Consider the following 114733-nt stretch of genomic DNA (forward strand, 5'->3'; position numbering starts at 1 on the left):
TTTTGTTTGGTCTCATCCCAATCGGCAGGGGGGAGGCTTTGCATCAAGTCTGACATAACTTTAGCAGGTACAGGATTAGTTACGTGATACTTGTCGGCAACCATAAGCTTCTTAAATTGGTTTATACACTGTTTGGTATCGTTCACATTGATCACCTATTTCCCTACTGGGTAAATGACGCCATTCGGCGAGGGCCACAAAACATCTGTACCTGAATTATACGGAAGATCTTTAGTTATGATCGCCTGTGTTTTTGTTAGTGCTGAATGATAGGGTGAATTTTGGATGAGAACGAGGTTATCAAAATCGTTGGTTCCACCATCATCAAGAGGGATCTTGTGATGAACCTGCCACCCAGCGGGAGTCTTACCACCTGCAAGCCTTTCCAGACTACCAGCATCAAACGTTGACAATGCATCAGGATGTTCGGACAGTGACTTTAGAAAATTAGGTCGGACTGAACTATTAAATTGATTACGAAGCAATGCATATTCACCACGGTCGCGTCTGAGATAATTTATCTGCTGAACATTCATGTCATCCAAAAGAACATGGGCTTGCTTGTATTTCCCAAGATAACTTGTAAGTTCTTCTGCCGCCATTGGGTTTCTTACGACCAGAAGTGATGCTGCCGATATTAGCAATCCTGAGGTCGTTTGATTGAGTACCTGATCATATCCTTTTGCAGCATCGCCGCCTAACTGCTCGGCAGTACGCCGGAAGCCTTCAATATTACCATTATATAGCCCACCAGCTGCCAGCAGTCTGCCCGCGGCTTTGCTGTTGATCGTCCGGTAGTGTACTGGGCGTTTTAACTGATTATCTGTTATGTAGCTGAGACGGAAATACATTGATGCCGGTAAATCATTACGTAGTTGTCCTGATTGTGTGATAACCGGGAAGATCTCGCTTCCTGAATGATTATTTCTCAAAAGAACAATTTTACCGTTTCTTAGGTCATTAAGAACATCGCGGTATGCCATCCAGGTGAATTGACGGTGGAATACACGATATTTGTTAACAAATGCACCGTATCCGACAGGAAGGTTCCACTCCTGTATGATACTGTTTGAGTTGGCGGTGTATTCCATATCTCGAACAGCAGCAGCGGGGTGCCGTATATTCGGTATGTCATCAAGATAGATGTCATCCACTGATTTTGTTTGGTATGAGTGGGGTGTCACGATCCCTGGCACCTTATGCGTATGTAAGTGAAAGGGTATTTCACGAGTGTGAGAGATCTGTTTCTATAGGTTTAATCTGAAAATTAACGGGTGAAGTAGTTACAGGGTGCAGAACTGATGTAAGAATTCACTCTATACATGCACGAAATCAACCCGATCTTTCACGCAAAAAATAGCAACTAACTGAATTCTAATGAAAAAAACTTAACGTATTTGAGTTGTTTTTTTGAAAGGAAATGAACTTATCTAACTGATTTATATGAACTTTATAGAGGAAAAGCAAGAACAGGAATCGTATTCGGTCTTTTTTTTATCGCCTTATATATCAGTAACTTAGGGGGGGTGCACGAAAATGCACGAAATCGCATATCCGGTCTTTCGCCTCAAACCAGAGTAAACACTTTCTCACGCACATCAAGATATTTTTCTGTCATTTTTTCTGAACGATGCCCGAACAGCTTTTGCGCAAAATCTTTGCCGCGTTGTTCTTCGTGAAGTCGGCCAGATAATCTCCTGATTTCATGAAAACTCGGCGGGTTATCATTAAAAAGGATACGTATCGAGACTACTTTGAGCTGCACTGGCACGAATGCCTGATGTTAACCGGAGTACGTGGTTATCGCTGCATCTATATTTCTCCCCGCAGCATAACCACCTACAAGAGAACCAATTGCTTGACATGCACATGCTCAGGTGCGGGGTTTTTGTCGCGCTTGCTTACCTAATCACCTGAATGAATTATGACAAGAACACAACGATAATGTATTTTATTCCACCAAAAGCAAAGTAAAGTAAAAATAGAATTGTAAGTATTATGTTTACATAATAGTAAATGTTTAACCACCTTTTTTGTTCCAGTGGAAGTGTCGTAAAATAATCTCCGGAATACACTTTCCCTCCAAAACAACCTCGAGGCTTTTTACCGATTGTAAGGCAACGGAAAAAATATACCATAGGATATGCACCCCAAAAACCCATCATCGAATGAAAGTTATACGGGCCAGGGAGAGGGATCCCTGTTTTTCTGTATTCATCTAAAAAGATTTCATACTTTTTTTTATGTATGCCAAAGTAAATAAAGCTGAAAACTAAACAAGAAAAACCAGCCCAAGCAAAAAATAGGGCTGTATAAGACACATACTTAGAAAAAACTTCAATGGCCATTATAAAACTTTATCCGTCAATGCATCTGAAGCTTTGCCAGAACCGAAAAAACTAATTTCTGTACATGCATGCTATTTGATTGTAAATTGTTTTTCCGTTCATTTTTACTCGATCATCAGAGTGGATTATGACAGGAACACATCGATAATGTATTTTATTCCACCCAAAAAAAAGAAAAGTAAGACTGCAATTGTGTTTATTATGTTTGCATAATAGTAAATATTTAACCACCTCTTCTGTTCTGGCGGCAGTGTTGTGAAATAATCTCCGGAATACACTCTCCCTCCAAAACAACCCCGTGGTTTTTTGCCAATTGTCAGACAACGGAAAAAATACACCATAGGAAATGCCCCCCAAAAACCCATCATTGAATGAAAGTTATATGCGCCGGGGAGAGGGATCCCTGTGTTTTTGTATTCACTCAAAAGAATCTCGTATTTTTTTTTATGTATGCCAAAGTAAATAAAGCTAAAAATCAAGCAAAAAGCAATAATGCCAGCAAAAAATAGCCCTGAATAAGATACATATTTAGAAAAAATTTCTATCGTCATTGTAAAAATCTATCCATCAATCCATCTGAAGCCTTGCCAGCGACATACCCACCGACGAGAGAGCCAATTGCTGAACATACTAAAGCACCAGAACCACCTTCTGGTGCCGTAATTATACCAAGCGCGAGGCATATGCTATTACCGGCGATACCGCCATAATAGCCGCCAACAGATGAAACACCAGTACCTACAGTAAATTTTGCATAGTCTCTGAATGCCACTCTTTCACACTCATCCTCTCTGCCCACTGAGCAAGCCTGGATAACATCATTTGTTGTATTGGCAAAGGCGAAAGCTGTTCCAATATAGCCCCCAGCTTTTAATAGTTTTGCCGCTTTGGCTGCTCCGTCAACATAATCAGCATAACCAGGGATACCAACCAAACCGACTGTGGACCATTCATGTACAATAGACTTGCTTGATAATCTCAATGCTTTTCGCATATCTTCATAATCAGCAAGTTTTAATGTTCTTCTTGCCAGGTTTTTTAACAACGGCTTATTTACCAGTTCTTTTAACTGATTAAAAAGTGTAGATCTTTCAGCGAAAAACTCCTGGCTTATCAAAGAGCCCTTTGTGATAAATTGATTCCGATATGTGGATTCAATTTTTATCAGGACGCGCTCTATTTCTTTGAAGTATTTTTCCCCGGCATCTCCGACAGAGCTAAATAATTTATCACCTGCGTTGGTTATGGTTGCAATCAGGCCATAATTTCGCTGTAAAAAACTGGCTTCATCTGTACTTACACCAACCAGGGAAGTGTTAACTTTATGTTTGGTCTGTCTGAACTGATTAAGCATTGATGTCGTTACTGACGCACTGGGATCCGTTATGGCCTGTATCTCGCCGGGTTTAAGCCACTGTGTGTCGGCGTTAACCTGCATGAACTGTTTAGCGGCATCGCTCTTGTAATCCTGGAATAACATTCTGGCCTGAAAATCCAGCGTTCCTGGTTGTTCAACAACGCAATAACCGGGTGTATACGTCCTTGCCATCAATATTCTCTCTGTATCGATATTTTACTGATGAAGTGGAAACAACATATCTTTCCTGTCTGGTATACGAGTCAACGCTGCTGATGATTTTTTTAATAAAAATAATGGGTTAATCACCAGGCTAAGCAGGCAGGTGTTCACATTCTAATACTAAGGTCTGATTTAACAAGTCATTCAATACCCTGTTGCCTATTCTAAGAGTATTCTTATTAACTCGCTCTGTTTTAACTATTTCTGACTTCAGCTCCATGGATGTGCACAGCTTTCAGCACAGGAACAGAGCCGTTACCCCCTGGTGAGGCAGAACCAGGTAACGATGGAGTCAGTTCAGGGTAAGATGATTGTCTTTTTGGCAAAAAATGAGTGCGACTCACAGTGACAGGAATCAGCCTGAAACTTAGTGAATTTGCAGAATGCAACATAATTAGGCTTTTTGAACCTAATATTGAAATGTCGTTTAAATGGTATGAATCCGCCAGTGAGTTTATTCATACTGAGATGTTACGTATTCACATCATAGCTGGCCTGTTAATTTTTCCTTACCTGCTTGTAATGCTTCCTGCAACCACTCGAGACTTATTGGGGTGTTATGTATCCAGCCTTTGAATATAAGAAGAAACACCGCTGGCAAACCGGCAAATGCGCTCAGGCAGAGATGTGAGTATCACTGAGAAGTAAACACGAAAATTTCCCTTATCGCTGCAATACTCACTCACCATCATTGAACATCTGCTGGAAAAATGAGCCTTCAGAGTGCAGAGAATGCCCCTTCATTGATCACCAGGAAAACATCCGCCAGGCCTGGAAATAAGCTGCCATGCACCAATGTGTATTTTTTTTCAGCAAAATTTGAACCGAACCAACCATTTTTTAACCAATGATGAGTCATATGTTACTGAAACGCAGTTTTTAGCAGCGTGCTGGTTGGTTCATATGAATCATTCCATTTTTAATTTGGCACATGCGTTGCAATTGTGATTGGGTCTACCCGAAATGGAATCAGATATGGAACAGGCTGAGATCATCGCAAAGTTAAAAACACTCTATGAGCAATTACCTCGGCAGGAGCGGCAGGCCGCGAATTTTGTTTTAGATAACCCACAAGAAGTGGCTGTTATGTCGATGCGTGAACAGTCTCGCCAGGCCGGAGTTCCGCCTTCAACAATGACCCGGCTTGCAAAACGTGTCGGGTTTACCGGATATGACGATTTGCGTGCGGTATTTATTGCGACTATTCGGGGAAAAGACAATGAATATGAATCCCGGGTTCCTGGCCTGGTGGCAATGAATAAGCAAGGGGAAGCGTCGCTGCTGCGTAATCTGGCGGGCACAACTATGTTGCATATTGAGTCTTTGTGCCAGCAAGAAAACCTTGAATCGATTACCCGTGCCGGAAAGTTGTTGGCAGATGCCCGCAACATTTATTGTCTTGGAATGCGTTCTTCATTCCCGGTGGTATTTCACTTTCACCATGTGAGCAGTTGGTTTGCCAGTAATGTGCGTTTGATTGAAGGCGCGGGTGAGAGTGGCATGATGACGCTGTTGCATGATATAGGGCCTAAAGATGTCTTGCTGGTCGTGAGCCTTGCTCCATATTCGCGGCGGGCAGTGGTATTAACCCGGCATCTGGCGCAACAAAAGATACGGATAGTTGCAATTACAGATAATGCCAGTTCACCTGTGGCTCGTCTGGCAAGTGAAACTATTCTTGTGAAGAAAAAAACCACCTCATTTTTCGACACCATCACCCCGGCGCTATTAGTGTGTGAATTGTTAGTGGCTTTATTTGCAGCAAATGCACGTGTGGATATCCAGTCCTGCGTGAAAAATACAGAAGAACAGTTATGGGCAACCGGTGAGTGGTGGGGGCTTAATTAGTTATCTTTAAATTAACCAGAGGAAAATATGGATTATAAACCAGAAATGACCACTGCTCCAAAACATGGTCATAAGAGCCTTTTTTATTCTGAAGTTGTGAGCGATTTAAATGCGCTCAACAGTGTGGATATTGCGGTATTAGGTATTCCTTATGGCTCGCCTTATTCTATTGATGAAGTGACCAATGATCAAACTAATGCACCTACTGCTGTCAGGCAGGCGACTGACAGAGCAGTTCGGAGTATTGAACGCTATGATTTTGATATTGGTGGCCCGCTTATGGCGGGAAAAGAAATAGCGATGGTTGATTGTGGTGATATAGCGGGTGATGCCCGGTCCCTCGGCCAACATTACGATGCAGCAGAAGCAGTAGTTCGTAAAATTCTGCAATTGGGTGGGATGCCACTCATTATTGGTGGCGACCATGGTGTGCCAATTCCAGTATTACGTGCGCTGGATGAGTTAGGTGAAACAGTCACGCTTATCCATATCGATTCACACCTGGACTGGCGTGAGGAAGTTAATGGGGTTACTGACGGTTATTCAAGCCCCATTCGCAGAGCATCTGAAATGAAACATATCGGCGCTATCTGGCAGATTGGGTTGCGTGCAAATGGTTCAGCCCGGCAGGAAGAAGTGGATGCTGCCCTGGAATGGGGTGCTCATTTGGTTCCTGCGCATCAGTTGCACGATGAGGGCATGGATAGTGTTCTGGCACAAATTCCGGATGGAGGCCATTACTATATAACCTGTGATGCAGATGGTATCGACCCAACAATTATGCCAGCAGTGAACGGGCCAGCATTGGGCGGTGTGACTTACCCACAGATGCGTAAATTAATTCAGGGCTTAGTAAAAAAAGGAAAAGTGGTGGGTATGGATATCGTAGAAATTACACCTAAAAAAGACATTAACCAAATTACTGCTCTGACTGCCTGCCGCTTCTTTGTTAATTTGATAGGCACTGCGGTACGTGCAGGCTATTTCGATAAAAAATAAATTTTGCCAATACCAGGGCATTAACCATGCAGCATCTAAAAAATAAATGGGGGCCATATGAAAGTAAGAGTTGTGTCAATAATCATGTTGGGGCTGGTGGCGCTGTGTTCAAGTTTTACCGCCAGTGCGGCTGATGTATTAAATAATATTATGCAGCGCAAAGTCGTTCGCATTGCAGTGCCTCAGGATTATCCGCCTTATGGTTTTGTCGGTAGTGATATGCAACTACAAGGTGTAGATATTGAAACCGCGAAATTAATTGCAAATAAGATGGGCGTCAAACTGGAATTAATTCCGGTCACAGGCCCCAACCGAGTGCCATATTTGCAGACAGGGAAGGCGGATATGACTATATCTTCACTGGGTAAAACACCTGAGCGTGCAAAGGTTATTGATTACAGTATTGCGTACGCCCCATTTTTTGATGCGGTATTTGGTAAGTCAAATGTTCAGGCGAGCAACGGGGGTGAACTGGCCGGGAAAACAGTGTCTGTTACACGTGGCTCAATGCAGGATGAAGAACTGACCGCGCTGGCGCCAAAAGCAGTGGTTCACCGGTTTGAGGATAACAACAGCACTATTGCTTCTTATTTGTCCGGGCAAACTCAGTTAGTGGCGATTGGAACAACAGTTGCCGCAGCCCTTAAACAAAAGCACCCAGGGTTGGATCTGCAGCAAAAAATTATTCTGTCTAACTCACCATGTTATGTCGGCCTGCCTAAAGGTAGCCCGGATTTGGTTGCCAAAGTGAACGCCATCTTACGGGAAGCTAAGGCCGACGGCACCATCGATAAAATCTCAGAAAAATGGCTGGGTGCGCCAGCGGGCAATCTTCCGGAATCTTAATTAAATGTGTGCCACTCCGCCCATTTCGGGTGGAGTGTTGGCTGGTTTACAGGGTAATTTCCATGACAGTGTTAGCGACAAAATTACTTGCACGTTATGCAGCAGAAATACCAGGGAACATTCCTGATAACGTGTTTCAAATTGCCCGCAGGGCACTGACAGATACTCTTGGTGTAGCCATTGCTGGTTCCAGGACTCCGGTTGCCAGGCGAATTCTTGGTGTAACAATGGGTAGCGGTGGCGCAAGTTTGTTAGGAACTAACCGCAAGGTCTCTGCAACTGATGCGGCACGGTGTAATGGGTGCGCCGCTCACGCGCTGGATTTCGATGACAATTGCTATGCGGGTTTTGTTCATGGTTCCGCCGTGATAATCCCGGCGGCCCTGGCTGTTGCCCAGCAGGAAAAGCGTACTGGTGAAGATTTAATAATAGCCATTGTCGCAGGGAGTGAATGTCAGTATCGGCTGGGTGAAGCTTTAGGGCGCCCTTTATATGACAAAGGCTGGTGGACTACCGGGGTATTAGGAGCCGTGGGGGCTTGTGTCGCTGCAGCGTATTTATTACACCTTGATGAATCACAGGTTGCTCACGCTATTGCTTTAGCGCTGGTTGCTGCCGGGGGTAGTAAAAGTGCCTGGGGTAGTGATGCAAAGGCAGTAATGGCGGGCCTGGCCGCAGAACGGGGTGTTCTGGCGGCATTAATGGCTCAGGCTGGTATTACCGGGCCGCTGGATGTGCTTGAACATGCAACGGGTATCGCAGTGCTTATGAATAATGGGAACTTCGATGCGAGCCGTATTACCGCGCCTGGGTGGCGATTACTGGAACCTGGCCTTGATGTAAAACGCATCCCGGTGTGCCTCTCTTCTCATGCTGCTGTTGACGCCATTCAGCACCTGGTTACCCGGCACCCAGTCCTGATGGAAGACATCAAACGTATTCACTGCGATGTTCCGGCTATTGTGGCTGCTAATCTTACTTACCCGGCTCCCCAAACGCCCCAGCAGGCGCAATTCAGCCTTAATTTTGCGATTGCAGCGAGCCTGGTTTATGGCGAACTCACACTAGCCCAACTGGATTACAGTGCCATAAATAACCAAATGGTACGCCAGCTAATGCCTCGGGTGTTAATGACAACCACAGACCGCTGGCTGGAACCGGAATTCCAAAAAAACGCACCGGAAGGTGCCCGTGTCACTATTTATTTGCATAACGGGGAAGCTATTACTTACCAGGTTAATCGGGCTTACGGTAATGCTGTTTATCCGCTTAGCGAAAATGAAATTGATGAAAAGTTTATTGGCTGTACTCAGTCAGTTTATCCACGGGAACAGTGCACTTCGTTATTGGCGCGACTCAGGCAAATCATGGCACTTACCTCATTGACTCAATTGGGCATTTTACTGGAGAACCAACATAATGAATTTTGATTTTTCGCCAGTGTTAAGCCAGTGGCCCGGGTTGTTGAGCGGTGTGGCTCTTACTTTAGTGATGACACTGGTCGCGACTGTTTTTGGGATTGTGCTTGGCATTGCCTGTGGGTGGGGGCGGGTTAACGCACCCACGCCAGTAAGATGGGGGATTGCCTGCTACGTTGAGCTGGTACGCAATACGCCTTATATCATCCAGCTGTTTTTTATTTTTTTTGGGTTACCTGCCATGGGAATAAAGATGTCGGCACTGACTGCCAGCATCCTCTCTTTAGTCCTCAATCTTGGAGCTTACGCCAGTGAAATAACCCGTGCGGGTATGCAAAACACACCGCGCAGCCAGGTTGAAACTGCGGAAAGCCTGGCACTCACACGCTGGCAAATATTTGCCTGGATTATATTACCTCCGGCTCTTGGCCGGGTGTGGCCTGCTTTGGTAAGCCAGGTGATTATCATTATGCTGGGCTCTGCGGTATGCAGCCAGATATCGGCGCAGGAACTGTCATACAGCGCAAATCTGATTGCCAGCCGCACATTCCGCAATTTCGAAGCCTATATTGTCGCCGCAGTTATTTATCTGTGCCTGGCAATTCTGGTGCGTCAAATCCTTAACTGGGTTGGGCCACGGTTTATTTTTCGTCGGCCATGAGGTGTGCTAATGAGTGATTTCTCGTTATGGGATATTTATCGTAACTTGCTTCTGGCATTGCGCTGGACAATTGGGTTGTCTGCAATTGCGTTTATTGGTGGCGGCATCGTGGGTGGCTTGTTATTACTGGTACGGTTGTCTGGTATCCGTGCTGCTGAAATCGCCGTACGCATCTATGTCCAGATTTTCCAGGGAACGCCACTGTTACTGCAACTATTTTTGGTCTATTTCGGCCTGGCGATGATAGGGCTTGATACTTCAGCCATGTTCACCGCCTGCTTGTGCCTGACTTTATATGCCAGTGCCTACTTAACAGATATTTGGCGCGGGAGTGTTGAATCTATTCCACGCCAGCAGTGGGAAGCAGCACAAAGCCTGGCATTAAGTTTTGGCGAGCAATTGCGCTATATCATTTTGCCTCAGGCATTACGGGTGGCGATTGCACCCACTGTAGGTTTTCTGGTTCAGGCCATTAAAAATACAGCTCTGGCTTCCGTTATTGGCTTTGTTGAGTTGACTCGTTCCGGGCAGATTATATCCAATGCAACTTTTTCACCATTTTTAGTCTATGGCAGCGTAGCAATACTCTATTTCTTATTATGTTTCCCACTTTCTATGTGGAGCAGGCACCTTGAGCATCGGCTGGAAAAAAGGGCACGTTAATGACACAAACTACACAATTTTCACTGGTTGATATTCATTCTCTGAGAAAAAGCTTCGGTGAAAACGAAGTGCTTAAAGGCATTGATTTACAGATTAAACGCCAGGAAGTGGTCTCTATTATTGGTAAAAGTGGTTCAGGGAAAAGTACCTTGCTGCGCTGTATTAATGGGCTGGAAGATTTCCAAAGCGGTTCATTACGGGTTGATGGACAGGAAGTGTTAAGACATGACCCAGCCGCAATTCGTGAATTACGGCAGAACGTTGGGATGATTTTCCAGAGTTTTAATTTATTTCCACATATGACTGTCGGGCGAAATATTATGCTGGCTCCACAGTTGGTTAAAAAAATAGCCAGCGGCGAAGCAGAACGTATCGCCCGGCGTCTCCTTGAACGTGTCGGCCTGAGCGATAAATTCGACAGCTGGCCGGAAAGCCTTTCCGGTGGGCAACAGCAGCGCGTTGCAATTGCCCGCTCGCTGGCAATGAACCCAGAAATTTTATTATGTGATGAAATTACCTCGGCGCTTGATCCCGAACTTGTTGGCGAAGTTTTACAAGTTATTGAGTCATTAGCAAAAGATGGTATGACCATCATTATGGTGACGCATGAAATGAACTTTGCCCGTAAAGTCAGTGACCGGGTGGTGTTTATGCATCAGGGCAAAGTGCATGAAACTGGCAGCCCTGAAGTTTTATTTACTCAACCGCAAACAGCGGAGCTTCGCCAATTTTTGGCCTGAAAATTCTACCAGGAGTTAACCACAATGGTTCATACACGTATTCGCCCGTTTAATACCAAAGAAACATACCCGGAGCAAAATCTGAATAATGATCTGTGCCAGGCGGTTGTCGCAGGAAATATGGTTTTTTTACGTGGGCAGATAGGCCAGGATCTGGATACCCGTGAATCTGTGGGTATCGGTGATATAGCGGCACAAACCGAACAGGCGATGGCAAATATTAAAATGCTGCTGGATGAATGCGGGAGCAATTTAGAGGAGATTTGCAAAATAACCGTTTATTTAACTGATGTCCGTTACAGAGAAACCGTATACAACATTATGGGGCGCTGGCTTAAAGGCGTCTTCCCGGTATCAACCGGATTAATGATAGCGCACCTTGCTCGCCCTGAATGGCAGGTGGAAATTGATGTAATCGCAGTGAAGGCGTAAATACCAGCAGGTATATTGCAGCCAGGTTTCTGGTTGCTCGCTAAACTGGTATCCGCAGAAAATAACAGCCATTACCCCCGGATTTGGCGGTTTCGAGCCCGGGGGCTTCTTTGCGGTGTGTCCGTTTCGCCTGCCTGTCAGTCTGCCTGCTCAGGGCAAGTTGGGCTGGTGGTTTGCATGGAAAGGTGCTGTTTTAACTCACCCAGGGGCACTGGCCGGCCAATAAAATACCCTTGCAGTGCGTCACAGTCTAAAGACTCGAAATAAGTAAGCTGTTCTTCTGTCTCCACGCCTTCAGCCGTGATATGCAATGAAAAAGCTTTACCGAGACCCACAATATTTTCGACCACCCGTCGGGCACTTTCTGATGTATCTGTTGGGATGACAAAAGATTTATCCAGCTTGATCCCATCGAACGGGAAAGCATGGAGATAGCTTAGCGAAGCATAACCTGCGCCAAAATCGTCAATCAAAAAGCGGACTCCAATGCTTTTCAGAGACAGTATAATTTCAGTGACTCTGTCCGGGTCACTCAGCGCAGTATTTTCTGATATCTCAATTTCAAGCCGTGAGGGTGAAAGACCCGATGTGGCCAGCACATGGTGAATCCGCGAAACAAACCCGGAGACACGGAATTCGATAGCTGAAATGTTTACTGCGATGGAAAGCGTGCCGAAGTGTTCAACGGCATCCTGGCAGGCGGTAGCCAGCACCCAGTCGCTTAATTGAAATATAAGGCCGGTATCTTCTGCCAGGGGAATAAACTGGTCCGGCATCAACAGGCCAAGACGGGGGTGCGGCCAGCGAATAAGCGCTTCAATGGTTGCTACTTTTCCACTGTGCACGTCATAGCGAGGCTGGTAAACCAGCTGCAACTGGTTGGCGTGAATGGCATCACGAAGTTCATTCTCCAGTTCGCGGCGTTGAACAATTTGCTCTTCCATTGAAGGATGGTAAAGCCGCCAGCAGTTACGCCCGTCATGCTTTGCCTGGTAGAGCGCTATATCTGAATAGCGCAGTAAGTCATTGGCATCGGTAGCATGAAGAGGGGCAATAGCTATACCAATACTGGCACCAATAAATACATCGGTGTCTTCAAGGTGGAATGCCTGGGTGAGACGGGATAGCAAAGCATCACTCAGGCGTTCTGGTTCGTTCGACCCTTGTGTTGTGGGCAGAATAACGATGAATTCGTCGCCGCCATAGCGGGTTACCAGACCATTTTCAGGGATACAGTCGCGCATGCGTGCGGAAACGTCATGCAAAATTTTGTCTCCCACTGAATGCCCATACAGATCGTTAACTGGCTTGAATTTATCCAGATCAACTGTCAACACAGCAATTTGTTGATCATGAGCAAGCTGTTTCAGGGGTTTTTGGTCCAAAAACTGGCGCATTTGTACCCGGTTGGGTAGCCCGGTTAGCTCATCATGTTCCGACAGGTAACGTACTCTTGCCTGAGTCTGCACTTCCTGTGTAACATCCGTTGCTGTTCCCCTAAAGCCCGGTCGGCCGTCAGATTTTTTGACCTTCTTAATAACCAGGTTGCAATAATGTGGCTGGTTGTCAGGGGAAAAATACAGGCACTGATCGAGAGCCAGATGGCTGCCAACAGAGGCAGAACTGGCCCACTGTGTCAGGCGGTAATTTGGCTGTAAATCCAGAAGGAAGGTGGTGAGTGGCCGGCCAAGCCAGGCTTGTTGCGGGCTGCCTGTTATCACAGGGAAGCGGCCTGAAATCCAGCTAAAACATAATTTATCATCAGTTTCCCAGATCCAGTCACTGGTTGTTTCCGCTACATCGCGAAAGCGCTGTTCACTTGCAGCCAGAGCCAGCCGCCCTTGTTCCAGCAAAAATGTACTTTCATCATTCAGGCGCGCTCTTAACATGGCATGGCGCATTAAAGCCAGGGCCAGGAACAATGTGGCAAAAAAGAGGAAGACCATGGAAGGCAACACCCAGGTTAACAGCGCGCCACCGGGGTTGCTGCTTGTCCATTCTATGCTGATGCCCCCAGTGCTGGTGCTCAGTGGGAAACCGGCCTCTCGTTTATCAGAATCAACTTGCCTGGCGTGAGTATGGATATGTGTATTAAGTACACCATATTCCTGCCCCATAGCTCTCAATTTTTCCGGAGTCAGGCGGTCAACAAAAATCATAATAGATGGCGGGCCTGGAATGGGTTTTATGGTGTTGTCACTTCCTGTCTGTATCCAGGCTGCGGCCAGCAGAACCAGGGTGTTGTTCACCACGGCAAACTGCGAGACAGACTTACCACCAGATTGTTGAAGGCGCTGGTGCAGCATGGGTAACACGGGCACAGTTAACCAGCTTTGAAAAGGTGTGTGTACCAGCTTCCCGCTAATGACGCTGTAACGGGTGACATCATCCGGGTCAAGCACAAAAACACCTTCGAACTCAAACGAGGTATAAAGTGAACGCCCGAGGTTTTGTTGATCCCATGCCCAGTTGGTATTCAGGTGTACATGCAGGTTGGTATAGGCTTCACCCCAGTTGGCGTTATCATCAAGGTGGGTTCGAATTGCTTCCTGGCGGGCATGAAGCGCCTTTAACAGTAACAGCTGGTTTTGCTGGTCGGCCTGGGTGTTAAGCGTATTGGCAATAGAAAACAGCGTAACGATAACCGCCACGAAAATGGCGCTGATCATTACTATCATGGCAATGAGAGTTCGCCTGACTATTCCCCGGCTATCGGCCAGAGGAAGAGTACTTGCGGCGTTAAGCACATTTTTATTCATACTGTTTTCATTTCAGTGTGCTCAGAGAGCTTGATTGCGCCAGTCGCGAGTCGTCATTGATATATCGGCAGGGTTGCAGCAAGATTTACCGTAGGGAATCGCCACAGGAAAAATTATTCCCTGTTTGCCAGCCAGGACACAGTTTAGTGAGGTGATAAGGCATATACCCCGGAGCAGAGGCGGTTATCTGTTAACCTGGTGGCAGCTCAGGGAGTGATATCGATTCACCCGATGGCCTGAATATGGTAGAAATAACAGATTCTTCACACATTCGGCGCATTGAATCAACATTCCTCAGGAGGCGCTATGTTCGAAAAACTTCATACTCGCAATGGTAAAAAATTCTTGTTGTGTGTCGCACTGGTCTTCATTGTTGCACTTTCTGTGATTGGCAAGGCAACGTTTGGTGGAGTGGTGGATGAATACAACATGCCAATGTCTGAATGGTCGGTTTCTATGTACTTTATGCAAAGTGCATGGGTGCTTATCTACACGCTGATGTTCACTATTATTGGGTCTTTGCCGTTTGGTTTCTATTTCCTGGGCGAGACAGACAAGCATCACTGATATGTAAGGCATTAAATAACTATCCCGGCAGGCCGCCGGGATAGGGGAAAGTACCTGTACAGGTTGCTCGTATCAGGCTGTTGTATTGATATTACGGCCGACTGCCGGGTTAGCCGGGAGTGAAGGCACCGCGTTAATCAACTGTGTAGCAACTGACTCCTGGTTATCCAGCGTTTTTCTCAGCATTAACGTGCTTACCTCATTATTGGTTTGCATGGTGCTGAGGCCGGTAGAAAGTGCAGCAATCTGTGATACATCCATCTTAATATCCTGATTGAGTTGAGAAATATCGGAACGATACAGGACATGAAAAGGGTAAACCCTAATCGGCGAAAATGTAACGTGGGCAAAAAAATACCCACGTTTTGCTGTTATCGGCAGGGTAGCGTAAAACCTGAGGATTAAATGCCAAAAACCAGCCACACATCGCAAATTGCGAACTCAGGCCCGTATGTTAACGGGCTGTGGGCAGATTACAGGTCGTCTGCGTGCGCATCCTGCAGGGCTTTGGCATCGGGGGATGAGAACAGCAATACCGTGCTGGTGCTGCCCTGGCTATCGCTGGCGAAGTAGAGTGCGATATTGCCGTCGCCAAAGGTAAACATGACCGACTGGCCTGGCGTGGTGCGCACTGCGGTAATTTGATCTTCTCCAGGCGCGCTCACCAGCCCATACTTCTTAGCCAGTGAATTAATTGTTTCTGCCGTGTTGTCTACAGGTACCCGGATACCCAGGCGAATAAACTGGTTGCCGGCAAAGAAAAACTCAGCATTCGTTACGCCACTTTCGAAAGGGAAGTCTGCGCACTGGTACATTTCCCCGATTTCAACTTTTACCGGGCCAGTCATTGTGCAGTGTGCATGCTGTTTAATCACGTCCGGGCTACTACCAAAATCCATGTCGCGAAAACCGCTGGCTGCCTGGGCGCCGTGGCAGGTCAAAATTAGCAGGGCACTCGCCAACAGTGGAAAAGACTTCTTCATTTCCTGTTCCTGAAACTGATGTTGTACACATTAACCTCGCTGCAGGATACGCGCCATGTTGTGTTTCAGCCAGCAGATTTTAGCCAGTACAGTTTGGTTAACCTTAATGTTGTAAACAAACATACAGGCAGGGTATGTAAATTAAAATGATAACAATTAGTTAGCAGATAATTAGTGAAAAATTCATCAGCAAAGTATTAATGGGGCTTTATGGTTATTTTATTATTACTGAATGTGTGGTGGATGCTGAAATTAATTTTTTAATTGCAATCATTGGGTTGGCTGTAAAAGTGCTATTTAGATCAATAAAGATGCTTGTTTTTACAAGCAGTGGTGACTTTACTTTAATACGCTATAAAAGTCTTTTTGATATTGCCGATAGATAAGTCATGGTTAATCACTTCCTGTTTTGAGTGATGTTTTTTCATAGTAAAACCTCTGCGTTATATAAGGAACAGCCGTATGCTTCTGGAACTGTTAGGCCTTAAAAAGCTAAAGATTACTGCGAAATTATATCTGGGTTTTTCTGTTGCTATAGTTATTGTGGTTTTAGTCTCAGCATTTGGTATTAATGCCTTGTTTGATATCAAAAACCACACGACGAAAAATGATTTTGCAAACAACTTATCTGCAGAGCTTGATAAGCTAAGAAGCGCCCGGTTGACCTATCTTGCGACTAATGACCTCTCCGTGCTGGAGAAAAACCGGCAGGAACTGGCCCAGACTACCGGCCTGATTGAAAATAATAGCAAGTTGTCCTGGCAGTCAGATGACCTTCCTTTGCTCGAAACCATCAAACAGAAGTTTGTGGTCTACCAGAACAGCTATGAGCAAGTCTATCAAAAAGAAAAAGAACGCCTGTCTATGATTGAAGGAATCAGCCAGGAAATCAGCCAGGAAAAATTAGATAACTATTATCATGCTATTCAAAATACGCCTCTGACAGAATCACAGGTAAATAAGTTATTTAGTTTCATGTTACTGCTAAGTGATGTGCGTGATATTGCTCACGATGTGCAAATGCATGGTGAACAGGCCTATGTCGACCAGGCATCAGAAAAAATGGCACAGGCACAAAAAATGTATAGTGATTTCCCCCGTGATACAGGTTTGCCTTTCAATGTCATAGACCCTGTCTGGCAATATTTCGGACAGTTCATGCAGAATATGCAGAGTTACTACCATACTTACCAGGAAAGTGCACAGGCGACAAATGTGCTGAGTGCTTCTGCACAATCTCTGACGCAGGCCGTACAGGTATTAAATGATCTTGAAGCTGAAAAAAACCGAACTATTATTTTTCACACCATTAGTGTGATGATTGTCATTTCAATTATTGCCATTTTGTTTGGTTTACTTGCTGCGTGGTATATCACCCGCCTGATAACCAAACCGATTAAAGAAAACCTGCAACTCGCCGAGCATATTGCTGATGGCGACCTTACACAGCATATTAAACCGGCAAGTAACGATGAACTGGGGCAACTGACGTCCGCAATGGCCAAAATGAATGCCCGGCTGCATAAAATGATCAGCGATATTCAGGGCAGCGTTGAGCATGTGGTGGGGGCTACCGGGAAAATTGCTGCCAGCAATGATGACCTGGCTTCACGCACTGAACAGCAATCAGCCGCGGTAGTTGAAACCGCGGCCAGCATGGAAGAGTTAACTTCTGCAGTGAAACGCAATGCAGAAAACGCTCACCAGGCAAGCCAACTGGCCACAGGTGCTACACAGGATGCCGGTAAAGGCGGTGACATTGTACGCGGTGTAATTAAAACCATGGACAGTATTACCGAAAGTTCGAAAAAAATTACTGAAATTATTAATGTCATTAATAGTATCTCGTTCCAGACCAATATTCTGGCACTAAATGCGGCAGTGGAAGCAGCACGTGCTGGTGAACAAGGGCGTGGGTTTGCTGTGGTGGCAGGGGAAGTGCGTATGCTGGCTTCGCGCAGTGCTCAGGCAGCAAAAGAAATTGAAACTCTGATTACCGAGTCTGTATCACGTGTACAAACAGGGTCTTCGCAAGTATATGAAGCCGGGAAAACTATGGAGAACATTTTCACTTCTGTGTCGCATGTGAATGACATCATGAAGGAAATTGCATCGGCATCAGATGAACAAAGCCGGGGTATCGACCAGATAAGCCACGCTATATCTGAGCTGGATACAACGACACAGCAGAATGCGTCGATGGTGGTGGATTCATCGCACAACGCTGGTGCTCTGGAAGAAGAAGCTGCTCGTCTGGCCGGTCTGGTGGACATGTTCCGGATTTCTGCCGCTCCTGCACAACAACACCCGCGTCCGGCACCTGCACGCCCGGCGTTAGCCAATAAACCCGCGTTGACTGGCGACAGTGGCGGTCAGTGGGAAAGCTTCTGACCTGACAGCCCCCGGTGCCAGCTATACTGAGTGCATTGAGGGGATTTATGTATCAACGCATTGATGGGCGTAACTGGCGGCACATCTATTTGGTTGGTGACTTGCACGGTTGCCTGGCACAATTTGCCGGGCAACTACGCAAGGTTCGCTTTGACCCCTGGCAAGATTTAGTTATTTCTGTGGGGGATTTAATTGACCGGGGTCCGGACAGCCCCGGCTGCCTGGCTCTGATTGGCAAACCCTGGTTTCGTGCCGTTCAGGGTAACCACGAGGTGATGGCGCTGAATTCACTCCAAAATACCCGCCACGATACAGAAAGCGGGTTTTTATGGGAAATGAATGGCGGCCGGTGGTTTCGCCAATTAAATGAAGTGCAAAAAAAACAAACAGAAGACCTCTTTCAGCGCTGTAAACATCTCCCTTTTATTATCGAATTACTTACCCAGGATAAACGCATCATCATTGCTCATGCTGATTACCCCTTGCCTCGCTGGGTGTGGCAAGCTGATGTTGACCCAGCGCTTGTGGTCTGGAGCCGTGAGCGTTTACAGCGGAATATTCAGGGGAAAGGCGAACCAATTGAAGGTGCTGATGCCTTTTATTTTGGGCACACACCACTAAAAATACCACTGCATTTTTTTAACCAGCACTACATCGATACCGGAGCAGTATTTGGTAATACCCTGACGTTAGTGGCTGTGCAGTAACCATAAGTCGCTGCGTTGTTTTGCCGGGTGCATACTTTGCATGCGGTGTTTTGCTTCATAGGGGTAACATCCTCCATGGCGAATACCCTGGTCTTTCATCGCATACAGGCACTGTTCTTCAGTGGTGAAATTTTCTATTGGCAGTGTTTTGCAACCACCATTGAGATAACAGACAAAAAGCACAAGCGTGTACATGCGTCCCTCGCGTCCATCGTGGCACTGTGTGTTAAGTGTAGGGGAGGGAAGTAAACCTGGGAAATACCAGACAAAAAATAAGCCCGCCATGGGGGCGGGAAAGTGCAGCGATAACAATGTCTCTGGTGCTCCAAAGGCACTGATTATGCAAAAAGGTTGTGGCAACAGATTATCGGTTTATTCCGTAACCCTGAAAAAGGAAGAGAGACATTTCCTGTTTAAGGGGACCGGTTGCAGTCAGTTCCTTATACTATTACTTGTTACTTGTCCTGTTTCTTGCACTATTTACGGTGCTATTCCACCCGCATAACCCATGCATCAGTGGTTTTGTCGTAGTCCTGACGGTAAAGCTCCGATGTGGCGCCATCCATTTGGGCCGGAATTGAGGTTTGTTCATCCCATGCATCAAGTTGCATACATAAATCCGGGTCGGATTTACAGGGGATTGTCAGGGTTGTCCCTTCTTTCCCACTATGCAATTCTGCATCATCAATTTCATAAGCTCCTATACGAACACTGGTTTTGGTCATCGCGCGCTCCATGATTTATTTGCAGGTGGTATGACCAGACAAGGTCATACCTATGAAGCGTAGTGAAGATGACACAAATTGCCAAATCAAAAAATGCGTAAATTTTGGCCAGGTCACATCATTGTGCAGCGCTGAACAGAATGCCATCCCGAACTAACTCGCGTGGAAAACTGTTTTTCAATTTACTGGACACTTTTTTCGCCAGCCCCAAAACCTGCCCCTGGAACACCACCAAAACCTCACCGAACTGTGGTGGGTTGCTAAGGAAAATATCTCTGCCGCGATACCATTCCTGTGCCTGTTCACCATTAATATCGAAGGCATTAGGCGCACTGGCGTTGCCCAGTGCAATGACCGCTTCATGTTGCCAGCGCACGCCTTTATTGTGGCGTTCTGCCAGTTTGATTCCGCAGCGAGAGAAACGCACTTTATTGAGCAACGGTTCAATGTCTTGTGCAAACAGCCACAACTCGTTGTCACGCATCCACAGGTTATGTGATTGCGGCCAGGTTAACCCCACCTCTGCAGCGGCCTGTTGTAGTGACTGGCTGTCTTTACGACTGGCAGGTTTGAACGGAAATGTTCCTAATTTAAATGACGGTTTTTCAGGTGCAGGCAGGCTGGCTTGCTTGCGCAGGCAGGCGATAAAAAAACCTTCACTGTCATAATATTGTGGAAATACATGCAGAAAACCTTCTGCAGTTAGGGCTTTATCTGCCCCAGGGAACAGGTTACCCAGCGGTAAAACAGCCAGTTGTTCAGGAAATGCTTCAAGCAACGCGTGGCAAACTTCCTGATTTTCATGCCGGTTCAGCGTACAAGTGGAATACACCAGCGTTCCGCCGGGGCGTAATGCGTGGAGTGCGCTCTCCAGCAGTTCCCTCTGGGTTGCGGCAATGCTGTGCATACTATCCGTTGACCAGTTTTTCAGGGCATCGGCATCCTTACGGATAACACCTTCGCCAGAACAAGGGGCATCAAGCAAGACAGCATCAAACGTTTCCGGTAATGCTGCGCCAAAGACTTTGCCATCGAAATGGGTCAGAGCGGTGTTAATTACGCCACAACGGCTCAGGTTGGCATGCAGGACTTTTACCCGGCTGCTGGAAAACTCATTCGCCAGGATAAAGCCCTGGTTGCCCATGCATGCAGCCAGTTGTGTTGTTTTGGAGCCTGGTGCCGCAGCCATATCCATCATGCTGGCGGGAAGGGTTTCACACTGCGAGAGTAACGCGGTCACCGGCAGCATTGAACTGGCTTCCTGGATATAAAACAACCCGCCCAGGTGTTCTGCAGTGCTGCCCAATGGGAGTTCATCTTCATTGTCCCGCTCAATCCAGAAACCTTCGCTGCACCAGGGGACAGGTGTGAGTTGCCACTGGTAGGGGGCCGTCAGGGTAAGAAAGTCAGCAACTGAAATTTTCAGCGTATTCACACGAATACTGCGGCGCAGTGGTTTCGCACAATATTCAAGAAAGGTGTCCAGAGTAGTGCTGCCTGGCAGCGTGTCACTCATCAGTTGCAGAAATTCAGGCGGAAGAAAAAGGCTGTGCGAGGCGGCCACGTTGTGTCCCTGTATTACAAAGTTAATGCGGCAGTTTAACACAAAACCGCGTGCCGACCGACAGACCGGCACGCGCTGGTGGTTTTGACGCATTAACGGGGTATCGCGGTACCCCAGTCACGCCAGTCTTTAGGTTCGTTATCCAGTAACAGGAAGTGCTGGCCTGTTTGCGCTTTGGGCGAAAGCGGGGTGCTGGGTGGGGTGGCAAACGCAATGCCACCGCGAATAAACTGGTTGAATGTTCCGGTTTTTACTACACCGCCGACCAGGCCGAAGTCCAGCTTGTAGCCGGATGCCAGCCAGAAAACAGTATTGCTGCGAACCAGGTCCTGGTAACGTTTCCCAATGCGCAGTGAGACCATCACCCGGTCAGACAGTGTTCCCAGTCCAAGGCCGGTCACTGTGCCTACTTCAATCCCCCGGAACAGAACAGGGGTTCCGACCGATAGCGACCCGGCGTCGGGCACTTCAACAGTAATGCTCAGCCCGTCCAGATACCGGGAGTCAGAAATTGTCGCCAGTTGGATATCAAAGTCACGCTGGCGCCCACCTTTGCCGGGTTCAACATTGATATAGGGTTGAATCAGCGTATCGAGGTTCGCAACACCTGCTGCGGAAATTTGCGGCGTAACAACGGAGAAGCGGGTTCCTTTACGGGCAAAGGTATTGGCGTATTCGGGGTAAAGCACGGCCTGAGCCTGCACTTCATTGCGTTCAGTAATTAGCGATAATGATTCCACCTGGCCGATATCAATTCCCAGGTAACGAATCGGCATGCCCGAGGCCAGCTTGTCTGCACTGTATGCATGAAGGGTAATGCGGCCGCCGATAGCGCGAGCGGCAGTTTCAGAAGGCCATAATTTACGTTTTTCTGCTACAGGTAATGAATCTGCTGAACTTGGCAGGCTGTCGAAACTAATCGCCCCGCGAATGGCCCGGTTAAGCGGAGATGCCTGAACTGTCAGCCCGTGCCCGTTTAACTGAATTTTGGCACCACCTTCAGCCCAGAACACGCTGTCCGGGGTGAGCAACTTGCGGTACTGCGGTTCAATATAGACACCAACATCAAAAGAACCGGCATGCGGTGTGATACTGATAACTTGCCCTACTGCAAATTTCCGATACAGAACCACAGAGCCCTGCTGAATATCAGGCAGGTTATCAGCCGTTAATGTGAGGGTGGCTGTGAGAACATCGTTTTGCTGGTTGTCTTTCGCCTGCTGTGTGTTGGCGAACAGTGGGTAATCTGTTTTGGCATCACCGTGGTTGCCGGACAGCAGGTTAATACCACCATTGATCCATTGCGCTGGCGGTGCTGCAAGGAATTCAACACCGTCAAGGCCCACTTTCATATCCAGCCTGCTGTTGGCAACAAATTTACTGTCAGCACGCACCAGTGAGCGGTAGGTTGGGTCAATCGCAATGGTAAATTTTACCCCTGCTGGTGTGAGTGTACGGGTAACCACCTGGCCAATTTGAATCCCCCGGTTTAATACCGGCTGGCCGGGGCTTACGCCATAGCTGTCTGGAGCTGTTAGTGTAACTGACAGGGCATTCGCCTGGTCAAGCAGGGCTTCACCTTCAGGCACCACATCAAAATGATGCTGTGGTTTGCCTTCCCCCGGGTGCAATTCCAGGGTGCTCCCTGTAAGGAGCGCACTCAGGTTTGGGTTATCCAGCGACACTTTAGGCTGGGCAAGTGTAATGCGTGTCCCATCGCGCATTAAATTGACTACGCTTGGGTCAACAGTCAGTTCGCCAGTTACCGTGCCGTCGTTATCAAGGGCTATTTTGGTTAAGGTGCCAACCTGTAACCCCTGGTACATAAGGGGCGTGCTGTTGCTTTTTAACCCGCTGCCGCCTGGCAGCGAAAGTGAGACATGCACGCCACGCTGGCTTTGTGCGATATCCGGGTACAGGGTGAATTGCGCATTTTGTGGCGCCTGTTTGTCATCCTGCGGCGAGTCGAAGGCAATCGCGCCATTAACCAGTGCAGCAAGGCTTTCCAGTTGAATGGATGCGCCGCTGAAGCTGAAGTCGGTTTTCAGCCCGGAAACATTCCAAAAACGGCTGTCTTGTTTGACCAGGCTGGCAAAGCGCCGGTCGATCAACACATCAATGGAAACGCCTTGCTTGCTCAGCGTGTAATCATAGACGTGGCCCACAGGAACTTTGCGGTAATACACTCTTGAGCCGCTACTGAGTGCACCTAAATCCGGTGCCTGGAGATGAATCATCAGTGCGCCATTGTTTTCCCGGTAGCGGGGTTGTGAATCCTGGGCGGTAAAATGGTCTTCTTCATTGCCGGGGCCTGGCATCATGCCGATGTAATTTCCGCCTACCAGGGCATCAAGGCCGGAAACGCCCGCCAGTGAAGCTTTTGGGGTTACCAGCCAAAATTGAGTGCCAGCCCGAAGGGCATCCTGCATGGAGCGTTTTATACTGGCCGTCACCACTATTTTACTTAAGTCTTTACTGGGCTGAATATCCTGCACTGTACCGACTTCGACACCCTGATAGCGCACAGGGGTTCTCCCCGGGACTATGCCGTCGGCAGAAATAAAATCGATGGTGATTGTGGAGCCATGTTCCTGCCAGGAGTTCCAGACCAGCCAGCCACTAATCAACAGGGCAATAAATGGCAGGAGCCAGAAGGGAGAAATGCGGCGTTTGACTTTCACTGTTGCTTCAGGTGGCGTCATGTTTTCCTGACTCATAAGCATCCCAGAAAAGCCGGCTGTCGAGCCATTCAACAGCCAGCATAGTTAATACTACAGCCACACCAAAATAGAGCGCGGCTGGTCCCATCGTAAAGGCCAAAAGTTGTTCACGGTTAACCAGTGACATCATGAGCGAAATGACAAACAAATCCAGCATGGACCAACGCCCGACCCAGGTAATAACACGCAACATTTTCATTCGGGCCAGAATACCCTGTTCGCAACGGCAATGAATGCTCACCAGCAAGGTAAACAGCACGATAACTTTGGTAAAGGGCACAAGAATACTGGCAATAAATACAATCGCTGCAACAAAAATATTGCCATGCCCAAGGGAGATAATGCCGGACAGAATAGTATCTTCCTGGCGTGTACCATTCACATAAATAATGGATATAGGCAACAAGTTAGCCGGGATTAAGAACATCAGTGAGGCAACCAGTGCCGCCCAGGATTTTTGCAAACTGTGCCTGCGCCGCAGGCGCAATGGAACATGGCAACGTGAACAACGCCCTCGTTCGTCAGGCTCGCCAGTATGGTGGCAGGCAAGGCAAACACGGGCATGAGGATTGGCAGTTTTCTGAAATGGCTGGGGGTAAAAGCGCTGCCATAATTGCCCTGTATTGAGGTAAATAATGGTCAGAATACTGAGTACCACCAGTGCGATAAAGGCTACCAGGCCTTCGCCCCACTGAATGAATGCATAGTCACGTACTTTTATGGTGGCAACGACGATACCTATCAGGTAAATATCAACCATTATCCACTCTTTCAGGCGGTGGAGCATGAGTAACACTGGCCGGGCGTTCATTCCAATACGCGGGGCAATTCGCAGGTAAAGAATGGAGGCGACCAGTGTCGCAGGGGCACCAACAGAACAGAATGTAACCAGCGAGGCGGTTATCACGTCCCCTTGCTTTACCATTTGCCAGATCCCCTGCATCAGGCTGGCGTCAATGCGCGCACCTAATAACCAGACACTGAGTAACGGGGATGTCCAGGCAAAGGGCATCAAAATCAGCATGGTGATAGCAATGATAGTAAGCCGTTTCATCGACCAGTCGCGGCCACTGTCAACATGCGCATTGCAACGAGGGCAATAAGCTGTGTGCCGACGCGTAAGCGAAGGTAACAAAAAAAGCATGTCACATTCGTGACAACGCTGATAATGTGCCTCACTTGTCTTCGGCAAGGCTACACTTCTTGCTGGCAAAGAAAGCAGCCGGGCTATCCGTAGTTTAAGGTGCATCGGGAACTCTGCCTGTAAAATGGATGGAGTAGTTTACCCTGAAAAAGGATTCATCTTGAGCCCCGGGGCATTTATTGCTTATTTTAGTAGTCCGGGCAGTAACGTTATACAACCAAGTGAACTATTAATGAATAAAGAGCTATTTTATCAAGAGTTGAACCGGGATTTTTCAGCACTGATGGCAGGGGAAACCAGTTTCCTCGCTGTGCTGGCGAATACCAGCGCGCTTTTGTTTGAACGTCTTTCGTCAGTCAACTGGGCAGGGTTCTATTTGCTGGAAGGGGATACACTGGTTTTAGGGCCATTTCAGGGCAAAATAGCTTGCGTGCGTATACCGACAGGTAAAGGTGTATGTGGCACGGCGATTGCTACAGGTAAAGTGCAGCGCGTTGAAGATGTTCATGCTTTCGACGGCCACATTGCTTGTGATGCGTCCAGCAATGCAGAAATTGTCTTTCCGATAACAGTCGCCGGGCGTCAGTTAGGTGTGCTTGATATCGACAGTACCGAGTATGGCCGCTTTGATGAAGAAGACGAACGCGGGCTGGGAACCCTGGTCACAGAGTTGGAAAAGCTTCTCTCTGGCACAGATTTCGAAAAATTCTTTCTAACAGATGCATGATAATCAACGGATAACGTAGCAATTACAAATGGCGTCATTATAATGACGCCTGTTCGTGCCTGTGATGGTTGGCAAAGTCCGTTGTAATCAGGAAATTTCATGGAAAATCAACCTAAGTTGAATAGCAGTAAAGAAGTTATCGCATTTCTTGCTGAGCGTTTCCCGCTCTGTTTCACTGCCGAAGGTGAAGCTCGTCCCCTGAAAGTCGGTATTTTTCAGGATCTTGTCTCACGAGTGGAAGGGGAACAGAACCTCAGCAAAACGCAGTTACGCTCTGCGTTACGCCTGTATACCTCCAGTTGGCGCTACCTGTACGGCATTAAGCCTGGCGCAGTGCGTGTTGACCTGGACGGCAACCCTTGTGGTGAGCTGGAAGAGCAGCATGTAGAGCATGCCCGCAAACAACTGGAAGAAGCAAAAGCGCGTGTCCAGGCGCAGCGTAATGAGCAACAGGCGAAAAAACGCGCTGCTGCCGCTGCCGCAGGGGAAAACGGTGAAGCAACTGCTGCCCGCCGTGAACGTAAGCCTCGTCCTGCTTCTGCTCCTCGTCGCAAAGAAAATGCACCCCGTAAAGCGCCGGTGAACAAAAAACCACGGCCAGCAGAGGAAGCTAACCATAAACCTGTGACTGACATTTCAGTACTGAAACTGGGCCAGGCAATTAAGGTTAAAGCGGGTAATTCGGCAATGGATGCGACTGTACAGGAAATTACCAAAGACGGTGTCCGTGTGGCGCTGACTTCAGGTATGTCAATGTTAGTGCGCGCAGAACATTTGCTGTTCTGAGACGGAGGTCAACCCAGGCATGAACAAAATTTTCAGGCTTTCGGCTTTTGCCGGGCTTTTTCTGTTGGTGGGCAATGCGCTTGCGGTAGAAGACATCACACGTGTTGATCAACTTCCAGTCCTCAAAGAGGAACCGCAGCATCCCACCGTCAGTGAACGAGTAACCTCGCGTTTTACCCGTTCTCACTACCGTCAGTTCGATCTGAACGCTGAGTTTTCTGGCAAAATTTTCGACCGCTACCTCAATCTTCTCGATTACAGCCACAATGTTTTGTTAGCCAGCGACATTGCGCAATTTGAGAGCCGCAAGGGCACCATTGGTGATGAACTGCGTAGCGGCAAACTGGATCTGTTTTATGATTTGTTCAACCTGGCACAGAAACGCCGTTTTGAGCGCTATGAATATGCGCTGAAAGTGTTGCAGCGCCCGATGAACTTCTCCAGCAATGAAACCATTGACCTCGACAGGCGTAAAGCGCCCTGGCCGACTTCCGAGGCTGAGTTAGATAAGCTTTGGGACGCGAAGGTCAAATATGATGAGCTGAGTCTTAAACTCACCGGAAAAAATGACAAAGAGGTTCGCGAAACACTGGCACGGCGTTATAAATTCGCTATTCGCCGCCTGGCGCAAACCCGTAGTGAAGACGTTTTCTCATTAGCGATGACTGCCTTCGCGCATGAAATCGACCCGCATACTAACTACCTTTCTCCGCGCAATACTGAGCAGTTCAATACTGAGATGAGCCTCTCTCTCGAAGGGATTGGCGCTGTACTGCAAATGGATGATGACTACACCGTGATTAATTCGCTGGTGGCGGGTGGGCCTGCGGCGAAAAGTAAAGCCATCAGTGTTGGCGACCGTATTGTTGGGGTTGGTCAACCAGGTAAAGCCATGGTGGATGTGATTGGCTGGCGTCTGGATGACGTAGTGGCCCTGATTAAAGGCCCGAAAGGCAGCAAGGTTCGCCTTGAAATTTTGCCAGCCGGTAAGGGCAGCAAAACCCGAACAGTTACACTGACACGCGAACGTATTCGCCTTGAAGACCGCGCAGTGAAGATGTCTGTAAAAACTGTTGGCAACGAAAAAGTCGGCGTGCTTGATATTCCGGGCTTTTACGTCGGGCTGACGGATGACGTTAAAGTCCAGTTGCAAAAACTGGAGAAACAGAACGTCAACAGTATTGTCATTGATTTACGCAGCAATGGTGGCGGGGCGCTGACTGAAGCTGTGTCGCTGTCTGGCTTGTTTATTCCTTCTGGCCCGGTTGTTCAGGTGCGGGATAATAATGGCAAAGTGCGTGAAGACAGCGATACCGATGGTATTACTTACTATAAAGGCCCGCTGGTAGTGCTGGTTGACCGCTTTAGTGCCTCTGCATCAGAGATTTTTGCCGCTGCCATGCAGGATTATGGCCGGGCACTGATCGTGGGTGAACCAACCTTTGGTAAAGGAACTGTTCAGCAGTATCGTTCGCTCAACCGCATCTATGACCAGATGCTGCGCCCGGAATGGCCTGCACTCGGTTCTGTTCAGTACACTATCCAGAAGTTCTATCGCATTAATGGTGGCAGTACGCAATTAAAAGGCGTTACACCTGATATCATGATGCCGACCGGAACTGAAAATACTGAGACAGGCGAAAAGTATGAAGATAATGCTTTACCCTGGGACAGCATCAAAGCCGCGCACTATACGAAAACCGGGAGCATGACGCCTTTCGAACCGGAGTTACTGAAGTTACATCAGGCTCGTATCGAGAAAGATCCTGAGTTTCAGTATATTATGAAAGACATTGCCCGGTTTAATGCCAACAAGGATCGCAGAAACATTGTGTCACTGAACCTTGCTCAGCGTGAGAAAGAGAATCAGGAAGATGATGCGCTGCGCCTGGCACGGATCAACGATCGCCTGAAACGCGAAGGCAAACCACTGCTCAAAAAACTTGATGATCTGCCGAAAGATTATCAGGAGCCGGATCCTTACCTGGATGAAACTGTTCATATTGCAATCGACCTCGCCAATATGGAAGCTGGTAAGCAACCTGCTGCACAGCAGTAATAACGCTTTAATCCTCCAAAAGGCACACATTCGTGTGCCTCAGATTGATGAAAAAGAAGGAAAAAGCGTGGTTTTTCCTTCTTTTTAGTTAGCAGGCGAAAATCAATGACTTGATTTTCCTCTTTTTTTATTAGGTGACATCCTCTTGTTCTGTGCGAACATGAGGTTTGTCATCAGACTCAGGCACACATTCGTGTGCCTTTTGTTTTTGTGACACACTCTTCTATTGTTATCTGTCCATGATATACACGGGTTGAGAAGCGCCTGTTGCAAATATGTTGGTCAAAAATGATTTCCACAGAGCCCGCTTTTCCAACGCAAAACTGGTGAGTTTTGTTGTGTATCTCGTCAGTAAATTAAGACAAAATGTAAAGTTATGTTTTTTTAAGCACTTGCCAGCATCTGGCTCTTGAAAATGTACACGATACCCCTACGATGTGATTCATCGCGTAGAGCGTTTTGTTAAAACGAGGTAAACAAATATATGATGCGAATTGCGCTTTTCCTGTTAACCAACCTGGCCGTTATGGTGGTTTTCGGGCTGGTGCTGAGCCTGACCGGAATTCAGTCAAGCAGTGTCCAGGGGTTATTGATTATGGCCCTGCTGTTTGGCTTCGGTGGCTCTTTTGTATCGCTGCTGATGTCCAAATGGATGGCGTTACGTTCTGTCGGTGGGGAAGTGATTGAGCAACCCCGTAACGAGACGGAGCACTGGTTACTTGAAACTGTCCGTCGGCAGTCACAGCAAGTGGGGATTGCTATGCCGCAGGTTGCGGTGTATCACGCTCCGGATATTAATGCTTTTGCAACGGGTGCCCGTCGCGATGCGTCACTGGTCGCGGTCAGTACCGGGTTGCTGCAAAATATGAGCCGTGATGAAGCCGAAGCGGTTATTGCTCATGAGATAAGCCACGTCGCGAATGGCGATATGGTCACCATGACGCTGATTCAGGGGGTGGTGAACACCTTTGTTATCTTTATCTCGCGTATTCTGGCGCAAATTGCAGCCGGGTTCCTGTCAGGAAACCGTGATGATGGTGAAGAGACAAATGGCAACCCGATGATCTATTTCGCGGTTTCAATGGTACTCGAACTGGTGTTTGGTATCCTGGCGAGCATTATCACTATGTGGTTCTCCCGCTACCGTGAGTTCCATGCTGATGCCGGTTCAGCGCGTTTGGTTGGCCGTGAAAAAATGATAGCGGCACTCCAGCGACTGAAAACCAGCTACGAACCGCAGGAAGCGAGCAGCATGATGGCGTTTTGCATTAACGGGAAGTCAAAAACATTAAGCGAGTTGTTTTTGTCTCACCCGCCACTGGATAAACGTATTGAAGCGCTGCGTACCGGCCAGTACCTGAAATAATCCCGCTGTACAGGTTCAACATAAAAGGCGTGCATCGGGCACGCCTTTTTTATATATGAAGTTAGTGAACGGGCACGGCTTTGTTGCCGTGAACTACAGCAACTGTCAGTTCTCGGGCAATGCCTGTGTGACCCGCAAGCTGCTGACAATACAGGCGGCAGTAGCAAAACAACCAGCCATTATCAGTGCGTATTGGGTTCCCTGCGTCGCTGAAAGATTCAGTGTTAACGCAACCAGCGCGGCACCACTACTTTGCCCAAGCAGCCTTGCCGTGCCAAGCATGCCACTGGCACCACCGCTGCGGTTTTTCGGGGCTGAAACAATAATGGTATGGTTATTAGGCGACTGAAATAAGCCGAAACCTGCGCCACACAAGGCCATTCGCCAGATAATATCCACATCGGTTGGTGTGCCAGGCAAGAAGGCCAACGCAAACAACCCTGTCAGCATCAGAAGCATACCCAGCCCACCCAGCAGACCAGCATGGAAACGACCAATCAGCCGCCCGGCAAGCGGCGCCATCACCATGGTTGCCAGCGGCCATGGCGTTAATAATAAACCGGTTTCTACTTCGCTACGCCCAATGGTGGACTGCAAGTAAAAAGGCAATGCGACCAGTGCCAGCATTTGCGCACAGAAGGAACACACAGAAGTACACAGCGATAACGTGAACAGCGGGATGCGCAGCAGATCAACTGGCAGCAGAGGTACAGTGAGGGTTAGCTGGCGACGAACGAAAAAGAAACCAATAATCAGCGCGGAGACCAATTCTGCGAGTGTAATAATCCCTGCCTGTTGCTGAGCGAAGCCACTTAACGCAGTAATCAGCAAACCAAATGTCAGGGCGTTCATAATGGCGCTGGGTAAGTCGAAGCTTTGTTTTTTGGCTCCTTGTGGGTTGGGTGGCAAAAAGCGCATAGCCAGCAACAGGGCAATAATCCCGGATGGAACGTTGACATAAAACAGCCAGTGCCAGCTGGCGACGGAGAGTATTGCAGCAGCAACAGTTGGCCCTGCTGCTGCAGACACTGCGACAATGAATGAATTAATCCCCATACCGCGGCCTAACTGGTACTGCGGGTAAATCAGCCGAATCAGTGCCGTGTTTACACTCATCAGTGCTGCGCCGCCAATCCCTTGCAGAACCCGCGCTGCTGTGAGCATTTCAAGGTTTGGGGAAAGGGCACATAAAAACGATGTGGCGGTAAAACAGACCAGACCGGTTTTGTAGACTCGCCGGTAACCAAACATGTCACCCAAAAATGAGAATGTCAGTAAGCTAACGACAATGGCGATTTGATAGGCGTTGACTATCCAGATAGAGGCGGCCTCAGAGGCATTCAGGTCGCGGGCAATGGTGGGCAGGGCAACGTTCGCAATTGCGCCATCCAGAACTGCCATCATGATACCAATGGCTATTGTGGCAATTGCACCATAACGCTGAGGCAGCGGCAGACCATCAGAAAGTGTTTTTTCCATAGAAAAATGTGAGCTGTACCGACATTGTAATGATAGTGCACATTATAACATTTATATATCTGCTATATGTCGCAGATTTGTAACGAATAAGCGATGACTCGTTGCGGGCAAGTTGCCATCCACATATACTAAAAACCGGTTCTGAATTTTATAAAACATGCGCGATAGAGGTGATTAATGTCAGTGGCAGATCTGGATAAACAGCCTGATTCTGTATCTTCAGTGCTGAAGGTGTTTGGGATTCTTCAGGCACTGGGTGAGGAGCGAGAGATTGGTATCACTGAACTGTCGCAACGCGTGATGATGTCCAAAAGCACAGTGTATCGATTTTTACAAACCATGAAATCCCTTGGTTATGTAGCTCAGGAAGGCGAGTCAGAAAAATACTCTCTCACCCTGAAGTTGTTCGAACTGGGGGCTAAAGCGTTACAAAACGTCGATCTTATTCGCAGCGCAGACCTGCAAATGCGGGAAATTTCCCGTTTAACGAAAGAGACTATTCACCTGGGTGCGCTGGATGAAGACAGTATCGTTTACATCCATAAAATCGATTCAATGTACAACCTGCGCATGTATTCGCGTATTGGCCGGCGTAACCCGTTACACAGTACTGCTATTGGGAAGGTGTTGTTAGCCTGGCGTGATCGCGATGAAGTATTGTCGATTCTCGAACATGTTGAGTACACCCGTAGTACTGATCGGACAATTTCCAGTACTGAAGAGTTACTTGAAGTGCTGGAAGTTGTGCGCAAACAGGGCTTTGGGGAAGATAACGAAGAGCAGGAAGAAGGGTTGCGTTGTATCGCCGTGCCGGTCTTTGACCGCTTTGGTGTGGTGATCGCCGGGTTGAGTATTTCTTTCCCAACGTTACGTTTCTCTGAAGATAAACTGCATGAATACGTTAGCATGTTGCACAATGCTGCACGTATTATTTCCCAGCAAATGGGTTACAACGACTACCCATTCTGAGTTGTACTGAGAGGTAATAAACGCACCGGCCAGCCGGTGCGTTGTTGACTATTGCCCGGTATCAATCACTTCGTCAGTTTTACGCAGCAGCGGGCAACTGGTGACACCAAGAAAATTATTGTCCAGGTGCAGGTACTGAGCAGATGTAACATGCCGGGCCGTCAGGTAGTTACACTTAATACCAAGCCCGGCGGCATTCTCATGTGAACCGATTAAAATGCCATAGCCACTCACCAGTAAACCAACCCACAACACTGCAAGAGCAATAACTAAACGAATAATCAGGCGCATAGAACCTCTTTATCATTGATATTATTCCAGTATCATCAATTCTGAAGGGGAAGATGGCAATATGATGAATCCGAAAAGCGTATCCTGTATGCAGAGACACTTGGTTTAACATTAGCATGCTATCTTATTGCCAATGATCGATAACTGGAGAATATGGTGAGAAAATACCGATGGGTACTCCTGGTGGCACTACTGTTGGCCTCGTTGCTGGTGTGGTTACAGGTTTTTAACGTGATGTGCGACCAGGATGTCCAGTTTTTCAGCGGTATTTGTACAATTAATAAGTACATTCCCTGGTAAGCTTTATGTCGCTGGCTTTTCACTGTAGTGCCGGTGGTATAATGGTTTTTTTTTGAGGTGGTAAGATGGACAATGTAATGAACCCGGGCACTGTAACACTTATGCCCCTGGTGATTTCGGCAATAATGGTTATCCTCGGTCTCGTTCTTTGGTTTTTTGTTAACCGCGCAAGCGTTAAAGCTAACCAGCAAATCGCGTTACTCAATACACTGGTAGATCAACAGAAACGCCAAATCGTGTTACTGCGCCGCTTGTGTGATGCCAATGAACAGGCAGAAGTCAGCCATGAAGATTCTGGCTCTGAGCCAGCTCCACAGGTAGCAACACAAGAAGAAGGTGATGATTTTATCCGTCTGGTTGCTGAACGTTAAGTCCTGAGCACTGTGAGCGGTGGCATTTGACAGTATGGCCTGGAAAAACCCCTGGTTTAACGCCCAGAAAGCGCATCACCGTATTGACGGTTTTGTGAATCTTGACCCTGCTGCCGGCCATCGCCCCGGAGACCTCGATAAATGGCGTGCAGAACGCAAACAGGCGAAGTTGCCTCATCCTCCGGCCGCGGGTTACGACGCGTTTATTAGTACCTGGTGGCAGCGCGCCGATTTTTCCACAGAGGAAGACGGGATTTGGTGGCTGGGACATGCTTCTGTTCTGGCCCGTCTGAACGGTATTAATATCCTTATTGATCCGGTTTTTTCTCAGCGTGCATCACCGGTCTCTTTTGCCGGGCCGTCACGCAAAACGCCTCCCTGTACGTCCGTCGCTGAGTTACCGCCAGTCGGCGCTGTTGTCATTTCTCATAACCATTATGACCACCTCGACAGCACGGCTATCAGTCAGTTAAAGCGTTACCATCCCCAGGCCTGCTATTTCGTTCCACTCGGGTTGGGTAACTGGTTTATGCGGCGTGGCATTCAACAGGTTATAGAACTCGACTGGATGCAGTCATATGTCTGGCAAGGATTGGTATTAACCGCGGTTCCGGCTCAACACTGGAGTATGAGAACACCGTGGAACCGTAACCGTTCCTTATGGTGTGGATGGGTTCTTGAAAGTGACGATTGCCGGTTTTGGTTCAGTGGCGACACGGGTTACTTTCCGCAACTGTCTGATTTTGTATTGCGCGTTGGCCAACCGGATATGGTTGCCTTGCCTGTTGGGGCCTATGCACCAGAATGGTTCATGCATCCGCATCATATGTCGCCTGAAGAAAGCGTTTCAGTGTGGCAGCAAATTGGCCGGCCGTATGCTATCCCCATCCATTGGGGGGTATTTGAGCTTGCCGATGAATCCATTGATGAACCACCCGATAAACTACTGCAGGCGTTGAAAAATAAAGGAGAAGATTCGAAATATTTTCAATGCTGCAGAATAGGTCAGTACCATGAGTTAATTAAAAATAACATTTAATTATTATCATATTCCTTTGGTTATATATATGCCCGGGTGATTGGAACTGACTCTTTTTATTCATGGGTAAATAAATCTTTGCATTATTTTGATGCAGGTTCATTAAACTGTCATTATTTTGGTGCATGTTCCAGAATGGAATCTGAATCACATTATTGCACTGAAGCGGGCCTTGTTAAGGCAATTGAAACTGCATAGCTATGCGTTGTATTCATCCAGCAGAATTTTCTATATCTCTTTTGCTGAGAGCCGCTGGACGCAGGGAAGTGATTGGTCTATGTTAGAAAAGTTACATCAATATAGCAGCACAGTCACAGAATTAACCGTGACCATAAGTTTTGTTTAATGAATATTTGCGCATAACTGTGCATTCATGAAAACTAACTTACTGAATTTGTGCGTTAGATCGATGCACGTTTAAAAATGGCTTGCCATTATAAACGTTGTATGTGATAACACTTTGAGTCAAACGAGGTACAGTTCTGTTTATGTGTGGCATTTTCAGTAAAGAAGTTTTGAGTAAACACGTTGTCGTTGAATACCGCTTCTCTGCCGAACCTTTTATTAGTGCCTCAAGCAGTAATGTCTCTGTTTTATCTCAGGTATGCCTGTGGGCGTAGAAACAAACTAAGGAAATTTAGAAATGGCAAAGATCAAAGGTCAAGTTAAGTGGTTCAACGAAGCAAAAGGTTTTGGTTTCATTACTCCTGCTGATGGCAGCAAAGATGTGTTCGTTCACTTCTCTGCAATCCAGGGTAACGGCTTCAAAACTCTGGCTGAAGGCCAGAACGTAGAGTTCGAAATTCAGGATGGTCAGAAAGGCCCGGCAGCGGTTAACGTTGTAGCGCTGTAAGTTGCACGGCGCAAGCCACGCACATACATCACAATTCAAAAGCCTCGCTTATAGCGGGGCTTTTATCTTTCTGGGATTTGGCAATATCTTACAAAATATTTCACATCCCGCTTCTGTTTGTGTCTTGTTGCAATATCGTGAAGGTATTAGCAGAGTTTTCCCCCTTTCTGATAGTGGTTAGGTTCTAATTTCAGCGTCATTTTTATTGTTTCAGAAGGGATGTTTGTGAAGAAAAATCCTGTATTGCCAACGGGTAACTTCATTTCATGGCGTTTCGGGCTGTTGTGTCTTGCTATACTCCTGAGCCTTGTTCTATTACTCGGCAGGGTTGGCTGGTTGCAAATAATTTCGCCTGGGCCGTTAGTGCAACAAGAGGATATGCGTTCATTGCGCGAGGAGCCTATTATCATGCCGCGCGGCATGATAGAGGACCGCAATGGCGACCCTCTGGCAGTCAGTGTCCCTGTGGAAGCAATTTGGGCCGATCCTAAAACCGTAATTGAGAAAGGCGGTGTTAAGGTTAATGACCGCTGGCAGGCGTTAGCCAGTGCCTTGAAAATATCCCTTAATTCTCTCTCCGAACGTATCAACCAGAACCCTCAAGGGCGCTTCATCTACCTTGCCCGTCAGGTTGACCCTGAACAGGCGCACTGGATAGATAAACTTAATCTGCCAGGCATTGCTTTGCGCGAAGAGTCTCGTCGTTTTTATCCCTCCGGGCATATAGCCTCGAATCTGCTGGGTTTTACCAATATTGATGGGCAGGGCATTGAGGGTGTGGAAAAAAGCTTCAATAGCCAGTTGCTTGGCAAGGAAGGCAAGCGCCTGGTACGTAAAGACCGTTATGGGCATGTAGTGGAAAATATTACCGAGGTTCCTGGTACGCCAGCCCATAACATTATTCTCAGTATCGATAAACGGTTACAGACAGTAACCGAAGATGCATTAAGTAATGCTGTTCGCTGGAACAAAGCAGACTCGGGTGCGTCTGTGCTGATTAATGTGCGCACAGGGGAAATTCTGGCAATGGCGAGTTACCCCACTTACAACCCAAATAATCGCGATGGCGCAAAACTGGATGATTTCCGTAACCGGGCAATAAGTGACACATTTGAACCAGGCTCGACAGTCAAACCCATGGTGATAATGACGGCGTTAAAAGCGGGTATTGTTAAACCCGATGATGTGATTGATACACACCCCTATGTTGTGGATGGGCACCGTATTCGCGATGTTGGCTGGTACCCGGAGTTATCGCTGACCGGTATTCTGCAAAAATCGAGTGATACCGGGGTGTCACACTTGTCACTGGCAATGCCAATACAGGATTTGATAACCACGTATAAGGCATTTGGTTTTGGGCAAAGCACCGGTCTTGGATTGACTGGGGAAAGCTCAGGCTACATGCCAAACCGGCGTTTCTGGAGCCAACTGGATCGCGCGACGTTTTCATTCGGTTACGGCATGATGGTAACGCCTCTGCAACTTGCTCACGTCTACGCCACGATAGGCAGCTTTGGCATTTCCCGCCCACTCTCGATAACCCGTGTCGACCCGCCAGTTGTCGGAACGCGGGTAATGCCAGAAAAGATCGTTCATGAAGTTGAACACATGATGGAAAGTGTGGCGTTGCCTGGTGGTGGCGGCATTAAGGCAGCAGTAAAAGACTATCGGGTTGCTGTTAAAACCGGGACCGCGAAAAAAATCGGCCCGGATGGTAAATACATCGATAATTATATTGCCTATACCGCCGGAGTTGCGCCTGCCAGTGATCCGCGTTTTGCACTGGTTGTGGTCATTAATAATCCTTCAAATGGCCAGTACTATGGTGGTGCGGTATCAGCTCCAGTCTTCAGCCAGATTATGGGGGATGTGTTGCGCCTTGAGAATGTTGAACCTGATGGTATACCTGCCGGTGATCCTAATCTGATAGTGCTCGGGCACAGCGATGACAGCCATCCCGCCTTGTAAAACCATTTGCTGCGCGCAGACTTGCAGGTAAACTGCGCGCAGTGAGTTTGACAGGAGTGGTTATGTTGTATTTGTGTCCGCTGTGCCACGCAAAACTGCACGGCGAGAATAAAAGCATGGTCTGCAGTGCCGGGCATCGTTTTGACCTGGCGCGCGAAGGGTATATCAATTTATTACCGGTTCACCACAAGCGGTCAAAAGACCCTGGTGATAATGCCGAAATGATACTGGCCCGGCGTGAATTTCTGGACAGCGGGCATTACCAGCCATTGCGTTCGTTTATTACCAGCCAACTGGCACACTGGTTGCCGGAAAACGCGCCCGCTTTGCTGGATATTGGCTGTGGAGAAGGGTATTACACCAGTGAGTTTGCACAGTGGGTCAACGAACGGCAGGGCAGCTGCTACGGGCTTGATGTATCAAAAGTAGCCATTCGCATGGCTGCCAAACGTTATGCTTCTGTTCATTTCTGTGTTGCTTCCAGCCAGCGCCTGCCATTTGAAGAGAACAGCCTGGACGGGGTGGTGCGCATCTACGCGCCCTGTAACAGTATGGAGTTGCAACGGGTGGTCAAACCCGGTGGTATCGTGATTACCGCCACACCGGGCCCGGAACACTTGTATGAACTGAAGGCGCTGATTTACCCACAGGTGCGTTTACATCCGGAACACAGCGAGCAGTTGCCGGGGTTCCGGCTGGCAGAATCACTGCCATTACAGACAAATTTGCAGCTAACTGGCCCACAAGCCTGGTCGCTGTTGCAGATGACCCCATTTGCCTGGCATGCCAGTGAAGAAACCAAAGCTGAGATAGCTGCCAGAGCATCGTTTTCCTGTAAAGCAGATTTCCTGATCCAGGTATGGCAGCGGGAGCTGGTGGTTTAACCCGCAAAATGGGCCCACAAAATTTCACATCCAATACCAATCAGTACCAGGCCGCCCAGTATTTCAGCCCGTTTACCCAGTAGCGGGCCTATAAAGCGGCCAACCATCATACCCAGTGTGGACATTACCAGAGTGGCGCAGCCAATCATCAGCGCCATATGGATTATGTTGACATTAAGAAAAGCCAGGCCAACACCTACAGCCATTGCATCCAGGCTGGTTGCCACAGCGGTAGTGGCCAAAAGCCAAAAACTATGGCGTGCAATTGGCTGGGCGTCATCATCGGTTTCGCCACGGATCCCTTCAATAAGCATGCGCACACCAAGAAACAACAACAGCAGGAAGGCAATCCAGTGATTCCAGGTGAGGACAAATTGACTGGCGACTAACCCTAACCCCCAACCAATAAGGGGAGTCAGTGTTTCTATAGAACCAAAGATAATACCGGTACGCAGCGCTTCGCTGAATTTGGGTTTATGGAGAGTTGCCCCTTTGCCAATTGCTGCCGCAAATGCGTCCATTGACATACCAAGGGCGAGAAGAATCATTGCTGAAAGATTCATAAAGCATCCTGACCGGGGAATTGACAAAGAACAGCACAGCGCCCCCAGTAAACAGCGCCGATAACTGTCTTTGGTCTCGCCTGACTGTGCTAATCACAGCCCGTACGCGCCACGTTATTTAAACGAGTATGTTGACACGTACATTTCCAATAAAGGAAATCAGCTACTCCCCAATGATGCGCGCACCTTAACATAATTTTAGGGAATAAAACAATATTGATATATATTTGAAAATGATAACTATTTTCAGTTGAGGGTAAATAAAAAGAGCTTATTAATAGAGTTGCCTGAATCGGCAGCAGAATATGAATAAAAAATAAGCCTTGTTATGCATTGCGGTATAATACATAGACAAGGCTATATATCTAACTTATTGATTATTGACCATAAATTTATATATCTTTTCAAGATCGTCTATATTTCTGACGCAGATCAATAATCGGCGTTCACCTAGCTGAAAAACCAGTACTCCGTCTTCAGATAAATTCATCGCGGTTATTTTTGAGTAGGGAGTCCAAAACCCGCTAAAAAAGAAACCTGCTTTTTTGAACCGCACCCGGGGAGTCCTTATCCAGAATATATAGAAACCAACCAGTGCCAGTGCACTTAATAACCATGTAGTAAAGGCCGGGCCCTGAGCATGGATGTTGTTGCCAATAAGAATGGCGACCAGAATGACAAAAATCATTCCGTCAGCCCGGCTACGGCGTAGCAAAGGTATCGAGAGCAGAGTGGGGGATTTGAGGTGGTTAATGATAATTTCGTCGTAAAGAGCAAAGGCGAAAAAGGCAAGCGTTAAAACCAGAATAATGATATCCGTAAACGACATAGGTTATCCCTGTCTGCATGCAGGCCGGGGCGAACCCCGGCCTTGTGTCTTACAGTTACAGGCCCAACAGACCAATAGCGTAACCAACAATACCAATTACAAAGAACCCAATAATGATCCACAGTGGGTTAACTTTACGGCGTAACAGCCACATACAGGCAAATGTGAGCAGTAGTGGCACCAGGCCTGGCATTAACTGGTCAAGAATGTTCTGTACTGTCGTGACCTTTTCAGCACCCGTCTGGTCGGTAATTTTCGACACCACCAGTGGAATGTTTACATGGGTCCACTTATTGACCAGCGCCCCCATGACAAACAGGCCCAAAATGGACGCCCCTTCCGTCATTTTTTGCAGGAAGCCGCCACCCATATCTTTAACGATATCGATACCTTTACGGTAACCATAAGCCACACCGTAATAGCGAGTGAGCAGGCGTACCAGGTTAAACAATACAAAGAACAGAACAGGCCCCAGCAGGCTGCCACTCATGGCAATACCGGCACCGAGTGCAGCAAAGACCGGGCGAACGGTACCCCAGAAAATTGGGTCACCTACACCGGCCAGTGGCCCCATCAGACCGACTTTAATACCGTTGATAGCCGCATCGTCAATTTCCGCACCATTGGCACGTTGTTCTTCCATGGCGAGGGTAACGCCCAGAACCGGGGCGGCGACATAAGGGTGAGTATTAAAGAACTCCAGGTGACGTTTAATTGCCTGGCGACGAGCTTCATTGTTTTCCGGGTAAAGGCGGCGAATTACCGGCACCATCGAAAAACAGAAACCGAGCGCCTGCATACGTTCAAAGTTCCATGAACCCTGGAAGAGATTGGAGCGAATGAATACGCCACGAATATCCCCTGGGGTGAGTTTCTTCTCAGTAGTAGTTTTAGTCATGTCAACCATATCGCTCACCTATTAATCCAGTTCGTTATCGAGGTCATTTGCGCCAGATGCCTGCGCAGGTGCAGCTGCAGAGCGGTTATATTTCGGGCTGAGCTGGATGTAGAGAATTGCCATCACAGCACCAATAACGCCCAGCGCAACCAGGTTGAAATCGGTGAATGCAGCGGTAACAAACCCTAAATAGAAGAACGGCATCAGGTAGCCTGCACGCATCATGTTGATGACCATTGCGTAACCAACCACAACAATCATACCACCAGCAATATTGAGGCCACTGGTGACCACTTCAGGCAATGCATTGAGCATATTCTGAACTTCACTGGTACCAACAGATATAGCCACGATAACTGCCGGAATAGCGATACGCATTGCCTGGAGCAGTAACGCTGAAACGTGTATCCATGAAAGCGCGCTAAGGTTACCTTTTTCAGCGGCGCTGTCTGCAGCATGCTGGAAGCCCACAGTAATGGTACGCACGATGATAGTCAGTACCTGGCCTGCAGCAGCCAGTGGTATTGCCAGCGCAATACCTGCACCAATGCTTTGGTGACCAGCAATAACCAGGATGGTTGAAATAATAGATGCCAGTGCTGCATCAGGTGCAACTGCCGCACCAATGTTCATCCAGCCAAGGGCGATCATTTCCAGGGTACCACCAATGATAATCCCGGTTTTCATATCACCCAGCACGGCCCCAATGAGCGTACAGGCGATAAGGGGGCGGTGAAACTGGAATTCATCCAGTATGGATTCCATACCAGCAATACAAGCGACAACAAACACCAGCACAATTTGAAGAGTAGTAATCTCCATTGTACTTCTCCTATAACGTAAACAGACTGAATACCGAAACCGTCGTCACAAGGGGGACGGCCCTAAACGTGATTATTCCTTCCCGACTTTGTTGATGAGTTCCATCATCTTGAGTTTCGGGTCATTGGAGACTTTACGTACTTCCAGTTCGATGCCCCGTGCATTCAGTTTGCGGAATGCCTCAATATCCTTCTCATCAACGGAGACGGCGTTGTTTACCTGTGTTTTCCCTTGTCGATAGGCCATACCCCCAATATTGACAGTTGTGATTTTCACCCCTTGTTCAACAATGCGTTCGACATCTGTTGGGTTAGTGAACAACAACATGACACGTTCACCGGCATATTTCGGGTTGTTGTAGACACGAATCATTTTGGCAACGTCCACAACATGGGCAGTTACCCCTGGCGGGGCCACCTGGGTGAGCAACGTTTTACGGACGGTATCAGCCGCCACTTCATCACTGACTACGATAATGCGGTTGACATTAGTCTCTTTGGTCCAGCGAGTTGCAACCTGCCCGTGAATCAGGCGGTCATCAATACGCGCCAGGCCAATAACCATATAGTCGGCATCAGTCATGGGTTTCACTGGCGCAGCAGCGGGTTTTGGCTTGGCGGGTTTCGCTACAGGCTGTGCTTTAAGCGCCTTAACGCCTTCACGCCCTGTTTCCACCGCGATATTGACCAGTTCATCAAATGAAGGGTTATCGTCGCGCGCCATCAGAGTTTCGACCAGCATCGGGATGTTAACCCCGGCGACGACCTCGTGGTTTTCTTTGTCGACAACAATGCGGCTGGCCGCATTAAATGGGCTCCCACCCCAGGTATCCACAAGAAAAAGGACGCCTTTCCCAGTTTCCAGTTTAGCTAATTGAGCCTGGTATTTTTCGATAATGGTTTCCGCATTTTCACCGGGAACAAAATCGATCCAGCCTACGTTTTCTTGCTCGCCTAGCAGCATTTCGGCAGTTTTGAGCAATTGCTCAGCTGCCCAACCGTGTGTGCCTATGACAATAGCAATGGTCACTTGCTACCTCCTGTTCGCCCTTGTAAACACTATGGGGATGCAAAATTTCAACGTTATGAATTGATTAAATAATGGAATCATCAGCGAGATTTATTTTAGATAGTAAAAAAATAAATTATGTGACTCAGGTCGTTAATTTACTGATAACTTAATTTTCGATTGCAGCGTTAATTATCCTGCAGAAAAATGAGGGTTTTATTGCAAGCTTAGGTAAATATTAACCAAAAGTTATAATTTATTGTTAGGATAACCATCCTTTTTACATTTGGAGTGCAGGGTAAGCCCTACTATATGGATCGTCACCGACGTTTCTTTACCTTTCAAATTGCCCAGTCGGGTGTTTTTTATTCAAACTCACAGCAGCCTTGTGGTGAGCCGTTCCCAAAACGTTTCAGCGTTAAACCGCCTTTATCTGCCTCGGGTTACAGGAGTCATTGATGGAAATGTTAATGGATCCGTCTGTTATTGTTGGCTTGCTGACACTGGTGGTACTGGAAATTGTACTGGGCATCGACAATCTGGTGTTTATTGCCATCCTGGCTAATAAATTACCTCCGGCGCAGCGGGATAAGGCCCGTGTTATTGGGCTGTCGCTCGCGCTCGTGATGCGCCTGTTATTGTTGTCGCTTATTTCGTGGGTTGTGACACTCACCACGCCTTTGTTCAGTGTGGCGTCCTGGTCGTTTTCTGGCCGGGATTTGATAATGCTGGTGGGCGGGTTGTTCTTGCTGTTCAAAGCCACTACTGAGTTACACGAAAGGCTGGAGAACCGCCCTCATGATGACAGCCACGGGAAAGGATATGCCAGTTTTACCGCTGTAGTGCTGCAAATTGTTGTCCTGGATGCGGTGTTCTCCCTTGATGCAGTAATTACTGCCGTGGGTATGGTTAACCACCTGCCAGTGATGATGGCCGCAGTTGTCATTGCAATGGTCATCATGTTACTGGCATCACGCCGTCTGACGCTTTTTGTGAACGCGCATCCAACGGTAGTGGTGTTATGCCTGAGCTTTTTGCTGATGATCGGCCTGAGCCTGGTGGCGGAAGGGTTTGGCTTCCATATCCCTAAAGGTTATCTGTATGCAGCAATTGGTTTCTCTATATTAATAGAGAGTTTCAACCAGATAGCACACCGTAATGCGGTACGCCAGCACGCACATTTACCATTACGCGCCAGAACTGCCCGTGCAATTCTGGGCCTGATGGGTAAACGCCGGCAATCTGGCAATGTGGCGGAACATGAAACACCCGAGCGCCAGGAAGAGCTGTTTGCCGAAGAAGAACGCTACATGATTAACGGTGTACTGAGCCTGTCCTCGCGCTCACTGCGCACTATCATGACCCCCCGTAATGACATTAGTTGGGTGGACGCGTTGCGGGAAGCAAATGAAGTGCGTGACCTGGTGATGTCATCACCTCACAGTCTGTTTCCGGTTTGCCGCGGTGAGCTGGATGAACTGATTGGTGTGGTAACCGCGAAATCGTTGCTGGCAGCCCTCAACAAAGGCGAAGATATTGCGGCTGTTGCGGCTTCTTCTCCGGGAATCGTGGTACCAGAAACACTCGATCCCATCAGTTTGCTGGGCATATTGCGCCGTGCCCGGGGTAGTTTCGTTATCGTCAGTAATGAGTTCGGCGTTATTCAGGGGCTGGTGACTCCGTTGGATGTGTTAGAAGCTATTGCTGGCGAGTTCCCGGACGCGGATGAAACCCTGGATATTCAGCCAGACCAAAACGGTTGGCTGGTGAAAGGCAGCACGGATTTACATGCGCTGGAAAACTACCTTGGCCTGGAAGAGCGCCTGACTGAGGAGAGTAGTGTGGCGACGGTAGCGGGCCTGGTTATTGCCAACGAAGGCAAAATCCCGCTGGCCGGTGAAAAGCTGTACATCGCAAGCCTGGTGATTACTATTCTGGAAGTGAATGAGTACCGGGTGGAACTGGTGCACATTGCGCGTGACCCTATGCTCACAGGCACCCAGTCCGGTTAAGGCATTACTCCCCGGCGGGTGACGGGCCGGCCTGCTCATAGCGGGCCAGCCACTCACTGAATTCCTCTACTGGCATTGGCTCACCATAAAGAAAACCCTGCAGCGTTGACACACCATGTTCACGCAAGTACCTTGCCTGTTCATGATTTTCGATCCCTTCTGCAATCATATCGATATGCAGGCGATGCCCCAGTGCAACAATCAAATCGATGATAGGCGTATTAACGGCGTCCGAACCAATAGCCGTGACAAAGCTTTTATCAATCTTGAGAATATCCGGTTTGAGCATTTCCAGGCGCTGTAATGAGCTGTGGCCAGTTCCAAAATCGTCAATGGCGAGTTTGACGCCTAACGTTTTCATTGCAGCAATATACTGGATATCGTCATCTTCCAGCCTGTCACGTTCTGTCAGCTCCATCACCAGTTGTTGCACAGGTTTCTGTGTACTCCAGTATTGCTTAATGTCGTCAAGGATTTCGCCGTGTTGAAAATGGTGTGCTGCAACATTAATACCAATATGGAAATCAGCTTCTTCAGGAAAGCAGGCACTACGAATAGCGGTTTCATACAGCACATAGCGTGTCAGGCTGGCAACCTGGCCAACATCTTCCGCAATAGGGATAAAGGTTTCTGGTGAAACCGGGCCCTGACGTGGATTATCCCAGCGTAAGAGTATCTCAACACCGGTACATTTTAGTGTCGCAGAGTTGAATAATGGCTGGCAGTAAATCACAAATTCTTTACCGGCAATTCCGGTTTGCAACTCACGGATGAAACTCAGCCGCTTAGTGGTCGTTATCAAAATAGCCCAGACTGCAAACAGCGAGCACAATAACGCCAGGGGAAGTTGTGAGGGAAGGTCCTGTATGGCAAGACGGGTTATTGAAGGGCCAATCAGTGATATGGAAATACCGGGAACCGATGACTGTACTGTGGATATCGACTCGCCAGGCTGTGGCACCAATTTCTGGGTAAGCCCCTGACCGTGGATAAACCAGGTATCCCCAACGTCGATGGCAAGCTTAGCACCAGAATCTGATTGTGTGGCCCAGAGTAAATCAGCAAGGTAGCCAATATTGACCACCTGCAGGCTGCCACTCATTCCATCTGCTGATGTGGGTAACCAAATTGCCAGTACCGGGTCATGCTGCGGTAACAGTTTGTCTTGCTGAAGCCAGATATGCACAGATGCAGACGGGAACCAGGGCTGGCGGCTGTTAAGTGGAACGTGGTGCTCCCCAAACAAACTTGAGCAGCCTACTTCGCCATTCTGTACCAGCGCAACTGCCCGCAACGAGGGGCGGGCGACGACGTATTCACGTAACTTCAGCGAGGCATCCTGGCAACTGCCAGTGAACAGTGAGGCGGGTAGTTGCAACGCCATTAGTGGCGCAAGTGTGGTATCCAGTGCGTGGCGTGTTTGCTGCTGTAAAGTGAGGCGCTCAGCCCGGTGAGTCGTCTTATTCAGGAAAAAACAAACAGCAAGTGTCGCCACCACCACCACTAAACCGAGGACCAGGCAGATAATAATCCGTTTACGTTGATGCTGATGAACCATCCGTTGGGCGTTGTGCATGCCGGTTTGCCTTAAGTAACCTGATGGTAATGCAGAATAATTTTAGTGTAGTGGAAATATTTACAGGGTTGAAAAATTATCCTGGCTTTGCCTGTACTGCCACAAGACGAAAATTGCCAGCCTGTATGAAGCGTTAGCAGGCTGGCAGGACGGGAAAGATAAGTCGTATCAGTCGCACTGAACTTTGATTGCCAGCCCGCCACGGGAAGTTTCCCGGTATTTGGCATTCATATCTTTGCCGGTTTCGTACATTGTTTCGATAACTTTATCCAGTGAAACCCGCGGTTCGGAAGTGCGACGCAGAGCCATACGTGCGGCATTAATAGCTTTAACTGCCGCGATAGCGTTGCGCTCAATACAGGGAACCTGCACCTGGCCGGCAACCGGGTCACAGGTCAGCCCGAGGTTATGTTCCATACCTATTTCTGCGGCAACACAGACTTGCTCAGGGCTGCCACCCAACAATTCAGCCAGGCCGGCGGCTGCCATCGAACAGGCAACACCCACTTCGCCCTGGCAACCAACTTCTGCACCAGAAATAGACGCATTCATTTTGAATAATGTGCCAATCGCCCCGGCAGCCAGGAAATAACGGATGGCAATATCAGGGCTTACCGATTCAATGAAATGATCGTAGTAACTCAGTACGGCAGGAACAATGCCACAGGCGCCATTTGTTGGCGCGGTTACCACTCGCCCACCTGCGGCATTTTCTTCGTTCACGGCCAGCGCGAACATATTGACCCAGTCGATAACATTCATTGGGTCGTTAGACAACTTACCACTGGACATCAGTAAGCGGCGTAGTGCAGATGCCCGGCGGGGAACCCGCAACGGGCCTGGCAGCACACCTTCGGTATTCATGCCCCGGTCAATACAGGCGCGCATGGTGTGCCAGATAACATCGAAGTAGTCATCAATATCTTTGCGAGAATGCAATGACAGTTCATTTTTAAGCACCAAACCAGACAGCGATAACCCGGTCTCTTTACAGTGTGCCAGCAGCATTTTGGCTGAATCAAACGGATATGGGACGGTAACAGGCGAGACATCGGCCTGGCCAAAATGTTCTTCATCAACAATAAAACCACCGCCAATTGAGTACCAGGTTTTACTGTAAATAAGAGAAGTTTGGTCCCAGGCATGAATTTGCATACCGTTTTCATGAAGTGGCAGGTTCTCGCTATGAAAACGCATGCCATCATCTTTCGGGAAATCCACTTCAGCCTGGCCGCCCGCGATTAATAACCGCCCACGGTTTTCTACATCGCGAATAAATGCAGGTATGGAATCAATGTCAACGTTGTCTGGCTGGTTACCTGCCAGGCCCATAATAATGGCAATATCTGTGTGGTGCCCTTTGCCTGTCAGTGACAGGGAACCATAGACATCAACCGCAATGCGGCTCACCCGGTCAATCATCCCAAGGGTGACCAGGTCATCGGCAAATTGTTTCCCCGCCTTCATGGGGCCGACAGTATGAGAGCTGGACGGGCCGATACCCACTTTAAACATGTCGAAGACACTAATCACGAATTCACTCCTGAATAACCGCTGATGTATGGCAGAAAACTGGGCTAAGTGTAAGAGTTTATCGCTACCGGGAGGAAACTATTCACATGAATTTAACTAATGAATATGCTTAATTTGGCTAATAGGAAAACCTGCCCGTGTCAGGATCTCTGCCTTGCTACTAGTTCATGTATCCATGCCAATTTGTAACGCCACCTGGCGGATAATCCCGGCGGTCATTCCCCAGACAAAATAGTGCTGGTACCAGGAAAGCCAAACCCGGTGAGCATTGTTTTGGCGGTAAACATCCAGTGGGTGATAGCGGGCCAGGCGCAAGGCTTCTGCCAAAGGCATTTCGAACACATCAGCAACTTCGTCCTGGTTGGCGTGGTAATGAATACCGGGAGGAATAACGCCGACAACAGGTGTGACACTGAAACCGGTGACACTGTCCACTGCAGGCAGCACGCCAATAATGTCAACCACATCAGGAGGAATACTGACTTCTTCGCAGGCCTCGCGTAACGCCGTTGCTACCAAAGACGGGTCTGTGCTGTCGGCGGCTCCACCGGGAAAGGCAACCTGTCCTGCATGCTTACGCAACCGGGGTGAGCGGCGTGTCAGCAACAACCCTGGTTGTTGACGGCGCACTACCGGCACCAGTACAGCTGCCTGGCGCGCATTGCGTGACATTTCGCCAGTGCCCGGCTGTAACAACTGAAAGCGCGATAAAAACATCTCCATGGATAACTCATTGAGGTGCATCAGTTACTCCGTTAATACGCCAAGAATACGGCTGACTTTATCAAATGTTTCCTGATATTCCGCGTCTGCTTCACTGTCCGCCACAATACCCCCGCCGGCACTACAATACAGGTAACCCTGCTCGGCAGTCAGTGTGCGAATGGTGATGCTGGTGTCCATCGAACCACAAAAACTCAGGTAACCGATACTACCGCACCATGCGTTTCTCCGCTGAGGCTCAAGGCTTTCAATAATTTCCATTGCCCGGATTTTCGGCGCACCAGTGATTGAGCCACCAGGGAAACAGGCGCGCAGCAAATCACATGCGCGTTTATCATCAGGTAAACGAGCCGTAATGGTACTGACCAGATGGTGTACTGCCGGAAAAGGCTCAACGACAAAAAGTTCGGGAACACGCACAGACCCCGGAACAGCCACACGGCCGATATCATTACGCATCAAATCGACAATCATCAGGTTTTCTGCCTGATCTTTAGTGGATGCCGCCAGCCGCTCTGCCTGGCGTTTATCTGCCGCCGGGTCTGGCAGGCGCGGGAGTGTTCCTTTAATGGGGCGCGTCTGAATGTGATTGTCATGCAGGTAAATAAACCGCTCAGGTGAAACACTGAGTATGGTACTGCCGGGCAGGCGTAAAAAAGCACTGAATGGAGCGCGGTTCGCTTCAGTCAGCTCCAGGTATGCCTGCCATTCGTCGCCCTGGTAACGGGCAGAAAAACGCTGTGCAAGGTTCACCTGATAGCAGTCACCACTATGCAACCAGTGCTGAATTTGGCTGAACTTTTGGCGATACTCCGCTTGTGTCATGTTTGACTGCCAGGCAGAGGTTAACTGAAAAGGCTCCGGGCTGCCTGGCTCCTGAGATTCAAGCCAGGCCAGGCGCGTGTCGGCATTCTGCCAACTGATAAGTGTGAGCGCCTGGTGCTGGTGGTCGGCAATCAGTGCCCAGTCATAAATACCTACCGCAATATCTGGAGTGTGCAAATCAGCCAGTGCATGAGAAGGCAACCGCTCATACTGGCGGCCAAGGTCATAACCAAATAAGCCCAGCGCGCCGCCCTGGAAAGGAAGTGATTCATCCACATCGGGAGTAAACGGAAAACGCTCAAGAAGCGTATTCAGGTGCGCCAGCGGGTCGCCATGAAGTGAAGAAGTGTTCTGCCCATCATAACACTCAGACAAGCCATTACGGCTTACCAGTGTGGCGCAAGGGTCTGCAACCAAAATATCGAACCGGCTGTATGGGTGTTCAGCATTCCCGGAATGGAGCAACATTGCCCAGGTTTTATTGCTCAACTTTGCAAAATAGTGGGTAATGGCATCTGCGTGCCAGGGAAGGGGCAGTTGGTGCAACTTAGCAGGCATGGTAGTTGTCTTCAGTACAATATTAATAAAGTAACAGCGTTCATGTTATCTGGCTTTGTACCGGGTAGCATGAAATAATCAGCCGTTAATTTATCAGGAGTTGATTATGTTTGCAGGTTTACCCGCGTTAAGCCATGAAGAGCAACAAAAGGCTGTTGAACGTATTCAGTCCTTAATGGCTCAGGGTATGAGTAGTGGTGAGGCCATTGCTCTGGTCGCGAAAGAAATACGTGAAACTTTTACCGGTGAAGCAATTCCGGTTCGCTTTGAAGACGATGACGAACAGCAAAGCTGACAGAGCCCGGTAACAGGCCCTGTCCGGGGCCTGTTTTAAATTGCTGCAATAACTTTAATTTCTACTTTCCAGTCTGGCTTCATCAGCAGTGCCTGAACGGTTGTACGTACCGGCGCTTTGCCGTGCACCACCCAGGCGTCCCACGCGCGGTTAAGTGCTGCAAAATCGTTTTTATCTGCAAGGAATACAGTAACATCGATCAGGCGAGTTTTATCCCCCCCGCGCTCCTGCAACATAGCTTCAATTTGTTCAAGGCAGTTCTCAACTTGCTGCTGCGCATCAGTCCCGTCAATTTCCGGGACTACAGTAAAATACATCGTTCCATTATTGATGATAGCGTCAGACCAACGGTCCTCAGCATTCAGGCGTACAATCGTCATCTTTTTTCCTCGATAACTCTTAAACAATCTCACAGAGTGCCACAATGTTTTGTCAGAATCACCATGACTGGCACAACTTTGCCGCCCCTGACATAATCGGCATCACTTTACGCCTGCCAGCCAGGCATTAGGGAGGACAAACGTGGCAGACGATTTTGCGTCAGACGGGCAACTTGCACAGGCCATCAACGGTTTTAAACCGCGCGAAGCACAAAGGCAGATGGCACAGGCTGTAAGTGCAGCGATTACCGGCAGCCATTCACTGGTCGTCGAAGCAGGTACGGGAACGGGTAAAACCTATGCTTACCTGGCACCTGCGTTGCGGGCAGATAAAAAGGTGATAATTTCCACCGGTTCAAAAGCCTTGCAGGATCAACTGTTCAGCAGGGATCTGCCCACCATTGCCCGGGCGCTGGGTTACACTGGCAGGCGGGCGTTACTGAAAGGGCGCAGTAACTATTTATGCCTTGAACGCCTCGAACAGCAAGTGCTGGCAGGTGGCGATTTACCGGTACAAACCCTGAGCGACCTGATGATTCTGCGCCAGTGGGTGAGCGAAACTGAAGACGGAGACACCAGTACTTGCCATGGTGTGGCGGAAGATGCGCCTGTCTGGCCTTTGGTGACCAGCACCAATGATAACTGCCTGGGGGCTGACTGCCCGCGCTACAAAGAGTGCTATGTGGTAAAAGCCCGTAAAAAGGCGATGGATGCAGATATTGTGGTCGTCAACCACCACCTTTTCATGGCCGATATGGTGGTCAAAGACAGTGGGTTTGCCGAGCTCATTCCCGATGCCGATGTCACCATTTTTGATGAAGCCCACCAGATACCTGACATCGCCAGCCAGTACTTTGGGCAGTCCCTTTCTAGCCGACAGTTGCTTGATGTCGCCAAAGATATTGCCATTGCTTACCGCACGGAAGTCAAAGACACCCAGCAATTAATGAAGTGTGCAGACAGGCTCACTCAGAGCACCCTGGATTTCCGCCTGCAGTTAGGTGAGCCGGGTTTTCGTGGCAACCTGAGGGATTTACTGGCCGATACAGTCGTGCAACGCGCGCTGTTGCTGTTAGATGATTCTCTGGAACTGTGTTACGACGTGGCAAAATTATCCCTGGGCCGCTCAGCGTTGCTGGATGCGGCTTTTGAGCGTGTCACCCTGTATCGGGCACGCCTGAAACGCCTCAAGGAAACCAGCCAGACAGGCTACAGTTACTGGTATGAGTGTACCAGCCGTAACTTTACTCTGGCCCTGACACCGCTCAGTGTGGCAGATAAATTTACTGAAGTGATCAAAGAGAAAAAAGGGTGCTGGGTGTTTACCTCCGCGACGCTGTCAGTGAATGATGATTTACACCATTTTACTGACCGCCTGGGGCTGGATGATGCGCAAACATTACTCTTGCCGAGCCCTTTTGATTACGCCCACCAGGCACTGCTCTGTGTGCCGCGCGGGTTACCAGAGCCTGGCAAACCAGGTGCCGGGCGCAGGCTTGCATCCATGCTTCGCCCACTGATCGAAGCGAACAACGGGCGTTGTTTTGTGTTGTGTACTTCTCACGCAATGATGCGTGATCTGGCCGAACAATTTCGGGCTACCATGATGTTGCCAGTATTACTGCAGGGCGAAACCAGCAAAGCTCAGTTGCTGGAGCAATTTATTTCAGCAGGTAATGCCTTGTTGGTAGCGACCAGCAGTTTCTGGGAAGGTGTCGATGTTCGCGGGGATGCACTGTCCCTGGTTATTATCGATAAACTGCCATTCACCTCTCCCGATGATCCGTTACTGAAAGCGCGTATGGAAGATTGCCGGTTACGGGGTGGTGAGCCATTTGATGAAGTACAACTACCTGAAGCCGTGATTACGCTTAAGCAGGGGGTGGGGCGACTGATCCGTGATACCAGCGACCGTGGTGTGTTAGTGATTTGCGACCCACGACTGGTGATGCGCCCCTATGGCGAGATATTTCTTGGTAGCCTGCCTGATGCGCCACGCACCAGGGATATAGAACGTGCGGCGGAATTTTTGCGCCAAAGGCCGGCGGAGTAATTTGCCCCGGGGTGTGCTAGAATGCGCGCCATTTTGTAATTGTCTTTGTCCTGAGGTTAGTACCACCCATGCGAATTTTGGCTATTGATACCGCCACCGAAGCATGTTCTGTCGCCGTGTGGAACGACGGTAAAACATACGCCCACTTTGAGCTGTGCCCGCGTGAGCATACACAGCGTATTCTCCCTTTGGTACAGGAATTACTGAACCAGAGCGGCGTTTCTTTGTCTGACGTTGATGCTCTCGCTTTTGGCCGTGGGCCGGGCAGTTTTACAGGCGTGCGGATTGGTATTGGTATCGCACAAGGGCTGGCGCTTGGTGCGCAATTGCCTCTGGCTGGCGTATCGACACTGGCGACAATGGCACAGGGGGCGTTTCGTCTGTCGGGGGCAACCCGGGTATTGTGTGCCATTGATGCCCGCATGGGGGAAGTTTACTGGGCTGAATACCAGCGCGATGCAACAGGCCAGTGGCACGGGGAAGAAACAGAACGTGTCTGCAAGCCTGAGGTTGTGACTGCGCGTTTACAGCAACTCGATGGTGAATGGGTAACGGTAGGTACCGGGTGGGAAGCCTGGCCTGATATGGCGAAAGATACGGGTCTGTCCGTGGTACCCGGAGGTGTTTCTTTACCCATGGCGGAAGATATGCTGCCGTTTGCAATACAGGCCGTTTTGCAACAAAAAACGATAGCAGTTGAACAGGCTGAACCTGTATACCTTAGAAATGAAGTGGCCTGGAAGAAATTGCCGGGTCGGGAATAAGAGCGCCTGTTTGCGGAGTAAGGAGTTTTTTATGGCTGGTGGTTCAGTGCGTCGTGGTATTTATGGCCTGGGGTTAGTGGCCTGCCTGCTGTTAACCGGGTGTGTGAGTGTGCCGGATGCCATTAAAGGCACCAGTCCAACTCCGCAAATGGATTTAGTTCGCGTGATGAATGCGCCTTCATTGTATGTAGGTGAAGAGGCGCGTTTTGGTGGCAAAGTTATTGGGTTGCAGAATCTGGACGGGAAAACTCGCCTTGAGATTGCGGTAATGCCGCTGGATGAGGGCGCAAGGCCAGAGTTGGGGCAGGCCTCCGTAGGGCGCATTTACGCCGATGTCGCAGGTTTCCTCGACCCGGTTGACTACCGGGGGCACCTTATCACGGTTGTCGGGCCGATTACCGGAACCGAAAAAGGTAAAATTGGCCAGAGCCAGTATACCTGGATGGTCATGAAAGCGACTGGGTTCAAACGCTGGCGAGTGGTTCAGCAAGTGGTCAGCCCACCTGATGTCGTTGATCCATGGATGTGGGGGGCAGGCTACCATTTACGCATGCGTCCGGCGCCCTGGGGGTATTACAACTATGGTCCGGCACGTGTCGAATCAGTAGTGACTGAATAATCAGTTAAACAGAGGTCCGGGTTTGAGTATTTAGAAACAGTGACTTTGTCACTGTTTCTTTGTTTTCATGGACGGAAAAATAAATTAGTGACGCGCTTCGCAACCTGCAAACAGCGTAACGGAGTTAACTGGTACGCTGAGTTAATATAATGTTAATTCTTTGTTTGTTTTTTTGGGGTTGCGATGACGATAAATACAACATACAGAGGTGATGCGTTGAAGAAGGTTTGGCTAAACCGATACCCGGAAGATGTACCGGCTGAGATCAATCCTGATCGTTACCAATCCCTGGTTGAATTATTTGAACACGCCTGTGTGCGTTATGCCGACCAGCCTGCATTCATCAACATGGGCGAAACCATGACATTTCGCAAACTGGAAGAGCGTAGCCGGGCTTTTGCGGCTTATCTCCAGGAAGGTCTTGGCCTGAACCCCGGAGACCGTGTTGCGTTGATGATGCCCAATTTGTTGCAATACCCGGTCGCGTTATTCGGTATTTTGCGGGCTGGCATGGTTGTGGTGAATGTTAACCCTCTCTACACACCGCGCGAACTGGAACACCAACTGAAAGACAGCGGTGCCAGTACAATCGTTATTGTTTCCAATTTTGCACATACCCTGGAAAAGGTTGTGGCAAATACCCCGGTGAAACATGTGATCCTGACGCGTATGGGGGACCAGCTTTCAACGGCAAAAGGAACGCTAATTAACTTTGTCGTGAAGTATGTAAAGCGGCTGGTACCGAAGTATCATCTGCCGGATGCTGTCTCTTTTCGTCGTGCCATGCATCAGGGCTACCGCATGCAATATGTGAAGCCTGAAATCGAAAGCTCGGCACTGGCATTTCTGCAGTATACCGGTGGTACTACCGGTGTGGCGAAAGGGGCAATGCTCACTCACCGCAATATGCTGGCCAATATTGAACAAGTAAAAGCCACCTATGGGCCGCTACTGTTTAATGGCAAAGAACTGGTAGTCACAGCGTTACCGCTTTATCACATTTTTGCCTTAACAATGAACTGCCTGCTGTTTATTGAACTGGGTGGGCAGAATTTACTTATCACTAATCCACGCGACATTCCTGGCCTGGTAAAAGAGCTGGCAAAATACCCGTTCACTGCCATGACCGGGGTGAATACATTGTTTAATGCATTGCTGAACAATCCGGAGTTTCAGAAGCTCGACTTTTCTTCACTGCACCTGGCGGCAGGAGGCGGGATGCCGGTGCAACACGCAGTTGCAGAACGCTGGGAAAAACTGACCGGGCATTATCTGCTTGAAGGTTACGGGTTGACGGAGTGTTCACCTTTGGTGAGTGTAAACCCACATGATATTGATTATCACAGTGGCAGCATTGGTCTGCCGGTACCCTCAACGGATGTACGCCTGGTGAACGATGAAGGTGAGTGCGTTGTGCCTGGCGAACCGGGTGAACTGTGTGTGAAAGGTCCGCAGGTGATGGAAGGTTACTGGAACCGCCCTGATGCCACAGAAGAAATTATGCAGGATGGCTGGTTACGGACCGGCGATGTGGCTGTGATGGATGACGAAGGCTTTATGCGGATCGTCGATCGCAAAAAAGACATGATCCTTGTGTCGGGTTTCAACGTGTACCCGAACGAAATCGAAGATGTTGTGATGCAACATAGCGGTGTTCAGGAAGTGGCCGCCGTAGGTGTACCTTCACAGGCCAGTGGCGAAATGGTGAAACTCTTTGTAGTGAAAAAAGAGGATTCATTAACGGAAGAAGCACTGATAACGTTTTGCCGCCGTCACCTTACAGGTTATAAAGTGCCTAAGCAGGTCGAGTTTCGCACTGAATTGCCCAAATCAAACGTCGGCAAAATTTTACGGCGAGAATTACGTGACGAAGTGCTGAAGGCAGGTGACAATAAGCCCTGAGAATTTAATCCATCTCCCATAACGCCGGGTGATCCTGGCGTTTTTTTTGGGTAATGCGCTAAAGATAGAGAAATTGTTTTGAACTATCAGATAATTACAAGTGATTCATCCCTTGAAGAAGTGTGCCAGGCAGCCAGAGGCCACTCAACCCTCGCGCTTGATACTGAATTTGTCCGCACCAGGACTTACTACCCACAACTGGGTTTAGTACAAATGTTTGACGGGGAACGTTTATCGTTAATTGACCCGCTCACTATTACTAACTGGCAACCTTTTATTGAGTTGCTTACACGCCCTGATATCGTTAAATACCTCCATGCCGGCAGTGAAGACCTTGAAGTGTTTCTTCACAGTTTCGGTACCATGCCAGTCAATATGATTGATACGCAAGTGCTGGCCTCATTCACCGGAATGCCGCTTTCCACTGGCTTTGCCAAACTGGTGGAGAAATATGACGGGGTGGTGCTGGATAAAAGTGAATCCCGGACAGACTGGCTGGCTCGCCCACTCACCACCCGGCAGTGCGACTATGCGGCGGCCGATGTCTGGTATTTACTCCCACTGGCGGGCAAACTTTTCCAGGAAGCACAGCAAAGCGGCTGGCTGTCGGCTGCTCTGGACGAATGCCAGCTGATGATGCAGCGCCGCAGTGATATCACTGACCCTGATGAAGCCTGGCGTGATATTGGTAACGCATGGCAGTTGCGTCCACGTCAGTTGGGCTGCCTGAAGCTCCTGGCCGCCTGGCGTTTACGTGAAGCCCGTAAGCGTGACCTCGCGGTTAACTTTGTTGTGAAAGAAGAAAATCTGTTGTCCGTTGCCCGCTATTTACCCGGTACGCTGGGTGAACTGGATGGTATGGGTCTCAATGGCAGTGAGATTCGCTATCATGGCAAAACATTGCTAAGCCTGGTTGAACAGGCTCAGGCAATACCTGAAGGTGATTTGCCTGCACCAATTAGCAGCCTGATAGATATGCCTGGCTACCGTAAAGCCTTTAAGGCGATTAAAGCCGTTGTGCAGCAGGTGGGGGAAGAGTGTGGGTTGAGCCCAGAGTTGCTGGCATCACGCCGCCAGATAAACCAGTTGCTGAACTGGCACTGGCAACTGAAACCAGGGTTAACGCCAGAACTGACCAATGGCTGGCGGGCAAATTTACTGGGTGAATCACTCAAGTCTTTACTGACAGAGTATTAAGCCGCAGCAAACACAGCCGGAACAGGTGCTTTCTGACCTGTTCCGGCTGGAACCCCGCGCCGCCTGGCACAGTGGCTGTGTTACTTGTTTTCTTCCGTCTCGGGAAGCGTTACGTTCAATTCAAGCACTGAAATATCATCACCTTTCTGATCCAACTGAACGGTGACCATCTCAGGATCAATTTTCACGTATCTGCAAATCACTTCCAGAATATCGCGTTTTAACTGGGGCAGATATTGAGGTTCCATTTCGCTACGGCGACGTTCTGCCACAATTATCTGCAAGCGCTCTTTTGCAATATTGGCGGTATTCTTTTTTCGCGAAAGAAAAAAGTCGAGCAATGCCATAATTTATCCTCCGAACAGGCGTTTGAGGAAACCTTTCTTCTCTTCTTCAATGAAGCGGAAAGGACGTTCTTCACCCAGCAGGCGGTCTACTGTATCGGCATAGGCTTTACCTGCATCTGACTCTGTATCAAGAATCACTGGCTCACCCTGGTTTGATGCACGTAAAACAGACTGGTCTTCAGGAATTAAACCGACCAGCGGAATGCGCAGAATTTCCAGCACATCTTCCATACTCAACATATCACCCTTGTTAACCCGGCCTGGGTTGTAGCGGGTAAGTAACAGGTGCTCTTTGATTGGGTCTTCACCAGCTTCTGCACGGCGAGATTTCGATGAAAGGATACCGAGGATACGGTCAGAGTCACGCACAGAAGAGACTTCAGGGTTGGTGGTGATAACGGCTTCATCAGCAAAGTAGAGCGCCATCAGTGCCCCGGTTTCAATGCCTGCCGGTGAGTCACAGACAATGAAATCAAACTCCATTTTTTTCAGCTCATCAAGAACTTTGCCAACACCTTCCCGGGTCAGCGCGTCTTTATCGCGCGTTTGCGAGGCAGGAAGAATGTGCAGGTTCTCAGTGCGTTTATCTTTGATCAGTGCCTGGTTGAGGGTGGCATCACCCTGAATAACGTTTACGAAATCATAAACCACACGGCGTTCACAACCCATTATCAGGTCCAGATTACGCAGACCGATATCAAAATCGATAACAACGGTCTTTTTTCCCTTTTGGGCCAGACCTGTAGCGATGGCCGCGCTGGACGTAGTCTTGCCAACGCCCCCTTTACCCGATGTAACAACAATAATGCGTGCCATAGAGGAGTTCCTTGTTAAAGGGCTTATTTAGTATAAAGGTTGAACCGTTAAAGCGCCGCCGACCAGTTTCAGCCGCGCCGCTTTACCATAATAATCAGTTGGAACCTGGTCACTCAGCCAGTAAACACCGCCAATTGAAACCAGTTCTGCAACCAGATGAGTACAGAAAATTTGTGCGTCTTTATCGCCCGCAGCTCCAGCCAGAGCCCTGCCACGCATAGTGCCATAAACATGAATGTTACCATCGGCAATCAATTCAGCACCGGCGCTTACGTGGTTTGTGACGACCAGATCACTGTGCTGTGCGTAGATACGCTGCCCTGAACGCACCGGGGTATCAATCAGGCGTGTTCTGTGTACTGTGGCTTCTGGTACAACAAGGGGCGTGTCTTGCTTTGCTTCACGAGCCGGGCGGGTTGGTTTAACGCCCTCGGTTAGCAAAGGAAGGCCAGCCATTTCAACTTGCGCTTTTAATTGTGGGTTTTTACTACCGCTGACACCAACAACATGCAAACCTGAAGCACTGACTGCTTCATTAACCTGTTGCCAGATTATTGCGCCATCAACATCGGCGACATTAACAACGACGGGGGCATTTTTTAAAAAAGCCGGAGCCTGGGCCACTTTGTCTTCAAGAGCTTTGCGGATAAGCGCGGGGTTTGCATCATGCAAATGAACCACGGAGAGTGTAAAACTACTGCCTTTTAGTTCAATGGGAGAATTTGACATCCTGGCCTTACTCAATTCAGTTTAAATTCCCGAAAATACGGGATGATATCCCAAGCATAGCAGGCATGTTATAGTCCTGAATATGTTGAAGCAAGTCACCAGCGAATGATTCAGAGTAAAAAACATGTTTTGTGTGATCTATAGAAGTAGCAAGCGCGACCAGACCTATCTTTATGTTGAAAAAAAAGACGATTTTTCACGGGTGCCGGAAGCGTTAATGGCTGGCTTTGGTAAGCCAATTATGACCATGCTTTTACCGCTTAATGGTGATAAAAAGCTGGCTAATGCCAATATTGATACCGTAAGAGAAGCCCTGGAAACGCAGGGGTATTATTTACAGATCCCACCGCCTGTGGAAGATTTACTGAAACAGCACCGTGAAGAACAAGGTAAAAATTAATTTCCCGCCCTGCAGGCAGCGTATTTCACCGCTGCCTGTTTTCTTTCATCGCCTTACTATTTTGTCGTTGACACACTCCCCGCAGGCCGCAATAGTTGTTTTATCAACAAGGTAATAACATTTTACAGGGGATTAGCATGTATCAGCATCATGACTGGCAGGGCTGTTTGCTCGATTATCCAGTAAATAAAGTGGTTTGTGTGGGGAGTAACTACGCAAAGCATATTAAAGAGATGGGCAGCGCAACACCGCAAGAGCCAGTGCTGTTTATCAAACCAGAAACTGCATTGTGCGATTTGAAACAACCTCTGGCATTACCGCAGGGGCTGGGTGAAATTCATCATGAAGTTGAACTGGCCGTACTCATTGGTACCACTTTGCGCCATGCGACAACTGAACAAGTGGTTCAGGGGATCGCGGGTTATGGCGTTGCGCTCGATTTGACTTTACGCCAGGTTCAGGCGGAACTGAAAAAAACCGGGCGCCCCTGGGAAAAAGCAAAAGGGTTTGATAACGCATGCCCGATTTCTGGTTTTATCCCTGCAAAAGACTTTGGCAATGATCCGCAAAATACGGTTCTGGGTTTAAAAATTAATGGCGAGTGGCGCCAGCAAGGCAATACGGAAGATATGATTACGCCGATTATTCCGTTGATTGCATATATGAGTAAATATTTCACCCTGCGTCCTGGTGACGTAATACTCACGGGTACTCCGGAAGGCGTTGGTCCGCTAAACAGTGGCGATAACCTGGAAGTGGTCTTTGACGGTAAATCTGTGTCTACCCGGGTGTTATAGCCCATTGGTCACCGGTATAAAAACTTGCATCCTGTGGGCAGAGTGTTTATAAGGTGCAGCTAATTTTAATGGTGGGCGAAATAATGGCGGCAGAAGAATTTTGGGCAGTGAAAACCCTGGAGCAAATGAGTGATGCTGAATGGGAATCGTTGTGCGATGGGTGCGGGCAGTGCTGCCTTCACAAGTTGCAGGACGAAGAGACTGACGAGATTTATTTTACCAATGTCGCCTGCCAGCAGCTGAACATTAAATCCTGTCAGTGCCGTAATTATTCACGCCGTTTTGAATACGAGCCAGATTGTATCAAACTTACGCGTGAAAATTTGACCCAGTTTGAATGGTTACCGCCCACCTGTGCATATCGCCTGGTGGGTGAGGGCAAACCACTGCCTGCCTGGCATCCGTTGCGCACCGGGTCTAAAGCAGCAATGCATGGTGAACGCATTTCAGTTCGCCATATTGCCGTTCGTGAGTCAGATGTACGTGACTGGGAAGAGCATATCCTGAATAAGCCAGGATGGGCAAAATAACCCCGGTCCCTACAGTTAATGCTTGTCTTATGGTGGCAGGCACCTTGCTTTGCCACCTTGCTTTTGTGAACTCTTGTTCTTTCCTTTTTATTTGCCAGCCCGTCTGCGTGACATAAATCTCAGAGTGTTAAACTTGATCTGCATCAACAAAACGCGCATATTACGCCTGCAAGTCAAGTGACGTTTTGTGTGAAATCATGACAATTTATCAAAAAATGTTGGTTTTTTATGGCGTAATGGCATTTATTTGTACGCTGATTACGTTTTTACTGGCAAAGGAAAGGCTGGCTATTCGGGGGTTGAGCGCGCTGCTGGTTGGGGCAACCTGGCCTATGAGTTTTCCTGTCGCGTTATTGTTTTGTTTGTTTTGAAACATCCAGGAGCGAAGAGCGTGCAAAAGTGGTTTCGGGGAATTTGGCTATTTGCTTTTTTAGTGGCTACTGTCGCATTTATGGCGGCGTATTATGCTTTTCCACCTGTCGCTGATGCGGCTGGTGTATTACATGACCCGTATCCGCTGATCCCTGTAGCTGCTGTCTGCATTATTATCGGGATGTGTTTTATGGTAATTGATGTGATAACCACACTACGCAATCTCGAGGCGAGAAATCGCAGCCACAGGTAGTTCTCGTGCATGGGACAAATAAAAAGGGAGGCCAGAGTGCCTCCCTTAAATTGATATTCAGTTACTCAGCGGCCAAACAGGTCGCGACGTTTCGGTTTAAATGGTTGTGCGATAATAACCAGAACTGCCACAACCAGGTAAGCTGCGAAAATCCCTACCAGCCATTGCGGCATATCCAGTGTCAGGAATTCCCACTGGCGTACAGAACAGTCACCTGTCGCGACAAACACCTGCGGTACCCACTTATCAAGAGGCAACCAAGTTGGAAAGTCGGCCCTGAAAGGACAAACGGCAAAAGGTGATGGGTGAAGTTGCAACATGGTATGTTCCCAGGACAACTGTAACCCACGCACGGCACTGTATACCCAGATAATCATCGCTACAAAGCGCAAAGGGGTTTTTGGTGCAATAGCACCAACCAGTGCAGCACCTAAAATACCAAACAAAGCACAACGTTCATAAATGCACATAACACAAGGCTGCAGCTTCATGACGTGCTGAAACCATAACGCCGTTAATTCCAGCGCCAATGCCGTGAATGCCATCAATAGCCAGGCGCCACGACCACGCGAACACTGGTTTAAATATCGCAACATAATTTTTATCCCGGATGTATCACTGTGTGGCAGTCTACCCCAACTTACTGATAGCGCCAGCAAAATATCAAACAATAGAGTAAGAAAATCTGAACCTGTAGAAGAACCCCGTATAGGGGGTTCTTCTGGGATGCCTGGTGCTTTGTTATTCCACCATTGATAAGGTTGGAACTGTAAACCAGTGGTGTACCTGCATCCACTCGGTCACGGGGATCAGAGTAAACTCAACACAGAACAGCCCAACCAGAGTCAGAACAATAGTATAAGGCAATGCCATGATGACCATACGCCCATAAGACAGGCGAATCAGAGGAGCCAGTGCTGAAGTCAGCAGGAACAGAAACGCGGCCTGGCCATTTGGTGTGGCGACAGACGGCAGGTTAGTGCCGGTATTGATGGCGACTGCCAGCATTTCATACTGCTTAAGCGTGATAACACCCGCTTCAAGGGCGCTTTTGGCTTCGTTTATGTAAACCGTTCCAACAAATACATTATCCGAAATAGATGACAGCACACCAGTAAATAAATAAAACAGCGAGAGCTGAGCGTGGGGGCTGGCATTCAGTACAAACTGAATAATCGGCGTAAACAAATGCTGGTCGATAATAACCGCAACAACTGAGAAGAAGACGGTGAGCAAGGCAGTGAAAGGTAATGCTTCGGTAAAGGCTTTACCAATCGCATGCTCATCGGTAACCCCACACAGCGCGGTGGCGAAGATAATCACAGATAAACCAATCAGACCAACTTCAGCCAGGTGGAAGGCCAGTGCCAAAATCAGCCATACGGCAATAATACCCTGTACAACCAGGCGGACGGTGTCCTGGCGGGTTCGCTTTTTGCTACTACGCAGTTCATAGTCCTGGAGGATTTGGCGAACTTTTTCGGGCAAGGGGTCACCGTACCCGAAGGTGCGGGTTTTTTCTAACAGTACACAGGTAATGACACCGAAAAAGAGTACCGGGACGGTAACTGGCGCCATACGCAGTAAAAAGTCCTTAAAATGCCACCCGGCAGCACTGGCAATGATCAGGTTCTGTGGTTCGCCCACCATTGTCATTACACCACCGAGAGCAGTTCCCACACCGGCATGCATCATCAGGCTGCGCAGGAAGCCGCGAAATTGTTCGAGAATAGTTCGGCTGTCTGTTTCCAGGCTACTGTCATCAAGAATATTGCCTTCTTCGCCACTATTCGAAGCGACCTGGTGATAAATACCATAAAAACCAACAGCTACACTGATGATGACAGCCACAACTGTCAGGGCATCAAGAAATGCCGACATGAATGCTGCTGCCAGGCAGAATGCCATGGACAAGATTACTTTAGAGCGGATACCCAGCAGTAATCGGGTAAAAATCGTTAGCAGTAACTGCTTCATGAAGTAGATGCCTGCCACCATAAAAATCAGCAGCAGAATGACTTCCAGGTTACCCGCTATTTCATGGCGCACACGCTCAGGAGTTGTCATACCAATTACCAGAGCTTCAAACGCCAGCAAGCCACCAGGTAACAACGGATAGCACTTGAGCGCCATAGCCAGAGTGAAGATAAATTCTGCAACTAACAGCCAGCCCGCAACAAAAGGGCTGATAAGAAAGAAGCAGAGCGGGTTGATAACCAAGAAGATGAGTAGTGCCAATTTATACCAGTCTGGGGACTGGCCCAGAAAATTGCGGTATAACGCACGGCCAATAGATATTTCCATGGATTAAATGTTATTCCTCGACATAAAATATTGCGTTGTTTTTTTACTTTCATCAGGTTACCCGGCAGCCACCGCTGGATCAAGGGCGAACCCTGTCTGGGCTGAATGTAAAGTTGGCAAAAATAATACCGGGATCCCTTTTTTCCTCTGGCGCCAGGGTATCTGGCGTTAGTGGCATCTGGTATGATGAGTCTATTTTGCAGAACTTGTGTAACTGGAAATCACTCTATGGTCATTAAGGCGCAAAGCCCGGCGGGTTTCGCTGAAGAGTACATAATTGAAAGTATCTGGAATAATCGGTTTCCTCCCGGTTCAATTTTACCGGCAGAACGTGAGCTGTCAGAACTGATTGGCGTAACCCGAACCACTTTGCGTGAAGTACTGCAGCGTCTTGCGCGGGATGGCTGGTTAACCATTCAGCATGGTAAACCGACGAAGGTGAATAATTTCTGGGAAACGTCCGGGCTTAATATCCTGGAAACTCTTGCCCGTCTTGATCACGACAGCGTGCCGCAGTTGATTGATAACCTGCTGTCTGTGCGTACTAATATCGCCACTATTTTTATTCGTACTGCATTTCGCCAGCATCCGGATCAGGCTACGCAGGTACTGGATAAAGCCAGTGCAGTTGAAGACCACGCTGATGCCTTTGCCGACCTGGATTACAATATTTTCCGTGGGCTGGCATTCGCTTCTGGCAACCCTATCTACGGTTTGATCCTTAACGGGATGAAAGGGCTGTATACCCGCATTGGTCGCCATTATTTCTCAAGCCCTGAAGCGCGTAATCTTGCTCTTGGTTTCTACCATAAACTGGCTACCATCTGTAAAGACGGGCTGGTGGACCAGGTTTATGATGTTGTGCGCGTCTATGGGCGGGAGAGTGGTGAAATTTGGCACCGGATGCATAAAACCATGCCGGGTGACCTGGCCATTCACGGGCGCCAGTAACCAGTTAGCGGTTCACAAGGGGTCATGGTCAAACAGGCGACTGTCGACTCATGGTAATTCTGGTTTAAGCGCCAGGCGCTTTCATACCCTTGTGTAAAATAAAAACGGTATAAAATAAAACGCCAGCAGAAACTGGCGTTTTGTATATTGTGGCTGGTTACTTCACACGTATTAAGTATTACGTTGTGGGCAACGTTCCAGTAACTCAACGCTGCCATCCTCGTTTTGTTGCTCCAGAATTACATCAAAACCCCACAAGCGGTGAACGTGCTTCATCACCTCCCGGCGGCTTTTATCCAGTGGAGCCCGGCTTTGTGGGATATAACGCAATGTCAGTGAACGGTCGCCCCGCAAATCCACATTCCAGACCTGTATATTAGGTTCGAGGTTACTCAGGTTATATTGCGCCGACAGGCGATTACGGATTTCCCGGTAGCCTTCTTCGTTGTGAATGGCCGCTATCTCAAGGAAGTTATTTCTGTCATCATCCAGCACGGCAAAGAAACGGAAATCCCGCATGAGTTTGGGTGACATAAACTGGCTGATAAAGCTTTCATCTTTAAAATCGCGCATGGCGAAATGAAGCGTATCCAGCCAGTCTTTGCCTGCAATGTCCGGGAACCAGTATTTGTCTTCCTCGGTAGGAGACTGGCAAATACGCTTAATATCCTGGAACATTGCAAAACCCAGAGCGTAAGGGTTTATGCCATTATACCAGGGGCTGTTATACGGCGGCTGGTACACAACATTAGTATGGCTGTGCAAAAACTCCAGCATAAAGCGGTCAGTGAGTTTCCCTTCGTCATACAGGTGATTCAAAATACTGTAGTGCCAGAATGTCGCCCAGCCTTCATTCATAACCTGGGTTTGCTTTTGTGGGTAAAAATACTGGCTGACTTTACGGACAATACGCAGAATTTCACGCTGCCAGGGTTCCAGCAACGGTGCATTTTTCTCCATAAAATACAGCAAGTTTTCTTGGGGCTCAGCAGGAAAACGGCGCTGGGTATCAGCCAGTTTTTCTTCGTCTTCTTTGCGCGGCAGAGTACGCCACAACATATTCACCTGGCTTTGCAGGTATTCTTCCCGGCTTTTCTGGCGTGCTTTCTCTTCCTGTAGTGAGATTTTCTGTGGCCGTTTGTAACGATCCACCCCATAGTTCATCAGGGCATGGCAGGAATCGAGCAGTTTTTCCACTTCTTCCACGCCATGGCGTTCTTCGCACTCGGTAATGTATTTCCGGGCAAAGATAAGGTAATCAATAATAGAACTGGCATCTGTCCAGCTACGGAACAGATAATTATTTTTGAAGAAAGAATTGTGCCCGTAACAGGCATGAGCCATGACCAGTGCCTGCATGGTCATAGTGTTTTCTTCCATCAGGTAAGCGATGCAGGGATTGGAGTTAATCACTATTTCATAGGCCAGACCTTGCTGCCCATGTTTGTACATACGCTCTGTTTCAATGAATTTTTTACCAAACGACCAGTGAGGGTAATTGATAGGCATACCAACACTGGAATAGGCATCCATCATTTGTTCTGAAGTAATAATCTCGATTTGGTGTGGATAGGTGCTAAGCCGGTAATGCCTGGCAACTCTGTCAATTTCTTGCAAATAGCTATCCAGTAACTCAAACGTCCAGTCGGGTCCATCACTCAGACGTTTCTCTTTCCGTGTTTCGGATGCTGTCAGTGTGACCATAAGCGCGCCCCTCAAGTTTCAGTTCCGGTAATAAAAGGAACCGTCTTCATAAGCATAGAACACACCAGCAACTTAGGGTGAGCTGGCACATATTTTTCATCATTAGTTAAACACAATTTTTTGTGGTTAATTGCACGCAGGCAGAATTTTCCTCTGCAAAAGAAAAACGGCAATATTTTTTCGGGATTTAGCGCTATATCTGGCTGGTGTGTGAGGTTGTGATAGTGCTCACCATAAAAAAGTCATATGTTGAATAACATTTTCATCTGGGTTATCAATTTGTGACCAGATGATTATTCTTTATCGACTATTGGGGTTGGATATGCGAGTGGTGGTGCTTGGTAGTGGAGTGGTTGGAGTAGCAAGTGCCTGGTATTTACGCCAGGCTGGCCACGATGTCACCGTGGTTGACCGTCAGCCAGAGGCCGCAGAAGAAACCAGCGCGGGTAATGCCGGGCAAGTTTCACCTGGTTATGCTGCTCCCTGGGCGGCGCCGGGTATTCCGTTAAAAGCGGTTAAATGGATGTTTCAGCGCCATGCTCCGTTGGCTATCCACCTTGATGGCTCTGCGGCGCAACTGCGATGGATGTGGCAGATGCTGCGTAATTGCGATGCGACACATTACGCCCAAAACAAAGCGCGCATGGTGCGTCTTGCTGAATATAGCCGCGACTGTCTGCGAGCCTTGCGTGCAGATACCGGAATTCAGTATGAAGGCCGCCAGGGGGGAACCCTGCAGCTGTTCCGCACAGCCGCACAGTTTGCCAGCGCAGAAAAAGATATTGCTGTACTCCGGGAGGCCGGGGTGCCGTATCAGCTACTTGAATCGGCTGAACTGGGCGCGGTTGAACCCGCTTTGGCGGAGGTCGCACACAAGCTAACCGGAGGGCTGCGGCTGCCGAATGATGAAACCGGAGACTGCCAGCTCTTCACGAAAAACCTTGCCAGAATGGCACAGGATGCCGGGGTGAATTTCAGGTTTAATACGGCAATTGACCAGTTGTTGGTAGAAGGTGACAAACTTGCCGGAGTGCGTTGTGGTAATGAAGTATTGCAGGCTGATGCCTGGGTACTGGCTCTGGGAGCCTGGTCTACCTCCATGCTTAATGAGATTGTTTCCATTCCTGTCTATCCGCTGAAAGGCTATTCGCTGACGATCCCCATCGTCAGTGAGTCCGGTGCGCCAGTTTCAACGGTGCTGGATGAAACCTACAAAATTGCCATTACTCGTTTTGACCAGCGCATTCGGGTAGGCGGTATGGCCGAGATTGTTGGTTTCAATCTGGATTTACCTGAGCGCCGGCGCAAAACGCTGGAAATGGTTGTGCGCGATTTATACCCTCGGGGCGGCCATATTGAACAGGCCTCATTCTGGACGGGGTTGCGCCCGATGACACCAGACGGGACACCAGTCATTGGGCCAACCCGGTTGCGTAACCTGTGGCTCAATACCGGGCATGGTACGCTCGGGTGGACGATGGCATGCGGGTCAGGAAAACTGATTACTGATCTGGTTTCCGGCCACCAACCGGATATCGAATCAGCCGACCTCGGGGTTGTGCGTTATCAGCCCGGTTTTCAAGTGCGGCCAGCTGGCTCATCTGTTAACCCTGGCGTGCACCACGGGGAGGGCGTATGACCCGCCCAATTAGAGCCACCATTGATTTACAGGCTATCGGCCATAATTTACGGCAGGTTCGCCAGCAGGCAGGGCATGCGAAAGTTTGGAGTGTGGTGAAAGCCGATGCCTATGGGCATGGCCTGAAACGTATCTGGTCAACACTGGCGGCAGGAACTGACGGGTTTGCTTTGCTGAATATTGAAGATGCATTGTGGCTAAGGCAGGCTGGCTGGCGCGGGCCCATCCTGCTACTTGAGGGCTTTTTTGATGCAGATGAACTGGCTCTGTGCCATGAGTACGGGTTAACAACCAGCGTTCACAGTGACTGGCAACTGGCTATGCTGGCAGCCAGCCAGGCCCGTAAGCCCGTTAATGTTTATCTGAAAGTCAACAGCGGGATGAACCGCCTGGGATTTCGCCCGGAAGAAGTGAATGCAGTATGGCAACAATTGCAGTCGCTGGCACAGGTCGGGGAAATTACACTGATGGCGCACTTCGCTAAGGCTGACCAGCCAGGTGGCACTGACGGCGCAATGCGGTTAATCAGGCAGGCTGCTGAAGGCCTGAACATTCCCCGCTCACTGGCGAATTCTGCCGCGGTGTTATGGTGCCCTGAAACCCATTATGACTGGGTCAGACCTGGAATTATCCTGTATGGCGCCTCGCCATCAGCAAACTCACAAGATATTGCTCCCTTTGGCCTGCGGCCTGCAATGTCCTTGCGAAGCCGGATAATTGGTATCCAGCACCTCAAAGCGGGTGACAAAGTAGGGTATGGCTGCCGTTACCAGGCAACCAAAACGCAGCGTATTGGTATTGTGGCCACAGGTTACGCTGATGGTTACCCAAGAACGGCACCTGATACCACGCCTGTTTGGGTTGATGGTGTTCTGACAACGCTCACCGGGGCTGTGAGCATGGACATGCTGGCCGTTGATTTAACGCCTTGCCCGCATGCCAGTATCGGTTCGCCTGTGGAGTTGTGGGGGGGCAATGTACCGGTGGATGATGTTGCGCTGGCAGCAGGAACTATCGGATATGAGTTGCTGTGTGCACTGGCGCCACGTGTCCCTGTCGTGACAGTGTAACTTATTTGTTTTTCCCCTTAGCCCCCGGCGCGGCAGAGAAGCTTTTATGCCGGGGGCTACAGGCAGATAATCTTATTGTGGATCTTCGTCGGCGAAACGTAACCCGAGTTTGCTGATACGGTTGTTCTCTTTCTCTGCGATGGTCCAAATCATGCCCGCGTATTCAATCTGGTCACCCACCACAGGTTCCGCGCCAAGTATGTGGACAAACATCTCGCCCACGCTTTGCTCGTGGTCTGTATCGCCAGAGAGTTCCAAATCATAGATAACCGCGACATCGCCCAGGCGAGCGCTGGCATCCAGAACAAAGTCACCAAAGAAGCGCTGATCCAAAGAGACAGACTCAGGCGGCGTACGGCTGAACAACTTCCCAAGGGCGGGTAAATCACCTTCACGGCCAATCACACACAAGATGTCGCCTTCTTCAAGCCGGGTGCTACCGGAAGGGTGCAAAAGGGTATTATTGCGAAACAGCGCAGCTATTCGGGTTTCTGGTGGCATTTGCAGGTCGCGCAGTGCTGCACCAATGCACCATTTCTCTGCGCTGAGTTGGTAAACAAACTGCTCCCATGGATTACGCGGGTGAATATCCAGCCCGATGCGCGAAATAGGCCAGCCAGTCAGTGGCACGATAACTTTGGCCTTCTTTGCTGCGAACCCCAGCGTACTGCCTTGCAAAAAGAGCGATACCAGTACCACGAAAAAGGCCACGTTGAAGAACAGAGATGCGTTATCCAGACCTGCCATCATCGGGAATACGGCCAGAATAATCGGTACAGCACCACGCAAACCAACCCAACTGATGAAAACCCGTTCACGTAAATTAAACCCACGGAAGGGTAGCAAGCCAATCAATACAGATAGTGGGCGGGCGAAAAAAATCATCCACAAAGACAATAACAATGCAGGCAGGGCAATGGCCCACAAATTAGACGGCGTGACGAGTAACCCCAGCACCAGGAACATGCCAATCTGTGCCAGCCAGGCAAGGCCATCGAAAGTTTGCAGGATACCAAAGCGGCTGCGAATTGGCCGGTTACCCAGCAGGAAACCACACAAATAAACGGCGAGGATCCCGCTACCATTAAGTTCTGTGGTAATGGCGAAAATCATTATTCCACCGCTGAGTGCCAGTAGCGGATATAAACCGTGCGGCAGGCTGATACGGTTAATGGTCTGCAGTAATACCCAGCCACCGCCGAGCCCAAAGATAATGCCAAGGCCGAATTGCTGGATAATGTGTACCAGAAACATCAGGTCAAGCCCGGTCTGGTGGCGCTGGATCATTTCTATCAGGGTTATGGTTAAAAACACGGCCATTGGGTCATTACTGCCGGATTCAATTTCCAGTGTTGAACTGACACGCTCGTTTAACCCTTTACCACCGAGCATAGAAAACACCGCAGCCGCATCTGTCGAACCGACAATCGCACCGATTAACAGCCCTTGCATTAAATCGAGGTTAAACAACCATGCTGCAGCAATACCTGTCAGCCCGGAAGTGATCAGCACGCCCACAGTTGCGAGGGAAAGAGAGGGCCAGAGCGCAACCCGGAAAGAGCTTGCCTGGGTGCGCATTCCACCATCCAGCAGAATCATGGCCAGAGCCAGGTTACTGATGAGATATGCAAAAGGATAGTTATCGAACGGGATCCCACCAATACCATCCACCCCTGCGAGCATCCCGATAGCCAGGAATATAATCAGAATAGGAATGCCAAGACGTGATGAGAATGAACTCAGTAAAATGCTACAGGTAACCAGTAACGACCCCAGGATAAAAAGCTTAAAAATAACATCAGCGTCCAAGACCACCTGTCTCCTTGCAGTAAAGCGTTCGTTTCTTAAACGCTATCACAGTTTTCACTAATGAAAACCGTGAAATAGCGTTTATTTTTACCGACGTAATACGGGATGGCCTGACAGTGTCAACATTGCCATGTCACCCTGGTGAGATAACCTTGCGCTGGCACCCAAAGGCAGAGTGACGGTACGGGCTTCATGGCCAAAGTTGAGCCCGGTCACCAGCGGCACTGTCAACTTGCTGCGCAAAAAGTCACACATGACATCGAAATTGTAGCCGTCATCATAAGTATTGAGAGTGGTCCCATTAAAACTCCCGAGAATGATGGCTTGCTGCTTGTTGAGAATACCGGCACGCAGTAGTTGCATCAGCATGCGTTCCACCCGGAAAGGGTGTTCATTCACGTCTTCCAGAACCAGAATGCCGCCTTCAATATTGGGTAACCATGGTGAACCAACCTGGGATGTAATCATGGACAGATTGCCACCCCACAACGTGCCACTGGCTTCAAATGGTGTATTGTCACTTACCCATTGCAATGTGAATTCAGGCTCCTGCAACGCCTGCCAGAAATGGTGCCAGGTGAAAGTGTTGAGATCGTCAGCGCCAAAATTACCCGCGAGCATTGGCCCACTGAACGTAATGGCCTGCGGGTGGCGGGCCAGCAATGCCAACTGAAACACCGTAAAATCGCTGTGCCCACAAATTGCGAGTGGAGCCTGTTCCAGGCGGCGGGCAATGGCGTCATAGTCGACAGACTCAAGCAGCCGGGTCATGCCATATCCACCACGAACAGCTAAAACGATATCTGTGCTTTCGCTTAGTTGGGCGATTTCGGAAAGATCGGAAAGTCGGGCATTGTCATCACCCGCAAAGCGTTGGAAACGGCGCGGGATAACTGCCTGGTTTTCTACCTCATGCCCGGCGCTGACCAGCCTTTCCACGCCACGGTGAGCGGCTTCCTGCTTAACACAATAACCTGAAGGGGCAATCAGATGAATAACTGGCATGCGAATTCCTTGCTGACTTGGCGATGTATTTGAGTATGATGCCGCGTACACCTTGCGTTGTCATCAACAGGTGTTCGTCGCCAGCGTAGTTGGTGCAATTATAAACAGGATGAAGGGAAGACGGATGCGGTATGTGAAGTCCAGGTGGTTACTGTTTTTGGTGGTGTTATTGGCTGGCTGTGCAGGCCATGAATATAAACAACAGCCCTGGGATCCTGAATTGCCTGTGGCACGGGCGAAACAGTGGATGCCAATAAGCCAGCAGGCAGGGAGTGCATGGGGTGTCAGCCCTGAGTTGATTACTGCGATTATTGCTGTTGAGTCTGGGGGCAACCCGAATGTTGTCAGTGCTTCTAATGCAGTCGGGCTGATGCAGATCAAGGCCTCTACAGCTGGAAAAGATGTCTGGCGGCGCATGGGGTGGGCAGGGCAACCCACTAACAGTGAGTTGAAAAACCCGGAGCGGAATATCTCGGTGGGCGCAGCTTACCTCAGCATTCTTGAGAAAGGGCCGCTGGCAGGTATTCAGGACCCGGAAGTGATGCAGGACGCACTGGCAGTCTCGTATGCGAATGGGGCGGGGGCACTGCTACGCTCGTTTTCATCAGACAGAGCCACCGCGATTGAGAAAATCAACAAACTGGACCGCGACGCATTCTTTCAGCATGTAGTAAAAGAACACCCTGCAGCACAGGCGCCGCGTTATTTGTGGAAGATCAATAAAGCGCTGGATGCAATGTAACTTATTTTACGCGGTCAGCCTTTTGCCGGGCTGCCCGCTCCAGTTCGTAGATAACTTTCTGTAAATCCCGTTCCTGCGCTGGCCCCAGGTTCAAAAAACGAAAACTGAGGCGCGGCATGGTGACTGTCTCATTTTTGTTGTCGATAATTTTGCGCTCAGACATAGCAAGTAATTGAGTATCAAACTTAAAAGTCCCCCATTCCTGCATGTCAATTTCTACCTGGGGAATCATCATTCCGGCAGTAACCGTGCCGGGCAGGCTCTGGCGCAATAAAATTCCCATCCCGCCAAGTGAGATGTCCTGAATGACACCTGAAAATTTTTCTTCGCCAGGCAACAATATGTGGCAGAAATAAGGCGGGTGAGCCGGGGGAGTAATGCGAAAATATTCACGGCGCTGTACGTACCACAGGCTGTCGGGTAAAGGGCTGGTGAATGCCGGGAGATCCTGGTAAGTTTCAGCAGCCATACCATTAAGGGTAAATTCGACTTTTGCACCCTGAGTTTCGGCAGTAACAGTGACGGACGTGGCTTTCAAGACTTCCTGGTTTTCCCGGTCCTGGCTGCCATAATCGATTACCAACCCACCAGTATCGACAGAAAGCATCCGGCTGATAAACTGCCCTTTAGACCAGGACACGCACACAGGCGCCTGGGATTTTACCAAATCCTTAAGCACACCAAGAACAGCAAGCTGCCCTTGTTTTAAAAATTGTTCACTATAATTACTCACCGGTATTTCCTTGTAATTACACCTGACAGATGTTTTCTCGTTATCGGCGCGGTTGCCAGAAACTTAAGGCAAACTTACGCATGGCTGTGTGTATTAATCAGTATTAATGTAAATACGCAAAGTTGCCAGCCCAGGCAGGCCAGCCTGTGACACAGGAAAATAGTTGGTAAAAAGTGGCAAAAAAGCACGTGAGAGCACCCCGCAGGCAGGCGGGGTGCTGGTGAGTGATGGATTATTTACCCGTTACCACAGTATTGGCTGCCTGTGATTGCTGGGATCCTGTACTGGCAGGAGTAACGGCCGGTGTGCTGGCTGGTGCTGTACCTGAATTTGTTTCCGGAGTATTTGTGCCCGGAGTCATGGCCGGGCGAGTTTCCGGCACATCATTGCATGGCGATTTCTTACCACACAACAAGTCCAGCATTTTAAGTGTGACACCGTTGGTCCAGCCGAAGCCATCCTGGAGTGGATATTCGCCACCACCTCCACCAACACCGGTGGTGGTGACATCATATTTCTCCAGTAATTTGTGCTCACGGTTGTAGGTGTGCTGGACATTAGTCAGAAAACGCCAGGTTATCTCCATTGCAAGCTCAGGCTGGTTATAGTTCTTCAGGCCTTCAACCGCTACCCACTGTAACGGGGCCCAACCGTTAGGTAGATCCCACTGCTGACCACTGCGCACAAGCGTTGTAGCAATGCCGCCAGACTTGAGTAATTTTTCTTGCGTGATTTTCGCCATTTTTTGGGCACGGTCCGTTGCCGCTGCTTTGACATATAACGGGAAAAGCGCGGCGGCTGTTAACTGGCTGCGCACTTTGTGTGTTTTCAAGTCATAGTCTGCATACCAACCCTCTTTGCTATTCCACATGTGAGACTCAATAGCTTGCTGGCGCTGATCGGCAAGGCCGTCGTAGCGGCTGGCTTCGGCGTTGTCGCCTGCGGCTTTGCTGGCTCTGGACAGTGTTTTTTCCATCAGAAACATCATGGCATTCAGGTCGACCGGCACAATACTGGTGGTGCGAATTGACCCCAACTGCTCCGGGTCATCCATCCAGCGAGAACTGAAATCCCAGCCAGACTCCGCTCCAGCCCGCAAATCACGGTAAATATCGGTAGCCGGCCGTGAAGGGTAGCGCTTCGCTGTTGTCACATCATCCAGCCAGGATTCCGGGCGTGGCGTATCTTCGTCATCCCAATAACGGTTAAGAACCGCGCCATCTGCCAGTTTTACCACGCGGCGGTGCGCTTCGCCCGGAGCCAGTTGGTTGCTACCCGCCATCCAGTATGCGTACTCTTTTTTCATTTCTGGCAGCCATTTAACCAGGGCTTCATCGCCTTCGTGGCTTGCCAGTAATGAAACCATCAATGGGAAAAATGGGGGCTGTGAACGGCTAAGGTAGTAGGTTCTGTTGCCATTAGGAATATGCCCCCACTTGTCTATCTCAGAGGCAAAGTTTTCTACCATGTCGCTTACTTTGTCCCAGTGGCCACTTTCGGCAAGCCCCAGCATAGTGAAATAACTGTCCCAGTAATAAACTTCACGGAACCGGCCACCAGGCACGACATAGGGTTTGGGAAGCGGTAATAATGAATCCCGTTCATCTACATTATCGGTGCTGCGCGTCAGTACAGGCCACAGGCTGTCGATATGTTCACGTAGTGACTGTCCGCTCGGTGGAACGTACTTTTCACTCTCATGGGGCATCATGAAGTTGAGCGCAACAAAGTGGCGTAAATCAAACCCGGACTGGTGCTGTTGCATGCGGTAATCCGCAAGGATCATCAGCGGGTCGCCTTTGGCAATTGCGTCTGTAAAGGTTTTTTGATCCGCAAAGAGTTTTGAACGCTGGACCTCGGTAAACAGTGGCCCCAGTGTTTGGTCGGGGGTTTGCGGGTAATTATTCAGCCCTTCATCTGCCAGTGTGGGGGCAGGGCTTAAACCAAGTATTGCGCCACTTAGGGCTACCTGGATGGCAAGAAAAAGTGTTCGTGGGCGACGCAGAACGGACTTCATCATCAACCGGTCTCCTCCTGGTTATTGCCATCAACTGTATTCAAACATATGAAAACCTTCATTGATTATAAAAGAGAACAGGCAGTTATCAGGGTAAAACAGGAAATTTCCAGAAAATTTACCTTTGATGTATTTTGTTACAGCGTCCATTTGGCAAAAAATTTGTGTCAGGCACCCGCCTGGCGCACGAATTCACGTGACCGGGTTAAAAATGACGTTACCCTGTATCTTTGGCAATATTGGGAAAACAGTGAGCAAAGGCGCGCCGGATGCTGAAAGATAATTTTAACGACCTTTATTACCTGATTATTGTGGCCCGTGAGCGTAGTTTTACCCGCGCAGCAGCCCAACTGGGTGTTTCACAATCAGCCCTGAGCCATGCTATTCGGGGGCTTGAAGAACGCCTTGGTATTCGCTTATTAACCCGAACCACCCGGAGTGTTGCGCCAACCGAAGCAGGCGAGCAATTGATTAATGCTATTCGCCCTCGAATGGATGAAATCGAACTTGAACTGGTTTCACTCACGGATATGCGCGATAAAGTCGCCGGGAATATTCGCCTGACCTTGGGTGAACATGCACTGGAATCTACAGTCTGGCCTGCGCTGAAACCTTTCCTTGAGCAATATCCGGATGTGAATGTGGAAATGACCATTGATAACGGCCTGCGGGATATTGTCAGTGAACGTTTTGATGCTGGTATTCGCCTGGGTGAACATTTGGCGCGTGATATGGTTGCAGTGCGTATTGGCCCGGACTGGCGCATGACGGTGGTTGGGTCGCCTGGCTATTTTGCTAAACGGCGTAAACCGCAAACACCTTATGAATTACAGGAACACAACTGTATTAATATGCGCCTTCCAACGCTTGGTGGGTTGTATGCATGGGAATTTATGCGCGGGGAGCAGGAAATCAAAGTTCGTGTGGAAGGGCAACTGACTTTAAATACCCTGGCGTCACGCATGGATGCGGCAAAAAGTGGTTTTGGGCTGGCGTATGTTCCGGAAGATACTGCCCATGAAGGTATTGCATCGGGGGAGCTGATTCCGGTGCTGGAAGACTGGTGCGACCCTTTCCCGGGGTATTTTCTTTACTACCCAAGCCGTAAACAACATACCGCTGCATTTGCAAAACTGATAGAAGCACTGCGCTATTCACCAGAATTGCCACGCTAGCCTGAGTTTGTGCAAAGAAGCCAGCAACAAGTGCGCTGGCTTTCGCGCGAGGTAACGGATAAATCAATAACGGTCGCCAACCACACTGATTGCAGACATCGCCTGGTTTATCTGTGCCAGGTGCTGTTCGCTCAGAGACAAAGCGGCTGCCGCAAGGTTTTCCTGCAGCCGTGGCAGAGAGCGGCTCCCGGGAATGGGCACAATCCAGGGTTTTTGGGCCAGTAACCAGGCCAGCGCAATTTGGGCTGGAGTTGCCTGGTAATATTCACCGATTTGAACCAAAAGGTCGACCACCACCTGGTTTGCGTCAATGGCTTCTGCGGTAAAACGCGGGTTGCGGCTGCGCAAATCACTTTTATCGTAAGTGGTTGCTTTAGTAATTGTCCCGGTGAGGTAGCCCCGGCCAAGTGGGCTGTATGGCACCAGTCCAATACCGAGCTCTTCACAAGTGGGTAAAATTTCCTGCTCGATATTGCGCCACCATACTGAGTATTCACTTTGCAATGCGGCGACAGGCTGGACACTGTGAGCCCGGCGAATAATATCGGCGCTGGCTTCAGATAAACCAAAATGCTTTACCTTTCCTTCCTGAATCAGGTCCTTCACTGCACCGGCGACATCTTCAATCGGCACGTTCGGGTCAACACGGTGTTGGTAAAATAAATCAATACAATCAACATTCAGGCGCTTCAGTGATGCTTCGGCAACACGCCTGATCTGCTCAGGGCGGCTGTCAAACCCTTCAGCAGGCGAGGGTCCAGTTTCAGGGTTGTGTTTGAAGCCAAATTTGGTCGCTATCACTAGTTTGCTTTTATCCACAGTGGCAAAAGCTTCACCCAGTAGCGTTTCATTAGTAAAAGGCCCGTAAACTTCGGCGGTATCGAAAAAGGTAACCCCCAGATCCACGGCCTGATGCAGCAGGGTTACCATTTCTTGTTTATTCGCAGGTTTGTCGGCAAAACTCATGCGCATACAGCCCAGGCCCAGAGCTGAAGCTTCCAGCCCGCTTTTACCCAGTATTCGCTTCTCCATGACATCTCCCGTTTTTTAAATTAACCAGTTGGATGTTACGGCGTTTGAGCTGTGGCGATAATAGCGGGTGCGTGAATACACTATGCAGTTTGATTCATAAATTTCAAAATATGGCAGACATAGTTATCTTTTATTCAGGCATATTTGGATCCACGTCTGGCGCTATCCATAAGCATTCATCTCCTGAGTAAATAATTCGCCATGCAATTCAGGTGAGGGGTGGTATTATTGCCGCCCACTGGCTTTTATCCGGAATTATCACTGTGACCTCATTTGCTGAACTTAACGCTCTGTCTTCCCAACAACTCACAACGCTTGAAACGCTCGGCTACCTGGCGATGACGCCGGTTCAGGCCGCGGCATTGCCTGCCATTCTCAGTGGAAAGGATGTCCGGGCTCAGGCAAAAACCGGAAGCGGTAAAACAGCAGCCTTTGGTCTTGGTTTGTTGCAGCATATTGATGCGACACAATTTACTACCCAGTCGCTGGTGCTTTGCCCGACACGCGAATTAGCCGATCAGGTTGCGGGTGAGCTGCGCCGTCTGGCGCGTGCCACGCCAAATATTAAGGTGCTGACACTCTGTGGCGGAGTGCCGTTCAACGCGCAGCGCGATTCACTGACCCATGCTCCGCATATTATCGTGGCAACGCCCGGGCGGTTACTGGACCACCTGAATAAGCAGACTGTGAGCCTGTCTGCGTTACGTACTCTGGTGCTGGATGAAGCAGATCGTATGCTGGATATGGGGTTTGCTGACGCGATTGATGAGGTGGTTGCATTTGCCCCCGCTCAGCGCCAGACGCTGCTGTTTTCTGCCACCTGGCCTGTGGCAATTGCGGCAATCAGCCAACGTTACCAGCATGAACCACTGGCGATAGAAATTGATACGGCAGAAGCATTACCGGCGGTACAGCAGCAGTTTTATGAAGTCCCCAGGAATCAAAAAATTGCTGTACTGCAGGCGTTGCTGAGCCGTGAGCAACCAGCATCCTGTGTGGTGTTTTGTAATACCAAAAAGGACTGCCAGGCAGTGTGCGATGCCCTGACTGCCAGTAACCAGAGTGTGCTGGCTTTACATGGTGATATGGAACAGCGCGACCGTGATCAAACCCTGGTGCGTTTTGCCAATGGCAGCAGCCGTGTGCTGGTGGCCACAGACGTAGCTGCACGCGGGCTTGATATCAAAGCGCTGGCAATGGTGGTGAACTTTGAACTGGCCTGGGACCCGGAAGTCCATGTGCACCGGATTGGGCGTACTGCACGTGCCGGGGAAAGTGGCCTGGCAGTGAGCCTGTGTGCGCCAGAAGAAGCCACCCGGGCAAATGTACTGGAAGAGATGCTTCATATGGCGCTTAACTGGTGCCCATTGCCCACCGCTGGCAAGGTATTGCCACTTGAAGCGGAAATGGCAACCCTGGCGATTGATGGCGGTAAAAAAGCCAAAATGCGCCCTGGCGATATTCTGGGGGCATTAACCGGAGATATTGGGCTCGACGGAGCCGATATCGGTAAAATCGCCATTCACCCAATGCATGCTTATGTTGCGGTGAAACAGTCGGTTGCCCGTCATGCCTGGAAGCAATTGCAACAAGGTAAAATAAAAGGGAAATCCGTTAAGGTGCGTTTGCTGAAATAGCGAGTGGTTAGCTTATTTGGCTGGCAGCAAAATCACTCCACATTATGGTGTGGAGTGATTATTGGCAGATGCGGCATTTTTGAGTACAGTTGCTCAGAGATTACGAACAGGATGCCCGGCCAACCAGCCTGGCTGTTTCCGGTTCAAACTCACTTTCACAAAAGCTCTTTATTGCCTGGAAAGCCAGGTGGCGGTTCTTCTCCAGCAACAGAAGATGTGTTGCTTCACTGATTTCAACCCACAGCCGGTACCTTGCATTGGTTAGCTCTGCAAACAGAGCCTGCATCAGGTCTGTGGGTACATCGATATCCCACTCGCCATGAATAAGTAGCACAGGAACATGAATGTTGGCCGGCGAGTAATAGGCTCGTCCGGCAAGCCAGTAGTCCCGGATATCCTGAATGGGGCCATTACTCGCTCTGATTTTGTCTGGCGTACGTTGCTGGCTCCATGGGTCTTCAGATAGCGTGAAATCCGCCCATTGTTCAAACCAGCCTTCCGGCACCAGTGTCTCGCGGGCGTGCTCCGGTGCTGTATTGAGCCATCGCGCCTTGCTTTCACGTACCGGCACCAAACGCCATGCATCAAGATGCCCGCCAGTATCTATAGGAATTGGCCGGTCACTCAGCCATTGCGGTGCAAGCAGAATCAGTTTGTGAACTTTATCGTTGTTGGTACTGGCATACGCACCGGCAACAGTTCCACCCCATGACATACCGAATACTATGGTTTTGTCCAGGCAGCACTTGTTGAGCACATAGTCGACTACGCGCTCAAGGTCCGCCACACCAGTATCGGTGTTGACAAGAGGCAGGTTCTGGTTCGCAGGTTGCTCCATTTCAGGTGGGCGGGAAGAGTTGCCGTAACCACGCACATCCAACGCGTAAACGTCATAGCCTGCTGCTGCCAGGTAGTCGATGAACGACATGCCATTGAACGGCACATCGTACAGGCTACCTGATGAAAATGTCGCGCCGTGCACCATTACAATAGTTCGCGCAGGCGTGAATGCCTGTATTGATGCCGGGCGCTTATGGCGCACATACAGGTTAATTCCGGGGATTTCAGTTGCAACGTATAGCGCTTCAGAGACAATTTCAGTCCCATTAATAGAGTGATTCACAGGAAACTCCAGGTTATTCGTAGTGCCAGGTAAAGCCATCACCCAGGCGAGACACATAACCCGCTGAGGTTTGGGCAAAATGTGAGGTAAACAGCAACAAATGTTGCTCCGCACTCTGTTCGAGCACTCTGCGGCGTGAAATACGGGCATCGTCCTGCCATTCGCAGAAAACAGTATTCCAGTGTGGATAAACCACCTGTAATTGATGATTCATGACATCGCCGGTAAAGAGCGCTGATTGCCCACGGGAGCTCAGTTCAATCGACATATGTCCAATGCTGTGGCCTCGTGTTGGGTGGAACTCAAAGTTGTCCAAAAACGTTCCGCCATCATTGCCTATTCGTTCAGCCTGGCCTGCGGCAATAATCGGCGCGACGCTGTCTTCAAATACGCCAAAACTCGGTGTATTGACTTCATTGTGGCTCTCAGGGCTACCGTAATAGTCTTCTTCAGCTTGTGAAAATACATGGCGTGCATTAGGAAAAGTGGGTTGCCAACGGCCATCGACCCATTGTGTATTCCAGCCAACATGGTCAACGTGCAGGTGGGTATGCAGCACATAGTCAACGTCCTGGGGCCGGACACCAGCTGCAGCGAGCCGGTGCAGATAAGGTGTATTGAGATTATCGAAAATGGGGTTGCGGGGGCGCGGTTTGGTGTTGCCTGCTCCGGTATCAATTAGAATGGTGTGATGTGGCGTACGCACCAGCCAGCTGTGAATACTTTGCACCAGGTTATGGTTTGTGGCATCCATATCTGCAGGTGTCAGCCACCAGGCATTTTCTTCTGCTTCTGCCTGAGTACTGTCCGGGTAGAGAAAAGAAACGGCAGAGGTATTTAAACGCATTTCATCAATTCTGGTGACGGTGATATCGCCAACCTGGTAGGTTTTGTTTATGTGAGTCACGGTTAAAAATCTCGCTGGTTATAAACACCAGGGAAGTCTATGCTTCAGGTTTTAAACGAACAAATCGATTCAAAAAATGTCCTCTATCGATCATTTCAATTTATGGTCCTTTGACCTGAATTTACTGGTTGCCTTCGACGCACTCATGCGAGAACGAAGCGTCACGCGGGCGGCTACCCGGTTGAAGATCCAACAACCCGCAATGAGCCATAACCTCGCAACATTGCGTCTGTTATTTGACGACGAATTGTTTGTCCGGGTTGGGCAGGTGATGAAGCCGACATCCCGTGCAGAGAGGCTTGCCGTGGGGATAAATCAGATTCTTTCGCTGGCTCAGCATTCAATTACGGCCAGTGATGAATTTTGCCCGGAGCAAGAAGAGAGAACTTTCACTTTAGGCTTCTCAAGTGAACTTGAGGTGCTGACTATGCCAAAACTGACCGCTCAGGTTCAACGCTGTGCACCGGGTATCAGGTTGTTGGCACGTACCGTCCAACCAGAACACGTCCACCGTATGCTGGATGAAGGTGATATTGATTTGGCGGTGGGGTGCTTTAGTGACGGTGCGGAAAGGCACCGGAGAAAGTTCCTGTTTGAGCAATCATTACTTTGCTGCTTTAACCCGGCATACCTTGATTTGAAGCTGCCCGTCAGCCGTAGTGACTATCTGGCACAGCGTCATGCACTGGTCTCACAAAATGCCAGTATCCGGGGTTGCCTGGAGGATGCGGTACGGGAGGCCGGTGTGGAACTCAATATGGCAATGGCCGCACCAGAGTTTCTGACAGTGCTGAGTACGGCCATGCATGCGCCTGTGATAGCAACATTACCTGCGCGAATTGTAATGCAGTATGCTCCGTTGATGGGCCTGGCGATGAGCCCTGTGCCATTCGAATTTAGTGTTACACCAATTTCGATGGTGTGGGCTGCGCGTTCAGACAGTGACCCTGCAGCGGAATGGCTCAGGCAACAGGTGGAACCTGTGCTGGCTCAAATCGAAGCACATTCAGCGCTATCCAGAGCTGGCTCTTTGCCAGCAGGAACCAATTGATGATTACTGCTGAGTGGTAACCAGCAACACTGCAAAAATAACTGCCTGGTCAGGTGAAACTGGCCAGGGCAGTATGTGTTTTTGCATGTTTTAGGTGCTTATTCTTTCCACTGGGACTGGCGTATGATGCTGCAGAAATTCCCGCGCACGAACCCTGGTTGTTTATCAGCAATTACATCGGCTTTGACGTTGCCAAAGGTTGTTTGTGTTTTCCCTTGAATACCGTGATAAAACTCATCAATTATCTTTTCTTTAAAAGCCGGTTCTCGTGGGTGTTGCGCCACAACCGCTTCACGGTCTTCATCACTTACTTTGCCATACTCTATCCCTAATACATCCATTTCTACCCCGGCGGTCAGAAGCGCGATTTCTGGAGCCATAAACTCGGGAATGCCAGGTGTGGTATGCAGTGCAATGGCTGTCCAGACTTTATCAATCTCTGCAGGTTCAATACCATGCCCTTGTAGAAATGCCTTCGCCGCGTTGGCTCCATCAACTTCAAAGCGTTTGTCGCAAGTACAGTGTTCGTGGGTAAGGCCAATATCATGGAACATACATCCCACATACAACAGTTCATGATCAACTTTAAGCCCACGCCGCAGGCCTGCCAGCGCACCCCAGTACCAGACCCGGCTGGAGTGATTGAATAATAAATCGTTTTCCGTATCACGGATAAATTCTGTGGTTTCACGAGCCAGTTTGCTGTCGGGAATACGTATCCCCTGTACATGAAAAGTCATATGTTTCTCCTTATCGGTTGTTGAAAAGGAGTTTACCGGGCAAACTGTGTGTCCGAAATGGTATAAATACGACGAATACGGACATTTCTCCAAATCAGGACATCGCGACGAATGAAACGCACAATTGCCATGCTTGCTGTACCTGGCGTCCAGCTTCTGGACGTATCAGGCCCGTTGGATGTTTTTGCTGAGGCCAATCGAATTTTGCAGCGTGAAGTGTATGAGCCCGTAGTTATTGCCCTGGATGAAATGAACATCAGAGCATCATCCGGGGTACAAATTATGGCGCACTATTTACTTGAGCAGGCAGTGAGTCTTCGGCCGGATACTTTTCTGTTATCAGGCGCGCCAGAAGTCTGGCAACAGGTGTTGAGTGACAAACAAAAAACGAAAATTCGTTTTCTTTGTGAAAGCAGCCAGCGGTACGGCTCTGTCTGTACCGGCGCATTTTTACTGGCGCAAACCGGGCTGTTGGAAAATCGTAAAATTACCACTCACTGGGCTGTATCAACACGGTTTGCGGCAGAATACCCGCAGGTTGATGTGGATGTGGATGCGCTGTATGTAGCAGATGGCCCGATACGAACGGCCGCGGGGGTAACTTCTGGTATGGATCTGGCGCTCAGGCTGGTGGAAGAAGACCTGGGGCGCGAAGTTACCATGGATATAGCCAATAATCTGGTGATGTTTTTTCGCCGCCCGGTCAATCAGGGGCATTTCATCCGGCACAGTGCTGTTTCTGTTACTGGCCGAACAGCGTTTCAGGATTTACAACGCTGGACATTAGCCAATTTGGCTTTGGTGCTAAACATTAACGATATGGCCGTGCATATTGGTCTGAGTTCTCGTCACCTCGCACGCCTGTTTCGCCAGCAAATGAACATGTCTGCCGGAGAATGGCTGGAAAATTGCCGTATAGAACAGGCAAAAGCGTTACTGGAAACGGGGAGTGTTCCCGTTAAACGCATCGCTGCTCAGTGTGGTTATTCCTGTAGCGATGTCCTGCGCCGGGCGTTCATAAAACGAGTTGGGGTAACCCCCTCAGTTTACCGACGGCTATATGCTGCCCGAGAATGACAAGGGCCGGTAAATGGATTTACAAGGTGTAACTTGCCAGGAAATGCCCTACCGAGGCTTTATTCAGGGTTATCCCACGGCGGATTATCACCAAAAGCCTGTGCCAGGTAATCGACAAAGTGCCGTACTTTAGCCGGGATATGTAATGCGCTGGGGTAAACTGCCTGAATGACCAGTTCACTGGTTGTGTAGCCAGCCAGTAAAGGAACGAGTGTTTCGCGGCGAATATGTTCACCCAGAACAAATGTGGGAGCATACACAATCCCCATACCAGCCAGCGCCGATGCCACGAGAAACTGTGTGTTATTCGCCAGTAATCGGCATGGCCCGCTGAGGGTGCAGGCCTGCTGGTGTGCACCAAAGAATGTCCAGTTGCCTTCGGAAACCGCTTCACTGAAGGCCAGCCGGGGGGCATTATGGAGGTCTTCTGGTTTCAGAGGTGTACCCTGCTGCGCCAGCCAGCCAGGAGATGCACAGAGTACCATGCGGCACGGTGCCAGCCTGCGCGTGACAAGTTGTGAACGGGTTAGTCTGCCGATGCGTATCGCCACATCCACTCGGGTATCCAGAAGGTCGGTATAATGGTCGCCCAGCAACACTTCTGCATTGACGTAAGGATTATCTGCCAAATACCGGGCCACAATGCCAGACACATGCATCTCACCAAATGTTGCAGGCGCAGCAATCCGCAAGGTACCCCGTGCAGTAGCCTGAATATCGCCTGCTTCCCTGCCGGCTTCGTCGAAAGTTTCGAGGATCTGTTTACAGCGCTCGTAATAGAGTAATCCGGCATCAGTAAGGCTTAACCGGCGGGTTGAACGTTGCAATAACCGTGCATTCACCTGGGCTTCAATAGCGCTGACATGTTTACCTGCCATGGCTGGAGACAACCCAAAGCGCCGGGCAGCCGCTGCAAAGCTGCCTTCTTCAACGGCTGCGACAAAGACTGCGAGGCTTGTTAACCGATCCATTTATTGCTCCATTCAATAACAGTGTTATCGATTGTCGATAGTTTTTTCTGGATTATCAATTATTGATATTGAATTTATCCTTATTGGCATTCAACCAGAGGAGACAAACAATGCAACTTGATATCAATGGTACGCATATTCATGTAACACAACGAGGGAAGGGCACGCCTGCGCTGGTATTTCTGCATTATTACGGTGGTTCATCACGCACATGGGAGAGTGTGATTAACGTTTTAACCCATGATTACCACTCCATTGCTTATGACCACCGGGGGTGGGGGGAGTCCGGTAAACCGGAAGATGGCTATGACATCGCCGGGCTGGCTGCAGATACAGAATCTGTGATTAAGGCACTGGGCCTGCAGCGTTACATTCTGGTCGGGCATTCCATGGGGGGAAAAGTTGCTCAGTTGTTTGCGTCTCGCCAACCACAAGGGCTTGAAGGACTGATTTTGGTCGCACCATCACCCCCGGTTCCGATGCACCTTTCTGACGAAGAGCGCAAAGTGCTAAAAAGTGCGTATTCGTCACGTGAATCCGTGGAATATGTGATTGATCATGTGCTGACCGCCAAAACACTCAGTGCAGTGCACCGCAAACAAGTGGTAGAAGACAGCCTTAAGGGAAGCATTCACGCCAAAAAAGCGTGGCCTGACGAAGCAATGCGAGAAGATATAACGGCCTGGGTCACCGCAATTAACGTACCCACTCTGGTTGTCTCTGGGGACCAGGATAAAGTTGAGCGCCTCAATGTACTCAAAGAAGAACTCCTGCCCCGGATACCCGAGGCCACTCTGAAAGTCATTCCCGGTGCCGGGCACCTGTTGCCACTGGAAGTGCCTGAAATCCTTGCCTCCCTGATAGCTGGCTTTGCCGCGGGAGTGGTAAAGCAGCCAGGTTAGGCGCCTCAGCGATAAACGGTTTCAGGTCATGCTGGATCAGAGCTAAATTAACACTTCTGCTCCGGTGTAAGTTTTCTGGAAGCCGTGTTGATAGAAAACCGCCAGCAAGGGAACCCACTGGCGGATAAACGTTAACTTAAGTCAGCCCGATCCAGCCCATAAGCACTATCCAGTGATCCTGGCTCTGCCCGTGACAATATCTGCAGGCGGTTCCAGGCGTTAATAATGGCAATGCTGAAGGTTAGCGCTGAAATTTCCTCTTGCGTGAAATGCTCAGCCAACTCACTGTAAATCGCGTCGCTTACCCCATGGTTATCGATGCGGGTCAGCGCTTCAGTGAGTGCCAGAGCCGCTTTCTCTTTAGCAGTAAACAAGGGGGATTCACGCCAAATTGCGACATGGTACAGACGCAGCTCACGCTCGCCGTGTAGTTTTGCTTCTTTAACGTGCATATCAAGGCAGAACGCACAGTGATTCAATTGTGAAGCCCGGATATCCATCAGATGACGAAGCTTTTTGTCCAGAATGTTTTTGCCTGATGCCACGGAAGCATCGCCCAGAATTTTAATGAGTGCAGGGATTGTTTGAAAATGATCAACGCGTGACGACATGATGTGTTCCTATTTTAAAGTAAACAGTTAAAGGTGTGCCGTATATAACGGTTTCTTTATCAGTTGAGTTCCCGATAAAAATGCAGGCCAAGTGCGCTGAAACCAGAGAATTGATAAAACGCCTGAGCCTGGGTATTGCTGATGGCGGTATCAAGCACTATCTGGCTGCAGCCGTATTCACGGGCGATGACGGCCAGGTTATGCAGCAAATCTGCACCAACACCTTGCCTGCGGGCTGCCGGAGCGGTTACCAGATCGTCGATGTAGCAAAAGCGGCCATGAATAAAATTTTCCAGCAGGCGGTAACCTGCCAGCGCTACTGGTTTGCCGTTTTGTTCCATGACAGCCAGACGATAACCTTGCTTCTGTTGGCGTTGTACCTGGCTGATAAACTCGGCCTTACTCTTCAGCTTGCTGCGTAGTTTGCACATCAGTGCATAACAGTGGGCGAGTTCTTCTGGTGTGTCGTAATGTGCAATTCTCATCCTGGCTTGTACTGGTTTATTGAGTTGATGACAGTATTTTAAATTGGTATGTCTGGTTAAAAAGGGTCAAAATTAGGCAAAGTAAGTAGGACATTCAGGGCGATGATGGGATATAAAGAGATCTACAGGCGCTATCGCCAGCAAATTCTGGATGGGCGGTTAAAACCCGGTGAGCGTGTACCGGCAATTCGTGTGCTCGCAAGTGAGTTACAGGTAGCGCGTAAAACGGTGGAAGCAGCATATGAGATTTTGACTGGTGAAGGGTATTTTGTTAGCCAGGGCGCGAAAGGTACGCATGTTAACCCGGATCTTCAGTTACCATCTGTGGCCAGTGTTGCCACTTCTGAGCTAATACTCGCCCCCAGTCCCCCGTCAAGCGAAAGCAAAGGCGAACTGCGGCTGGGGATTCCGGCACTGGATGCATTCCCACATAAAAAATGGCTGTTGCTTGCGGGTAAAATAGCCCGCAGCCTGCGGCCAGAGGAGATGGTTGTGCCTCCTGTGATGGGGTATCAGCCACTGCGTGAGGCTATCGCCAACTACCTGAATATTTCGCGTGGACTAAACTGCAAACCCGGGCAAATTTTTATTACCAATGGTTACCGTGCCAACCTGCAACTGATTTTGTCGGTACTGGCACAGCCGAATGATAAAGTAGTATTTGAGGACCCCGGGTACTTTCTGGGCCAGCGATTGCTGAAACATATTGCACCGAGTTTGCATTATGTTCCGGTTGACCAGCAGGGCATGGATATCGACTATCTTCAGCGCAATCACGCCGACGCGCGCTTTGCCATTGTTACACCTACACATCAAAGCCCGCTGGCAGTCAGCCTGTCACTACCTCGAAAACACCAATTACTGGAGTGGGCACAGCAAAATAACAGCTGGGTTATTGAAGATGATTACGATGGTGAGTTTCACTATACACGGAAAGTAACCCCGGCACTGAAGAGCCTGGATATACACGAGCGGGTAATTTATACCGGGACGTTCAGCAAAACCATCATGCCCGCAATGCGCATTGGCTACCTGGTGATGCCACTGGCAACTGTGGGGCGCTTCAGCGAACTGGGGCAAATACTGGAGACTGGTCTGCCTCTGTTACCGCAAAAAATTTTGGCGCAGTTTATCAACGAGGGGCATTTTTACCGCCACCTTAAAAAGATGCGCATTCTTTATCAGCAACGTCGACGTATGATGCTGGATGCCATCCAGTTTATGTTTCCAGACCTGTTTGAGTTTGAACTGACGGGCGGTGGTATGCATATCGTTGCTTTTCTGAAATGTGACAGGCAGGATACTGCGCTGGCAGAGCTCTGGAGGAAACATGAACTCTGTGTTCTGCCACTCTCCGGTTGGTATGCTCAGCAACCGAAACGTTATGGCCTGGTAATTGGCTACACCAATATTCAGTCAGTCGAACAGGCGCAGGCAATTTTGCAGCGTGTGGCAGAAAAAACCCGATGTTTATTCTCTGATCCTGGCGGCATGGGCATTCCCACTCAGTGATTTCTGTATTGATTCTTATATTCAGGATCGTTATGCAACTCGGGTATCAAAAAATAGTTGAGGCGGTCAGTGAGCATAAAGAATGTCGTACTGAATATCATTTATTTTATATCACTTTTTTATTTATGATGGTGCCAATCTCAACAACTCATTGCACCATAAAAGTACCACCATTGCACTATGTCGATGCGTGGTGCACCACTGTTGGATTATATAAATAAGCCATCTCGTTTACAGATAGGTGCAATCTGATCAAATCATTTTCACGTATTCCTTCCTCGTTCTAAAGTAATCGGCAGGTTGTTATACAGACCTGCATGTCGGGTGATGAATCTTAATGTGCTGAATGTGGGTAATCCTGACTGTGTTAATTCATAAATATCGGGAATAAGTGTTATGGGTTATTTTGTTAGTGATCATGAAAATACAGACTCGTCCTTTGTTTTTTTATCTGGCGTCATATTTTCCTTGGCCCAGATTTTGATATTTTTTTCATTCATCATTGTTTGTGTGTTTGACAGTGGGCTTTTGAGTAAAAATTTCATGGGAACAGGTGTTCCAGTGTCATTTGTAATGGGGTTTTTGGTCATATTATGTGGTCTTATCCTTACGATTATGTATGTTTTTATCACAAATAGAAAAGAGGGTGGTTAAATTGAAAAGAATATTGGCAATGATATTTTTTCTTGCGACTGCTAATCCCGTTTATGCAAGTGAACCGGCTGGTGGAGGTATTAGTGGTATTGCTATCACTTTCTTTTTTATCATTATTCTTACAACACTCGGGATAACCTGGTGGGCAGCAAAACGAACCAAGACCGCCAGCGATTTTTACACCGCTGGTGGCAATATTACAGGTTTGCAGAATGGATTAGCTATTGCTGGAGATGCGATGTCAGCAGGGGCATTACTTGGTTTAACAGCATTAGTGTTCGCTCGAGGGTTTGATGGGTTAATTTATGCCATTGGATATACAACAGGGTTACCTATTGTTGTTTTCCTTATGGCTGCAAAAATGAGGGAACTGGGTAAATATACTTTTATTGATGTGGTTTGTGCTCGCCTGCCAGGCAAGAGTGTGCGAATTTTTTCTGCCAGTGCTTCACTTATTATCGTGCTTTTTTATTTGATAGCGCAGATGGTTGGAGCCGGGCAGTTGATTGAAGTGATGTTCGGTATTGATTATGTTTACGCAATCATGCTGGTCGGCATTCTGATGATTCTGTATGTCACCTTTGGGGGAATGATGGCGACAACCTGGGTTCAGATTGTTAAAGCCGTATTAATGATCGCCAGTTGTCTTTTTCTTTGTTTTCTTATCATGCGCACAGTTGGATTTAGTTATGCAGAATTACTAAAAAAAGCGGTCCGGATACATCCTTTGGGGGGGCGGATTCTTATTCCCGGCACGCTTACACAAGCCCCCTGGTCCGCATTTTCTCTGGGTATTGCCCTTATGTTAGGTACTGCCGGGTTACCTCATGTATTAATGCGCTTCTTCACCGTTCCTGATGCCAAAACAGCACGTAGCTCCGTGGGGTGGGCAACCCTGTTTATGAATATTTTCTATCTGATGATTTTTATTATCGGTTTCGGGGCGCTTTATTTGCTTAGAACTCAGCCTGCGTTATTTGATGCTAAAGGTGGGTTAATTGGTGGTAGTAATACCGCGGCATTGCACCTGGCAAGTGTGCTTGGTGGTGCTCCATTGTTCGGGTTTCTTTCTGCAGTAGCATTCTCAACCATTCTTGCTGTTGTGGCAGGTCTGACTCTTTCTGGCGCGTCGGCTATCAGCCACGACATTTATGGCTGTTTTAGCAAAGAGAAGCCGGGTAAAGAGAAGACTGAAATGAAGATAATGAAATGGGCAGTAGTTTTTCTCGGTGGGCTGGCTGTAATACTTGGTATTGCTTTTAAAGGACAAAATATTGCTTACATGATTAGCCTGGCATTCTCCATCTCATGTTCGTCCACATTTCCGGTGCTAATACTCGCTATTTACTGGCGGCGCTTAACCTCTCGAGGAGCGGTATGGGGTGGGGCCACAGGCCTGTTGTTTTCACTGATTCTTACCGCACTCGGGCCCTCTGTTTGGGTCAAAATGCTGGGCCATACAGCGCCAGTATTTGCTATCGACCCTCCTGCAATTATTACCGTTCCCCTGGCATTCGTCGTTTGTATTGTGGCTTCTTTGCTGGAGCGCGAGCCTGCCCCTCAGCCAATGACAAAAATTAGCTGAATTTTTTACCCGGTCTTTGCTGGCGCAATGCTGGGTTAAATAAGCTGCGCTGAATTGAAATTTGAGGTTATTGATTATGCTTAACAATTTTACTAGCGACTCCGGTGCTTTTGCTGAACTGATGGCAATCCGGGGAGGAAAAGCTCTGCCTGAAGAGGAAGTGACGGTAACTCATGGCGATCCCCTTTTTCAAACACCTTTTAAAGTGGGGGAAACCGCTGCAGCAGTGCTTGCAGCACGTGGGGTTGCTGCCAATGACCTGTGGGAGTTGAAAACAGGAAGAAGGCAGAAAATTCATATTGATACACGCGCAGCTGCGGCAACCTCCCTGGCAGGAGGAGACATGACGCAACGGCTAGACCATAACGGGGTATTTCAACCAATACCGGTGTCCGAAGCCATGAAACATATGGTCTCTCTTACCCAGCCATGGAAAGCCGCCGATGGGCGCTGGTTACTACCACATACTAACTTGCCTCATCTGGAGAAAAGAATACTGGATGTGCTGAAATGCAGAAGCTCAGTGGAATCAGTAAGCGATGGTGTGGGTAAGTGGAATGCCAGGGAACTCGAAGAGGCTTTGGCAGCAGTCTTTGCCTGTGGCGGGATGGTCAGAACGCCAGATGAGTGGTTAGAGCATCCGCATGGCGCTTACCTGGCTTCCCGCCCCGTCGTGGAAATCACCCGGGTCTCTGATGGTGCCCCTGAACCCTTACCTGAAGGCGACCTGCCTGTTTCTGGAATAAAAGTATTAGATTTAACCCGCATTCTTGCAGGCCCTACCGCAGGGCTTGGTTTTGCTGAACATGGCGCTGACGTTTTGATGGTTACCGCTCCTTATCTTCCTCAGATTCCAGCTTTTGTTCGCGATACCAGCCACGGTAAAAGAAGCTGTTTTCTGGACGTCGACATTCCACAACAAGCACAGCAGTTGAAGGCGTTAGTTGGTGAGTGTGATGTGTTCATTGATGGCTACCGGCCTGGTCGTCTTGAGGCGCATGGGTTTGGTGTTGAAGAACTGATGAAAATACGGCCAGGTCTGATTCATATTACTGTTAACTGTTTTGGTTCCGGTGGGCCTTTTGCATCCCGGGCAGGGTGGGATCAAGTCGCCCAGGCAGTGACCGGTATCTGTCATGTCGAGGGCCAACTTAATGGGAATGGTGAACCTAAACTCATGCCAGTATTTACTTGCGACTTTCTTACCGGTTTTCTTGCAACGTTTGGTGGGCTAGTCGCGCTGGCGCGTCGTGCACGAGAGGGAGGAAGCTATCGAGTGCAAGTTTCACTTTGCCAGTCTGCAATGCTGCTACAACGTCAGGGAGTACAGGAGTTGTTTCAACATGCACCGGGGCGCCTGACGGCGGCCGAGTTTGAAGAACTGGCCGTTTGTGATGAAGCGACAGGCTATGGCGGGTTAAAGAGCCTGGGGCCAGTGCTCAGGATGTCTGAGACGCCCTGTCAGTGGCAATGTCCTCCTCCATTATTGGGAAGTGATAAACCAATATGGCTGGAAAATAATATTATTTAAGTTAAAGGGAAATACGGTGCATTAGGTAACAGGCGTGTTGGTGAGTAATCATTAGGCAGGCAATAGCGCCTGAGTAAATGCCCTGGGGATCGAAAATGGTGCAATGGGGCACCTTGTCGTTGTTTGCGTCGGATTTTATTCCTTTCATTTCAATAGATTGATTATTAACCCTGGTTCTGGCCTGGATGTTGCAGTTGCCATCTGATTAATGAATAGGGAAATGAAGATAAGCATAAATTTTGAGATGAGAGGTGGGAGTGAAAATCTGTGATTTGCTGACGTTTTCAGCAGTGGCACGCTGTGCAAGCATTACCGCCGCGGCACGGGAACTCAATACAGTGCAGTCAAATGTTACTAACCGTATTCGTTCTCTCGAAGAACATATTGGACTGCCTCTACTGGAACGCCATAGCCGGGGGGTGACACTTACCCTGGCTGGCGTTCGCTTTTTGCCTTATGTGCAACAGGCATTAACGCTTCTCGATGAAGCGGCTAAAGTTGCCCGTGATGAAGGTGAACCAAAAGGGAAGCTTGCTATTGGTTCCATGGAGACGACATTAGCGCTCCGGTTGCCTGATATTCTTGCCAATTTTCGTGATCGTTACCGGGATGTAAACCTAATAATGAAAATTAATGCCACAGCGTGGTTGGTTGATAATGTTCTGAATAATGAAGTCGATGGCGCATTTATTGCCGGGCCACTTGAACACCCGTTATTAGTGGCAGAGAAAGTGTTTGAAGAAGAATTAGTGCTGATAACGCCTCCACATTACACATCCATTGAACAACTCATCAGCGATAAACAAGATATTACTGCGTTGATGTTCAAACAAGGCTGCGCTTACCGACAGCGGCTGGAGCAATTCTTAGTGTGTATCGGCAGGCCTGCATTTCAGCGACTGGAACTTGGCTCCCTTGACGGTATGATTGGGTGCGTTAGCGCGGGCGTCGGCATAACGCTTTTGCCGCGATCCATTGTGCTGCGTTCTGACTTGCAGTTAAGGTTCGGCATGCATGAAATTGCCCCTTCAATAGCTCATGTCCCTACGTTATTTGTACGCAGAAAAGATGCTCATGTAACCACGGCATTAAAATGTTTTATGGAGTCTCTGGTCCCTTAAACATAAGTATTACGTGTTCGGTGCTCCCGCTATTTTTAACTGTTTCGCAATTACCCCCGCATACCGGTTCCGGACACAATCAGTAATCCATTCCAACCCGGCATCACTGCATGATGCATTCCACAGTTGGCCTTTACACCCAGTCTGAACAATGAACGCACTGGTGCAAACGTGATGATTTTGCACCACAAATAATCAGCCACAGCGTGCGAAATTAAAAAAAACCTTTAAATTCAGTGAAGTGAAATATGGCGTGCTTATTGCTTAATTGGTAGAGATGTTGGACCAATTAAGGCAGAGCGATGGAGACACCCTCAGAGCTTCACCCAATTTCCACACCACAGATAGACACCCTGATCCTCGATGCGTTGACGCGCTATATCGCTCAATCGGGTGCCCAACCTGGCAGTCGCCTGCCACCTGAACGGGTACTTGCAGAGAAGTTAGGGGTCAGCCGCAACACAGTGCGTGAAGCACTCAAACGCTGGGAAGCGTTGGGAATTATCCTGCGCAAAAAAGGCAGTGGCACCTTCCTGCAGGTGGATGTCGGCATTAACGATAGTTTTCTCTCACTGCGTTTTAAAAACGATTCGGCAAATATGCTTCATGCCCTGGAAGTGCGCCGCGTTATTGAATCGGAATGCTGTGTGCTGGCGGCGCAGCGTGCTACAGCGGAAGATCTCGCCAGGATAGAACAGTGCCTTGATGAAGTAGAGCGTGTGCACTTGTCGGTGGGCACGGCGGGTGCGGAAGACTGGGCGTTTCACTCAAGCATTTACCGCGCTGCCGGCAACCCATTACTGCTGCAGATGTTGAACGGGATCTACGACTCACTACACGCCTTTTTTGAATCGCCGCCAGAACAGGCGCTATTTGCCGACTCCTTACCGCTGCACCGTGAACTTTTCAACGCCATTTACCAGCGTGATAGCAAAGCTGCGCGAGCTATCTGCAACCAGATTCTTGATATCACTGAACGCGACATGAAGGATGTGATTAATGCCAAACGCTAAACCATTCGAGAAACAAACCCTGCTTGCTCATGACCAGCGCCATGAAAATGGAGCCGTATCAACACCGATTTACCAATCATCGCTCTTCACCTTCAGCGACTATGACAGCATGATCGCGCGTTTTCGTGGTGAGAGCGACCAACCACTTTACTCCCGCGTCGATAACCCAACAGTGAAAGCGCTACAGGATAAAGTGGCTGAGCTGGAGGGCGGTGAAGCCTGCCTGGCTTTTAGCAGCGGGATGGCGGCAATTAGCAATGCGATCCTGAGTGTGGTCACGCCAGGCGCAAAAGTTGTCTGCATTAATCATGTCTACCCCGATACTTACCGCTTTCTGCGAGGCTTCTGCCTGCGCTTTGGAATTGAAACTGTATTTGTTGATGGCGATGACCCTGAAGCTATACGTGCTGCACTGCCTGGTGCCAGCTTACTGTATCTGGAAAGCCCGTCCAGTTGGGTAATGAGCGAGCAGAATCTTACACAACTCGCCGCCCTGGCACGCGAAGCCGGGGTAACCACCATCATAGATAACAGCTGGGCTTCCCCGCTGTTCCAGCAGCCGCTGGCTTGTGGCATCGATATCGTCGTGCACTCGGCCTCGAAATACATTAGCGGCCATAGTGATGTCGTCGCAGGGCTGGTGATTGCCAACAAGCAGCACATTGCCAACATCAGCCGCCATGTCAGCCCATTTCTGGGGGGCAAGCTGTCGGCCCAGGAAGCGTCATTGCTGATACGCGGGCTGCGGACCCTGCCGTTACGTATGAAACAGCATCACGCCAGCGCGCTTACCCTGGCGAACAAGCTACACGTACACCCGCTTGTGACCGACGTTTATCACCCCGGCCTGCAACCGCCGTCCTGGTCAACCCTGAGTGGGTACAGTGGGTTGTTTTCCTTTGCTGTGGCGGAATCTGTCGATATTCCGCAACTGTGCAACTCTCTGCAATTGTTCCATATGGGGGTGAGCTGGGGGGGATTTGAAAGTCTGGTGATGCCAGCCATTTCAGTTATCAACCAGGACAGCGAATTTAATTCCGCGGTCGATTTTGGTGTTTCACCCCGCCTGATCCGCATTTCAGTCGGCCTGGAAGATACCGCGGATTTGTGGGCCGATCTGCAACAAGCACTTACCGCTGCAACTCACGCATAAACCACCCAGGAGAGAACGCAATGACACATACCTTCACGTTGAAAGCGCTGGTTCTGGCAACGGGGCTGACTATGGCGATGAGCAGCCTGGCCGCCAAACTGACGGTGGTGGAAGTGATCACCAGCCCGCCGCGTACCGAGTTGCTGCAGAAAATGCTTGGCGAATATAAAGCGCAGCATCCCGGTACAGAAATCGAACTGATTTCTCTTCCCTGGGGGCAGGCTTTTGAAAAACTGGGCACCATGCTGCAAAGCGGTGAAGTGCCAGATGTAGTGGAGATGCCTGATACCTGGCAAGGTCTGTATGCCAGCAATAACATGCTGGAGGATCTCGAACCACGGTTGAAAAGCTGGGAAGGCACCGGGCAACTCACCGCGAAAACTTTAGCAATGGCACGTGCCGCTAACGGCAAGGCCACCATGATCCCTTATGGGTTCTATATGCGGGCGCTGTTCTGGAATAAAAAACTGTTCCAGCAGGCAGGCCTCAGTGAACCGCCGAAAACCTTAGAGGAATTTGCCAGCGATGCCAAACGTATCAGTGCGTTAGGCAACGGTATCAGCGGTTACTGTTTGCGTGGTGGTGTCGGTGGTACCAATGCCTGGATGATGTTTATGACGGGAATGAACGGTTCGCCTGCGCTTTTTGATAAAGACGGCAACAGCACCTTAACGCAGCCTGGCGCTATCAAAGGCGCGCAACTTCTGGTGGATATGTACCAGCAAGGTGGGGCACCCAAAGACAGTATTAACTGGGGTTTCAACGAAATCGTCTCCGCTTTTTATTCCGGAAAATGCGCAATGCTCGACCAGGACCCTGATGCACTCATCGCCATCAAAAAGAGTATGCCAGCCGATGACTTCGCCGTCGCTCCCATGCCTGTAGGCCCATCGGGTAAAGCTTTCCCGACAATTGGCTACACCGGGTGGGCAATCTTCAAACAGGGTAAACAGAAGGATCTTGCCTGGTCTTTGATCAGCTTTCTCAGCAATAAAACCAACAATCTCGCGTGGGCCAAGTTTGTTGGCACGCTACCGATTTATCAAGGCGCTGAACAGGATCCCTTTTATCAAACCCCGCAATTTTCCGGCTGGTTTAAAGAGCTTAATGATCCCAACTATGTCCCTTTGACTATGCCTACCCATCTGAAAGGTTGGGGATACTTCAACTCAGTGCTCGTTAAAGAAAGCTCACAGGAGACTCTGCTGGGAGAAAACGACACTGAAAGCATGGTGAAAGCGTGGGCGAAATACCTCACGAAAGACCAGAAAGCCTGGCTTGCTGCGCAGAAATAACCGCCTGAAGGGGAAGGGGGAACGATGACAATGCTTGATACTTCTTTGCCAGCAAGGAACACGCGTAAGGGTCTTCAGAAATGGTCGCGGGTGCTGGAACCCTGGTACTATTTGTCTCCGGGCCTGGTACTGATCGCCGTATTTATCTTTGTTCCTATGGCGGTCGGTATCTCGTATGCGTTTCAAAGCATGAACTTGCTAAACCCAATGGATAGCGGTTGGGTTGGCTGGGATAATTTTTCTGCCATGCTCGATGACCGGCGCTTTTTTAAAGCGCTGGGTCACACTCTTAACTGGACGCTGAGCTCACTCCTGTTGCAGTTCGTTTTCGGGCTGCTGCTGGCGCTGTTGCTCAACAGGGAATTTCGTTTTCGCCGCTGGGTACAGGCACTGGTGTTTCTGCCGTGGGCTGTACCGGCATTTCTCTCTGGCCTGACATGGTCATGGTTGTTTAACCCGGTGGTAGGGCCGCTGCCACAGTGGTTAAGTGACTTGGGCGTCCTGAGTCAACCCTACAACATATTGTCTGATCCACAACTGGCGATGTGGGGGCCGGTGATTGCCAATGTCTGGTTCGGCATTCCTTTTTTTGCCATCACCCTGCTGGCTGCTCTGCAATCTATTCCAAAGGATTTATACGAAGCTGCGGCAATGGATGGGGCAAGCGGCTGGCAGCAATTTCGCCGTGTGACCTTGCCATTCCTTGCGCCGATGATCGCCATCACCGTGATGTTGCGCACCATCTGGATTGCCAACTTTGCAGATTTGATCGTGGTGATGACCGATGGCGGCCCGGCGGGTTCCACTTCAATTTTATCCAGCTATATCTTCACCACCGCCTACCGCAAGCTTGATTTTGGTTACGCTTCTGCGATGGCGGTGTTTCTGCTGCTGCTAATGACTGTTTATGCGTTGGTGCTGCTGCGTATTCGTCATCAACTGCTGAAGTAAGGAGGAATCATGCGACTGTTACCGCTCATCGGGCATCGCCTTAGTATTGTGGCATATTTGCTGTTCGCGCTGTTTCCACTCTACTGGATCATCAAAATTGCTGTCACGCCAGATCAGTTGCTGTTCAGCAAGGGGGTCACTCTGCTGCCGGGCGGGCTGACCCTGAGCCATTTCAGTAAGGTGCTCACGGACAGTGATTTCCCAACGTTCTTTACCAATAGCCTGATAGTGTCGCTGGTGACTGCGCTACTGACTTCGCTGATTGCCGCTGCTGCTGGTTATGCGTTTTCGCGTTTTCAGTTTCGCGGCAAGATAGCTATTGCCGCGCTGCTACTGTTCACCCAGATGTTTCCGCTGGTGATGATTATCGCGCCAATCTATCGCGTGATGGCACCGCTCGGGCTCACTAACAGCTTGTCCGGTTTAATCCTCATCTACACCGCGTTTAATGTGCCTTTCGCAACATTTTTAATGCAGTCGTTTTTCGATGCCATCCCGAAAGATCTGGAAGAGTCGGCCATGCTGGAAGGTTGTACCCGTTTTCAGGCGCTGTATCGCGTGCTGATGCCACTGACACTGCCGGGAATGGCGGCGACGCTGGGTTTTGTCTTTACTGCTGCCTGGAGTGAATTGCTGTTCTCGCTGATGTTAATCAATAAGAACGAGGTGATGACGTTTCCCGTTGGATTGCTCAGCTTCGTTTCTAAATTTGCGGTTTCTTGGGGAGAGATGATGGCTGCGGCGGTACTGGCACTGATCCCAGCCTGTCTGTTTTTTGCTGTTATTCAACGCTATTTGGTTCAGGGACTCACCGCAGGTGCGGTTAAGGGGTAAATGATGGCTGAAATTACGCTGGAGCAAATCGACAAACGCTATGGCAATGTCGAAGTGTTACGCGACATTAATCTCACCATTCAGGATGGTGAATTTGTGGTGCTGGTTGGCCCGTCCGGTTGCGGGAAATCGACACTATTGCGCACTATTGCAGGCCTTGAGCTGGCAAGTAGCGGTGATATCCATATTGACAATAAGCTAATGAACGATGTCCCGCCCAAAGACCGTGACATTTCAATGGTGTTTCAGAGCTATGCGCTTTATCCCCACCTGACCGTGGCGCGCAATATGGGGTTTAGCCTGGAAATTAAGAAACGCCCGCGTGCTGAAATAGACGAAAAGGTACGCCGGGCGGCGGAAATTCTCAGCCTCAGCCATTTGCTGGACCGGCGGCCAAAAGAGCTCTCCGGCGGCCAGCGGCAGCGTGTTGCGATGGGCAGGGCAATCGTTCGCCAACCGAAGGTGTTTCTGTTCGATGAACCGCTTTCTAATCTCGATGCACAGCTGCGCGGGCATATGCGGGTGGAAATTAAAAAACTACACCAACAGATGAATAACACCATTGTCTACGTGACTCACGATCAAGTGGAAGCAATGACCCTTGCGGACAGAATTGTAGTGCTCAACCACGGGGTTATTCAGCAGGTTGGTACCCCGTTGGAGCTGTATGACACACCAGCCAATAAATTTGTCGCCAGTTTTATTGGTTCACCGCCAATGAATTTCATTGAAGGCCAAACCAGCGCCAACGGTGTCTCTATTGGCGACAACATGCAGTTACCGCTTAATCCGCAATGGGCAAAACAAGAAAGCGGACGTGAGGTGATTTACGGTATTCGTCCTGAGAATATCAGTCTCGCCACCCCCGACACAGCGGATGCACTTCCGTTGCAAGTGTCATTAGTTGAGCCTACCGGGCTATCTGAGCTGATCCACGGCACGTTATATGGCCACGACATCATGTTATTTACCACCAGTCGCTCGGGCGCGCGTGCGGGAGAGACCATTTTCGTCTCGCTGGATAACCGCCGTGCGATGTTATTCGATTCAGTTTCGCAAAAACGCTTATAAATTGACGAAAGGATGTCGAGTATTATGAGAAAAACAAAATACGCATTAATGCTGCCTGCATTTGTTGCCTCACTGGCTATCGCTCCGGCATTACAGGCGAAAACCCTGGTCTATTGTTCAGAGGCATCGCCGGAAGGGTTTAATCCGCAACTCTTTTCCACTGGGGTGACTAATGACGCCAGCGCTAACCCCATATATAACCGGCTACTTGATTTTAAATATGGCACAACTGAACTGATCCCGTCGCTTGCTGAACACTGGGATATTAGCCCGGATGGCAAAACCTACACGTTTTACCTGCGTGAGCATGTGAAATGGCAAAGCAATAAAGACTTTACCCCGACCCGGGATTTCAATGCCGATGACGTGGTGTTTAGTTTTATGCGCCAGAAAGATGCGTCCTCGCCCTGGCATAAGGTTTCTGGCGGTGACTACCCTTATTTCACCGGCATGGGGATGGATAAACTGATTGTCAGCATACACAAACTGGACGACAGGCGAGTGGTTTTCACACTCTCTCACCCGGAAGTGCCGTTCCTGGCAGATTTAGCGATGGGCTTCGCTTCGATTACTTCGGCTGAATATGCCGATAAAATGATGAAGGCCGGGACACCAGAGAAGCTCGATCTTGAACCCATTGGCACCGGGCCATTTCAGCTCGTTCAGTACCAGAAGGATTCACGTATCCTGTACCAGTCTTTTGCCGGTTATTGGGGAAAGAAAAATAAAATAGATCGCCTGGTTTTCAGCATTACGCCCGACGCCTCGGTGCGCTTCGCTAAACTGCAAAAAAACGAATGCCAGATAATGACCTCGCCGAACCCAGCGGACATTCCGTCTATTAAAAAGGCTGCGCATATTACCCTGTTGCACCAGGCGGGCCTGAACACGGGTTTTCTGTCATTCAATGTCGAGAAGAAGCCATTTGATAACCTGAAAGTTCGCCAGGCGCTGGCGTTGGCTATCAACAAACCCGATATTATCAAAGCGGTTTACCAGGGCACGGGCCAGATAGCCAGCAGCCTGCTGCCGCCATCAATGTGGGGCTACATGCCGAATAAAGCAAGCAATGATTACAACCCGGACAAAGCCCGGAAATTGCTTGCTGAAGCGGGCTATGCCAGGGGTTTTAGCACTGAGCTTTGGGCTATGCCAGTCCAGCGTCCGTATAACCCGAATGCACGCCGGATGGCGGAAATGATCCAGGCCGACTGGGCGGCGGTTGGCGTGCAGGCCAAAATCGTCACCTATGAATGGGGGGAATACCTGAAACGTGCATCGCAGGGCGATCACCAGGCGATTTTAATCGGCTGGGGAGGCGATAATGGCGATCCTGATAACTTCTTTAGCCCGCTATTTAGTTGCGCGGCGGTGAGCGGTGGGGCGAACTACTCGCGCTGGTGCAATAAATCCTTCGAATCGCTGATCGGCGCTGCGCGGAGTGAGCAGAATCATGCCCAGCGCAGCCAGTTATATCAGCAGGCACAGCAGTTGATGGCGCAACAAGTTCCGGCTGTAATGATTGGCCATTCAACGGTGTATGAGCCCATTAGTGACAAAGTAAAAGGTTATATGATTTCGCCAGTTGGCGGTCATCGCTTTGAACAAGTCTCTGTAGAGTAATAGCGAATACTGACAGAGCCTGATTCATCAGGCTCTAAACCGAAGTACAAGATGGAACGTCAATAATGACTAATAAAACCTATCAGCCTGACTGGGCAAGCCTCGATAGCCGCGAGATGCCTCAGTGGTTTAATGAAGCCCGGTTCGGCATTTTTATCCACTGGGGAGTCTACTCGGTTCCCTCATGGCGAAAAATTAATAATACCTTGTTTGGCTCTTACGCCGAGTGGTATTACGCCAGTGTATATGGGCAGTACCGTAATAATGACGATGATTTCCACCAGAGAAACTACGCTCCAGATTTCCTCTACCGTGATTTTGCTCCGCAGTTTAAAGCAGAACTGTTCCAGCCAGAGGCCTGGGCCGCGCTGTTTAAATCATCCGGGGCAAAATATGTGGTGTTGACGACAAAACATCATGACGGTTTTTGTCTGTGGCCGACTGAAAACCGCCACAAAAAAGGGTGGAACAGCGGTGACACCGGGCCGAAGCGCGACTTGCTGGGTGATATCACCCAGGCCGTGCGGGACTGTGGGCTGAAAATGGGCGTGTACTACTCCAGTGTTGAGTGGGAAACCAATTCCAGCCATCGGCCAGAAAGCGGTTATTTTATCCCGCAACGCGACCGCGAAAAATTTGGTATCGCTGAACAAAGTTACCCGGATGAAATTCTGATTCCGCAGTTAAAAGAACTGGTTACCAATTATCAGCCGTGCCTGATTTTTTCCGATGGCGGCGAATGGGACTTTAGTGAAGAGTATAGCCAGACCAAAGAGTTTCTGAGCTGGCTGTATAATGAGGCGCCAAATAAAGACGAAGTAGTGGTCAACGATCGCTTTTGCAAAGAAATGCCGGGCGAACATGGCGACTATTACAGCACCGAATACAACGATAAAGAGGGGTTCGGCAAGCTTCATCCCTGGGAAGAGAGCCGCGGTATCGGTAAATCTTACGGCTATAACCGAGCTGAACAACTGGAAGACTACTGTACTTCTCAACAGCTTATTTTGCAGCTCGTTGGCATAGTTTCCAAAGGGGGAAACTTCTTGTTAAACGTTGGCCCCACGGCAGATGGCCGCATTCCTGTGATACAGCAGGAGCGGTTACGGGATATTGGCCGCTGGATGGCGGTGAACGGTGACGCGATTTATGGCAGTGAAATCTGTACCCGTTTACAGTGCAATGATGAGCACACATTTCTGACTTCTGTGGGAAGCGATGATTACTTGATTGTCACCGACTGGCCTACCCAGCCGCTCTCTTTACGTATCGTTACTGGCGCTGTTCCTGCTGCCTGTATATTACTGTGCCAGGGGCAGCAAATCCCGGTGCCATTTGAGTTCGAAGACGGTCTGGTTATTGTGCACCCTGTGCCCTGGCGTTTCGACCTTGGCCTGGAGTTCGCCTACACCTTTAAGCTGAGCTATTGATGGTTTTGCTCTGGCAATCCGCTTTAGCCAGAACTTGCTGAAAAGTTGACCGTTGGTGGTAACGTACTATTATTTGTTTGTGACAAATGTGTCTGGCAAAAAAGGTTGTTACCCGGTCAACATTTCAGGCGTCGATCACGAAAAGCAATCACTACATGGATTGGGGCTGTGGTGACTCAAGCGCCGTGGTGGGTTGTTCCAGCCACTTCAGTTGTGAGATAAATATGTACGGGTCTTAATCACAGTACTTCTGGGTGTTAAAGGAAAAATTCTTAATAAAGAAGAGTGTAAATAAAAGCCACTCTATGAAGTTCTGGGTGTTACAGACAATAAAATTAAACCTGTAACAGTAATCAAAAACCAAATCGAATAAGGCTTGTAATATGTTTTCAAAAATTGATAGGCTGAAGGGGGGTGAAAATAGATCTGTTTCCTATCCTGTTGTTCAGGAAAAACACGGCGGGAAAAGGGCTTTTGAATTTTTTGATAACCGTACTGAAACATTCGCACAAGGAAAACTAAAGCAGGAAATGGAAGGTGATGATTTTCAATCGCGAAATAAAGTAATAGTTAATAATGACTATGGGCCAGTTCAATTAGTGAAAAATAAGCTCTCTCCAAAAGCTGAAGCAAACCGGCAAAGACTTCTTGATAAGCGAAAAGAAAAATACTCGCTGTCATCCAAACAACAAAGAGCTAAAGATGAATTTCACAAGATGATTGGAACAGATGGATTAGACCAATATAAGTTTCCTTTTGATAATTTCAATACAGCAGAGACAGTAGACAACGCTTTGGACCGATTACCCATTGGAATGCGGGATTCAGAGACACTGCGAGATATAACTGTACTACCGGATTCTGCTCACGGGCAGGATAACGAGCGTACACATGTAAATAAAGGTGAATTTCAGGAAGCCCTGGCTGGCTGGCACTTCAGTAATCTTAGAGGACTAAGAAATGTAAGGAGTATGGGGGCTCAAATAGATTTTGTTGGCACCGACCAGCAAGGCCGTGAGGTACCATTTGATCCTTTTATGTCGCCATTATCCGGGGAAGGTAGAGTGGTAAACGATGCTAATAAAGATGCCTGGGCACAAGCAAACCAAAAAGGAAGTTATTACAAGCACACCCATAGTAAAGGTGGAGACCCGAATACTGTAGGTGTTTGGGATCAAACTTATTCGACTATGGATCAAGTTTCAGATCTTAAAGGCAGGCTACAGGTGTCCGGTGCAAATATAAACACCAATGTCCAGGAGTTGAGGGTGCCGATTGCTGAAGCTATTGCACGTGAGCATATTGCTGCTGAAGAGGGAATAGAGAAAAGTAAAAAAGAAGCTGCTGCCAAAATGAAAAAGTGGGCGGAAGTCAAAAGTCGATACAATAAAGCCCAACGTCGTAACCCGAAAAGCCAACATCTGACATTTGAAGAGGCTTTAATTGATGATTCTCAGTTAGGCCGTTACTGGCGTACTCAAGTCTGATTTTGATAAAAAGGTAACGTTAGTGTTCTGTGTTATGGCAGAAAACTCTGCAGTGTCGTCATCTTATTCAGCCACCCTTAAAATAAATATCTAACGGCGATAATGTATAATTTCAGTGCTGGACAGGAAATGGCCAGTTTGCCATAACGTTTTCTGCTTAATCCTTTGGCATTACATGGTACACCGTTTACAGAACGGCCTGATGCTTTGAGGCAACATATTTAATCGAGTTGCATATTGAGTGAATGACACATACCGTCAGGCAAGTTATATCAGCCGTGATGAAAAAAAATCCACGCAATTGCGTGGATTTTATATATTTTCCTTGTCTTCAGGCGATGTTATGAAACCGCATAAGACAACAGAAACGAATTAGACGTTGAACTGTGATTTTTATAATATTTCATTGATTTGTTTGTTTTTATTTATTTTGTTTTTCGTGTGTACTCATTTCTATACTCATTTTTGAACTGGCCCGCATTCGTCATGCTTCGGTTGTAGGTTCGACTCCTATTATCGGTACTTACACAACAAAAAATTTTAAAAACAACCAGTTAAGATATTTTTTGCTCTCAAGATACAATCTATTTTTAAGGGATTCTATGACCAACAGTTGCCGCTATGGTTAACAGTGGCTATTCAGGGATGTTAGCACGTAGCGGCCTGTAGTTGTAAAGCTCGAACAGGTACAAAGCGTGAACAGTCCCCACGAACCGCTATCAGCTCGAAGCTGATGACGCTGCCAACGTCTCTAAATCATCCCGAAACAGATTGATCACACGCATTTAAGCCCGATGTGTGGCCCTATAAGCCACATAAACAGGTAAATAGTGGTAATGCCCCGGTAGCTACAGCTCCGGCTCTGCCAGCGCTTCGCTCACGCTCCTAACGGTACACGAGCACCCTGATAAGGTGTGATCCTTCTAAACACTGATGCAGTCGCTAAGCTCCGCTTGTTACTTGTACCACTAATGGGGCTTTATGGCTTCTATTGTTTAAGATATGGTGGGGTTTTGCACTAGTGGGTTGAGATATGGACAATATCATTAAGATCAGTTTTCACTATAAAGGTAGTGATTTCCAAGTTAATTATCATCATATTGATGATGGTTATGATCAAATAAATGGGGCTTTAGAGTATATAGCAGACAATTATGTAATTCCTGATTTAATTGTTGCAGGTAAACACGGTAGAGATAGAAAGGTCATCGGAAAATTGAACTTACTCTCTCATGGGATTTCTGGTGTAAGCCTTCAGCATGACAACGGCGATTGGATTAATGTTGATGAAAAGCTACTGCTCAGTGTGTAGGTGATGAGATCTTAATCAGTTCTGGGAAGGGGCTGGCTCTGCCGTGGTGTTCACCGAGCCATAAATGAATGGTGCTCGAAAAGAGGGCGGTTAACTGACAAGCAACTGATGATACACCTTCGGTGCTTTATGATGATATGCCCTACACGGCGCTAAATGGTTTGTGTTGTGTAGAATCTACGCTAATCTTCCTTTCGTTACACATCTCAAAGGGTGACCAATATGACCCAAGAACACTTTACAGCTACTACACAATATAATGATTGGAAGGGGAGTGTTGCGGCAGACGATGCCTATGAAGATTTCACTAAATTCCTTAGTATTGCTGGTATTCTCAAGCAAGGGGATATAGTTAAAGGCATAACCTTCCACTTTGCAGAGAACTTCTTTGATGTTCATGCATATATCACAGATGATACGCAAGAGTTACGGAGAGAAAGTGTCAAGATTACCCTTGAACAGTTTTTCAAAACATTTAAACGATTCTCTATCAAGATTTCACGAGATGGAGATTTTGATGCGCAAAACATTGATTTTATGTGATAAGGGATTCAAATAAATGCAAGGTGACTCACCTTTTTTATACAAATATTTAAGCCTTAACATAAACAGCCTTACTGCTTTGAATGATTATTCTTTATACTTTTCAAATTATAAAAAACTTAATGATTCATTTGAGTTTGTTTATAGTTTCACAAAGCGTGATGATGAGAATCAAGAACGTAGAAAATTCTTCAATCAAAATAATAATAAATTGGTTGAGGTGAGTGGCGTTTTATGTTTAACAAAAACAGATCCTGAGTATCATGATAAATTTCATCTAATGTCTTAATGTGGTCTCATTATGCCAGTAATTTCAAGGGGCTTTGCATAAAATTTAATGCAAAAGTTCTAGATGGCTCTTTTTCTCAGAATAGAGGTTGTGACATATTTGGTGAGTCTGTTTCCTATTCAAATAACCCTGTACGTATTAACCTTGAAAAAGGTGAGGGCCTTACATCTCACATGTTTACCAAGCATGAAGGGTGGGGTTATGAAAATGAATTCAGGTTTTGGTCTTCTTCTTTAGGCTTGAAAAAATTTGATCCAAGTTGTGTGGGGACATTCTATCTTGGAGGCGAAATGTCTGCTACGGAAAGGTCCTTATTGCTCCTTCTTATAAAGAGTAAATATCCTGAAGCTGTGATTAAAATTGTTGAGCCAACATTGTCAGAGTATCACTTAAAATTTACTGATGTAGCTTGAAGCACAAAGGTGCGTATTCTATAGGGCATAGCGGGTTTACATTATCTAATGTAAAGTCATCGCTTATTTTTCAGCAATCTGACAGGGATATTCACCTTATGTGCACTATCCGCTAGTGGAAGCATTGCCAGTACGCAAAGTAAAATTTTCTTCATAGGTGCACCCTCAATAATCGATTGCTTGGAATACGTCTTCAACATCCTTTTCCATGATCCCGCAATACGCCAGCGTTACCGCCTGAGATGAATGTCCGTACAGCTTCGTGAGCGGCGGCAGACTGATCCCACGTTTTATCGCGTGATATCCCAAGTTCTTGCGTGGGCTGTGTGTAAGCATTAACATTATTTTTTAGAAAGAATAATTTAATTTACAAGCTTCGTTTCTTGGTGCTTTCAGTGAAATACGAAATATTAATTAATAAATATAAAAATTTAAATTATGAACCTATATGGAACGCCCTTGTATATTATTTTTATAGAACTGTCGATTACCAGTAACTAGTTGTTATTAGCTTTTAACTAAAGAGATTTTCCCTAACTAATCCTCTTTTTTTTCATCCCCTTCCAGTGCTCGTATGTTTGATATTTTTTTAAGCTCGGTTAAGTGATCAGCTTTGTTGTCCAGAAGCCAGTGTAAGACTCTTGGGTTATTAAGTAATTTCTCTATATGTGATTTAATAATAACTAATCTGAGAGCGTTCACTCCATAGGTATCTTTCAGTTTCTCTGTTTCGACGTGAAATTGTGCTAATTCCTTTTCAAGCCTCTGAATAGCATGACGATGACCTTCTTTTTCTGGTTGCTGATTTTTGTCTCCATTGACTAACAGCCCTGGGGGAGTGTTGTGCAGTAAAGATAGGGCAAATTTTTTCTGAAAATTATCAAGTTGGATCATGAGATTGGCATTCTCAATCTGAGCCATCGGTTTCATTTTTTTCAAGACATAAAAAGTCCCTTTAGGAATAGCCAGATTTGCAAACATACTTACCACTTCCGGAGTTATACCATCCAGAATAGTGATTTTACCTTTAAGGGATTCGAGTGACATATCCAGTGCAAGGCTGAGTTTTTCAATTGTCACTCCTGCATCGATTGCCTTTTGTATCATTTTATATTCCTGGATTATCGTCGTTCTGTTAACTTTGCTGTTTGGCGTATAGGTATCATAAACGGTAGAGATAAGACAGTTCACTTTATTCTCACCTAACTCCTTCAGGGCTTCGACTCGCAGATGCCCGTCAACGATTTTTATGCTTTCATGAGCTGTGTCAAAAAATACGATTACAGGCTCTATCAGTCCAACGATTGATATCGTTTTCATTATGAGTTTGTATTTATTACTCTGTCTGAAGTTCTGAGGCAAAGGTTTGGAATACTGAAGTCTGTCAATGTTTATTATTAATGATGTATATTCAAAACAATAGTTAATCATGACTGCTCATCCTATATCACAGGTTTAAGAATCAAGGCTATCGAATCATCAAGCTCTTCTGTTGTAATCAAATGATTAAAATCCGGAGCCTGTGTCAAATCCTGGAATATTTGCTGTGCCAGCATAATATTTTCTTCAACAATCATGGCTTTGTTTTTAAGAAGCTTATGTTCATTGATATTATCCTGAAACAGTTTTGTTAACTCATCTGCTGTTATTCTTTTTTTTCTGATGTTATAGTTGAACATATTATTATTATTTCCCTTTAATCCCTCATTCCGGGCTTCTAGTATGTTTCTTATTTTTATGACATCCTTATGCTTTATTTCCCCAATATCAAAGGCCTTTATAAACAGTTCCTGTGCCCCGTCATAATCTGTCCTCGCAATCTCAACGGCTAATGATATGGGAATTTTACCAGACTCAATTGCGGCTAGGAGTTTACTTTCTCCTTTGTCAATTAACATTGTCAGGCTGTTCACCCAATTAGGTGAAAATCCAGTCACTTTCGAAATCTCTTTATCTGTCAGACCATCTGATTTCATTTCCTTGATGCGATTGAACTGTTCACCTGCTCTCGGATTTACCCGTGCCAGATTTTCTGCAAGGCTCATTATCAGGGCTGTCTCCTCATCCACATCTATGATGAATGCAGGGACAAATTCCTCCTTGAGCATTATTAATGATTCCAGCCTTCCTTGACCGCATATCAGTGCATACTCATAGTTTTTATCCTGTATTCTCCTGACAGTAACGGGTTTTCGTAGTCCTGCAATATCAATGCTTTTTGTGATTTCAGCATGTTTGAATTTATTTCGCGAACGGGGATTAAATACCTTAATGGATAAGGTTCTTATCATTGTAACTTTGTCTGATTCATTTTTCATTATGCGACCTTTTTCGTTGGCGGATTTAACATTTCAAGGAAGAAATTCAAATCATTAAACCGATACAGTTCGAGTATGATGTTGTTTGTTTCTTTTAGCTTTAACTGGCTTTCGATGATGTCAAAAGAAGGGAGTATGTAATAGTCAATCGGGTTTGAGTTAGCCGAGTCCATCCGAACAACAATACTGATGTCAGGTTCAAGGCTTCGGTCAAATCTGACTACCCATCGCAAACTGCCTGATGACATCGCTTTGCATCGGGATACAATAACCGAAAGTTTCAGATTGTCATTGATAGTTATTAACTGGCTTTCTGAAACTGTATATTTTGTTTTTGTCAGGTTATCAGTTATCTGGCTGAGTAAATCCTTATGAAGGGCTCTTAACTTTTCGTTTATTTTTATATAGCTGTAATCCTTTTCGGGAGAATATCCAATAAGTTTATAGGCATTCAGCAGTCCACCAAACCGGCTGGCGATAACACTACTTGATGGACCAAAATTATCTTCATCAATGATAAAGCCTGACAACTTGCCTTTCGTATCAAGTTTTTGCCTGAGATAGTCGAGTATGTCCTTATCCGTCATATGATTACTTCTGTTGAGAATTATCTCTCTCGCCATGCTAAACTTTTCCGGGGATATAATGGGAGTGAAAAATCCAGTGTGCTTTATCCATTCATCTTCTGGGTTTTTAATTCTCTTACTTTTTAATTTTGTTGATGTTCTGTTGTAGATATAATTCCCGAGATATCTCTCATTAATTAATATTTTATGAACTTTGCTGCTGTTCCATATGCTATTATTTGTATGTTTTATCCCTTCTTCATTTAATTTGCTGGAGATCATGTATTCGTTGTAATACTCAAATATAAACATATTGAATATTCTTTTTATAACCTGAATCTCTTTTTTGGTTCCGGGTACTAGGACAACCCGGTCGGTCTGTAAGCTTTTTCTCTCACCCGGATTCAGTATTTTTGTTTTTTTACTGCCAGGGTCAATTAATTTTCTCCGCAACCCATATCCCGGAGTTCCGCCTTGGTAATATCCTCTTTTTACGAGATTAACATGTCCGGCAAAGACCTTGACTGAAAGATTCCTGCTGTATGCTCCCGCAGCATACCTGAGAGCAGGGAGTGTAAGCATCTGGATTTCCGGGAACCCCTCTGGCAGGTTTTCTGCACAGTAAATAATTCTCACACCATGATATTTAAGAATATAGCTGTAATGTCCTGCTTCATCACTATCCTGCCATCGACCAAACCTACTGACATCGTAGACTATCACCGCTTCTATGTTGATTTTCCCGGTAATGACATCCTCGATTAACCTGTTAAAGTTATTCCTGCCAGTGGCTGAAACCCCGCTTTTGCCCTCATCGTCGTATGTGCCTGTAATCTCCATATTGTGCTCATCGGCATACTTTTTGAGGTAAGTAGCCTGGTTATCGATAGAGTATTTCTGGTGGTCTGTAGACATTCTCAGGTACTGGGCGACCCTAATTTTCTGATTTATTTCTTTTTTGTCGCCCATTTAATCCTCTCCAGTCTGCTCAAAACGGTTGATTTCTCACTAAAATTGATCATTTTTTGATCAATTTCAATATATTATTGCAAACTGGTAGGGGAATTGCCTTTTTGGTTGGGTGGGGTAATCGGGGAGCATGTCTGTGTTACACCCATAACGTGGTGACTACAAGGCAACTAAATAGCTTCGTATTGATGCTTCACTTCTCATCGTCTGAGAGTAGCGCTGACGGGCTACCATCACCTGCAAGTGTAGAGCTATTATGCGAAGCTATTTAATCGTCACTGAAGGCAGTTTGCTGAAATTAATCAGTTGCGAACCGTCATTGATGGTAGCGCCCATCCATCGATCCTGCCGCAGACAGACCGCAGTACCCGTCACAGCCTTTCGTTGTGATTTCCACCAGGCCGCTGCGTATCTCGCTGATCACAGCGACACACTGTGAGTTGTTATCACTCCAGACCCAGCGACCTTTCTGACCGGACATGGGAGGAACTGTCTGGGCGACACCTTCCATGTTACATACCCCGGTTGTCTCACCATACGAAGAATTGATACTGAATGCCATGTTATGGCCGTCCGGTGTCAGTATAAGGCTGGCATTGGGTCTGGTGTACTCGGTTGCACTGGCGGATGTGGCTGTCAGTATGAGTGCGAGCAGCGCAGTTGTATTTTTCATGGTTCTGTCCTTACTGAGTCTGCGAGTGTTGATAAGCCCCGGCTTCAGCCTTGTGCCACCCGCAAAAGCACCGTGTGTGGGCTGAGGGAGGCCGGGGACTCTGGCACTGTCGTGTTGCGATTACAGTCCGAAGACGTTTATCACAAAATTTTTACCGTCATCCGTATTCTGGATGTTGTAAGTAATCGGGATGGTGGTGCTTTTGCCTGACAGCGTTATTTGCAGGTCAGCGCTGCACTGGTAAACATCGGGCGAAGACTGGTGTGAGGTGGTGAGTACGTTGAGAACCGACAGCTGTGCATTGTCTGCGCCTTTCGGCACCATGCCTGACATCTGGGAGTTTCTCATCTGTGCAAACTCTTTTGCCATCTGGCGTTGTGCAATGCTGACAACCAGGTTTTTGGCATCATCGCTGTTACATTTTGGGGTACTGTCATGACAGCCGGTAAGCAACAGACTGGCTGCTACAAGGGCGGATGCCGTTATATGAATCACCTGCATGATAATCTCTTCTTTTATTCAGACCGGTATTTCCCGGCCCGTTGATGAATATTCAGCGGTTAAGAAAATTACTGATATCAATAGCAAGGCCTGCCACATCAAAAATCAGGTTAAGCCCGACAAGCAGCAGTACGGCAATGGCCCAGCCTTTGTTTCCTTCCCGGATAATATTCCATGTGCCCCGCAGGGTCTGTATGCCCACATAAGCAGAATAAACACCACACAGAATATGAAGGTGTCCGGTGCTGACCATAAAATAAAAAATATTCAGAATTACAGTGACAGGAAACCAGTAATACCAGAACAGTTTTGCCAGCCCCTGTTTTCCACTGAGCAGAAGGCGCATTTTCTCCGCATAATTGTCCTTCTGTTTTTTTATATCCTGTCCGTCAGCCATACAAATACCCCGCATAATGAATGTGTTGATATAGAAATAAAATGCATTGCCGTGCCATAACGGCTGGCAGCAATACCGCCATACAGGCTTTATTCCGCCTGCAGTTCTGTTAAATCCAGTTTTACTGGCAGCCCGGTGATGCTGGTCCCTGTTGCGGGAAACCTGCTCGCGCACCGAACGGGTTATTCATTCATCCTTCCGGGCATGGCCGGTGTTATTGCCCTGTGTTGCCTTTATTCCGGTAGCGCAGCGGCCAGATGTCTTCCGGTTTCATCTCCAGAGCGTCGGCTATCAGGCGTTCTGCCCGGGGATAGTGGCGTTCCATTGCATTACTGAGGGTCCGTGCCGCCAGCCCGTGAGAGCGGGATAACTGGGTCAGTGTGATGCCACGCTTGTGCAGGGCCGCCACAATATCGGCGCGGTGCCAGTCTGTAACACTTCCCTTACTTCGCTTTTTCTGCGAAGCTGATGAGTTAGTCATGGTAGTCATTCCACATACTTAGTACATGGATATTAAAAGCGAACAAAGGGAAGTTATCAACTACCTTTTTATGGGTTGCAGTTAAAACTCCGTTAACGCTTTGATATCTGATGAAATATTTTATGGATAACAATATGCAGCATCAGGCCGGAACACTGTCCGGAGAAGACAACAGCAGGGAAGACAGCACATGGCTGACAGCCGCAGAATTCGTCGGAATGGACGGTATGCCTGGCACCCCAAAAGGCGCACGACTGCGACTGGAAAAGCTGGCTGAGCTTCATCCTGAAATCAGGCGCAAGAGAACCAGTGGCAAGGGGTTTGTTTACCATATCAGTGCTGCGGGTATGTCCCTGAAAAGCGAAAGGGAAGCTGTTAAGTTACCTTCAGATGAAAAACTGGCCCTGCTGACTGAGCTGTTCCGGGCGATGTCACCGGCAGCCCGGGACCGGTTACTGAAACTGGCGCTGGAACAGGTTGCTGAAGAGCTTGGTAAACCTGAGCGGGATGAGTAAGTGAAACTTTGTAACTACCTGATTAATAAATGTTTTATTTGGCTATAAATTGCTCTTGTCTGGCTGTTTTGTTATAATAGCTGTGCTGACACGTTTTTATTTTACTGCTGCCAGCACAATGGGTGTATGACACCAAAATATCAAATGCTGCTGAATTATCCTGTATTTCGGGAGGGTCGCTTTTTGCCCAAACGGGTAAGCCGGGAATAAATATGAAAATATGAAGTTCACATAATATATGCCATGAATGATGTATCCGGACGCTGGTCTATATTAATGGCGTGGTGAATAAAGCTGTTGGTTTATATTTTTATTATTTTCGGGTTATTCCTGACGGGTAAATAACGTCTTTTTTCGGCACAATAATGTGGAGAGTATCATGAAAGATGAAATGGCTGTCTGTCAGTCAGGGCTTCACTTGCCCGTAAGCCGGGTGCTGGTACAAATACTGAAAGCGTACTTACCTGAACCGCCTTTTATTCCTTCGGCTGTCACCCTTAATTTTCGTGACCCGCAGTATTCAGCGGAAACCGGTGGTTTCCATCCGGTCGAAATCCGGCTGACACATCAGACTGGAGGGTGGTATTTCGATTACATCACCGACTTCAGTTACTCAGGGCACCCCTGGCCGGAGCTGGAAAAGGAAATCGATTTTTGCTGGAGTCAGGGGTATATCTGGTACGCCATGGGGGGTGACCTGGATGAAGAAGAAGGCGAAGCCCTGTTCGAACTCTGGCAGCGCAACTTCATACAGTACTGCCGGATGAAGATTTACACGGTAACCCTGCATACCGGAAACTGAAAGTCAGCAGGTTAAGTTAAACGCGCGCATCAGCAACAAAGTACTCATGGCGTCATGAGCCATATCGCGAATATTCAATGGCTCAGTATATGAAAGAGAAACACAACCGGGGACTGCGTCCCGCCATTCAGGGTGACCTGGATGCCCTTTGCGGCATTTACAGTGTGGTGAATGCGCTTTACTGGCTTCATCCCGGCCTGAGAAGAAAGCCCCTGTTCAGGGCGCTGGTCAGTTTTTTCAGTCAGCACTATGACATCGCCGACTGCCTGATAACCGGCACGGAATCAGCGCAGCTTGATGCACTGCTGAATTTTCTGCAGTCGCGCCGTGAATCGCGCTGGCCTTTCCACTTCCATAAGCCCTTTGCTCAGACGCGGGGACTGACAACCCGTGACATTCTTGCGCAGTGCCGGAACTGGCTGGCGCAGCACCCCGACCGGGTGGTGTTGCTTGGTGACCAGTATCACTGGTCAGTCGTCAGTCATATGGACAGCAAATGGATGTATTTTTTCGACAGCGGGAGCTACACGCGGGTGCGGCAACGTTACTGGTCACTGCGCGCCAGGCCCGGAGGGCACCAGTTATTCCGCCAGGCCATCTGGTTTATTGAAAAAGGCGAGGCTGATGATGAAAACGCATAAACACCTTAAGACCGGAACGCGACGGACTCACGTGGCATTCAACTGCTCCCGGGAGACGGCGGTGAACCGTGATGCAGTAATGCTGACTTTTGTTAATGTGCATTAATGGGGGCGGGATGAAACGACAACCGAATGTATCGTCAGACGGCTCACTCAGCCCGGCCAGTGTCTGGCTTGAAGGGCTGGCCCCGACCGGGCGGCGCAGTATGCTTTCCTTATTGGCGCTGAGTGCCGCAATACTGCAAAAGCACGCCACAGTGAGCAGTCTCGACTGGTCAGCACTGCGCTATGCTGATGTGGCTGCGGTGCGGGCCGCGCTCTCCGGGCAGGGGTACGCGATAACCACCATCAATATGACACTGGCTGCGCTGAAAGGTG

General features: G+C 48.5%; 116 protein-coding genes and 1 riboswitch (1 of these 117 cut by a window edge). Of the genes, 67 read left to right on the top strand and 49 right to left on the bottom strand.

The features are described from left to right. Positions 1 to 155: 155 nt before the first annotated feature. The 5 genes from DT73_RS08775 to DT73_RS08795 all read right to left on the bottom strand — a co-directional run bounded on the left by DT73_RS08775 (position 156) and on the right by DT73_RS08795 (position 3897). On the bottom strand, positions 156 to 1184 hold the full coding sequence (locus DT73_RS08775; RefSeq protein WP_036107197.1) for an HNH endonuclease signature motif containing protein: 1029 nt from the start codon (positions 1182 to 1184) through the stop codon (positions 156 to 158). 383 nt (positions 1185 to 1567) lie between these two features. Next, positions 1568 to 1765 carry a tyrosine-type recombinase/integrase gene (locus tag DT73_RS08780; protein ID WP_200874781.1) on the bottom strand — a complete coding sequence of 66 codons (198 nt, stop codon included), beginning with the start codon at positions 1763 to 1765 and terminating at the stop codon, positions 1568 to 1570. A 157-nt stretch (positions 1766 to 1922) separates the two neighbouring features. Beyond that, positions 1923 to 2348: a hypothetical protein gene (locus DT73_RS08785; RefSeq protein ID WP_036107199.1), complete on the bottom strand. Its 426-nt coding sequence runs from the start codon at positions 2346 to 2348 to the stop codon at positions 1923 to 1925. Between the two features lie 125 nt (positions 2349 to 2473). After that, positions 2474 to 2899, bottom strand: coding sequence for a hypothetical protein (locus DT73_RS25105; RefSeq protein WP_051691316.1), 426 nt, complete (start codon positions 2897 to 2899; stop codon positions 2474 to 2476). After that, complete coding sequence (locus tag DT73_RS08795; protein ID WP_036107201.1) at positions 2896 to 3897, bottom strand: hypothetical protein; 1002 nt, start codon at positions 3895 to 3897, stop codon at positions 2896 to 2898. The genes DT73_RS25105 and DT73_RS08795 overlap by 4 nt, the downstream gene beginning before the upstream one ends. Positions 3898 to 4902: 1005 nt before the next feature. Here DT73_RS08795 and DT73_RS08800 point away from each other — a divergent pair. The 8 genes from DT73_RS08800 (at position 4903) to DT73_RS08835 (ending at position 11534) form a co-directional block, all read left to right on the top strand. After that, positions 4903 to 5775 carry a MurR/RpiR family transcriptional regulator gene (locus DT73_RS08800; protein ID WP_036107203.1) on the top strand — a complete coding sequence of 291 codons (873 nt, stop codon included), beginning with the start codon at positions 4903 to 4905 and terminating at the stop codon, positions 5773 to 5775. 27 nt (positions 5776 to 5802) lie between these two features. Continuing rightward, a complete protein-coding gene (locus DT73_RS08805) occupies positions 5803 to 6774 on the top strand; it encodes an agmatinase (protein ID WP_036107205.1) in 972 nt (323 codons plus the stop codon). A 57-nt stretch (positions 6775 to 6831) separates the two neighbouring features. Next, positions 6832 to 7620: a transporter substrate-binding domain-containing protein gene (locus DT73_RS08810; protein WP_036107207.1), complete on the top strand. Its 789-nt coding sequence runs from the start codon at positions 6832 to 6834 to the stop codon at positions 7618 to 7620. A 62-nt stretch (positions 7621 to 7682) separates the two neighbouring features. Next, the gene (locus tag DT73_RS08815) at positions 7683 to 9050 is read left to right on the top strand and encodes an MmgE/PrpD family protein (RefSeq protein ID WP_051691317.1); all 1368 of its coding nucleotides are present in this window, start codon (positions 7683 to 7685) and stop codon (positions 9048 to 9050) included. Then, positions 9040 to 9699, top strand: coding sequence for an amino acid ABC transporter permease (locus DT73_RS08820; protein WP_036107210.1), 660 nt, complete (start codon positions 9040 to 9042; stop codon positions 9697 to 9699). The genes DT73_RS08815 and DT73_RS08820 overlap by 11 nt, the downstream gene beginning before the upstream one ends. A 9-nt stretch (positions 9700 to 9708) precedes the next feature. Then, positions 9709 to 10362 (top strand): amino acid ABC transporter permease, encoded by a 654-nt coding sequence (locus DT73_RS08825; protein ID WP_036107212.1) that lies wholly within the window; start codon positions 9709 to 9711, stop codon positions 10360 to 10362. Continuing rightward, positions 10362 to 11102 (top strand): amino acid ABC transporter ATP-binding protein, encoded by a 741-nt coding sequence (locus DT73_RS08830; RefSeq protein WP_036107218.1) that lies wholly within the window; start codon positions 10362 to 10364, stop codon positions 11100 to 11102. The genes DT73_RS08825 and DT73_RS08830 overlap by 1 nt, the downstream gene beginning before the upstream one ends. Positions 11103 to 11126: 24 nt before the next feature. Next, positions 11127 to 11534: a RidA family protein gene (locus tag DT73_RS08835; RefSeq protein ID WP_036107221.1), complete on the top strand. Its 408-nt coding sequence runs from the start codon at positions 11127 to 11129 to the stop codon at positions 11532 to 11534. A 137-nt stretch (positions 11535 to 11671) separates the two neighbouring features. On the opposite strand, the gene DT73_RS08840 is transcribed toward DT73_RS08835, so the two are convergent. After that, positions 11672 to 14293: an EAL domain-containing protein gene (locus DT73_RS08840; protein ID WP_084172259.1), complete on the bottom strand. Its 2622-nt coding sequence runs from the start codon at positions 14291 to 14293 to the stop codon at positions 11672 to 11674. 306 nt (positions 14294 to 14599) lie between these two features. On the opposite strand from DT73_RS08840, the gene DT73_RS08845 reads away from it, so the two are divergent. After that, entirely contained in the window at positions 14600 to 14860 is a 261-nt protein-coding gene (locus tag DT73_RS08845; protein WP_036107224.1) for a DUF2534 family protein, read from the top strand. A gap of 72 nt (positions 14861 to 14932) precedes the next feature. Here DT73_RS08845 and DT73_RS08850 read toward each other — a convergent pair whose 3' ends face one another. Both DT73_RS08850 and DT73_RS25110 read right to left on the bottom strand, forming a co-directional pair. Beyond that, the gene (locus tag DT73_RS08850; protein ID WP_036107226.1) at positions 14933 to 15121 is read right to left on the bottom strand and encodes a YjfB family protein; all 189 of its coding nucleotides are present in this window, start codon (positions 15119 to 15121) and stop codon (positions 14933 to 14935) included. Between the two features lie 212 nt (positions 15122 to 15333). Next, on the bottom strand, positions 15334 to 15843 hold the full coding sequence (locus DT73_RS25110; RefSeq protein WP_051691319.1) for a hypothetical protein: 510 nt from the start codon (positions 15841 to 15843) through the stop codon (positions 15334 to 15336). Between the two features lie 200 nt (positions 15844 to 16043). Here DT73_RS25110 and DT73_RS08860 point away from each other — a divergent pair, with 200 nt between their 5' ends. The 3 genes from DT73_RS08860 to DT73_RS08870 all read left to right on the top strand — a co-directional run bounded on the left by DT73_RS08860 (position 16044) and on the right by DT73_RS08870 (position 18941). After that, entirely contained in the window at positions 16044 to 16229 is a 186-nt protein-coding gene (locus tag DT73_RS08860; protein WP_036107229.1) for a hypothetical protein, read from the top strand. A 76-nt stretch (positions 16230 to 16305) separates the two neighbouring features. Continuing rightward, positions 16306 to 18234 carry a methyl-accepting chemotaxis protein gene (locus DT73_RS08865; protein ID WP_036107233.1) on the top strand — a complete coding sequence of 643 codons (1929 nt, stop codon included), beginning with the start codon at positions 16306 to 16308 and terminating at the stop codon, positions 18232 to 18234. Positions 18235 to 18281: 47 nt separating this feature from the next. Beyond that, positions 18282 to 18941, top strand: coding sequence for a metallophosphoesterase (locus tag DT73_RS08870; RefSeq protein ID WP_036107237.1), 660 nt, complete (start codon positions 18282 to 18284; stop codon positions 18939 to 18941). Here the strand turns inward: DT73_RS08870 and DT73_RS08875 are convergent. The 5 genes from DT73_RS08875 to yebS form a co-directional block, all read right to left on the bottom strand. Beyond that, entirely contained in the window at positions 18924 to 19136 is a 213-nt protein-coding gene (locus tag DT73_RS08875) for a DUF1482 family protein (RefSeq protein ID WP_036107242.1), read from the bottom strand. The genes DT73_RS08870 and DT73_RS08875 overlap by 18 nt on opposite strands. Positions 19137 to 19429: 293 nt before the next feature. Further along, on the bottom strand, positions 19430 to 19666 hold the full coding sequence (locus DT73_RS08880; protein WP_036107246.1) for a DUF1480 family protein: 237 nt from the start codon (positions 19664 to 19666) through the stop codon (positions 19430 to 19432). A 118-nt stretch (positions 19667 to 19784) separates the two neighbouring features. Next, a complete protein-coding gene (rsmF, locus tag DT73_RS08885; protein WP_036107473.1) occupies positions 19785 to 21230 on the bottom strand; it encodes a 16S rRNA (cytosine(1407)-C(5))-methyltransferase RsmF in 1446 nt (481 codons plus the stop codon). A 92-nt stretch (positions 21231 to 21322) separates the two neighbouring features. Beyond that, positions 21323 to 23947, bottom strand: a complete 2625-nt coding sequence (locus DT73_RS08890) for a PqiB family protein (protein ID WP_036107249.1) — start codon at positions 23945 to 23947, stop codon at positions 21323 to 21325. After that, a complete protein-coding gene (gene yebS, locus DT73_RS08895) occupies positions 23919 to 25199 on the bottom strand; it encodes a membrane integrity lipid transport subunit YebS (protein ID WP_036107252.1) in 1281 nt (426 codons plus the stop codon). Before yebS ends, DT73_RS08890 begins: the two co-directional genes overlap by 29 nt. A 127-nt stretch (positions 25200 to 25326) precedes the next feature. Between yebS and DT73_RS08900 the strand changes: the two genes are divergently transcribed. From DT73_RS08900 to htpX, 4 genes are all read left to right on the top strand, one after another. Further along, complete coding sequence (locus DT73_RS08900) at positions 25327 to 25821, top strand: GAF domain-containing protein (protein ID WP_036107480.1); 495 nt, start codon at positions 25327 to 25329, stop codon at positions 25819 to 25821. 99 nt (positions 25822 to 25920) lie between these two features. Further along, positions 25921 to 26607, top strand: a complete 687-nt coding sequence (gene proQ, locus DT73_RS08905) for an RNA chaperone ProQ (RefSeq protein WP_036107256.1) — start codon at positions 25921 to 25923, stop codon at positions 26605 to 26607. Between the two features lie 19 nt (positions 26608 to 26626). Further along, on the top strand, positions 26627 to 28666 hold the full coding sequence (gene prc / locus DT73_RS08910) for a carboxy terminal-processing peptidase (protein WP_036107258.1): 2040 nt from the start codon (positions 26627 to 26629) through the stop codon (positions 28664 to 28666). A gap of 484 nt (positions 28667 to 29150) precedes the next feature. Then, on the top strand, positions 29151 to 30032 hold the full coding sequence (htpX, locus tag DT73_RS08915) for a protease HtpX (RefSeq protein WP_036107260.1): 882 nt from the start codon (positions 29151 to 29153) through the stop codon (positions 30030 to 30032). 105 nt (positions 30033 to 30137) lie between these two features. Here the strand turns inward: htpX and DT73_RS08920 are convergent, their stop codons facing one another. After that, complete coding sequence (locus tag DT73_RS08920; RefSeq protein ID WP_036107262.1) at positions 30138 to 31511, bottom strand: MFS transporter; 1374 nt, start codon at positions 31509 to 31511, stop codon at positions 30138 to 30140. Between the two features lie 177 nt (positions 31512 to 31688). Here DT73_RS08920 and kdgR point away from each other — a divergent pair, with 177 nt between their 5' ends. Then, positions 31689 to 32480, top strand: coding sequence for a DNA-binding transcriptional regulator KdgR (gene kdgR / locus DT73_RS08925; RefSeq protein ID WP_036107265.1), 792 nt, complete (start codon positions 31689 to 31691; stop codon positions 32478 to 32480). Between the two features lie 48 nt (positions 32481 to 32528). On the opposite strand, the gene DT73_RS08930 is transcribed toward kdgR, so the two are convergent. Next, positions 32529 to 32771 carry a YobH family protein gene (locus DT73_RS08930; RefSeq protein WP_036107267.1) on the bottom strand — a complete coding sequence of 81 codons (243 nt, stop codon included), beginning with the start codon at positions 32769 to 32771 and terminating at the stop codon, positions 32529 to 32531. 156 nt (positions 32772 to 32927) lie between these two features. Here DT73_RS08930 and mgrB point away from each other — a divergent pair, with 156 nt between their 5' ends. The 7 genes from mgrB to rlmA all read left to right on the top strand — a co-directional run bounded on the left by mgrB (position 32928) and on the right by rlmA (position 38189). Next, entirely contained in the window at positions 32928 to 33071 is a 144-nt protein-coding gene (gene mgrB / locus DT73_RS08935) for a PhoP/PhoQ regulator MgrB (RefSeq protein ID WP_036107482.1), read from the top strand. A 65-nt stretch (positions 33072 to 33136) separates the two neighbouring features. Beyond that, entirely contained in the window at positions 33137 to 33442 is a 306-nt protein-coding gene (locus DT73_RS08940) for a YebO family protein (RefSeq protein WP_036107269.1), read from the top strand. A 34-nt stretch (positions 33443 to 33476) separates the two neighbouring features. After that, positions 33477 to 34481 (top strand): MBL fold metallo-hydrolase, encoded by a 1005-nt coding sequence (locus DT73_RS08945; protein ID WP_036107271.1) that lies wholly within the window; start codon positions 33477 to 33479, stop codon positions 34479 to 34481. A 488-nt stretch (positions 34482 to 34969) separates the two neighbouring features. Then, complete coding sequence (locus DT73_RS25450) at positions 34970 to 35101, top strand: DUF2627 domain-containing protein (RefSeq protein ID WP_072006922.1); 132 nt, start codon at positions 34970 to 34972, stop codon at positions 35099 to 35101. Between the two features lie 23 nt (positions 35102 to 35124). Beyond that, on the top strand, positions 35125 to 35334 hold the full coding sequence (gene cspE, locus DT73_RS08950) for a transcription antiterminator/RNA stability regulator CspE (RefSeq protein WP_036107273.1): 210 nt from the start codon (positions 35125 to 35127) through the stop codon (positions 35332 to 35334). A gap of 219 nt (positions 35335 to 35553) precedes the next feature. After that, positions 35554 to 37305, top strand: a complete 1752-nt coding sequence (gene ftsI / locus DT73_RS08955) for a peptidoglycan glycosyltransferase FtsI (protein WP_084172261.1) — start codon at positions 35554 to 35556, stop codon at positions 37303 to 37305. A gap of 62 nt (positions 37306 to 37367) precedes the next feature. Beyond that, positions 37368 to 38189 carry a 23S rRNA (guanine(745)-N(1))-methyltransferase gene (gene rlmA, locus DT73_RS08960; protein ID WP_036107276.1) on the top strand — a complete coding sequence of 274 codons (822 nt, stop codon included), beginning with the start codon at positions 37368 to 37370 and terminating at the stop codon, positions 38187 to 38189. Here the strand turns inward: rlmA and mntP are convergent. The 5 genes from mntP to manX all read right to left on the bottom strand — a co-directional run bounded on the left by mntP (position 38186) and on the right by manX (position 42330). Then, entirely contained in the window at positions 38186 to 38752 is a 567-nt protein-coding gene (gene mntP / locus DT73_RS08965; protein WP_036107279.1) for a manganese efflux pump MntP, read from the bottom strand. The genes rlmA and mntP overlap by 4 nt on opposite strands. Before the next feature lie 5 nt (positions 38753 to 38757). Then, positions 38758 to 38936, bottom strand: a riboswitch (yybP-ykoY riboswitch). Between the two features lie 186 nt (positions 38937 to 39122). Beyond that, positions 39123 to 39581: a DUF986 family protein gene (locus tag DT73_RS08970; protein WP_036107281.1), complete on the bottom strand. Its 459-nt coding sequence runs from the start codon at positions 39579 to 39581 to the stop codon at positions 39123 to 39125. A 55-nt stretch (positions 39582 to 39636) separates the two neighbouring features. Continuing rightward, positions 39637 to 40488, bottom strand: coding sequence for a PTS mannose transporter subunit IID (locus DT73_RS08975; RefSeq protein ID WP_036107486.1), 852 nt, complete (start codon positions 40486 to 40488; stop codon positions 39637 to 39639). 12 nt (positions 40489 to 40500) lie between these two features. Further along, complete coding sequence (locus DT73_RS08980; protein WP_036107284.1) at positions 40501 to 41301, bottom strand: PTS mannose/fructose/sorbose transporter subunit IIC; 801 nt, start codon at positions 41299 to 41301, stop codon at positions 40501 to 40503. Positions 41302 to 41373: 72 nt separating this feature from the next. Continuing rightward, positions 41374 to 42330: a PTS mannose transporter subunit IIAB gene (gene manX / locus DT73_RS08985; RefSeq protein WP_036107286.1), complete on the bottom strand. Its 957-nt coding sequence runs from the start codon at positions 42328 to 42330 to the stop codon at positions 41374 to 41376. 437 nt (positions 42331 to 42767) lie between these two features. Here manX and DT73_RS08990 point away from each other — a divergent pair, with 437 nt between their 5' ends. Beyond that, positions 42768 to 44321, top strand: a complete 1554-nt coding sequence (locus DT73_RS08990) for a TerC family protein (protein WP_036107288.1) — start codon at positions 42768 to 42770, stop codon at positions 44319 to 44321. Between the two features lie 4 nt (positions 44322 to 44325). On the opposite strand, the gene DT73_RS08995 is transcribed toward DT73_RS08990, so the two are convergent. From DT73_RS08995 to pabB, 4 genes are all read right to left on the bottom strand, one after another. Continuing rightward, positions 44326 to 45897: an EAL domain-containing protein gene (locus DT73_RS08995; protein ID WP_036107290.1), complete on the bottom strand. Its 1572-nt coding sequence runs from the start codon at positions 45895 to 45897 to the stop codon at positions 44326 to 44328. Positions 45898 to 46065: 168 nt separating this feature from the next. Beyond that, the gene (gene sdaA, locus DT73_RS09000; protein WP_036107293.1) at positions 46066 to 47430 is read right to left on the bottom strand and encodes an L-serine ammonia-lyase; all 1365 of its coding nucleotides are present in this window, start codon (positions 47428 to 47430) and stop codon (positions 46066 to 46068) included. A gap of 165 nt (positions 47431 to 47595) precedes the next feature. Continuing rightward, positions 47596 to 48174, bottom strand: a complete 579-nt coding sequence (locus DT73_RS09005) for a CoA pyrophosphatase (protein WP_036107296.1) — start codon at positions 48172 to 48174, stop codon at positions 47596 to 47598. A 3-nt stretch (positions 48175 to 48177) separates the two neighbouring features. Continuing rightward, on the bottom strand, positions 48178 to 49536 hold the full coding sequence (gene pabB / locus DT73_RS09010) for an aminodeoxychorismate synthase component 1 (protein WP_036107298.1): 1359 nt from the start codon (positions 49534 to 49536) through the stop codon (positions 48178 to 48180). A 106-nt stretch (positions 49537 to 49642) separates the two neighbouring features. Between pabB and DT73_RS09015 the strand changes: the two genes are divergently transcribed. Next, entirely contained in the window at positions 49643 to 49831 is a 189-nt protein-coding gene (locus DT73_RS09015) for a YoaH family protein (RefSeq protein ID WP_036107300.1), read from the top strand. Between the two features lie 35 nt (positions 49832 to 49866). On the opposite strand, the gene DT73_RS09020 is transcribed toward DT73_RS09015, so the two are convergent. Then, positions 49867 to 50211 (bottom strand): RidA family protein, encoded by a 345-nt coding sequence (locus DT73_RS09020; RefSeq protein ID WP_036107303.1) that lies wholly within the window; start codon positions 50209 to 50211, stop codon positions 49867 to 49869. A gap of 142 nt (positions 50212 to 50353) precedes the next feature. On the opposite strand from DT73_RS09020, the gene DT73_RS09025 reads away from it, so the two are divergent. From DT73_RS09025 to rnd, 5 genes are all read left to right on the top strand, one after another. Further along, entirely contained in the window at positions 50354 to 52264 is a 1911-nt protein-coding gene (locus DT73_RS09025) for an ATP-dependent DNA helicase (protein WP_036107305.1), read from the top strand. Between the two features lie 68 nt (positions 52265 to 52332). Beyond that, a complete protein-coding gene (gene tsaB, locus DT73_RS09030) occupies positions 52333 to 53028 on the top strand; it encodes a tRNA (adenosine(37)-N6)-threonylcarbamoyltransferase complex dimerization subunit type 1 TsaB (RefSeq protein ID WP_036107308.1) in 696 nt (231 codons plus the stop codon). A gap of 31 nt (positions 53029 to 53059) precedes the next feature. Further along, positions 53060 to 53647 (top strand): Slp family lipoprotein, encoded by a 588-nt coding sequence (locus tag DT73_RS09035; RefSeq protein WP_036107311.1) that lies wholly within the window; start codon positions 53060 to 53062, stop codon positions 53645 to 53647. A 216-nt stretch (positions 53648 to 53863) separates the two neighbouring features. Next, on the top strand, positions 53864 to 55549 hold the full coding sequence (gene fadD, locus DT73_RS09040) for a long-chain-fatty-acid--CoA ligase FadD (protein WP_036107314.1): 1686 nt from the start codon (positions 53864 to 53866) through the stop codon (positions 55547 to 55549). A 78-nt stretch (positions 55550 to 55627) separates the two neighbouring features. Then, a complete protein-coding gene (gene rnd / locus DT73_RS09045; protein ID WP_036107317.1) occupies positions 55628 to 56746 on the top strand; it encodes a ribonuclease D in 1119 nt (372 codons plus the stop codon). Positions 56747 to 56826: 80 nt separating this feature from the next. Here the strand turns inward: rnd and minE are convergent, their stop codons facing one another. From minE to minC, 3 genes are read right to left on the bottom strand one after another with little or no spacing between them, the layout of a single operon-like run. Beyond that, complete coding sequence (gene minE / locus DT73_RS09050; RefSeq protein ID WP_036107321.1) at positions 56827 to 57093, bottom strand: cell division topological specificity factor MinE; 267 nt, start codon at positions 57091 to 57093, stop codon at positions 56827 to 56829. A gap of 3 nt (positions 57094 to 57096) precedes the next feature. Beyond that, complete coding sequence (gene minD, locus DT73_RS09055) at positions 57097 to 57909, bottom strand: septum site-determining protein MinD (protein WP_036107324.1); 813 nt, start codon at positions 57907 to 57909, stop codon at positions 57097 to 57099. A 27-nt stretch (positions 57910 to 57936) separates the two neighbouring features. Next, positions 57937 to 58638, bottom strand: coding sequence for a septum site-determining protein MinC (minC, locus tag DT73_RS09060; RefSeq protein ID WP_036107325.1), 702 nt, complete (start codon positions 58636 to 58638; stop codon positions 57937 to 57939). A 124-nt stretch (positions 58639 to 58762) separates the two neighbouring features. Between minC and DT73_RS09065 the strand changes: the two genes are divergently transcribed. The 5 genes from DT73_RS09065 (at position 58763) to DT73_RS09080 (ending at position 60990) form a co-directional block, all read left to right on the top strand. After that, on the top strand, positions 58763 to 59038 hold the full coding sequence (locus DT73_RS09065) for a YcgL domain-containing protein (protein WP_036107333.1): 276 nt from the start codon (positions 58763 to 58765) through the stop codon (positions 59036 to 59038). Positions 59039 to 59175: 137 nt separating this feature from the next. Then, positions 59176 to 59835, top strand: coding sequence for a fumarylacetoacetate hydrolase family protein (locus DT73_RS09070; RefSeq protein ID WP_036107336.1), 660 nt, complete (start codon positions 59176 to 59178; stop codon positions 59833 to 59835). A gap of 83 nt (positions 59836 to 59918) precedes the next feature. After that, complete coding sequence (locus DT73_RS09075) at positions 59919 to 60365, top strand: YcgN family cysteine cluster protein (RefSeq protein ID WP_036107488.1); 447 nt, start codon at positions 59919 to 59921, stop codon at positions 60363 to 60365. Positions 60366 to 60562: 197 nt separating this feature from the next. Continuing rightward, complete coding sequence (locus tag DT73_RS25455) at positions 60563 to 60736, top strand: GhoT/OrtT family toxin (protein ID WP_072006924.1); 174 nt, start codon at positions 60563 to 60565, stop codon at positions 60734 to 60736. Positions 60737 to 60798: 62 nt separating this feature from the next. Further along, positions 60799 to 60990 carry a DUF3955 domain-containing protein gene (locus tag DT73_RS09080; protein WP_255358341.1) on the top strand — a complete coding sequence of 64 codons (192 nt, stop codon included), beginning with the start codon at positions 60799 to 60801 and terminating at the stop codon, positions 60988 to 60990. 65 nt (positions 60991 to 61055) lie between these two features. Here the strand turns inward: DT73_RS09080 and dsbB are convergent, their stop codons facing one another. Both dsbB and nhaB read right to left on the bottom strand, forming a co-directional pair. Beyond that, on the bottom strand, positions 61056 to 61586 hold the full coding sequence (gene dsbB / locus DT73_RS09085; RefSeq protein WP_036107343.1) for a disulfide bond formation protein DsbB: 531 nt from the start codon (positions 61584 to 61586) through the stop codon (positions 61056 to 61058). 145 nt (positions 61587 to 61731) lie between these two features. Then, entirely contained in the window at positions 61732 to 63294 is a 1563-nt protein-coding gene (gene nhaB, locus DT73_RS09090) for a sodium/proton antiporter NhaB (protein WP_036107346.1), read from the bottom strand. Between the two features lie 228 nt (positions 63295 to 63522). Here nhaB and fadR point away from each other — a divergent pair, with 228 nt between their 5' ends. Further along, positions 63523 to 64245, top strand: coding sequence for a fatty acid metabolism transcriptional regulator FadR (gene fadR / locus DT73_RS09095; protein ID WP_036107349.1), 723 nt, complete (start codon positions 63523 to 63525; stop codon positions 64243 to 64245). Between the two features lie 171 nt (positions 64246 to 64416). On the opposite strand, the gene DT73_RS09100 is transcribed toward fadR, so the two are convergent. Then, positions 64417 to 65949 carry a SpoVR family protein gene (locus DT73_RS09100; protein WP_036107352.1) on the bottom strand — a complete coding sequence of 511 codons (1533 nt, stop codon included), beginning with the start codon at positions 65947 to 65949 and terminating at the stop codon, positions 64417 to 64419. A 322-nt stretch (positions 65950 to 66271) separates the two neighbouring features. On the opposite strand from DT73_RS09100, the gene DT73_RS09105 reads away from it, so the two are divergent. Together DT73_RS09105 and dadX are read left to right on the top strand one after the other, a co-directional pair. Then, complete coding sequence (locus tag DT73_RS09105) at positions 66272 to 67588, top strand: D-amino acid dehydrogenase (protein WP_036107356.1); 1317 nt, start codon at positions 66272 to 66274, stop codon at positions 67586 to 67588. Beyond that, complete coding sequence (gene dadX / locus DT73_RS09110; RefSeq protein WP_036107359.1) at positions 67585 to 68658, top strand: catabolic alanine racemase DadX; 1074 nt, start codon at positions 67585 to 67587, stop codon at positions 68656 to 68658. Before DT73_RS09105 ends, dadX begins: the two co-directional genes overlap by 4 nt. 72 nt (positions 68659 to 68730) lie before the next feature. Here the strand turns inward: dadX and DT73_RS09115 are convergent, their stop codons facing one another. Together DT73_RS09115 and ldcA are read right to left on the bottom strand one after the other, a co-directional pair. Then, entirely contained in the window at positions 68731 to 70467 is a 1737-nt protein-coding gene (locus tag DT73_RS09115; protein ID WP_036107490.1) for a potassium/proton antiporter, read from the bottom strand. Between the two features lie 87 nt (positions 70468 to 70554). Beyond that, positions 70555 to 71472: a muramoyltetrapeptide carboxypeptidase gene (gene ldcA, locus DT73_RS09120; protein ID WP_036107361.1), complete on the bottom strand. Its 918-nt coding sequence runs from the start codon at positions 71470 to 71472 to the stop codon at positions 70555 to 70557. Positions 71473 to 71605: 133 nt separating this feature from the next. Between ldcA and emtA the strand changes: the two genes are divergently transcribed. Further along, on the top strand, positions 71606 to 72214 hold the full coding sequence (gene emtA / locus DT73_RS09125) for a membrane-bound lytic murein transglycosylase EmtA (RefSeq protein WP_036107491.1): 609 nt from the start codon (positions 71606 to 71608) through the stop codon (positions 72212 to 72214). A gap of 1 nt (position 72215) precedes the next feature. On the opposite strand, the gene DT73_RS09130 is transcribed toward emtA, so the two are convergent. Continuing rightward, positions 72216 to 72947: a flagellar brake protein gene (locus DT73_RS09130; protein ID WP_036107364.1), complete on the bottom strand. Its 732-nt coding sequence runs from the start codon at positions 72945 to 72947 to the stop codon at positions 72216 to 72218. A gap of 232 nt (positions 72948 to 73179) precedes the next feature. After that, a complete protein-coding gene (treA, locus tag DT73_RS09135; protein ID WP_051691320.1) occupies positions 73180 to 74967 on the bottom strand; it encodes an alpha,alpha-trehalase TreA in 1788 nt (595 codons plus the stop codon). A 266-nt stretch (positions 74968 to 75233) separates the two neighbouring features. Here treA and DT73_RS09140 point away from each other — a divergent pair, with 266 nt between their 5' ends. Then, positions 75234 to 76139: a LysR family transcriptional regulator gene (locus tag DT73_RS09140; RefSeq protein WP_036107367.1), complete on the top strand. Its 906-nt coding sequence runs from the start codon at positions 75234 to 75236 to the stop codon at positions 76137 to 76139. 63 nt (positions 76140 to 76202) lie between these two features. Here the strand turns inward: DT73_RS09140 and DT73_RS09145 are convergent, their stop codons facing one another. After that, positions 76203 to 77171: an aldo/keto reductase gene (locus DT73_RS09145; RefSeq protein WP_036107369.1), complete on the bottom strand. Its 969-nt coding sequence runs from the start codon at positions 77169 to 77171 to the stop codon at positions 76203 to 76205. A gap of 263 nt (positions 77172 to 77434) precedes the next feature. Here DT73_RS09145 and dbpA point away from each other — a divergent pair, with 263 nt between their 5' ends. After that, on the top strand, positions 77435 to 78808 hold the full coding sequence (dbpA, locus tag DT73_RS09150) for an ATP-dependent RNA helicase DbpA (RefSeq protein ID WP_036107495.1): 1374 nt from the start codon (positions 77435 to 77437) through the stop codon (positions 78806 to 78808). A 100-nt stretch (positions 78809 to 78908) separates the two neighbouring features. Here dbpA and DT73_RS09155 read toward each other — a convergent pair whose 3' ends face one another. After that, positions 78909 to 79931 (bottom strand): alpha/beta hydrolase, encoded by a 1023-nt coding sequence (locus DT73_RS09155; protein WP_235234460.1) that lies wholly within the window; start codon positions 79929 to 79931, stop codon positions 78909 to 78911. A 13-nt stretch (positions 79932 to 79944) separates the two neighbouring features. Next, complete coding sequence (locus DT73_RS09160; protein ID WP_036107370.1) at positions 79945 to 80838, bottom strand: MBL fold metallo-hydrolase; 894 nt, start codon at positions 80836 to 80838, stop codon at positions 79945 to 79947. Between the two features lie 76 nt (positions 80839 to 80914). Between DT73_RS09160 and DT73_RS09165 the strand changes: the two genes are divergently transcribed. Further along, entirely contained in the window at positions 80915 to 81889 is a 975-nt protein-coding gene (locus DT73_RS09165; RefSeq protein WP_036107373.1) for a LysR substrate-binding domain-containing protein, read from the top strand. Between the two features lie 98 nt (positions 81890 to 81987). Here DT73_RS09165 and DT73_RS09170 read toward each other — a convergent pair whose 3' ends face one another. Further along, complete coding sequence (locus DT73_RS09170) at positions 81988 to 82629, bottom strand: HD domain-containing protein (protein WP_036107376.1); 642 nt, start codon at positions 82627 to 82629, stop codon at positions 81988 to 81990. A 111-nt stretch (positions 82630 to 82740) separates the two neighbouring features. On the opposite strand from DT73_RS09170, the gene DT73_RS09175 reads away from it, so the two are divergent. Beyond that, positions 82741 to 83706 (top strand): GlxA family transcriptional regulator, encoded by a 966-nt coding sequence (locus DT73_RS09175; RefSeq protein WP_036107379.1) that lies wholly within the window; start codon positions 82741 to 82743, stop codon positions 83704 to 83706. Positions 83707 to 83765: 59 nt separating this feature from the next. Here the strand turns inward: DT73_RS09175 and DT73_RS09180 are convergent, their stop codons facing one another. Then, positions 83766 to 84677 carry a LysR family transcriptional regulator gene (locus tag DT73_RS09180; protein ID WP_036107382.1) on the bottom strand — a complete coding sequence of 304 codons (912 nt, stop codon included), beginning with the start codon at positions 84675 to 84677 and terminating at the stop codon, positions 83766 to 83768. Between the two features lie 110 nt (positions 84678 to 84787). Between DT73_RS09180 and DT73_RS09185 the strand changes: the two genes are divergently transcribed. Then, positions 84788 to 85579 (top strand): alpha/beta fold hydrolase, encoded by a 792-nt coding sequence (locus DT73_RS09185; RefSeq protein WP_036107385.1) that lies wholly within the window; start codon positions 84788 to 84790, stop codon positions 85577 to 85579. 131 nt (positions 85580 to 85710) lie between these two features. On the opposite strand, the gene DT73_RS09190 is transcribed toward DT73_RS09185, so the two are convergent. Next, on the bottom strand, positions 85711 to 86190 hold the full coding sequence (locus DT73_RS09190) for a carboxymuconolactone decarboxylase family protein (protein WP_036107388.1): 480 nt from the start codon (positions 86188 to 86190) through the stop codon (positions 85711 to 85713). A gap of 59 nt (positions 86191 to 86249) precedes the next feature. Beyond that, on the bottom strand, positions 86250 to 86675 hold the full coding sequence (locus tag DT73_RS09195) for a GNAT family N-acetyltransferase (RefSeq protein ID WP_036107390.1): 426 nt from the start codon (positions 86673 to 86675) through the stop codon (positions 86250 to 86252). Positions 86676 to 86780: 105 nt separating this feature from the next. On the opposite strand from DT73_RS09195, the gene DT73_RS09200 reads away from it, so the two are divergent. From DT73_RS09200 to DT73_RS09280, 18 genes are all read left to right on the top strand, one after another. Further along, positions 86781 to 88187: a PLP-dependent aminotransferase family protein gene (locus DT73_RS09200; RefSeq protein ID WP_036107393.1), complete on the top strand. Its 1407-nt coding sequence runs from the start codon at positions 86781 to 86783 to the stop codon at positions 88185 to 88187. A 396-nt stretch (positions 88188 to 88583) separates the two neighbouring features. Next, positions 88584 to 88841 carry a DUF485 domain-containing protein gene (locus tag DT73_RS27070; RefSeq protein ID WP_072006926.1) on the top strand — a complete coding sequence of 86 codons (258 nt, stop codon included), beginning with the start codon at positions 88584 to 88586 and terminating at the stop codon, positions 88839 to 88841. Continuing rightward, positions 88807 to 90426, top strand: a complete 1620-nt coding sequence (locus tag DT73_RS09205) for a sodium/solute symporter (protein ID WP_051691321.1) — start codon at positions 88807 to 88809, stop codon at positions 90424 to 90426. The genes DT73_RS27070 and DT73_RS09205 overlap by 35 nt, the downstream gene beginning before the upstream one ends. A 76-nt stretch (positions 90427 to 90502) precedes the next feature. Continuing rightward, positions 90503 to 91957, top strand: coding sequence for a CoA transferase (locus DT73_RS09210; RefSeq protein WP_036107395.1), 1455 nt, complete (start codon positions 90503 to 90505; stop codon positions 91955 to 91957). 257 nt (positions 91958 to 92214) lie between these two features. Further along, the gene (locus DT73_RS09215) at positions 92215 to 93078 is read left to right on the top strand and encodes a LysR family transcriptional regulator (RefSeq protein WP_036107396.1); all 864 of its coding nucleotides are present in this window, start codon (positions 92215 to 92217) and stop codon (positions 93076 to 93078) included. A gap of 302 nt (positions 93079 to 93380) precedes the next feature. Further along, positions 93381 to 94091 (top strand): FadR/GntR family transcriptional regulator, encoded by a 711-nt coding sequence (locus DT73_RS09220; RefSeq protein WP_036107399.1) that lies wholly within the window; start codon positions 93381 to 93383, stop codon positions 94089 to 94091. Beyond that, positions 94078 to 95244 carry a PLP-dependent transferase gene (locus DT73_RS09225; protein ID WP_036107403.1) on the top strand — a complete coding sequence of 389 codons (1167 nt, stop codon included), beginning with the start codon at positions 94078 to 94080 and terminating at the stop codon, positions 95242 to 95244. The genes DT73_RS09220 and DT73_RS09225 overlap by 14 nt, the downstream gene beginning before the upstream one ends. A 20-nt stretch (positions 95245 to 95264) precedes the next feature. After that, entirely contained in the window at positions 95265 to 96539 is a 1275-nt protein-coding gene (locus tag DT73_RS09230; RefSeq protein WP_036107406.1) for a sugar ABC transporter substrate-binding protein, read from the top strand. Positions 96540 to 96563: 24 nt separating this feature from the next. Then, positions 96564 to 97490 (top strand): carbohydrate ABC transporter permease, encoded by a 927-nt coding sequence (locus DT73_RS09235; protein WP_152552506.1) that lies wholly within the window; start codon positions 96564 to 96566, stop codon positions 97488 to 97490. A 9-nt stretch (positions 97491 to 97499) separates the two neighbouring features. Continuing rightward, on the top strand, positions 97500 to 98324 hold the full coding sequence (locus tag DT73_RS09240; RefSeq protein ID WP_036107412.1) for a carbohydrate ABC transporter permease: 825 nt from the start codon (positions 97500 to 97502) through the stop codon (positions 98322 to 98324). A 3-nt stretch (positions 98325 to 98327) separates the two neighbouring features. Continuing rightward, positions 98328 to 99395 carry an ABC transporter ATP-binding protein gene (locus tag DT73_RS09245; RefSeq protein WP_036107505.1) on the top strand — a complete coding sequence of 356 codons (1068 nt, stop codon included), beginning with the start codon at positions 98328 to 98330 and terminating at the stop codon, positions 99393 to 99395. Positions 99396 to 99407: 12 nt separating this feature from the next. Next, the gene (locus DT73_RS09250; protein WP_051691322.1) at positions 99408 to 101018 is read left to right on the top strand and encodes an ABC transporter substrate-binding protein; all 1611 of its coding nucleotides are present in this window, start codon (positions 99408 to 99410) and stop codon (positions 101016 to 101018) included. Positions 101019 to 101083: 65 nt separating this feature from the next. Beyond that, complete coding sequence (locus DT73_RS09255; RefSeq protein WP_051691323.1) at positions 101084 to 102448, top strand: alpha-L-fucosidase; 1365 nt, start codon at positions 101084 to 101086, stop codon at positions 102446 to 102448. Positions 102449 to 102831: 383 nt separating this feature from the next. After that, on the top strand, positions 102832 to 103935 hold the full coding sequence (locus DT73_RS09260) for a hypothetical protein (RefSeq protein WP_036107417.1): 1104 nt from the start codon (positions 102832 to 102834) through the stop codon (positions 103933 to 103935). A 1033-nt stretch (positions 103936 to 104968) separates the two neighbouring features. Next, a complete protein-coding gene (locus tag DT73_RS09265) occupies positions 104969 to 105247 on the top strand; it encodes a hypothetical protein (protein WP_036107422.1) in 279 nt (92 codons plus the stop codon). A 222-nt stretch (positions 105248 to 105469) separates the two neighbouring features. Beyond that, a complete protein-coding gene (locus DT73_RS09270) occupies positions 105470 to 105790 on the top strand; it encodes a hypothetical protein (RefSeq protein ID WP_036107426.1) in 321 nt (106 codons plus the stop codon). 16 nt (positions 105791 to 105806) lie between these two features. Continuing rightward, complete coding sequence (locus DT73_RS09275) at positions 105807 to 106079, top strand: hypothetical protein (RefSeq protein ID WP_036107428.1); 273 nt, start codon at positions 105807 to 105809, stop codon at positions 106077 to 106079. Continuing rightward, entirely contained in the window at positions 106079 to 106492 is a 414-nt protein-coding gene (locus DT73_RS09280) for a DUF2971 domain-containing protein (RefSeq protein WP_036107430.1), read from the top strand. Before DT73_RS09275 ends, DT73_RS09280 begins: the two co-directional genes overlap by 1 nt. A 537-nt stretch (positions 106493 to 107029) precedes the next feature. On the opposite strand, the gene DT73_RS09285 is transcribed toward DT73_RS09280, so the two are convergent. From DT73_RS09285 to DT73_RS09315, 7 genes are all read right to left on the bottom strand, one after another. Next, on the bottom strand, positions 107030 to 107923 hold the full coding sequence (locus tag DT73_RS09285; RefSeq protein WP_036107436.1) for a plasmid partitioning protein RepB C-terminal domain-containing protein: 894 nt from the start codon (positions 107921 to 107923) through the stop codon (positions 107030 to 107032). 11 nt (positions 107924 to 107934) lie between these two features. Then, positions 107935 to 108810 carry a ParB/RepB/Spo0J family partition protein gene (locus DT73_RS09290; RefSeq protein ID WP_036107448.1) on the bottom strand — a complete coding sequence of 292 codons (876 nt, stop codon included), beginning with the start codon at positions 108808 to 108810 and terminating at the stop codon, positions 107935 to 107937. Beyond that, complete coding sequence (locus tag DT73_RS09295) at positions 108810 to 110345, bottom strand: recombinase family protein (protein WP_036107455.1); 1536 nt, start codon at positions 110343 to 110345, stop codon at positions 108810 to 108812. The genes DT73_RS09290 and DT73_RS09295 overlap by 1 nt, the downstream gene beginning before the upstream one ends. Before the next feature lie 316 nt (positions 110346 to 110661). Beyond that, complete coding sequence (locus tag DT73_RS09300; RefSeq protein ID WP_036107457.1) at positions 110662 to 111018, bottom strand: hypothetical protein; 357 nt, start codon at positions 111016 to 111018, stop codon at positions 110662 to 110664. 120 nt (positions 111019 to 111138) lie between these two features. Continuing rightward, on the bottom strand, positions 111139 to 111519 hold the full coding sequence (locus DT73_RS09305; protein WP_036103628.1) for a hypothetical protein: 381 nt from the start codon (positions 111517 to 111519) through the stop codon (positions 111139 to 111141). 52 nt (positions 111520 to 111571) lie between these two features. Beyond that, positions 111572 to 111916 carry a hypothetical protein gene (locus DT73_RS09310; RefSeq protein ID WP_152552472.1) on the bottom strand — a complete coding sequence of 115 codons (345 nt, stop codon included), beginning with the start codon at positions 111914 to 111916 and terminating at the stop codon, positions 111572 to 111574. Positions 111917 to 112130: 214 nt separating this feature from the next. Next, positions 112131 to 112397, bottom strand: a complete 267-nt coding sequence (locus DT73_RS09315) for a helix-turn-helix transcriptional regulator (protein WP_036103636.1) — start codon at positions 112395 to 112397, stop codon at positions 112131 to 112133. Between the two features lie 122 nt (positions 112398 to 112519). On the opposite strand from DT73_RS09315, the gene DT73_RS09320 reads away from it, so the two are divergent. The 4 genes from DT73_RS09320 to DT73_RS09335 form a co-directional block, all read left to right on the top strand. Next, complete coding sequence (locus DT73_RS09320) at positions 112520 to 112912, top strand: hypothetical protein (RefSeq protein WP_369792547.1); 393 nt, start codon at positions 112520 to 112522, stop codon at positions 112910 to 112912. A 379-nt stretch (positions 112913 to 113291) separates the two neighbouring features. After that, positions 113292 to 113714, top strand: coding sequence for a DUF2787 domain-containing protein (locus tag DT73_RS09325; RefSeq protein WP_084172227.1), 423 nt, complete (start codon positions 113292 to 113294; stop codon positions 113712 to 113714). 89 nt (positions 113715 to 113803) lie between these two features. After that, positions 113804 to 114355 (top strand): hypothetical protein, encoded by a 552-nt coding sequence (locus DT73_RS09330; RefSeq protein WP_152552474.1) that lies wholly within the window; start codon positions 113804 to 113806, stop codon positions 114353 to 114355. A gap of 116 nt (positions 114356 to 114471) precedes the next feature. Beyond that, positions 114472 to 114733 carry the start of a site-specific integrase gene (locus DT73_RS09335; protein ID WP_036103641.1) on the top strand. It continues 659 nt past the right edge of the window, so 262 of the gene's 921 nt are visible here — the first part of the coding sequence; the start codon lies at positions 114472 to 114474; the stop codon falls past the right edge of the window.

Source organism: Mangrovibacter sp. MFB070 (assembly GCF_000705335.1).
GTDB lineage: Bacteria > Pseudomonadota > Gammaproteobacteria > Enterobacterales > Enterobacteriaceae > Mangrovibacter > Mangrovibacter plantisponsor.

Coding starts and splice junctions, on each gene's coding strand:
- DT73_RS08785 (WP_036107199.1), bottom strand. CDS start 2,348: ATGGCCATTGAAGTTTTTTCTAAGTATGTGTCTTATACAGCCCTATTT.
- DT73_RS25105 (WP_051691316.1), bottom strand. CDS start 2,899: ATGACGATAGAAATTTTTTCTAAATATGTATCTTATTCAGGGCTATTT.
- DT73_RS08795 (WP_036107201.1), bottom strand. CDS start 3,897: ATGGCAAGGACGTATACACCCGGTTATTGCGTTGTTGAACAACCAGGA.
- DT73_RS08800 (WP_036107203.1), top strand. CDS start 4,903: ATGGAACAGGCTGAGATCATCGCAAAGTTAAAAACACTCTATGAGCAA.
- DT73_RS08805 (WP_036107205.1), top strand. CDS start 5,803: ATGGATTATAAACCAGAAATGACCACTGCTCCAAAACATGGTCATAAG.
- DT73_RS08810 (WP_036107207.1), top strand. CDS start 6,832: ATGAAAGTAAGAGTTGTGTCAATAATCATGTTGGGGCTGGTGGCGCTG.
- DT73_RS08815 (WP_051691317.1), top strand. CDS start 7,683: ATGACAGTGTTAGCGACAAAATTACTTGCACGTTATGCAGCAGAAATA.
- DT73_RS08820 (WP_036107210.1), top strand. CDS start 9,040: ATGAATTTTGATTTTTCGCCAGTGTTAAGCCAGTGGCCCGGGTTGTTG.
- DT73_RS08825 (WP_036107212.1), top strand. CDS start 9,709: ATGAGTGATTTCTCGTTATGGGATATTTATCGTAACTTGCTTCTGGCA.
- DT73_RS08830 (WP_036107218.1), top strand. CDS start 10,362: ATGACACAAACTACACAATTTTCACTGGTTGATATTCATTCTCTGAGA.
- DT73_RS08835 (WP_036107221.1), top strand. CDS start 11,127: ATGGTTCATACACGTATTCGCCCGTTTAATACCAAAGAAACATACCCG.
- DT73_RS08840 (WP_084172259.1), bottom strand. CDS start 14,293: ATGAATAAAAATGTGCTTAACGCCGCAAGTACTCTTCCTCTGGCCGAT.
- DT73_RS08845 (WP_036107224.1), top strand. CDS start 14,600: ATGTTCGAAAAACTTCATACTCGCAATGGTAAAAAATTCTTGTTGTGT.
- DT73_RS08850 (WP_036107226.1), bottom strand. CDS start 15,121: ATGGATGTATCACAGATTGCTGCACTTTCTACCGGCCTCAGCACCATG.
- DT73_RS25110 (WP_051691319.1), bottom strand. CDS start 15,843: ATGAAGAAGTCTTTTCCACTGTTGGCGAGTGCCCTGCTAATTTTGACC.
- DT73_RS08860 (WP_036107229.1), top strand. CDS start 16,044: ATGGGGCTTTATGGTTATTTTATTATTACTGAATGTGTGGTGGATGCT.
- DT73_RS08865 (WP_036107233.1), top strand. CDS start 16,306: ATGCTTCTGGAACTGTTAGGCCTTAAAAAGCTAAAGATTACTGCGAAA.
- DT73_RS08870 (WP_036107237.1), top strand. CDS start 18,282: ATGTATCAACGCATTGATGGGCGTAACTGGCGGCACATCTATTTGGTT.
- DT73_RS08875 (WP_036107242.1), bottom strand. CDS start 19,136: ATGTACACGCTTGTGCTTTTTGTCTGTTATCTCAATGGTGGTTGCAAA.
- DT73_RS08880 (WP_036107246.1), bottom strand. CDS start 19,666: ATGACCAAAACCAGTGTTCGTATAGGAGCTTATGAAATTGATGATGCA.
- DT73_RS08890 (WP_036107249.1), bottom strand. CDS start 23,947: ATGAGTCAGGAAAACATGACGCCACCTGAAGCAACAGTGAAAGTCAAA.
- yebS (WP_036107252.1), bottom strand. CDS start 25,199: ATGCACCTTAAACTACGGATAGCCCGGCTGCTTTCTTTGCCAGCAAGA.
- DT73_RS08900 (WP_036107480.1), top strand. CDS start 25,327: ATGAATAAAGAGCTATTTTATCAAGAGTTGAACCGGGATTTTTCAGCA.
- proQ (WP_036107256.1), top strand. CDS start 25,921: ATGGAAAATCAACCTAAGTTGAATAGCAGTAAAGAAGTTATCGCATTT.
- prc (WP_036107258.1), top strand. CDS start 26,627: ATGAACAAAATTTTCAGGCTTTCGGCTTTTGCCGGGCTTTTTCTGTTG.
- htpX (WP_036107260.1), top strand. CDS start 29,151: ATGATGCGAATTGCGCTTTTCCTGTTAACCAACCTGGCCGTTATGGTG.
- DT73_RS08920 (WP_036107262.1), bottom strand. CDS start 31,511: ATGGAAAAAACACTTTCTGATGGTCTGCCGCTGCCTCAGCGTTATGGT.
- kdgR (WP_036107265.1), top strand. CDS start 31,689: ATGTCAGTGGCAGATCTGGATAAACAGCCTGATTCTGTATCTTCAGTG.
- DT73_RS08930 (WP_036107267.1), bottom strand. CDS start 32,771: ATGCGCCTGATTATTCGTTTAGTTATTGCTCTTGCAGTGTTGTGGGTT.
- DT73_RS08940 (WP_036107269.1), top strand. CDS start 33,137: ATGGACAATGTAATGAACCCGGGCACTGTAACACTTATGCCCCTGGTG.
- DT73_RS08945 (WP_036107271.1), top strand. CDS start 33,477: ATGGCCTGGAAAAACCCCTGGTTTAACGCCCAGAAAGCGCATCACCGT.
- DT73_RS25450 (WP_072006922.1), top strand. CDS start 34,970: ATGTGTGGCATTTTCAGTAAAGAAGTTTTGAGTAAACACGTTGTCGTT.
- cspE (WP_036107273.1), top strand. CDS start 35,125: ATGGCAAAGATCAAAGGTCAAGTTAAGTGGTTCAACGAAGCAAAAGGT.
- ftsI (WP_084172261.1), top strand. CDS start 35,554: ATGTTTGTGAAGAAAAATCCTGTATTGCCAACGGGTAACTTCATTTCA.
- rlmA (WP_036107276.1), top strand. CDS start 37,368: ATGTTGTATTTGTGTCCGCTGTGCCACGCAAAACTGCACGGCGAGAAT.
- mntP (WP_036107279.1), bottom strand. CDS start 38,752: ATGAATCTTTCAGCAATGATTCTTCTCGCCCTTGGTATGTCAATGGAC.
- DT73_RS08970 (WP_036107281.1), bottom strand. CDS start 39,581: ATGTCGTTTACGGATATCATTATTCTGGTTTTAACGCTTGCCTTTTTC.
- DT73_RS08975 (WP_036107486.1), bottom strand. CDS start 40,488: ATGGTTGACATGACTAAAACTACTACTGAGAAGAAACTCACCCCAGGG.
- DT73_RS08980 (WP_036107284.1), bottom strand. CDS start 41,301: ATGGAGATTACTACTCTTCAAATTGTGCTGGTGTTTGTTGTCGCTTGT.
- DT73_RS08990 (WP_036107288.1), top strand. CDS start 42,768: ATGGAAATGTTAATGGATCCGTCTGTTATTGTTGGCTTGCTGACACTG.
- DT73_RS08995 (WP_036107290.1), bottom strand. CDS start 45,897: ATGCACAACGCCCAACGGATGGTTCATCAGCATCAACGTAAACGGATT.
- DT73_RS09005 (WP_036107296.1), bottom strand. CDS start 48,174: ATGCACCTCAATGAGTTATCCATGGAGATGTTTTTATCGCGCTTTCAG.
- pabB (WP_036107298.1), bottom strand. CDS start 49,536: ATGCCTGCTAAGTTGCACCAACTGCCCCTTCCCTGGCACGCAGATGCC.
- DT73_RS09015 (WP_036107300.1), top strand. CDS start 49,643: ATGTTTGCAGGTTTACCCGCGTTAAGCCATGAAGAGCAACAAAAGGCT.
- DT73_RS09020 (WP_036107303.1), bottom strand. CDS start 50,211: ATGACGATTGTACGCCTGAATGCTGAGGACCGTTGGTCTGACGCTATC.
- tsaB (WP_036107308.1), top strand. CDS start 52,333: ATGCGAATTTTGGCTATTGATACCGCCACCGAAGCATGTTCTGTCGCC.
- DT73_RS09035 (WP_036107311.1), top strand. CDS start 53,060: ATGGCTGGTGGTTCAGTGCGTCGTGGTATTTATGGCCTGGGGTTAGTG.
- minE (WP_036107321.1), bottom strand. CDS start 57,093: ATGGCATTGCTCGACTTTTTTCTTTCGCGAAAAAAGAATACCGCCAAT.
- minD (WP_036107324.1), bottom strand. CDS start 57,909: ATGGCACGCATTATTGTTGTTACATCGGGTAAAGGGGGCGTTGGCAAG.
- minC (WP_036107325.1), bottom strand. CDS start 58,638: ATGTCAAATTCTCCCATTGAACTAAAAGGCAGTAGTTTTACACTCTCC.
- DT73_RS09065 (WP_036107333.1), top strand. CDS start 58,763: ATGTTTTGTGTGATCTATAGAAGTAGCAAGCGCGACCAGACCTATCTT.
- DT73_RS09070 (WP_036107336.1), top strand. CDS start 59,176: ATGTATCAGCATCATGACTGGCAGGGCTGTTTGCTCGATTATCCAGTA.
- DT73_RS09075 (WP_036107488.1), top strand. CDS start 59,919: ATGGCGGCAGAAGAATTTTGGGCAGTGAAAACCCTGGAGCAAATGAGT.
- DT73_RS25455 (WP_072006924.1), top strand. CDS start 60,563: ATGACAATTTATCAAAAAATGTTGGTTTTTTATGGCGTAATGGCATTT.
- dsbB (WP_036107343.1), bottom strand. CDS start 61,586: ATGTTGCGATATTTAAACCAGTGTTCGCGTGGTCGTGGCGCCTGGCTA.
- nhaB (WP_036107346.1), bottom strand. CDS start 63,294: ATGGAAATATCTATTGGCCGTGCGTTATACCGCAATTTTCTGGGCCAG.
- fadR (WP_036107349.1), top strand. CDS start 63,523: ATGGTCATTAAGGCGCAAAGCCCGGCGGGTTTCGCTGAAGAGTACATA.
- DT73_RS09100 (WP_036107352.1), bottom strand. CDS start 65,949: ATGGTCACACTGACAGCATCCGAAACACGGAAAGAGAAACGTCTGAGT.
- DT73_RS09105 (WP_036107356.1), top strand. CDS start 66,272: ATGCGAGTGGTGGTGCTTGGTAGTGGAGTGGTTGGAGTAGCAAGTGCC.
- dadX (WP_036107359.1), top strand. CDS start 67,585: ATGACCCGCCCAATTAGAGCCACCATTGATTTACAGGCTATCGGCCAT.
- ldcA (WP_036107361.1), bottom strand. CDS start 71,472: ATGCCAGTTATTCATCTGATTGCCCCTTCAGGTTATTGTGTTAAGCAG.
- treA (WP_051691320.1), bottom strand. CDS start 74,967: ATGATGAAGTCCGTTCTGCGTCGCCCACGAACACTTTTTCTTGCCATC.
- DT73_RS09140 (WP_036107367.1), top strand. CDS start 75,234: ATGCTGAAAGATAATTTTAACGACCTTTATTACCTGATTATTGTGGCC.
- DT73_RS09145 (WP_036107369.1), bottom strand. CDS start 77,171: ATGGAGAAGCGAATACTGGGTAAAAGCGGGCTGGAAGCTTCAGCTCTG.
- DT73_RS09165 (WP_036107373.1), top strand. CDS start 80,915: ATGTCCTCTATCGATCATTTCAATTTATGGTCCTTTGACCTGAATTTA.
- DT73_RS09170 (WP_036107376.1), bottom strand. CDS start 82,629: ATGACTTTTCATGTACAGGGGATACGTATTCCCGACAGCAAACTGGCT.
- DT73_RS09175 (WP_036107379.1), top strand. CDS start 82,741: ATGAAACGCACAATTGCCATGCTTGCTGTACCTGGCGTCCAGCTTCTG.
- DT73_RS09180 (WP_036107382.1), bottom strand. CDS start 84,677: ATGGATCGGTTAACAAGCCTCGCAGTCTTTGTCGCAGCCGTTGAAGAA.
- DT73_RS09185 (WP_036107385.1), top strand. CDS start 84,788: ATGCAACTTGATATCAATGGTACGCATATTCATGTAACACAACGAGGG.
- DT73_RS09190 (WP_036107388.1), bottom strand. CDS start 86,190: ATGTCGTCACGCGTTGATCATTTTCAAACAATCCCTGCACTCATTAAA.
- DT73_RS09195 (WP_036107390.1), bottom strand. CDS start 86,675: ATGAGAATTGCACATTACGACACACCAGAAGAACTCGCCCACTGTTAT.
- DT73_RS09200 (WP_036107393.1), top strand. CDS start 86,781: ATGGGATATAAAGAGATCTACAGGCGCTATCGCCAGCAAATTCTGGAT.
- DT73_RS27070 (WP_072006926.1), top strand. CDS start 88,584: ATGGGTTATTTTGTTAGTGATCATGAAAATACAGACTCGTCCTTTGTT.
- DT73_RS09205 (WP_051691321.1), top strand. CDS start 88,807: ATGTTTTTATCACAAATAGAAAAGAGGGTGGTTAAATTGAAAAGAATA.
- DT73_RS09210 (WP_036107395.1), top strand. CDS start 90,503: ATGCTTAACAATTTTACTAGCGACTCCGGTGCTTTTGCTGAACTGATG.
- DT73_RS09220 (WP_036107399.1), top strand. CDS start 93,381: ATGGAGACACCCTCAGAGCTTCACCCAATTTCCACACCACAGATAGAC.
- DT73_RS09225 (WP_036107403.1), top strand. CDS start 94,078: ATGCCAAACGCTAAACCATTCGAGAAACAAACCCTGCTTGCTCATGAC.
- DT73_RS09230 (WP_036107406.1), top strand. CDS start 95,265: ATGACACATACCTTCACGTTGAAAGCGCTGGTTCTGGCAACGGGGCTG.
- DT73_RS09235 (WP_152552506.1), top strand. CDS start 96,564: ATGACAATGCTTGATACTTCTTTGCCAGCAAGGAACACGCGTAAGGGT.
- DT73_RS09240 (WP_036107412.1), top strand. CDS start 97,500: ATGCGACTGTTACCGCTCATCGGGCATCGCCTTAGTATTGTGGCATAT.
- DT73_RS09245 (WP_036107505.1), top strand. CDS start 98,328: ATGGCTGAAATTACGCTGGAGCAAATCGACAAACGCTATGGCAATGTC.
- DT73_RS09250 (WP_051691322.1), top strand. CDS start 99,408: ATGTCGAGTATTATGAGAAAAACAAAATACGCATTAATGCTGCCTGCA.
- DT73_RS09255 (WP_051691323.1), top strand. CDS start 101,084: ATGACTAATAAAACCTATCAGCCTGACTGGGCAAGCCTCGATAGCCGC.
- DT73_RS09260 (WP_036107417.1), top strand. CDS start 102,832: ATGTTTTCAAAAATTGATAGGCTGAAGGGGGGTGAAAATAGATCTGTT.
- DT73_RS09265 (WP_036107422.1), top strand. CDS start 104,969: ATGGACAATATCATTAAGATCAGTTTTCACTATAAAGGTAGTGATTTC.
- DT73_RS09270 (WP_036107426.1), top strand. CDS start 105,470: ATGACCCAAGAACACTTTACAGCTACTACACAATATAATGATTGGAAG.
- DT73_RS09275 (WP_036107428.1), top strand. CDS start 105,807: ATGCAAGGTGACTCACCTTTTTTATACAAATATTTAAGCCTTAACATA.
- DT73_RS09280 (WP_036107430.1), top strand. CDS start 106,079: ATGTGGTCTCATTATGCCAGTAATTTCAAGGGGCTTTGCATAAAATTT.
- DT73_RS09285 (WP_036107436.1), bottom strand. CDS start 107,923: ATGATTAACTATTGTTTTGAATATACATCATTAATAATAAACATTGAC.
- DT73_RS09290 (WP_036107448.1), bottom strand. CDS start 108,810: ATGAAAAATGAATCAGACAAAGTTACAATGATAAGAACCTTATCCATT.
- DT73_RS09295 (WP_036107455.1), bottom strand. CDS start 110,345: ATGGGCGACAAAAAAGAAATAAATCAGAAAATTAGGGTCGCCCAGTAC.
- DT73_RS09300 (WP_036107457.1), bottom strand. CDS start 111,018: ATGAAAAATACAACTGCGCTGCTCGCACTCATACTGACAGCCACATCC.
- DT73_RS09305 (WP_036103628.1), bottom strand. CDS start 111,519: ATGCAGGTGATTCATATAACGGCATCCGCCCTTGTAGCAGCCAGTCTG.
- DT73_RS09310 (WP_152552472.1), bottom strand. CDS start 111,916: ATGGCTGACGGACAGGATATAAAAAAACAGAAGGACAATTATGCGGAG.
- DT73_RS09315 (WP_036103636.1), bottom strand. CDS start 112,397: ATGACTAACTCATCAGCTTCGCAGAAAAAGCGAAGTAAGGGAAGTGTT.
- DT73_RS09320 (WP_369792547.1), top strand. CDS start 112,520: ATGGATAACAATATGCAGCATCAGGCCGGAACACTGTCCGGAGAAGAC.
- DT73_RS09325 (WP_084172227.1), top strand. CDS start 113,292: ATGAAAGATGAAATGGCTGTCTGTCAGTCAGGGCTTCACTTGCCCGTA.
- DT73_RS09330 (WP_152552474.1), top strand. CDS start 113,804: ATGAAAGAGAAACACAACCGGGGACTGCGTCCCGCCATTCAGGGTGAC.